This window comes from Mycetocola lacteus (genome assembly GCF_003667575.1).
GTDB lineage: Bacteria > Actinomycetota > Actinomycetes > Actinomycetales > Microbacteriaceae > Mycetocola > Mycetocola lacteus.
The window spans coordinates 632917-718336 of sequence record NZ_RCUY01000002.1; the positions used below are offsets into that span (position 1 = coordinate 632917).

The following is an 85420-nucleotide window of genomic DNA, read 5'->3' on the forward strand; positions in this document are numbered from 1 at the left end:
CACCACGTCTCTCGGCCGGTAGCCCCGCGCCCACCGGTGCTCTCGAACCTACCGTAGTCGGCGGCGAACGCCGCCGGGTCGGCGTGGGAATGATTGCGTGGATCGCGGATCACACGGATCGATCGGGTGAATTCTCGAGCACCCGTGCGAGCGCGGTCTCTGGACAGGTCAGGAAACTTCGTTCTTCCGGGTGAGCCCAAAAGAAACGTGCTATCGCGGCGACGACTCGGGGGTCGGATCCAATCAGCGACGCGGCGAACGAGATAGGGGATCCCGGCTCCGCCTCGATTCTGAGTTGGATGGTGCCGCCGGCCCCGCGTACGTCGACGGAGCTGAAGTGTTCCCACCTCATCGTCTGTTCGCTCAGGCCGCGCCACCAGTGAATACCGGTCGGGGAGACGATCAGTCCCTGAGGCACGCGCAGCCGCATCACCGAATAGATCAGGAAAAACGCTCCCGCGCACAACAGCACCGCGCCAGAAAGCAGTCCACCGGCACGCCCCGGCGGGCCCGTGAGCGGATTTAGCCCCGGAACCACCCAGGTGAGCAACATCGAAAGGCCCGCGAGGATCAGGGTCGAGCTCGCAACCAGAGAAAACACGAGGAGCCGTCGTGCTGGGACAAAGCGAAGGGGTGAGTGAGGCGAAATTCTGAGCGTATTGGAGAACCGTGCGTTGACAAGCGTCGCCAGCCAGCAAAACGCGCTCACCGAGCTCACCACCAGAACGGCTACGACAAACCGAAGGTACCCATCGTCACTCGTGTACAAAACCAGCATCCCCACACCAACAAACAGGCAGAGGAAGAGAATCAGCACCAGCATCCGCCCCCGGCTACGACCAGGGGACGATTCAACCCGGGACTGCGAACGCTCAAAATCAAGATGGATCTTTTGCCGAGCGAAATTAGCGATCTTATTGTCCCCACCCATCCCAAAAACTCCCCCGAATCAATGCCGTGCCACGACCCAGATAATGCGGTCGCCCCCTACTACATCACACCCTCAACACGCATCGGGGATTTAGACGGGCACCCCACACAAACGTCCCGCCCGCGATCCGAGGATCACGGGCGGGACGTTTGTGGGAACGCTGCTTACTGGTTCGAGAAGGCGTCGTCGAAGGAGCCTCCTCCCCGGTATCGCTGCTTACTGGTTGGAGAAAGCGTCGTCGAAGGAACCTTCCGGCAGCTTCCAGAGCAGGGAGCGCACGAAGTTCACCGCGTCGGCGGCACCAACGAGGCGGTCCATGCCGGCGTCTTCCCACTCGACCGAGATCGGGCCGTTGTAGCCGATCGAGCTCAGGGCGCGGAAGGAGTCCTCCCAGGGCACGTCGCCGTGTCCGGTGGAGACGAAGTCCCAGCCGCGGCGCGGGTCGCCCCAGGGCAGGTGCGAGCCCACAACGCCGGCGCGGCCGTTGTGCGGGCGCAGGCGGGTGTCCTTGCAGTCCACGTGGTAGATGCGGTCGGCGAAGTCGACGATGAAGCCGACCGGGTCGATGTTCTGCCACATCATGTGCGACGGGTCCCAGTTGAAGCCGAACGCCTCGCGACGGTTCAGTACCTCGAGGGTGCGCACGCTGGTCCAGTAGTCATACGCGATCTCGCCCGGGTGCACCTCGTGGGCGAAGCGCACACCTTCGGCGTCAAAGACGTCGAGGATCGGGTTCCAGCGGTTTGCGAAGTCCTCATAGCCGGCGTCGATGACCGAGGCGGGTACCGGCGGGAACATCGCCGAGTACTGCCAGATCTTCGATCCGGTGAAGCCCACCACGGTGTCCACGCCGAGCTTGCGCGCGACGCGGGCCGAGCGCTTCATGTCCTCGGCGGCGCGCTGGCGCACACCTTCGCCATCGCCGTCGCCCCAGGTGTAGGGGCGGACGATGGACTGGTGACGGAAGTCGATCGGGTCATCACACACGGCCTGGCCGGTGAGGTGGTTCGAGATCGCAAACACCTGCAGGTTGTAGCGCTTGAGGATCTCCAGGCGCGAGGCCAGGTACGAGTCGTCCTCGTCGGCGAGCTTGAGGTCGAGGTGGTCGCCGGAGGCGGCGATCTCGAGGCCGTCATAGCCCCACTCGGAGGCCAGACGTGCAACCTCTTCGAAGGGAAGGTCAGCCCACTGTCCGGTGAACAGGGTGACGGGAAGTCGTGCTTCGGTCATTTCAATCTCCTCTAGTCCAGAACCACGGTCTGCCCGGACGCTGCCGAGTCGAGCACCGCCTGGGTGATGATGCCCGCGCGCAGGCCGTCGGCGAAGGTCGGCAGGCCCACGGGGGTCTCGCCGGCGATGGCCGCGTAGGTGTCGGCCACAAAGCCATTGAATGCGTCCTGATACCCCTGGGCGTGACCCGAGGGCACCACGCAGAGGCGCGCGGCATCGGCGTCGAGACGCTCGGCCTCACGCGGCAGCACGCGGTTCTCGGCGAGCTTGCCGAGCCACAGCGAGTCCGGCTGTTCCTGCTCGAACACGATGCTCGAGTCGGTCGCCGAAATCTTCAGCACCAGGCCGTTTTTGAAGCCCGGGGCGACCTGCGAGACCAGGAGTGTGCCGATGGCACCGCCCACGGTTTCAAAGCTCACCGACACCGCGTCCTCGGTGGTCACGGTTCCGGTGCCCGAGCGCTCGGCCAGGAAGGTGCGGGTGCGCGCAAACAGCGAGTGGATGCGGTCGCCACCGATGAACTCGATCAGGTCAACCAGGTGCGATCCGATGTCCGCAAACGCGCGGGAGTTCCCGCCCTGGGCGGAGTCCACACGCCAGTTGTCCGAGTCGGCGGCGGCGAGCCAGTCCTGCAGGTACTCGCCCCCGATGGTCAGAACCTTGCCACCGGCGGCGATCTGCGCACGCGCCTCGCGGGCCATCGGATGGAAGCGGTAGACGAAGGGCACGGTGGCGATGATACCGGCAGCTTCGGCGGCCTCGGTGATGCTGCGCGCCTCGGCAGGAGTCGTGGCGAGCGGCTTCTCGCACACCACGTGCTTGCCGGCGGCGATCACCGCGGCGGCCTGCTCGGCGTGCAGCGCGTTCGGGGTGCACACGTGCACCACGGTGATGCGCTCATCGGCGAGCAGGGCCTCGAGCGAGTCAAACGCCTGCAGCGCACCCAGCTCCTCGGCCACCTGGGCCGAGCGGGCGGGGGTCGAGGCCACCACTCCCACGAGGGTGGCCCCGGCGGTGCGGGCCGCGCGGGCGTGAACGGTGGCCATGAAGCCACCGCCCACGATGCCCACGCCGACGCCCGCACCGATGCGGTTGGGGTTTACACTCATGCGATCACCCGGGCCGCGGGATCCCAGTCCTCGGCCAGCGGAGCGGACAGCACAACGGTGCTCTCCACGGTGACCGGCTCGCCCGAGGCGGCCGACTCGGCGGTGGAGACCATGACGTCGAGCACGTGGAATGCGAGCTCCCCAGAGGCACGCTCGGGCACACCGGCGCGGATCGCCCGGGCCAGCTCAACCACGCCGATGCCGCGGCCGGCGCTGGTGCCCTGGGCCTCGATGGTCTCGGGCTCGACACCGTAGCCGTGCACGATCAGCTCGCCCTCAAAGCGGTTGGGGTCGGGGATGGTCAGCGCACCGGTCTCGCCGGTGACCTCAAACTGGATGCGCGCGAGTGGCGAATCGAAGCTCAGGATCGACTGGGCACTCTGACCGCCCTCGAACTCGATGTTGACGCTCACGTGGGTGGGCACGGTGACGTCGAAGGACTCGCCCTCTCGCGGTCCCGAGCCGATGACGCGGGTGTCGCGCGACTTCGAGGACAGCGCCGAGACGCGCTTAACCGGACCGAACAGCTGCACCAGGGCGGTGAAGTAGTAGGGGCCCATGTCGAACAGCGGGCCCGCGCCCTCCTGGAACAGGAAGTCGGGGTTGGGGTGCCAGCTCTCGGGGCCGGGCACCTGGAACAGGGTCAGCGCGGTCAGCGGGGCGCCGATCCGGCCGGATTCCACCAGGCGGCGGGCGTGCTGGATACCGGCACCGAGGAAGGTATCGGGGGCGGTGGCCACACGCAGGTTCTTGGCATTGGCGACGGCCAGCAGCTCACGGCCGCTCTCGCGGTCCAGTGCGAAGGGCTTCTCGCTCCACACGTGCTTGCCGGCGTTCAGGATCTGCAGGGCGATCTCAACGTGCACCTTGGGGATGGTGAGGTTGATGACGATCTCGATCGAGTCATCAGCCAGCAGCTCGGCCACGGTTCCAAAGCCGGCAACGCCGTACTTCTCGGCCTGGGTGCGGGCACGCTCGACGTCGAGGTCGGCGATGAAGCGCACCTCAACGTCGGGGAAGGTGGTCAGGTTTGCCAGGTACTGGTCGCTGATGACACCGGCACCGATCAGGCCGATTCCGACGACGCCGCTCATGCCTGGACACCGTTCTTGGTGAGGAAGGTGAAGGCGGTCTGCAGGCCCTCGAAGATGTCGCCGGCGTAGTCGTCGAACTCGACCACCGGGGTCGCGTGCGGGGCGGCGGCGATGATGCCGAGGACGTCCAGGACACCGGAACCGGCGGGCAGCTGGTTCTTGACGTCGCGGCTGGCGTCGCCATCCTTGATGTGCAGCAGGGAGACGCGCTCACCCAGTCGACCGAGCAGGTCGATCGGGTTCTGGCCGCCCACCTGGGCCCAGTAGGTGTCGATCTCGAGGGTCACACGCGGGTCGAGCAGGCTCGCCAGGTATTCGATCGGGGAAACACCCTCGACCAGGCCCTCGGCCTCCCAGGCGTGGTTGTGGTAACCGGTGACGACACCGTGCTGGTCGGCGAGGTCGGCGGCGGCGTTGAGCTGGTCGGCAACCTTCTTGATCGCGTCGGCGTCACCGAAGTGCTCGGCGGGCAGGAAGGGCTCGATCACGGTGCCCACGCCGGCCTCGGCGGCGGCGGCGAAGGTGGCGGAGACATCGAGGCCCTTGCCCAGGAAGTTGGAGTGCGCACTCGGCACGGCGAGGCCGTACTCGGCAAACTCACGGATGTCGGCGACGCTGTCGGCGTTGAAGCCGAAGGTTTCGATCTGGGTGAAGCCGATCTCGGCAAGGCGGGTCAGGGTGGCGGCGCGGTCTTCGGCGAGCGCGTGACGCACCGAGTACAGCTGGGCGGTGAGGTGGTTAGAAGTCATGATGATCCTTTTGCGGGGTGGATGGATGGGTCCGTGAAAACGAGCGTACCGGACTTTTGCCCACAAACAAACAAAAGTCCGAAAAGTCTCGGAATTGGATTTCAGCGGCCCCTAGGACTCCGCCTCGCCGACCCGATAACCCGGACAAAACGGATAGACTCACGGCATGACCGCTGCCCCCTCTCCCGCGCCCACTCCCCCGGGTGCTCGGGAGAATGCGGGTTCAAGCGCGGCTCCACTCACCCCCTATATCCCCGGATATCCGGGCCCGCAGGCACTCCAGGTGAGCGGTGGCGTGGGTCAGGTTCTGCAGATTTTCAGGGACGGTAGCGCCCGCACCAAGGCGGAGATCGGCACCCTGACCGGGCTGGCCCGCTCGACCGTCTCGGCACGGGTGGACACCCTGATCGCCGCGGGCCTGCTGATCGACGCGGGCGAGGCCGAATCCTCCGGCGGACGTCCGCCCGCCCGCCTGCGCCTCAACGAGCGCGCCAGAATCGTGATCGCGGTTGAGCTCGGCGTCACCCACGGGCAGGTCGCCGTGGCCGACCTGTTTGGCACCATCCTCGGCGAGGAGCGCAGCGACCTGGTGATCGCCGACGGACCGGTCCCAGTCCTCGACTGGGTCATCGCCGCCGCGCACCGCCAGCTGGCCGCCGCGGGACACGAGGTCGCGGACATCCTGGGCATCGGGATCGGCGTACCGGGACCGGTCGAGCATGCCGCCGGTCTTCCGGTGGCCCCGCCGATTATGCCCGGGTGGGACCGTTTCGACATCACGGGTTACGTCGGGGCACGCCTGGCCGGGCCCGTATATGTGGACAATGACGTGAACCTGCTGGCCCTCGGCGAGCGCGCTCAGGAGTGGCCCGAGGTGCAGGATCTGGTCTATGTGAAGGTGTCCACCGGCGTGGGCGCGGGCATCATCAGCGGCGGCGCGCTGCGACGCGGGTCGCAGGGGGCCGCCGGGGATCTGGGCCATGTGCGCATCCCGTTTGATCCCGAATCCGGCCGTGCGCCCGAGGATGAGCGTGATCTGGAGGCGCTCGTGGGTGCGGCGGCGCTGGCCGAACTGCTGACCCCGGAACCAACGGCTCCGCGTACCCGCTCGGCCGTGCTGGAGCTGATCCAGGCGGGGGCCGATCCGGTTCCCGCGGTGCTGCATCAGGCCGGACGCGACGTGGGTGCGGCGCTGGCCACGGTGATCAGCCTGCTCAACCCCTCGCACGTGGTGGTCGGGGGCAGCGTGGGCGCGGCCTCCCCCGATCTGCTGGCGGGAGTTCGGGAGATCGTCGAGTCGCGCAGCATCGCGCTCTCCAGCCAGGACCTGCACATCATCCCCTCGCGTTCGGGTGATCGCGGCGGCACGCTCGGGGCCGCCCAGATGGTGCTGGGATATGTCCTGGCCCCGGCCAGCATCGACGCCCTGACTGCATGAGCACCCTCGATCACGCGCAGTACGCGCACTGGGATGCGGTGGCCTGCGCCCTCCCCGGTGCCGATGCGACCTATCCGTTTGGGCCGGACGCCCGGGTGTTCCGAGTGCTCGGCAAAATGTTCGGGATGATCTCCGAGGCGCGCTCCCCGCTCTGGCTCACCCTCAAGGTGGATCCGGTCCGCGGCGACCTGCTGTGCCGCGACTTCCCGGCAATCACGCCCGGTTATCACATGAATAAGCGGCACTGGATCACCGTGGTGTTGGATGAGAGCGTCCCGCCCGACCTGATCGAGGACCTGATCGTGGAGGCGCATGAGCGCGCGGCCGCGGGCCTCACCCGGGCCGACAGGATTCGGTTAGCCGCGCTGGCCGGCGAAGATTAGCCTGCCGACCTCTTAGCCCGCCACACTCACCGAGACAAAGCTGAGGTTTTCGTCACGATTCGCAGACGCCCACAAGGATCTGATGCGGCAATGCTATCCACCAATCAGCCTCCCTCGCTGTCATCGGGTGCCGCTACGATCGCTTTAACGAAGTATTTCCTCCATCTGACACAGATTGTAGGTTAAGCGATGGATAGCCCAATACAGGTACCCGAGACTTTTGGTTCAGCGAATGACCTTCCGACTGTACGTGAACTCCGCGATGACTTACAGGGCCTTCAATCAGTCAGATTACTGTTGAACCGAAAACAGAAAGCGGAGATCAAGGACCTCGAATCTCGAGTTGAAGAGATTGTTGAAATTGTAGATGGTTTCTACCAACTTCTCGGATCGCGTAACTGGGTCTACCACGAAGACCTAAATCTACCGTCCATGCACGTAGTTGTATCCGCCGAAACCCCAGCGGCCGCAGAGCAGGAGCTGATCCGCTATTACAAAGACCGTGACGCGATGAAGTATCCTCTGCTTCGGCTCAACCGTCTGGAAGCCATCCGCCCTCGCCTCTCTCTCGTTGAAAAAGCGTATGAAGATTACCAAGCAGGTCGATATTACGCCACCGTCCTCCTCCTAATCGCGGTTATGGACGGCACCGTGAATGACGTCGACCAGGCTCAACGCCGGGGCCTCCACGCGCGAGAAGAGGAAGAGATGGTCGCCTGGGACAGTGTCACTTCCCACCATCACGGCCTCAAACACGCCCATTCTTCATTTACTAAATCGTTCCGCAAGACAACCACTGATGAAGTCACTGAGCTGTACCGCAATGGGATTGTGCATGGAACGATAGTTAACTTCGATAACGTCATCGTCGCCACTAAGGCGCTAAACCGACTATTCGCCGTGACAGATTGGGCAATTAGCCTCGTTGAACATGCTGAGCCCAAACCTCAGGATCCTACGCTACGGGAGATCCTTCAAAAAATGGCCCAGACACAACGCGATCTGAAGGCTATCGAGGCGTTTTCACCAACCGAACAAGTGGTTCACGATTCTCTAAGCGATGAAGATGAAGTCATCACAGTTGCTCGAGATTTCCTCGTTTCGTGGCAGAAGAAGAATTATGGGGCTTTAGGCCAGGCCTTTATGAAATTCGGGCCAGTGTCAAGCTCCGTCGGCCAGGCAGCTGGAGAAGCAAAAAATCTCTATCGAGAATTCAATCTCACAGATTTCACTATCAATCAGATCAACCACACCGCCGCATGCGTTGCGCTCGTAATAACTGACCTAAGAGTCAATGGAGATCTAAAAAGTGTCGAGTTGCGATGGGTTCACTCAAATGATCAAGGAGAAACGACTCTACCTGGGCAAGGCGGGTCTTGGCATTTGGCCCCTTACGGGCCAACGATGTTTATTGATCAAGGTGACGTCGACAACAGCGGCGACTAGCGCTAGGAATCCAGCCGCTGCTGGGATATCTCCGTATCATGCTAGCTAGTCATACACATCGAATATTCGCAAAGCACTAGTTTGTTGATGCAGACCGGAAAAGTACCGGGACATAGTCACTTCTGCATCGCCCACGGTGTAATTGCACTCCAGTCAGCCTCACTCTGACCATAGGTTTTGGCGTTATTTTCTCGGCAAGCCGCTAGCCAATCAGCTTTGTGATCCGACTTGCCTATCGGCATCAACATTCCGGCTGCATCCCCGAGGACGCTATTCCACCGCCCCCACCGACACGAACCCGAAGCCCTCGTCGACGATCGTTGCGGCCCCGGCCGTATGCGCGGCGATTCGTTCGGCGGCGACCTCGCGGTCCTCGGGCGGGATGCCCAGGCGCAGGGTCACCGCGGCCCCGTATTCGACCTCGCCGATGCTCCATCCGCGGCGCAGCGCCTCGGCCTCGACGACGGCCGCGGTGGAGTAGTCGAGCGTCACGGCAATGCGTTCGCGCGGCTCGAAGCGCAGGATCTTGGCGTGCGTAACCGCCTCGGCCACCGCCGCCCGGTACGCGCGGGTGAGCCCGCCGGCCCCGAGCAGGATGCCGCCGAAGTAGCGCACCACGATGGCCACCACAAAGGTCAGCTCGGACCCGTCGATCGCGTCCAGCATCGGCGCCCCGGCGGTTCCCGAGGGCTCCCCATCATCGTTGCTGCGCTTGAGCTGGCCGCGCTCGCCGAGCACAAACGCGGTGCAGTGGTGCCGGGCTTTGGGATGCAGGGCGCGGACCCGGGCGATTTCGGCGCGGGCCTCCTCCTCATCGGCCACCGGCGTCAAGAAGCAGATAAACCGGGAACGCTTGATCTCCTGTTCGGTCTCCACCGGCGCGGCAATTGTCCGATATCCGGGAGGCACAAACGTGGTCATGATTCCAGGCTAGTACGTGGACCCGAACCGCCAAGCCCGTTAGGCTGACCGCATGATCGCAGACGAGCTGCTGGACCTGATCGACCGCCTCGCCCCGGCGGATGCGCGGCGAGAAATCGCGCGCCTGGCACGCGAGCTGGATGCGGAGGCGCTCGGTACGCTGTGCGCCAAGCTGTTCGAGCGGGAGCTGTGGGGTGGCGAGGTCGCGGTGGATCTGGCCCGCGAGGCCCGCCTGATCCCCGCGCTGGCGACGGCACTCACGCACCCGGATGCGCGGGTACGCATCCGGGCAATCACCGCACTGCCACGTTGCGCCGACGCGACCGCCGAGACTGTCCTCGACGCCTACGCACGGGCCAGTGCACGAGAGCGCCGCGCCCTCCTGCGTGCGGTCCGCGCCCTCCACCGCACCGACCTCGCCGACGCCCTGCTGCAGGCGGCCCTGGACTCCGAGCGGATCGAGGATGCCCGCACGGTGCTTCCGGCGGCCTCCCCCACCCGTGCCGAGCAGCACCTGGGCACACTGCTGCCGGGCAGCGCGCGGCCCGAGCGGATCGCCCGAGCACATCCGAAAGCTTCGGTGCAGATCCTGCTGGAGAGCCTGGACTGGACGCCCCACGAAGCCCGAGATGCCACCTGGGATCGGCTCACCCCGGCGCTGGTGGCCGCGCTGGCCGAGATCGCTCGCCGAGTGGACGCCCGCGCGACGACGCCGGGCCTGCTACCCGCGATCTTGGCGGCGGTATCGAGCCATGCACCCCGAGAGGGCTGGACCGATACCCACGCACCGCTCTGGAACGCGCTGCTGCGTGCCGATCCCGACCAAACGCTACCCCTGCTTGCCCGGGCCCGCCTCCACCCGTACCGTCCGGCGCTTCCCGCGCGGGACATCGCACGGGAGCTGATCGCGCGAGCCTCGGACCCCCTGCACGATCTCCTTGCCGCCCAGCTGGGTGAGCCTCGGCCCACCGCGCTGGCCACTCGGCTGCTCACCTCGGCCGCCCCCGAGGACGCGCGCGCGATCCTGCGCACGCTGATCGAACGCGGGGTGGCGCTCCCTGCGCGCGGCTGGACGGGTGAGCACCTCCTGCCCGCGGCCGCACGGATGAGCGCGGCCCAGGCAGGCAACCCCGAGTCGGATATCGCCTGGCTGCCGCTTGCAGCGGCCGAGGAACGTCTCGATGCGCGGCTCCGTAGCTCCATCGCCGAGGTCCGAGCCCAGGCCTATCGGGAGCTCCTCGGGGCGGCCGTTCTGGACCCCGGGGCCGACCTCTCTGCGCTGCTGCACAGACTCGACAGGCTCGGCAGCGAGCGCGGCACCGTCCGGCTGGCCGCACTCGATGCACTCTGCTCGGCCCCCGCATCACGGCTTGCCCGTGTCACCGAAGAGTCCCTGTATCCGCTGGTTCACGCGGCCCTGATCGCTCCCGACCGTGACCCGGGCACCCTCTCGGTCCTGGCCAGGCTCTCAATCAGGATTCTGACCGGCACCGACAACACATCCTCGCTCGGGTGGCGAATGGTGGATGCAATCGCCAAGGTGAACCCCCTGGCATTCCCCCTGGACCGGATCGCCAATCCCCTGCGCGATCTCCTCGTGGATCGGATTCTCCCCCGGGTGTCCTCCACCGAAACGCTCGTTCAACTCGCGTGGGAGACCCCCGCGCATCCGGGCCTCGATACGGCTCTGCTGGCCGCCATCCGGGCCACGGATCCCGACGACATCTTCGAGTTTTCCCCGCTGATCGGGGCCTGGTTGCGGGATCGGAGGACGCGAGTGGTACGGGTGCGGGCGCTGCTGGATGATCCACGCCTTGACCGGGACTCGCTCCTCGGCCAAGCCGGCGTGCAGGCGGTACTCACCCACGCCGGAAGCGACCTGCTGGCCCAAGTCGCCGGTGCCGCGGCCAGCGAACCCGACACCGGGCGTTCGGGCCGCTGGGGATCCTCCGCCCGCACGCTGGTGGCCTCGGCCTATGATGCGACCCTGCGCGAAGCCGCGGATAACGAATTTGTGCGCCTGGCAGCCCTGGGCTCACTGTCCCGTATTCCGGGGCACGGACTGGCAACCCTGCGCCAGGCCGCGCTGGCCCCCGAAACACTCATCGAATCAGACGAGGACGATTCGGTGATTGCCGCCGAGCGCCTCCGCGGCCGAGCGCTCGCGCTGCTGGGTGCACGCACCGAGGATGTCGGTGCCGACGACGTGCTGTGCGCGATCCTCTCGGGCGATGCCGTTGAGGCCGCCGACCCCGAGGCCGCCGATCCCGGCGCGAACGGGGCCAGCGCGAACGGGGCCGGCGCAAACGAGTCCGGCGCAAGCGGGGCCGAGGCAAACCGGACCAGCGCAAATGGGGCCGATGCAAACGGGGCCGGCATGCCCGCGCCCGTATCCGCGTCCGGCGCCCTCCGTCGTGTGGCCGGTTCCGCGCTCATTCGCCGCACCGGGACGCTGACCGCCGCCCACACCGCCGAACTCCTCACCCGCATCGACGCGGCCGCCACCGGCGTCTCCACCCGACGCTTCGCCCTGGCGGCGCTTGACCGTGCCGGCACTGCCGATCACGCGGCCCGCCGTCTGAGCATCCTGGGGCCACAGCCGCACCCGGATCTACGCTGGCGAGCCATCGACCTGGCTCTGGCCCACCCCGAGGCACGTACCGAGCGCGCGTTCGTTCGTGCCGAGCTAGCGCGGCCGCACTCCCCCGAGGATTCCGAACATGCAGGCGCTCGTCTCGCCGCCATCTCCTCCGCCACCCTCTCGCCCGCTGCCCGCGCAGAGGCGCTGCGTGCGGCTATCGACGTGGTGAAAACCACGGGCGTCTGGGCACCCTCCTCCCTCACGCTGATCCGGATCTGGGCACCGCACCAGCGGGACCTAGCCGATACCTTCTGGCACGCGGTTGCCCGCGCCCCCGAGGACGTCCCCGCCGGGGCCGCGGCGGTCACGGCCACACTCCTGGCCGCCGGGCACACCGAGGGTGCGGCCGACGCGCTGCTGACGCTCGCCCGAAACCGTGGATCACGCCTTGCGCTCCTGCAGATCCTGGATCCCGACGCCCTGGTGGCAAGCGCGCCGCTCCCCGATTCGGCCGTCACCACGCTTCTGAGCATCGCCCGGTCCCTCTCGGCCACGGGCGAACATGCGCGGATCGCCTCCCGGACGGTGTGGGCGCTGACGGCCGCGGGCACGCTGGAACCCGATCGGGTCGCCGCGGCCCTGGCCGAAACCCTGGCCGGACGCGCATCGATCGCCGCCGAGCTGGTCGACTCCGCCGCGAGTCGCGCCCTCCTCGACCATCCCGACCGAGCCCTGGCCCTCGCGGACCTGCTGAGCGCGGGTGATTCCGCCGCCCAGATCGTCGCCGTGGACCTGCTCGCCGCGTGCATCGCAGGCACCCGCAAGTCCGATGTAACCATTGTCCTGTTGCGCGATGTGCTCCCCCGGCTGGCCCCGGAACCGCGCGAGCGCGCCCTCGACGCGCTCGCTCGGGCCACCCAGCCGGGCGTTTTTGCCGGATCGAATCCACACCTGCCGATGCGGATCAGTCCCGGATTCTAAGGGTGTACGCGGGTCGCACGAATATCCATTAGGCTACTTAGGTAACCCTTACTCTTTCGGAGGATCCGCCATGAGCGCCTTTGTTTTTGCCCCGGAGATCGTCGCGGGTGTCCTGCACCACATGAACGACGACCACAACGACGATAACCTCCTGATCGCGCGCGCCTTCGGCGACCGCGGCGCTACCGGTTCGATTATGACCGCGCTGGATGGCGACGGCGGCACCTGGAGCATCACCGTGGATGGCGCACCCCGCGACCTCACCGTGAAGTGGAGCACCTCGATCACCGAGCGTCCGGAGATCCGCCGCGAGATCGTGGTGCTCTACGATCTGGCCTGCGCCGAGCTGGGCCTGGAACCGCGCGCCCACGCCTAGTCCGAATCCCGGCCGAAAAACGGCCGAGAAATCACCCAGGACATCTTGCCGACACAGTGCCGGTATGGGTAACCTAAGTAAATGAGCCGCCTTCGGCTCCCCTTCCCCACTCTTCATGTAAATCCGGAGCGTCTCATGACCGATGTCACCCCCTTCTCTACCCAGGTTCGCGAGCGCACCCGCCAGGATCACTCCTCGAGCGAGGGGGCCGATTTCATGGCCGACCTGATGCGTGGACGCGGCACCCGCGAGGACTACGCGGCCCTCACCGCCCAGCACTTCTTCATCTACGAGGCGCTTGAGGCCGCGGCCGACGCCCAGGCCGACGACGAGGTTGCCGGCAAGTTTGTGTTCGAGTCGCTGCGCCGCCTGCCCGCGCTTGAGCGCGACCTGGCCTTCCTGCTTGGTGACAACTGGCGCGAGCAGATTGCCCCGCTGCCCACCACCGTCAACTATGTGGCCCGGATCAACGAGATCGGCTCGACCTGGGCCGGCGGCCTGATCGCGCACCACTACACCCGCTACCTCGGCGACCTCTCCGGCGGCCAGTACATCGCCCGCCTGATGAAGCGTCAGTTTGAGCTGGAGGAGGCCGGCGTAGAGTTCTACGCGTTCCCCGAGATCGAGGACCCGGCCGTCTTCAAGGACGCCTACCGCGAGCTGCTGGACGCCCTGGACTGGGACGAGGCCGAGCGGGAGCGTGTGATCGAGGAGATCGTGCGCGCCTACGCCTACAACACCAACCTGTTTGTGGACCTCGGCGCCGCCAAGGCCACCGCTGCCGCGTAACCACGGCTTTCTCGAACGCGGGTTCCTCCTCGGAGGGGCCCGCGTTTGTGCGTGGGGACGTCGGCCGTTCCGGGCGCTAGTCTGCGGCAGGCTCGGCGTCGGGCCCGACGGATTCGCGGCCGCTCATGAAGCGCACCACATCGGGGTCCACGATCACGTCACTCGGACGCAGCGGACGCGCCAGGTAGAGCCCGTCCAGGCTGGTTAATCGACTGAGCGCCACATAGGTCTGTCCGGGACTGAACGCGCGCGGCCCAAGGTCCACGATCGCGCGGTCGTAGGTCTGGCCCTGCGACTTGTGGATCGTCACGGCCCAGGCCAGCCGCAGCGGGAACTGGGTAAACTCGGCCACGATATCGCGCTTGAGCTGCTTGGTCAGGGCCGAGTAGGAGTACTTGTACTTCTCCCAGATCGCCGGCTCCACCTCGTGGATCTCGCCGTCCACCTCAACAAACACGTTGGTGTCGATCCGGGTGACCGTGCCGATTGTGCCGTTGACCCAGCGCTGCCCGTCGGGTCCGGCCGCGTCGTTGCGCAGGAACATGACCTGCGCCCCGACCTTGAGCTCCAGTTTGTCGTCGGCGGGGAATGCGGACTTGCCAAACTCCCCGGTAACCTCCGCCCGCGCGGTGAGCAGGCGTCCGGGCAGCTTCTTGAGCGCGGCCGCGTTGATCCGGGTCACCGCATCGTTGCGGGCGGCCAGGGTGATGATCGTGTCGCCATCCTCGGGTAGCGGACGCTCCCCCGCGGCGTTCAGACGACCACCAATTTCGGCGTCCACGGTGCCGTGGCGCACGGCTGTGAGCATCCGGCGGAAATCATTGTCGGCCTGGCGGTGGATCTGCACGAGCTCGATCACCCGCAGCGGGGCCTCCTGCCACACCTTGGCATCGAAGAACCAGAACGACCGGTAGGTATCAGCGATGTAGTCGCGCTCCTCGCCGTGGCCGGGCACCGGGGCGAGCTGATACGGGTCACCAAACAGCACTACCTGGACACCGCCGAAGGGTTCGTGGCGGCGTTGGCGGGCCTGGCGCAGGCTGCGATCCATCGCGTCCATGAGGTCCGCATTGACCATCGAAATCTCGTCGATGACCAGGGTATCGATGGTGTTGAGCAGCTTTTTGGTCTGATCGTTCTGCTCGATTTCCTGATCGGCGATCAGCCCGATCGGCAGCCGGAAGAGCGAGTGGATGGTCTGCCCACCCACGTTGAGCGCGGCAACACCCGTGGGCGCGCAGATGACGATGGTTTTAGAGGTGTTCCACGAGAGGTGGTTGAGCAGCGTGGACTTTCCGGTGCCCGCCCGACCGGTCACAAACAGGTGCTCGCGGGTGCCCTCGATGAGGTCAAACACCGCCTGCTGTTCGCTACTGAGCGCGGGTGAGGATGATGACACGCGGGAGCCTCGATTCCAGTTCGGCAGATCCCAGGATACCTCGCCGATCACGACATTTTGGACACGATGGTTTGACTATTATGCATTCCGTAGTAGTGTGCAGTGTGTTGATAGGAGGTTGTGTGGATACAACGCAGCTACTCAAGGGTGTATTGGATATCGCCGTACTCGCGGTCATCCGCGACGAGGATGGATACGGATACGACATCGTGCGCCGTCTGCGCGCCGCCGGGCTCGAAGACGTGGGGGATGCCTCGGTCTATGGAACCCTGCGCCGCCTGTACGCCGCCGGGCTGGTCTCCACCTACGTGGTGCCCTCCGAGGGGGGACCGCACCGCAAGTACTACGGCATCAACGATCAGGGCCGCGCGACGCTCGACGCCGACCGCCAAACGTGGAACCACTTCGCCCAGCGCCTCGGTGCGCTGATCAATCCCGAGTCGCCCGCCGACTCCGCACCCACTTCAGGGGGAATCAAATGACCAGTATCTCGATTGACCCGCGGGTTGATGCCTTCGCCGCCGAGGTCCGCGCCCGTCTGGGCGACCTGGGCCCCGAGGAGGTCACCGAGCTGACCGAGGGCCTGGAGGCGGACCTCGCCGAGCGCCTGGCCGACACCGGGGACCTCGGCGACGCCACCGCCTACGCCCGCGAGCTCCGCGAGTCCGCCGGGCTCCCGGCTCAGGGCCCGCATGTCCCGCCCATACAAACCTCCCGCGAGTGGTGGGCCGAGCGCCGGGCGCAGGCACTCGCGTTCTCCCGGCGCCGCGGAGTCGCCCCGATCACGCGCTTTCTGGTGGCGCTGCGGCCGGTGTGGTGGTTCGCTCGCGGATTCGCGCTGTTCCTCTGCATCGGAACCCTCGGGGCACGCCTCAACTGGCTCCTCCCCGCCGACCCGCTGGGGTGGATTGTGCTGGCCGCCCTCGTGGTGCTCAGCGTGCAGTGGGGACGCGGGATCTGGCTGGGCTCGCGTTTCCTGCGCATCCTCAAGGCCGCGGCGAGCGTCGTGGCGGTCCTGGTGCTCATGATCGCGATCCCCTCCGCAATCAACCAGCTTTCCTATGCTCCGTATTCGTCCGGGTCCGCATCCAGCGACAGCTTCGAGGCCCCGATCCCCGAGGGTCTGCGGATGAATGGTGAGCCGGTGGATAACATCTTCGCCTTTGACTGCGCGGGCGAGCCCATCAACCGGGTGCAACTCTTCGATGCCGGTGGAAAACCGCTGGTTCTCGAGGAGACCGATGAGAACGGACTCCTCCAGCGTCAAACCGAACGGGGCGAACTGACCTATTTGAAGGCGCGCACCGAGACCGCGCAGGGTTCGATTTATAACGCGTACCCGCTGCCGTTGATCCCCACAACAACCGACCCGAATACCGGTGCAATCGCGACGCCGACCCCCAGCGCGGCCGCGCCCGGGGAGGCCGCGCCCGGGGAGGCCGACGCGGGCACCGCCGTACGCCCGTTTGAACGTGCCCGTCCCCTGCCGGGCTGCCCGAGCGCCCCCACGGCCCCCGCCGCCCCCACCGAGGAGGCACCCGCCGGCGGGGCCCCCGCCGAGCCCGCACCCTAACCACCCGCACGCATCACATCGGAGGCATCATGAACGAACGTCTGACCCGCCCCGTGGCCGGCCCGGACTCGCAGACCCGCCTGGATCCGCGTCCCGCGCTGTACTCGATCCCGGTGGACATCGCCCCCTGGCTCGAGCGAGCGGCCGAGGCTCACCACCCGGACGCGCCCCACACCGCCTAGAAACGGAATGCCCGGCTCCCTTCGGAGCCGGGCATTCTGCACTCGGGGCTATTTCCCGGCGTCCTCGCGTTCGGCCATCTTGGCTAGGCGCGCGTTGTAGGCCTTGAGCTCGGCGTCCCCGGAGCGGTCGGCCCGGCGGTCCGAGCGGCGCTGCTCCTTCACGTCATTGCGGCTCCACTGGATGGCCACCGCGATCGCCAGGGCCACGGTCGGAATCTCGCCGATGCTCCAGGTGATACCGCCGCCGACTCGCTGATCATCCATCGGCGGGTCCCCCCAGGTGCGCCCGGTCGCGCCGAACCAGTCGGCCACAAACAGGCCGGTATTGGACATGATCGCGAGCCCGAAGAACGCGTGGAACGCCATGGTGGCGATCAGCAGAATCAGGCGCATCGGGTAGGCCAGGCGGTGCGGAACCGGGTCGATTCCGATCAGCGACTGCACAAACAGGTACCCGGTGATGACAAAGTGGATAATCATCCACTCGTGGCCGATGTGGTCCACCATCGACCAGCGGAAGATCTCGGTGTAGTAGAACACCCACAGCGATCCAGCAAAGAGGACGGCGGTCACTACCGGGTTGGTGATGATCGTCGCAAAGCGCGAGTGTACGGCGGTGAGGATCCATTCGCGGGCACCGCGGGAGCCGTCCTGCCGCTTGCGAATCGCGCGCATCGCCAGGGTCACCGGTGCCCCGGGCACCAGGAGGACCGGGACGGCCATGGTGAGCGCCATATGGCCCATCATGTGGGTCGAGAACAGGAAGCGCTGGTAGACGTTGATGCCACCGCTGGTGATCCACATCAGCAGCAGCAACCCGGCAATCCAGGACACCGCACGCAGCCACGGCCACTTATCCCCGCGCTTGTAGAGACGGTACATCCCGGCAAGGTAGAAGAAGATTCCGAATGCGCCCACCAGCAGCCAGATCAGGTCGACCTCCCACAGCGTGAACAGACGCCAGGGGGTCAGCTCGGGCGGCAGCTTATCGCCGGTGAGCAGTTCGGCCGGGGTACGGGTGGGGGAGGTGTCTTCCAGGACCGGTGTGGCCGTGCGGCCAAGGGCAGCGGCGACGCCCGAGGCGATCCCCATAAACGCCAGCTCCGCCACCACGATCCACCAGAACGTGGAGTTCTTGCCGCGCTTTTCCAGACGGTCGATCATCCGCAGCCGATAGGTTGCCCCAAACAGGCCCAGGACCACCAGCGAGAGTCCCTTGAGGACCACCAGGAAGCCGTAGGGCGTGAGGAGCTGCTCGAGGGATCCCACCCGCAGCGCGGCGCTGGCATAGCCGGAAATCGCGACCACCACGAAGCACACGAGCGCCAGGGTGGAGTACCGGGCGAGGACCACGGGAAGCCGCCCGCGTTCCAGATGCGACCGAATGAACACCAGGGTGAGCAGTCCGCCCAACCAGATGCCGGCAAACAGCAGGTGCAGGCCGAGGGCGGTGACCGCCTGCCCGTGGCCGGAGGTTCCGGCGGCGTGGCCCTGCTGCGCCATCGGGAGCAGGGAGAAGGCCGCAAGGACCCCCACGAAGAAGACGAGGGTTTGCCCGCGCACCGAGAAGCACAGCACGGTCACGGCGGCGGCGATCAGCGTGGTGATCAGCCAGGCTCGACCGGCCTCCACGTCGGTGAAGAAGACCCCGATCTTGGATCCGAATTCCTGGGTGAGTTCAAACTTGGTGCCGGTGACGTTGAGGAAGGTGAGTACGCCGGTGGCCCCCGAGGCTACCGTGAACAGAGCCGCGCTGGCCGAGGCCACGTCGAGCGCCGCACCGTACTCGCGACGCTGCGGGGTCAGGGCAAAGAGCACGAGGGTGAGCGCACCGATCATGCCGGCGGCGGTGATGTTCACGATCATCTTGGCGATCGGCAGGCCGTAGCGCACGGCGGCACCGGGGTCGCTGAGCTGCTGAGCCTGGGCACCCCCACCGATCGCGAGCGCGCCAAACAGGGCGATCAGGGCGATCAGCAAAAGAACTGCGGGGGCGACGATTCGGGTTACGCGTGACACCGTCCCAGCCTACGCGAGTGCACGCCCCCTTAAAACTCGCGGTGCCGGTGGCTAGCCCACCAACACCGCCTTCGAACCAGCCGAACCCGAGCAACGCAAAAGGGACAGGCCCTTGCGGGTCTGTCCCTTTTGAAGCCGTTGTAGCTGACACTACTTGGCAGCTAGCCCACCACACTGCCTTCGAACCAGCCGAACCCGAGCAACGCAAAAGGGACGGTTCCGAAGAACCGTCCCTTTTGAAGCCGTGTTGGCGAAGACTACTTGGCGGCAGCCTTCAGCTTCGAACCAGCCGAAACCTTGACCGAGTGACCGGCCGGAATCTGGATCTCGGCACCGGTCTGCGGGTTGCGGCCGGTGCGAGCTGCACGTGCGGTGCGCTCTACAGCGAGCCAACCCGGGATGGTGACCTTAACGTCGTTTGCAACCGACTCGGCCAGAACGTTGAACAGGGCATCGAGCACGCCGCCGACAGCAGCCTGGCTCTGGCCGGACTCGGAAGCGATCTTCGCAACGAGCTCGGTCTTGTTAAGAGTCTTATCAGCCATGAGTGTCCTCCTCGGACTTTCTTGCAGTCTGTAACTGGTACGTTCCACGAGCTCGCCTGAGTTCGTAGTTGGTCCACGAGGACCGCCTTGAATGTACCAGAAATCCGCATGTTTTCGCGGATATTCCGGCGGTTCCGGCCGAAATTGTCCGCGTGTCGCCGGATTCTTTGATTTTGTTCACAGTCTGCGGCCGATTTTGGGGGGTTAAACGCCTCAGGGCGCCCGCCGAAGCGGACGCCCTGAGAGCAAGTGTTTCACCGTGTGGTGAGTGGGAGGAAGACCTACCAGCTCGACTTGGTGATACCCGGCAGCTCACCGCGGTGAGCCATGTCGCGGAAGCGCACACGGGAGACACCGAACTTGGTGAGGATACCCCGGGGGCGTCCGTCAACGGCGTCGCGGTTGCGCACGCGCACCGGCGAAGCGTTGCGGGGCAGCTTCTGCAGGCCCAGACGAGCGGCTTCGCGCTCGGCGGGGGTCGACTCGGGGTTAACCAGAGCCTTCTTCAGCTCGAGACGCTTTTCTGCGTAGCGCTCGACGATGACCTTGCGCTGTTCGTTCTTGGCGATCATGCTCTTCTTAGCCATGTTTAGCGCTCCTCTCGGAATTCAACGTGCTTGCGCACTACGGGGTCGTACTTCTTCAGCACGATACGGTCGGGGTTGTTCCGGCGGTTCTTGCGGGTTACGTAGGTGTAACCGGTGCCCGCGGTGGAACGGAGCTTGATGATGGGACGTACGTCCTGGTGCTTAGCCATGATTAAATCTTGCCTCCACGAGCCAGGATGTCCTTGACGACGGACTCGATGCCACGAGCGTCGATAACCTTGATGCCCTTGGCGCTCAGGGTCAGGGTAACGTTACGGCGAAGCGAGGGTACGTAGTACGTCTTCTTCTGAACGTTGGGGTCAAACCGACGCTTGGTGCGACGGTGCGAGTGTGAAATGTTGTGTCCGAAGCCGGGAACGGCGCCGGTCACCTGGCACACTGATGCCATTGTGATTCTCCTTGAATACCGCGAAACCGATGGTTTCGCCCAAGATCTCTTGTCGGCACGAAGTGACTCGCACCCGAGAGAGCGAGGTTTTCGTACGATCCAGACGGGGGAGTCCGTCCGGCCAAGGGTCAAGCTTATCTCATAACGACACTCCCGGCAAACCATTTCGGGCCGCGGGGACGCGGTGCGTCCTCACGGCCCGAAGTGCACCCCTCAAAGCGTGCGCCTATATAAGAGGGGTGTCCCTAGCGCGCGATTGCCGGTTCGGGGTGGGTCACAAGTTCCGTGAACCGGCGGAACGCGGTTTCCACCAGGGTGATTGGTACCGCATCGGCCCCATAGAGGTGGAGTCGATAGCGCAGCCCGGAGAGCACCGCGACCAGCAACTCGGCCTCGGACTCGGCATCTTCCTCGCTGGCACCGTGTGCGAGTGCCCACTCATACAGGGCGCGCACCCAGTCGCTGTGGGCGGCGGCAAGGATGCCGTCACCCGCCGGATAGCGCAGGCGTTCGGTCACACCGGCCTCGAATGAGAGCCGTCCGGCAAGGAGGCCGCGACGCGACAGGGATTCCTCCCAGGCGCGCACTCCGGCTTCGACGAGTTCCTCGCTATTGATCGCACCGGGTTTGATGCCCCCCAGCATCAACACCTGCCGATCGCGCACCACGCCCAGGATCTCCTGGTCGAGCTGCTCGCGATTTCCGAAGTGGTACACCAGCGCAAAGGTACTGACGCCGAGCGCATCCGCAAGCGCGCGGAACGAGGCCTGCGCAAGCGGCACGTCCACGAGGAACTCGAGGATCTGATCCAATAATTCTGTTTTTCTTTCCGGATTTCCGGTCCTAGCCATGTTTTCCCCCAAACAACATTCCAAGTCCGCATCGGTGCGTTCTCGGTCGCGGCGGTTTCCGCGGCGCCTCATTGTAAGAACACTTGTTCTGAAAACCGGCTGTGAGTTCAGGAGAACGGACGCCGTGGTGTCGCACACTAGGTGTTATTCTTCCGATTGTTATCTAGGAAGGGGACCGCGTGGGCCGTCCAGCAAATCCCAATCGTCGCCCAGAACTGCTCAGTCAGATTCTGGAGCATGTTGCGACGTCGTCGCTGTCCCGTGTCACCTTTCGGAGCCTCGCTGGCGCACTGGGAGTAAGCACGTATGTCCTGGTGTATCACTTCGGTTCACGCCGGGATCTGATCGACGCCATCCTCGATGAGAGCGTGCGCATGCGCCGCGAAGCGCTCGAGGGCGTGGATGTGGAATCCCTGAGCCGCGAGGAGATGCTGGCCTGGATGCGAGAGGCGTTTATCACCTCCCTCGAGCCGCGCCACCTGCCCGGGATCCGCCTGCAGTTCGAGGCCGGATCGCTCGAGAGCATCGATCCGGACATCGGCACCCGCATCACCGATTCCTATGCGGTGTGGAATGAGCTCTTCGCCGGCTGGCTGCGTCGCCAGGACGTGCCCGAGACCGAGGTCGCCCGCCTCGCCCTGCACATCACCAACTGCCTCTTTGGCACGCAGTTTGGCTACCTGATTAGCGGCGACCGGGCGGCAACCATCGACGTCTTCGACATCGCCCTGGCCACCACCGTCGGACAGATCGACGCCGCCCGCGCGGGCATCCCGGCCGTCACCAAGTAGCCTCGGCGGGCCGAAAAACGGCCCGCCACACCCGGGAAAACGCCGTGAGTTTGTCCCTCATCCGGGGGGCGAATTCGGGATGCTAACCCGATTTTGCGGATGTCGATGCGACACCCCGCTCCGGAGCGTGTTTCCTCTGAGACAACTCCGACTCGATCCCCACCCAACAGCAGAGGGGCACCCGGCCATGTGGCCGGGTGCCCCTCTGCTGTTGTGCGACTAGGCGCGGGCGGCCGCCGCGGTGCAGTCGGCGCACAGCCCGAAGATGTCGACCACGTGGCGGGCCTCGGTAAAGCCGTGCTCGGCGGCAACCCGGGAGGCCCAGGCCTCGACCTCGGTCGCCTCGATCTCGGCGGTGGTGCCGCACTGGCGGCAGATCAGGTGGTGGTGGTGATCCATCGTCGCACAGGAGCGGTAGATGGCCTCGCCCTCGGGGGACTGCAGCGAGTCGGCCTCACCCTCGGTGGAGAGATCGGCCAGGGCACGGTAGACGGTGGCCAGGCCGATGGGGGAGCCGGTGCGGTGCAGCTCGGTGTGCAGCGCCTGCGCGCTGATGAAGCCCTCGGAGCGCTCGAGCGCCTCACGAACGGCCTCACGCTGCCAGGTATTACGCCGAACGGCCATGCTGCACCCCTCCTCTTTCCGCCCGAATGGGCGCTCTCTGGGCGACCGTGTTAGGCCGCCACGGCGACGGTCTCGCCGGATGAGCGAAACGACCGCGTCTTGGTGCGGCGCGCCTCGATCAGACGGCACACCAGGTAGATCGCAAACGAGATCGTGGTGATGTACGGGCTGATGGGAAGCGAACCACCCAGTGCCAGCAGGATACCCCCTACAGCCGAGACAAAGCCAAACAGCATGCTCAAAATGGGTACCAGGATGGGTGATGCGGACACCCGCATGGCCGCCGCGGCCGGGGTTACCAGCAGCGCCAGCACCAGCAGCGCGCCGATAATCTGCACCGAGACCGCGACCATCAGGCCCAGCAGCAGCATGAAGGTCAGCGAGACGGCCCGGGTGGGGACGCCGCGGGCCGAGGCCACGTCGGCATCCAGCGAGTCAAAGCTCAGCGGACGCCACATGATGCCCAGGCCCAGCAGGACCACAATGCTGATCACGATCAGCCAGATCAGCTGCGGATCATCTACCGAGACGATCTGCCCGGTCAGCAGGCCAAACTTATTCGCTGTGCGCCCCTGGTAGAGGGCGAGGAAGAGGATCCCGAGGCCCAGACCAAACGGCATCAGCACGCCGATAATCGAGTTGCGATCCCGAGCCTTGGATCCCAGCACGCCGATGATCACGGCTGCAATCAGCGAACCCACCAGCGATCCGGCGACCACGTTTACGCCGAGCAGTAGCGCGGCGGCGGCCCCGGCAAAGGAGAGCTCACTGATGCCGTGCACGGCAAAGGCCATATCACGCTGCATCACAAAGACACCGATCAGACCGCCGACGATGCCGAGCACCGCACCGGCGATCACCGAGTTCTGCACCAGCTGGAGGAGTTCGCCGTAGTTGGCAAAGCTGAACATCCGCGACCAGAGGTCATCCCCGCCGCCGGCAGCGGCGGTCAGGATCAGGGGAGCGAGCGCGGTGGTCATCAGGATGCCTCGGGAGTTTCGTTGTGGGGGTGGTGATCGTGGGTGTCCGGTAGGCCCATCACCACGATGCGGCCGTGCGAGCGGAACACCTCCACCGGGGTCTGGTACAGGTCGCTCAGCACGTCGCTGCGCAGAACCTCGTCCGGGGTGCCCTCGCGGAAGCGTCCCCCGGCGAGGTAAAGAATGCGGTCCACCATACCCAGGACCGGGTTCACGTCGTGGGTCACAAACACGACCGGCGTGCCGTGGCTGCGCCGGCGGCGGTCGATCAGCTCGGACACCTCACGCTGATGGTTGAGGTCAAGGCTCAGCAGCGGCTCATCACACAGCAGCAGGTCGGGATCGCCGGCCAGGGCCTGGCCGACCCGCAGTCGCTGCTGCTCACCACCGGACAGGGTGCCCACCGGGGCGTTCGCGAAGTGGGTCGCACCCACGGATTCCAGCAGCTCATCCACGCGCTCACGCTCACCGCGGCGGGGGAGGGGCAGTCCAAAACGGTGCCCGTTCACGCCCAGGGCCACCAGGTCGCGCGCCCGCATTGGGGTCCCGGCGGGAATCATCTTCTGCTGCGGGATGTAGCCGATGCGACGATCGCCGCGGCGCACGGGCTCACCGCCGAAGTTGATCTCGCCTGCGGTCAGCTCCTGCTGACCGAGGATCGTGCGCAGCAGGCTGGACTTACCGGATCCGTTGGGACCCAGAACCGCAAGAAACTCCCCCCGGCACACGTCCAGGGAGAGGTCGTCCCACAGGGTGCGCCCGCCGAAGCCGAGGCGCGCACCCCGCAGACTGAGCACCGGGGCACCCGGGTGGCCGTGTTCATGCTCCGCCGCGAGTGCGCCCGGTGCGGCCGTCACTTACCGACGACCTTTGCGAGGTTGTTGATGTTGTCCTGCATCCAGCTCACGTAATCCTTCTTGTCCGGCAGGGTCTCGGTGAAGTCGACGACCTTGACGCCCGCTGCCTCGGCGGCCTTACGGACCTGCTCGGTCTCGGGGCCACTGGTCTGATCATTGTAGGCGAGGAGGAGGACATCGCCCGCACCGACGGCCTTGAGGGTGGCCTGCATGACCGCAGGGGAGACGTCGGTCCCCTCCTCGACGGCCTCGCTGTACTCGGACGGGGTCACGTTGTTCAGGCCCACGGAATCCAGCAGGTACATCGGTACCGGCTCGGTGATCGCCGCGTTCTTGCCCTCGAGCTCGGGCTTCAGGGCCTCGGCGCTCTTGGTCAGCTCATCGAGCTGGCCCACGAACTTCTCGTAGTTCTTGTGGAAGGCTTCGGCCTCGGCCGGACGGGCGTCACCCAGCACGTGGGCGAGGTCGTGCGCGACGTTCTTCACACCCTCGAAGCTGTACCAGACGTGCTCGTTGAAGCCCTCGACGTGGTTGTGTACGTCGTGATCCTTGCCGGCTTCCTTGGAGGAGTCGTCCACCTTGGCGGTATCCGCATCGTGGTCGTGGTTGTGTGCCTCGTGGCCGGGCAGCAGACCCGAGGCCTCTGCGGCGTCGACCACCTTGGGGGCGGTGCCCTTATTGGCGTCGAGGATGGTGTTCATGAAGTCGTCGTATCCGCCACCGTTTTTGATGACCACGTCGGCCTTGGAGACCGCCAGGGTGTCCTGTGCGGTGGCCTCGTAGCTGTGCGGATCCTGCGCGACCGAGCTGATCAGGCTGGTAACGGTGCCGTGGTCACCGACAATCTCCGAGGCGATCGAACCGTAGACACTCGTGCTGGCCACGATCGAGAGCGGGGCGGTGGAATCACTGCTGGAGTCTGCGCTTCCCGGGGAGGTGGAGCAGCCGCTCAACACCAGGGCGAGGGCGGGCAGCGCGATCAGGGGCGCGAGGAGTCGTTTCTTCATATGAGAAACATTATCAGTAATGATAACCATTCTCAACACGGGCGAATTCGGTCAGGCCCCTCTCGGTTAACGCGTGCGCCCGCCCCCGGAATTCCGGAGGCGGGCGCACGCGTGAGGAAACTAGGACTTCAGCGAGTCCACGTACTCCTTGTTGTCGGCCATCCACTTGCGGACCAGATCCTGCGGCTTGCCGTCGCCGCTGTTAAACAGCGCGTTCTCCAGCGAGGCCAGGGTCTCATCGTCCATGGTGAAGTTCTTGATCCGCTTGGCAACCTCCGGGAACTTCTTCTCGAAGCTCGTGCTGCCCACCGAGTGCACACTCTCGGCGGTGCCGAGGGAGTTCTTCGGGTCCTCCAGGTCGCGGATCGGGAAGGCGTCGTAGGCCCAGTGCGGCTGCCACAGGGTCACCGCAATGTCCTCACCCTTGGCGGTGGCGGCCTTGAGCTCACCCAGCATCGCCGGGGTCGAGGAGGTCACCAGCTTGAGCTTGTCGCCGATCTTATAGTCGGGGAACACGTTGTTCTGCACCTGCTTGGTCAGACCGGCACCGGCCTCGATTCCGACGATCCGGTTACCAAACTTATCGGCGTTCTCGACCAGCTCATCGATGGTCTTGATCGGGGCATCCTCGTTCACCGCGATGGTGAGCTTGGCGTTGTCGTACCAGGAACCGAGGTCCACCAGCTTGTCGCCGAAGCGCTCAAACTGGTCCTTGTGGGTGGTCGGCAGCCAGCTGTCCAGCAGCAGGTCGTAGTCACCCTCGGAGATTCCGGTGTACACCGGGACCACGTCGGCATAGGTCAGCTTGACGTCGTAGCCCTCATCATCCAGCACGGCCTTCCACAGCTCGCTCGCGGCGATGCCCTCATCCCAGCCGTTGAAGACCGCGATGTTCAGCGCCTTCTCGTCGCCGTTTTTCAGGGTTTCGCCGGCACCGGCGGCGGAGCAACCGGTCAGGGCCAGGGCGCCGGCGGCGATGATGCCTCCGACGGTGAGCAGGCGGCGGGTCTTGGTGTTTCGAATCTTGGTCATAATAAATTCCCTTCGGTGGCGACAACGCGGTCACCACTGATCAATCGAAAATGTGTGTATTGCCTGGTTATGCGGCGACGGGTGCCGGTGTTTCCTGAGCGGCGGCGGCACGCTTGCGCGGGAAGCGGCGCTGACGGGGCTTGGCCAGGGCGGCGGTCATCCGGTCGAGGTAGACGGCGAGGATGACCACACCGATACCCGCCTCGACGCCCAGTCCGGTGTTGAGCTGGGTCAGACCCGCAACCACGTCGGTCCCCAGGCCCTCGGCGCCCACCATGCCGGCGATGACGACCATCGAGAGCGAGAGCATGATGACCTGGTTCACACCGGCCATGATCGTGGGCATCGCCAGCGGCAGCTGAATCTGACGCAGGATGCGGCCGGGGGAGGCACCGAAGGCCTGTCCGGCCTCGACCACCTCGCGGTCCACGCCGCGGATACCCAGCTCGGTGAAGCGCACGCCGGGGGCCAGCGCAAAGATGATCGTGGCGACGATACCCGGCACCACACCCACCCGGAACAGCACCAGCGCGGGGATCAGGTAGACAAACGCGGGCATGGTCTGCAGGAAGTCCAGGATTGGCCGCACGATGGCCGAGGCGGTATCCGATCGCGCGGTCAGAATACCCAGCGGCACCGCGATAATCAGTGCGATCACACTGGCCACGATGACCAGCGCGAGCGTGTGCATCGCGTTCTCCCACTGCGAGACACCCACCACGAGCAGTAGTCCGGCGAGCATGCCCAGCGCAAACTTCCAGCCACGTACCCAGAGTCCCGCGAGAACCAGCACCAGGATGATGATCCAGAACGGAGGCCCGGCGAACACGGTGTCCACCGCGTCGTACATGCCCTTAAAAATGGCGCGGATAACGTCGAAGAAGCCCGAGAGGTTTGTGGTCACAAACTTCTCAATCGCCTCGACCCACTCGCCCAGCGGCACCCGGCCGGTCTCGAGGAAGCGGTCCCAGCCGCCTGCCATCGGCGCGATCATGCGTGACCTCCCGTGCTCGTGGTTGCCGATTCGGGCGCGTCACCGGCCGCACGCAGCGTGGCGGTGATCACGTCCACCGGCACGGTGGCCGGGGCGATGATGGCGTTTTCGGCGGTGATGACGGGCTGCACGTTGGCCAGCGCCGCCAGCAGGGTCACCCGCGGAACGGTGCCCACCAGGCGGTTCTGATCATCGACAACGGCGACCGGCAGCGGGCTCTCGGCGGCGGGCTCAAACAGGTCCACCAGCAGGGATTCGCGGGTCACGGTGGCCGCGGCCTCGCGGAGCGCGGGGGAGAGGTCTCGTGCACCGGAGCGCACAAGATCAAGCACCTCACGGTCGCGCACCACCCCGAGCAGGGTCCGGCCGGGGCCGAGCACAAACACGGTGGAGGTCTGGCGATCCCGCATCACCCGGAGGGCGGCGCGGGGACCGGCGGAGAGCTGGACCACCGCATGCGGGGCCTCCATCACGCCCTCGGCGGTCAGCACCCGGGCGCGGTCCACGTCGTGCACAAACTGCGCGACGTAGTCGTTGGCGGGATCGGTGAGGATCTCATCCGGGGTGCCCACCTGAACGATGCGGCCATCGCGCATCACGGCGATCCGGTCGCCGAGGAACATGGCCTCGTTGAGGTCGTGGGTGATGAAGATGATGGTTTTGCCGAGGTCGCGCTGGAGGTCGACCAGCTGCTCCTGCATCTCGCGGCGGATCAGCGGATCCAGGGCCGAGAAGGCCTCATCCATCAGCAGCACGTCGGTGTCCGAGGCCAGCGCGCGGGCCAGGCCCACCCGCTGCTGCATACCGCCGGAAAGCTGGCCGGGCATCTTCTGCTCCCAGCCCTCCAGGCCCACCCGGGCCAGGATATCCATGGCACGGGCCCGACGCTCGGCGGCGGGTACCCCCTGGATTTCCAGCGCGTAGGCGGCGTTATCCAGCACCGTGCGGTGCGGCAGCAGCGCGAAGTGCTGGAACACCATCGAAATGGATTCGCGGCGAATCTCGCGCAGCTTGCTCGCCGGGATTCCAGCGATTTCCTTGCCCATGACCCGTACGGAACCCGCGGTGGGCTCCCACAGACCGTTCAGCATGCGGATCAGGGTCGATTTTCCCGAACCACTCAGGCCCATGACCACAAAGATCTCGCCGGGCTTCACATCGAAGGACGCGTCGATGACCGCCGCGGTACCGAGTCCCGCGATCTCCTCGCGGGATGCGCCGGCACGCAGTTTATTCAGGGCTTCTCGCGGCTTTTTTCCGAAAATTTTGTAGAGGCCCGAAGCCTCTACCGCAAAGTTATGTGACACAGATTTTTTCCGGTCATCCGGGCGACGTTTCCGCCAGCGGCCGGGTGACACTCGCTCTTACGTCCGGGTCTTCCGCGCCCGGCATACCCCCGTACTCAAGCCTTCCCGAACATCGGTGGTAATCGGGTGGCGAAGGGTGGCATGCCCGGGGCGATCATGGGATCGCCGCCGGCGTGACTGACCATACGCCCGGGTGTCATTTCCACTGAAAATGACGTCCGGCCGCGGGCTCGTTGCGGACCTTTGTCCATCAACCACGCTAACAAGGTTCGGGGGCGAGTTGCCAATCGAGAACCTTGAGACCGCACCCAGAGCGCAAAAATACCGCGACTCAAGTCGCGGTAAAAGGCTGGTCAAGCTCTAATTATCGAGGCGTTACCGGAACGTTACATCACGTACATGCAAACCCGGACAAACGCACTCACCCCCGGGCATGTTGTCTCTGAGACAACCCGGGGGTGAGCGGGGCAAAAAACGCTAGTCGAGCAGCAGTGCGGGCTCCTCGATAATGGAGGCCACATCGGCGATGAAGCGGGAGACCACATCGCCGTCCACGACGCGGTGATCGAAGGATCCACCGATCGTCGTGACGAAGCGCGGACGCACCTCACCATCCACGACCCAGGGCTTCTGCTTGATCGTGCCGAGCGCCACGATTCCGACCTCGCCGGGGTTCAGAATCGGGGTGCCGGTGTCCATCCCAAACACACCGATGTTGGTGATCGTGATCGTGCCATCCTGCATGTCCGCCGGGGTGGTCTTGCCGTCCCGGGCGGTCAGGGTGAGCTGCTCAAGCGACTTGGCCAGCTCGAGCAGTGACATGCCCTGAGCCTCCTTGACGTTGGGGACGATCAGGCCGCGCGGGGTGGCCGCGGCGATGCCGAGGTTCACGTAGTGACGCACGATGATCTCGTTCTCGGTCCAGGTCGCGTTGACCGTGGGGTTACGACGCACGGCCCAGATGATCGCGCGGGCCATGATCAGCAGCGGGGACACCTTGACGCCGGCGAAGTCGGGGGAGGCCTTGAGGCGCTTCACAAACTCCATCGTGCGGGTCGCATCCACGTCCACAAACACGCTCACGTGCGGCGCGGTGAACGCACTCTGCACCATCGCCTGCGCGATGGCCTTCCGCATGCCCTTGACCGGAATCCGCTCCTCGCGCTCGGGTGCCCAGGCGGGGGTCTCGATGTTGCGGAACACGCTGGCCTGACCGGCCGAACGCACCACGTCATCGCGGGTGATCTCGCCCACCAGGCCGGTGCCCTGGACCGCGGACAGGTCCACGCCCAGGTCCTTGGCCAGCTTACGGATCGGCGGCTTGGCGATGATCGGGCTGGCCGAGGCCGCGGGCACGCTCGGCGGCGGTACCGGGGCGGCGGCGGGGGTCGGGCGGCCGCGGCGACGCGAGGTCACCAATCCGGCCGATCCGTACCCCACCAGCACCGACCCCGAGCCCTCGGGCTCGGCGGCAATCGTGGACTGGGTGTCGGCGGCGGCCTCGGCCACGGCGGCATCCGGAGCCGGGGTGGCTACCGGTGCGGCGGCGGAACCGTCGTTCACGGTGACGATCGGGGTGCCCACATCCACCGTGGTGCCCTCGGCCACCAGGATCTCGCTGACGGTGCCCGCAAACGGGGACGGCAGCTCAACCAGGGACTTGGCCGTCTCGATCTCCACCAGGGTGTCGTTGATCTCAACCCGGTCGCCCGGGGCCACCTTCCAGGAGACGATCTCGGCCTCGGTGAGGCCCTCGCCTACGTCCGGCAGGGGAAAACTCTGCTCGCTCATCTCGTCTCCTTCTAGTACGCCAGGGCCCGGTCCACCGCGTCGAGTACGCGGTCGGCATCGGGCAGGTACAGTCCTTCAAGTTTCGCAGCCGGGAACGGGGTGTCAAACCCCGACACCCGCAGCACGGGTGCTTCCAGCGAGTAGAACGCCTTCTCGGCCAGGGTCGCGGCGATCTCCGAACCCACCGAGGCGTTCTCCGGGGCCTCCTGAGCCACGATCACGCGACCGGTCTTACGGGCGCTGTCCAGCAGCGGGCCGTAGTCGATCGGGGAGATTGAACGCAGATCGACCACCTCGGCGCTGATGCCCTCACCCGCGGCCACCTCGGCGGCCTGCAGCAGCGTGGACACCATGGCGCCGTGGCCGATCAGGGTCACGTCGGTGCCCTCGCGGGCCACACGGCTCTGGTGCAGGCCCAGCTGCGACTCGGAGAGGTTGACCTCACCCTTGGGCCAGTACCGGCTCTTGGGCTCAAAGAACAGCACCGGGTCATTGCTCTGGATCGCTTCCTGGATCATCCAGTAGGCATCGTTCGGGGTCGAGGGGCTCACCACGCGCAGACCCGCGGTGTGCGCGAAGTAGGCCTCGGGGCTCTCCTGGTGGTGCTCGACGGCACCGATGTGCCCGCCGTAGGGCACCCGAATCACCACGGGCATCGACACGGTGCCACCGTGACGGTTGGTCTGCTTGGCCAGCTGCGACACGATCTGGTCGAAGGCCGGGTAGATGAACCCGTCAAACTGGATCTCGCACACCGGACGGTACCCGCGCATGGCCAGGCCGATCGCGGTGCCCACGATGCCGGACTCGGCCAGCGGGGTGTCCTGCACCCGGCGCGGTCCAAACTCGGCCTGCAGACCCTCGGTGATCCGGAAGACACCACCCAGCGGGCCAATGTCCTCACCCATCAGCAGGACCTTCTCATCCGCGGCGAGTGCTGCACGCAGCCCGGCGTTGAGCGCCTTGGCCATCGGCATGTTCACGATTTCGCTCATCGGTTCTCCTCCGTCATCGATGCCTCATACCGGGTCAGCCAGTCCGACTGCTCCCGCATGCGGGGGTGCTCCTCGGAGTACACGTGTTCAAACATGGTGGGGAAGTCGGGGGCTTCCAGGGCCAGGGTGCGGGCACGCACGTCGGCGCACAGGTCCTTGGCGTCCTCGGCGGCGCTGGTGAACAGCGACTCGGCGGCCCCACGCGACCGCAGGTACGCCTCGAAGCGGACGATGGGGTCACGCTGACCCCACTCGGCGCGCTCCTCATTGGTGCGGTACTTGGTGGGATCATCGCTCGTGGTGTGCGCACCCATCCGGTAGGTCATCGCCTCGATGAAGCGCGGGCCCTGGCCCACGCGAGCCTCATCCAGGAACTGCGAGGTGACCGCGTAACTGGCCAGCACGTCGTTGCCATCGATCTGCACGCTGGGCAGACCGAAGCCCGCGCCGCGCAGGTACAGCGGGGTGCGCGACTGCACCGACACCGGAACCGAGATGGCCCACTGGTTGTTCTGCAGGAAGAAGACCTGCGGGGTCTGGTGGCTCGCGGCGAAGACCAGGGCCTCGCTCACGTCGCCCTCGGAGGTCGAGCCGTCGCCGAAGTAGACCATCGTGGCCTCGTCGGTCTCGACGTTGCCGGTGCCGCTGGCACCGTCGAAGAGCTGCCCCATCGCATAGCCGGTGGCGTGCAGGGTCTGCGAGCCGAGGACCAGGGTGTAGAGGTGGAAGTTACCGTTCTTGGGATCGGTAGGGTCCCATCCGCCCAGCGTGACGCCACGCATCAGGCTGAGGATGCCCACCGGGTCAACCCCGCGGATCATGCCCACCACGTGCTCGCGGTAGGAGGGGAAGATGTGGTCCTGCGGACGGGCGGCATGGGCCGAACCCACCTGCGCACCCTCCTGGCCCTCACTCGGCGGGAACAGGGCCATCTCACCCTGACGCTGCAGGTTGGTAGCCTCGCGGTCAAAGGCACGCACCGAGACCATGTCGCGGTAGAAGCGCTCGTGGTGGGCGTCGGTCAGGCTGTCCAGGCGCGCCAGGAAGGGTTCGGCGGCCGGGGTCGGCGCGAAGGTGCCGTCGGCACTCAGGAACCGTACCGGCTCCGGGGCTTGTTCGGTGTGAAGAGTCATGATGTTCTCCGGTTAGGCTGCTCGGGCCGGGTGGCCGGCGGGCAGCTCGGATAGGATCTCCGCCGCCGTGGCGAGGAGGGGGGCGAGGGATTCTTCCTCGCCGATGCTCAGGCGGATGCCGTCTCCGGCAAACGGTCGGGTGACCAGGCCCGCATCGAGCAGGCGCTCGGCACCGGCCAGCGTGTGCTCACCCAGCGCGAGCCAGATGAAGTTGGATTCGCTGTGGGGGATGTTCCATCCCTGAGCGCGCAGCGCATCAACCAGGCGGGTGCGTCGCTCGGTGATGGTCGAAACGCGCTCGAGCAGCTCGGCCTCGGCTTCGAGCGACGCGAGTGCTGCCGCCTCAGCCACGCCGGTGACCGACAGCAGCACCTCGGTCAAGCGGGCTGCCTGCAGGATCTCGGCGGGGCCGGTCGCCCAGCCCACGCGCAGGGCGGCCAGGCCGTAGGCCTTGGAGAAGGTGCGCAGGATCACCAGGTTCGGGTAACGGCCGATCAGGGTGCGCCCGTCCACGGTGTCGGGGTCGGTGACAAACTCCGCGTAGGCCTCATCCAGCAGGACAAGCAGGTCGCTGGGGACCTTCTCCATAAACGCGGCAAAATCTTCGGCGGTCACGATCACGCCGGTGGGGTTGTTCGGGGTGCACACCACCACAACCCGGGTTGCCGGGGTGATCGCCTGGGCCATTGCGTCCAGGTCGTGTCCGCCGTCGGCGCGGTTGGGGACCATGACGGCGGTCGCGCCGGTCACCGTGGTCATCGTCACATACGCCTCAAACGAGCGCCAGGAAAACAGGATTTCGTCGCCGGGACCTGCGGCCGCCAGGAAGAGCTGCTGGAGCAGGGCGATCGCCCCGGTGCCGATCAGGACCTCGTCGGCGGTGGTACCCAGTCGCTCCGCCAGGGCCGAACGCAGCGCCGGAGCACTCGCGTTGGGATAGCGGTTGAGCGTCAGCGCAGACGTCGCCGCCGCCAGTACCGAGGGCAGCGGCGGGAACGGGTTCTCGTTGCTCGAGAGCTTGAAGGCATCAGCGGCCGCGGGGCGGCCCTGCTGATATCCCGGTGAGGCCAGGATCTCGGGCCTCAGCTTCACAGATGTTCGTTGTACGTTATCCACCACCAAAGTCTATTCATCCGCCGATACCGGCGCTGGAATGTAGTGCGACTCGCCGCAAGAACTGCGATAGTGGAGCATATGGGAAATTTTCTCCTGCGATTAATCACCAACGCGATTGCGATTTGGCTCACCACCCTGCTGCTGAGCGGCGTCACCGTGCGCCCGTTTTCGGATGACCAGTGGTGGCAGATTGGGCTCAGCTACCTCATCGTCGCCTTCATCTTTGCGGTGGTCAACGGCATCCTGGGCACCATCGTGAAGATCGTGGCGATTCCGCTCTACGTGATTACCCTGGGCCTGATCTCCTTCGTGATCAACGGGGTGCTGCTGCTGATCGTCGCATCCGTCACCGAATGGTTCGGATTCGGCCTGCGGGTCGAGAATCTGGGCTGGGCCATCCTCGGTGCCATCGTGATCTCGATCATCAACGCGATCATCGGTGCCATCCTGCGCCCCCAGCAAAGACGACGCTAGGCCGTGCCCGTGCCCGCGCAGCCCTTTGCGATTAACTTCGTCTGCTCCGGCAATATCTGCCGGTCCCCGATGGCCGAGGTGATCCTGCGTGGACTTGCAGAAGAGGCGGGACTCGCGTCCTCGCTGCGGATCATCTCTACCGGCACCGGCGACTGGCACGTGGGGGAGCAGGCCGACCATCGCACGATCGCCTCCCTCGCCCGGCACGGTTACGACGGCAGCGCCCACCGTGCCCAGAAGTTTCAGCCCGAACACTACGACGAGTTCGACCTCCTGGTGGCTTTGGATCGCAGCCACGAACGCGTGTTGCGCGCCGGTGCCCCTACCCCCGAGGACGCCGATAAGGTGGCGCTCCTGCTGAGTTTTGACCCCGCGCAGGCCCATCTGCGCGATGTTCCCGACCCCTATTATGCGGACGATGCGGTGTTTGACGCGGTTTTTGTCATGATTAGGAAGGCGTGCGAACAACTTTTTCGCCAAATACAACCCGCGATCCGAGCAGGAGCCTCTCGATGACCTCACTTCCCATCCAGCCCCTCAGCCCCCTCGATGGCCGCTATCAGGCCGCCGTCAGCGGCCTGGGCGAGTACCTCAGCGAGGCCGGCCTGAACCGCGCCCGCGTTCAGGTTGAGGTGGAATGGCTGATCGCGCTGACCGGTCGCGGTGCCTTCGGGACCTCGCCGCTGAGCGATGAGCAGATCGATGCGCTGCGCGCCCTGTACACCGAATTCTCGCAGGCCGACATCGAGTGGCTGGCCGAGAAGGAGGCCGTGACCCGGCACGATGTGAAGGCCGTGGAGTACCTGGTGCGTCACCGCCTGAGCGAGCTGGGCCTCGACAGCATTGCCGAGCTGACGCACTTCGCCTGCACCAGCGAGGACATCAACAACCTCTCCTACGCGCTGACCGTCTCCGCCGCCGTGCAGGAGGTCTGGCTGCCCGGCCTGCGTCGCGTGATCGACATCCTGCGTGAGCTGGCCCACGAACACCGCGATGCGGCGATGCTCTCGCACACCCACGGCCAGCCGGCAACCCCGAGCACCATGGGCCGCGAGCTCGCGGTGACCGCCTGGCGTCTGGAGCGGATCGTCACCCAGATCCAGCAGACCGAGTACCTGGGCAAGTTCTCCGGCGCCACCGGCACCTTCTCCGCCCACGTGGTGGCCGAGCCCGAGGCCAACTGGCCCGCGCTGTCGAAGGAGTTCGTTGAGGGTCTGGGGCTCACCTGGAACCCGCTGACCACCCAGATCGAGTCCCACGACTGGCAGGCCGAGCTGTACGGCAAGGTATCCCACGCCAACCGCGTGCTGCACAACCTGGCAACCGACATCTGGACCTACATCTCGATGGGTTACTTCACCCAGATCCCGCAGGCGGGTGCCACCGGCTCCTCGACCATGCCGCATAAGATCAACCCGATCCGCTTCGAGAACGCCGAGGCCAACCTCGAGCTCTCCAGCGCGATCCTCGACTCGCTCGCCGCGACCCTGGTGACCTCGCGCATGCAGCGCGACCTGACCGACTCGAGCGCCCAGCGCAACATCGGCGTGGGCTTCGGCCACTCGCTGCTGGCCCTGGACAACCTGGCCCGCGGCCTGCGCGAGATCTCGCTGAACCGTGCGGCCCTGCTGGCCGACCTCGACGCCAACTGGGAGATCCTGGGCGAGGCCATCCAGACCGTGATCCGCGCCGAGGTGGCCGCCGGACGCTCCTCGATCGAGGACCCGTACGCGCTGCTCAAGGAGCTCACCCGCGGCAAGCGCATCGGTCAGGCCGACCTGATCGCGTTTGTGGAGAAGCTGGAAATCGGCGACGAAGCCAAGGCCCGCCTGCTCGCGCTGACCCCCGCGACCTACGTGGGACTGTCGGCCGAGCTGGTGGACTTCCTGCCGTAATCGATTAGACAGAGATACGGACTCGTAAAGCGGCGAGTCCCATTGGTCGTTGCAACGCCCCACCCTCTGGGATGTTGCAACGACCATTTCTCGTTCAGCCAATGCGCCTTGGAAAGTGGGTGAAAACCCGTCACCGTGTTCAACAAGCTAAGTCCCGTTACCGTTTTCATAAACGATATGTGCCGGACCAAACATACGTCGCCGATGGGCACACAAATCAAGCGCCTACGGCAAATCTCTCGACCTAACCGCAACGATTTGCGCCAGAGTTACGAGATCGTGGAACAACGACCCGTCCACAATTATCAAAGAGGAGCTAGGTTCTGAGGTTCTTGCTGGCCGGAAATAAGTGGGTCGACTTGTTTCACTACGGTTAATAAAAGTCATGTCCCGCTTGGACACTATCGTAAGAATTTACTATCTTCTCGTGCCTGAGCAGATCACTGTGCTAACGCCGCCTCTTTCGCGCACTTTAACAAGGACAGCGGCAACCCACCCACTATTTTGCTCACCTAGCCCCTGGGAAGAGCCCTCTTCAACATCTGTTTGTCAATTGTCGCAGCTCTCAATTAGAACTCAAATCCAAACTGAGTCAAGCGCGTGGCATCCAGAAAGTCGCCGCATACAAATGAAAGACCGACTGCCCCAACAAAAGGACTTGATAGGCAGTCAAGCCGACCGAAACCGCTTGAACGATAATTCCTGCGAGGCTGGGCTCCATGATGTTCTCATTGTTGGCGATAAGAGGCAGAGCGAGCTGAACAACAGCCAAGCCGGTAGATGCGATGCCAACCAGTACAGTCCAAAAAAGCTGGGTTGTTAGTCGATAAACCTGCCACCGCTCATCTTTGGCGTTGAACTCTGCGTCGTTTTTCAAGTTGATTGCCCACGGCCAGAAGAACATCACCAAAGTGACGCTCAGCGCGGTAAACACCGCGTTAGCCGCCAGAACCGATGCGCCAGTGTCTGTAGAGGTGCCCCAAAAACCGTGAGCGACACCTACGAGAATACCGATGGCTAGCCAAGCGAACTGAACACGAGCCAACCCGGGGCGCGCAATAGTAGCGGGTGCTTTCGAATAGAACTGTTCCCGAACTATTTGGAAAATAGAAACACCGTTCAATGATCATCTCCGTTCTAAGCTAAAGAACTCTCGTAAGAATATCTGCAGCCACTGTCTGTCCAATAGGGAGGCTGGTTTGGACATCGATTAAGAACTCACTACATGTCTTAGCAAACTCTTTATCTTCGGGCCGGTATGCGCGCGTTTGTCCGGCGCTCGTGCTTCCGACGTCGTAGACGAGAGTGGGACCCTTGTCCTCCGTGGCGAGGCCAAAGGAGCGCTGACGCCCGGCAGGATTGATGAACGCAACTTGGGCCTTCCATCCATCACCGATGGCGGACTGCGGCGTGACTCCGGAGCCGCTGATTAGAGGGGAGGCAGAGAGAAATCCATAAACTGTATCTCTATCTGGTCCGGACGAAGTGACGATTCTGTTAAGCACGAGCCCACGTGGCTTGACCGTGACCCGGACGTCCGCATGATATCCGTTTACATCCATCGCTTGTGTCGATCCACCCGCGCGCGGCGCGTCAAAACGAAGCTCCTGAACCTGCACCATGTTTGCCCATGCCTTAACAGCTTCCCAGTCAGCAACCGGTTCAATCTTGGTTGTCAGGTCAGGAAGCTTGTCCCGCAGGACTTTCAAGAAGATTGATTCCATTTGAGAATAGCCGGTGCTCATTCCGGCGCGCTCACTGAGCCAGTAGGCTTCATGGGCCCCGCTAGGATATACGAAAATGCCGCGAATGAGCGATTCGTTGTGTTCATCAGCAGCATAGCTAACGCGCGTGCCTTTACGCTGATGAAGCGTGCCGACTAGTCCCGCTCTTCCTACTCCAAATTCGACAAAGGTGAACTCGTCATGCTCAGCCATACGAATAACTCGAATTGATTTCGAGTCATCCTCTGAATCGAGTATCAATTCTGCCTGCTTCATTGAAGCTAGCTGCGCATCGATAATGGAACGGAGTGAGAGTCCTTTCCCATCTAGATCGCTGATGAGTTTCCGCTCGCCACCGCGCGCGTTCCGAGGATTCAATGCAAATGAATACGGAGTCATGGAATACTTCGCCAAAGTTAGTAGCCCTTCAAAGTAGGTTTCGCTGTTTTCAGATTCTAATAACGAGAAAAACCCATACACGCTAAAAGAAGTCGTCGGTGCCACCGCTAAATGAAATGGTCTGGGTGTTCCGATTGGTAACGGGTGCGGGAGGTTTCAGACACAGCTAGGAGCGTATCGGTGTGGCATTGTCTGCCGATCCTTGTTCTGCAGCATTCAGTGTGGCATAGCGTACGCCTTGTGCCATCAAAGCCAACACAGCGAGTCATTGGAAGACCCCGATCCCGACTGGCTCAAGCTTTCAGGTCCACTCCGGCTTTATGTGCAATTCAGTGAAGACATCAGGCTGTGCGCGGTCTGGCGAAATCTGCGTGAAGCAATCTGAGTCCATGACCTCATAGTGACCACAGTTCACGCTAGATCTAGCTCCAACCACGAAATCCATAGGGATCCGTTCACCGGGTCGAGCCCGGTAGAGTCAAGTAATGAGTAACTTGTTCGGGTCAGAAGGTTGGGAAGAAGCAAGAGCAACAGTCACTTCTCTCGGAGGACTAATCGCACTCGTTTTCGCAGCAAGAACTTACGTGCTCAATAGTCGAAGTAAGCGCGAAGAACATCCACGACTCGTGTATTCTCGATGTTCTTCCATCTCAACGCTCGCGCCAGGAGAGCAATACAGATTTCCGGATGTTGACCCCTTCTATGCTGTGGTCTCAGCGAACTTCCGGCTTGCAAATGCCTGCGTGAATGAGCCCGCAGTAAACGTTGTCGTTGAAGTCTTCAATCGAAGCGACCAAGTTATTGGGCCAGCGTGGGTGCGTCTCTGTTACTCCGAAACGGACTGGCCGGCTTCACCAGGTATGACAATCCCTGTGTTGGCACCGGGTTCATCTGTTATCGTCCACCTACTCGGCCAAAACGAGGCTCCAATCGGGAATTATGTGCTGGTACCAGGGGTGACTTTTCGTGACTCAGCTGGACATTGGTGGGAGAGAAAGGGAACAAATCCAATCCGATTGTTGCGTGTTGCGCCTCGGCTCGCTGCCATACACGAGAATCAGTTTTCGTCACCAGGGTTCCGCAGCATCGAGCTCGGCAACGGTCTCGCAGAGGACTTCCTTCCGGCCTGGAAACGGTGGCTATTTGACGCATGTCTTTCAAAAGTGCCGGGAATAGGCCCGCAACTTTGCAATGGCAAGTGGCGAAACCACGCAGAAAAACAAGCCCGAGCACGTCTGGAGCGCAAGTATCGCTAAGAAACAATAAGCTGCGTGAACCAATGTAACGTCTAGCTCGGGCTTGAAGTAATTCCAGATTATCTCGGCACTAATCACACAAGCACTCGTCAGGTGGAGTGCGAGCACAGAGGACGATAAGAAGCCTAAACATCAGGCATGTCCTATCATCTGGCATATTCAACGTATGTAATGTTTATCGTATGCAGTGGCGCTCCAGAAGATTCGACAAGACTGAGCTCGATGCTCTACACCCAGGCGTACCAACGTGGATGCGCCGACCTCTGATCCGGTGGGCTACCGCCGTTATGGAATTGCGGAGGACGAAGAACGGTTCGATCAGTCGCGGAGAATTTGCGGATCCAGAGTTGGTCCAGAAGTTTGAGACCCTGACAAGACGATCAATCTCCCTACTGTCAGCCTTCAGAAGTTCAGGCGTACACGGTCTCTACGAGGAGATGGGTGATGAAGAGTTCCTTGACTTCATCGATTTTCTCTTATTCCACATGGCACAGTTTGGCCGACAAGGCACCGGCGTGATTAAAAGACTAGAAGACTTACTCCATGACGCAGGTTCAGAGTGGACAGTCGGGCACCGCAATAATCACATTTCTCTGGAAAAGCGTGTTGCCGAGGGCGTATCGATAGGAATTAGTGAGGTAATCGCCCATTCTGGCAATGCCGGTGAGCTGTTGGCCGAAGCCTGGAACGCAGCGTTCGGCCGTTCACCTGATGCCGAAGAAGCATACGAGAAAGCGATCAAAGCCGTGGAGGCGGCAGGCGCGAGTATCGTAACCCCAAACAATAAGAGGGCTACGCTCGGAACGATGGTTCGAGACATGAAAGCGCAGAAAGATTGGGGTCTTGATCTCAGTGCTCCGCACGCGGATGTGCCAGTAAAGATGGCGGAGGCCCTATGGATCGGCCAGGAAAGCCGTCACGGAGGTAACGGTTACAGGAAACCGACGCAAGCAGAAGCGGAAGCCGCCGTAATGCTCGCCATACCCCTCGTACAATGGTTCTCTTCGAGCGCAATTTCCCGTCGAGCTTAAGTACCTCGACTGCAATTGTGGGCAGGCTCGTGGCATTGGATGCTCCGCCAACTCCATTCTGAGAATACGCACTTCGTAACTGGTATACCGAAAACGTAGATGCAAAGTTTCAGGTGGAATTTAACGGACTAATGGATTTTCGGGGCGCGATTGTGTTGTGAGTCGATTGTTCGGGGCGTGAGGGGCTCCACCCGGGGCCGGAGCACGTTTTACTCCACCGCCCTGACATGCTATACATCGGCTACGCGGGCAGCGGGTCCCGATCAGGCTCGGCGGCGGGCACAACCTCCGCCGGGCGGCGCAGCAGCTCCAGCAGGATGATCACCACCAGGCCACCCACGAGGGTCCAGATCACCAGGCCCACGGTAAGCGGACGCCCCCAGATCAGGATCGCCGCGGCCCCCAGGGCCAACACGATTCGAATTTTCGGCGCGAGCAGGCTCAGGCGACGGCCAAACCGGCCGGTGCCGATGCCGTGCTGATCCCCGAATGATCGGGCCCGGGCAAACAGCGCGGTGCTGGCACCGCGCAGGGTCCGGGGCGTGCGCCAGGGACCGGTCCACCAGGCGATGACCCCCACCAGCAGGGCGATGATCGCGACGGTGATCGACAGATCCCGGGTAAAACCGGTCCCGGTTTCCAGGATCAGCTGAGCCACCGGCACCGACCCCATGCTGGCACCGAGGCTCGGAGCCAGCACGCTCACGCCGATGTTCAGGGCCAGCACCACCAGCAGCAGCACCCCGGCCAGGAGTCCCGCACCCCACAGCACCGCGGTACGGCGTCTGGGTGCCAGCAGGACGCCCCCGAGAAGCGCGAGCAGCCCCAGGGGAGCCAGCCACGCGCCCGCGGCCTGGAGGAGGGCGTAGCCGGGACGCAGGCGGGCCAGCTCGTCGGCCTGCACCAGAACCAGCGTGCGATCCACCGTGGGGATCACCGCGGCAATGCCCACCCCCTCGGCCAGCAGCCGTGATTTGACGGCGTCGACAATCGGTCCGAGTTGCACACCGAGGCTCCCATCGCGGCTCAGGGCAAGGAGGGAGTTTTGTGTGCCCGAGAGCGCCGCCACCACCTCGCGATGGGTGTGGGTGAGCAGGCCCGTGGTGAGCTGGGTGAAGGCGGGGGAGGCGATCACCTCGTCCACCGTGCGTTCGATCAGGCCGTTCATCCCGGCCACCGCGACACCCTGCAGCGCGTTCAGCGCGGTGCGGGCGCGCTCGGGAACGCCCAGTTCGTCGAGCCCGTCAAAGGCGCTGGCCGTGAGCGCGGGCAGATTCACGGCGGCGATGATCGCCTGACTGACCTCGCTCGCGATCAGTGATCGCACCTCGGGTTCGGCCAGCAGCGGCTCGAAGGTGTCCACAAACACCTCGGTCCGGGCCGTCTGGGTGGCCGCCCAGTTTGCCACAATCGCGACCGGGGCAAGCAGCGCCCCGAGCGCCAGCAGCACACCGGCCCCGATCCAGCGCAGGCGTTGCCCGGCGGATCGAGATCCCCGCAGGCGCGCGTTTTCGGCCTCCAGCCCGGCCAGGCGGGCGTGCAGGGTCGCGTTCTCCGCGGATTCTGGTGTTGCGTTCTCGCTCATCGGTGCAAGCGTAGCGCGGGCAGAGCGCCGCACCTATGCCCACGTTCACGCGCCACAGACCCAAACCCCACAAAGCCCGTGATGACGTGGTTCCCGCCCGAAACCACAACGCCCGCGATCCGAATCGGCGTTCGGGTCGCGGGCGAGGGCGGATGCGTGGTTGATGCCTAGTGGGCGCGGGGGCGCTGGTCGCCCTCGGTGTCCTGCGCGTGGATGTCGCGCGCCTCAAAGTCGTCGGGCTTGATCGCCAGCGAGAACATCGCGATACCGATCAGACCCACGATGAAGGCGACGCCGCCGAGGATCAGGCCGAGCATCGGCTCCCGCGAGGCGTAGGCGGCGATGATCCCGGTGAATCCACCAAAGATCAGGGCGATGACCAGCAGCTCTACCGGACGCAGGATCTCGCGACGGGTGGGCTTACGCGGCGGAATCGGAGCGACCTGGGCGGCCGCATCAAACGCGTTGGCGGTCTCATCGGCCGGAGCATCGGCGTCGGGCTGGGTGCCCGAATCGGCAGCGGCATCCGTCGCGGGGTGAGACGCGGAATCCGGGCGCACGTCGGCGGCCGGCTGAGCGGCGGCATCGGGTGCCGATTCCGGGGTGGTTTCGGGCTCCTGGCCGGCTGCGGGGGAGGTCATGTACTAGTCGCCTTTCGAGACGGAAACTGCGGGGACCACCTTGGCGGCCGGGGCCCATTTCAGGGAGAGTGCGGCGATCGCCTGGTAGGCAGCGACGATGGCCGCATACGCTCCAAACAGGCCGACGGTCATGATCGAGGCGTTCAGCACTCCCGGAGGGGTCTTGCCGTCGCCACCGAAGTTGTGAACGTAGTCCGGACGCACCAGCAGCACGGCGATCGCCAGCAGCAGGGTGAACGCACCCACGGCGATCCAGTCGCGGGCGATGCCCAGGCGTCCGCGGGCACGCAGACCGCCGACCAGCTCCAGAACACCGCTGATCAGCGCCCATCCGGCGATCAGACCGAGCAGTCCGATCAGGTGCGCGGCGGGGGCCGTCAGCAGGATGACCAGGGCGGCGACGCCGGCAACCACGCCGATCGCCCCCTGTGCGCGGGTCGCACCGCGGCCGAAACGAACGGGCACGTTGCGGGCACCCCAGATCAGCTGGATGAGCCCCTCGATCAGCGCGTACGCGGCAAAAGCCGTGAGACCCAGCTGCGGGGAGTGATCGCTGGAGAAGGTGATAACCAGCGCCACCACGGCCGCAATCACCGCACGCGAGAGCGGCAGCAGCCAGCTCCCGGAGGGCAGCGCGGGCGGGGTATCGCCGGTGTGAACGGCTTCGGACGTGGCCACGACTTATCCTCTTTCCCAGGATTTATACGATCCCACCCAGTCTACGCCAGCCAGCGCGCAACGCCGCCCGCGAGCACGTACACTTCCGCCCCTCGTCCCGGAACGCACTGCCGCCTCGGAACCGGGAGCGAGGTCGGCGAACCCCAGGAACAGAGCATGCCCGGGAACGACGCCCGTGGTTAGGAACCGGGAGCGAGGTCGGCGAAGCGGGAGAAGTGCCCATGGAATGCCACGGTCACATCTCGGGTGGGGCCGTTACGGTGCTTGGCGACGATGAGGTCGGCCTCGCCCGCGCGCGGGTTGTCGCGGTCATAGGCGCTTTCGCGGTGCAGCAGAATGACCATATCGGCGTCCTGCTCCAGCGAACCGGACTCACGCAGGTCCGAGATTGCGGGCTTCTTGTCCGCGCGCTGCTCGGGTCCACGGTTCAGCTGCGACAGCGCGATCACCGGCACCTGAAGCTCCTTGGCCATCAGCTTGAGCGATCGCGAGAACTCCGACACCTCCTGCTGACGGCTTTCCACACGCTTACCCGAGGTCATCAGCTGCAGGTAGTCGATCACAACGAGCTTGAGGCCCACCTTCTGCTTGAGCCGGCGGCACTTGGCGCGGATCTCGACCAGGGTCATGTTGGGGCTGTCGTCGATGTAGAGCGGGGCGTCGTTGATCTTGCCACGGGTCGCGGCGATCTTGGTCCAGTCGCGCTGGTCCACGGTTCCCTTACGCATGTTCTGCAGCGGAACCGAGGCTTCGGCGGCCATCAGACGCATCGCGATCTCGGCGCGACCCATTTCCAGGGAGAAGAAGATCGAGGGCATGTTGTTGCCGATCGAGGCGGCGCGGGCGAAGTCGAGTGCCAGCGTGGACTTACCCAGGGCCGGACGTGCGGCCACCAGGATCAGCTGGCCGGGGTGGAACCCGTTGGTGAGCTCGTCCATCTCGACAAAGCCGGTGGGCACACCGGTCATCTGGCCGTCCTTACCGGCGGCGGCCTCGATCTCATCGATCGCGGCACCGAGGGCGTCGGTCAGCGGCACGTAGTCTTCGGTGTCGACATTGCCGTTGACCGCGTAGATTTCGGCCTGGGCGTTGTTGACCAGATCAAGGGCCTCGCCCTCACCCTGATACCCCATCTGGACGATTCGGGTCCCGGCTTCCACCAGGCGGCGCAGCAGCGCACGCTCGGCAACGATGCTCGCGTAGTATCCGGCGTTTGCGGCGGTGGGCACGAGGCTGGTGAGCGAGTGCAGGTAGTCGGCACCGCCGGCGCGAGAGAGCTCACCCTGCTTGATCAGCTCGTCGGTCACGGCGATCACATCGGTGGGCTCTCCGTGCGAGTAGAGCGAGAGGATCGCGTCGTAGATGATCTCGTGCTTGGGCACGTAGAAATCGGTTCCGCGGACGGTTTCGACCACGTCGGCAACGGCGTCCTTGGACAGCAGCATGCCGCCCAGGGCTGACTGCTCGGCAAGCAGATCGTGGGGCGGGGTACGCTCGGCTCGCGAGCCTTCTCCGAGGCTCGGGTCCGATAGGCCCAGATCCGCAATAGACACCGATTTACTCCTTCACGCCAGGCGCGATAACCGCCGTGTCGACCATCGTCGCGTGCTCTCAGCACACCACAGACCACCGACACCGAAGCCCTGCACCGGCCGGAGAATTCGGGCCGCGAGAGGGATCCTCGACCACGCTACGGGAGCACCCCACAGAATCACAAATGCACTTGTGGATAACTCTGTGGAGAATCTGCGGGAAACTCCGTCCACAATGTGCACAACCTGTGGGGGATCCTGTGGATAAGAAAAAACTTTCGCTCTATATATGGCGATAACCAGGGCTTTTATCTCTCCACATGGGTGTGCGAAAAAGTCTCTCCACCGGTGGGTGAATGTTGTCGTCATACACACCCTCCGTGTGTACAACTACTTGACCGCGGCCGCAATACCGCTGTAGATTGTGCGACCTGTTCCCGAGCTTACGCGCGTTGATGCCCCGTTTGCCGGACATTCGTTTTCTTCACACGCGGATCTGTTTTACTCCTCCCACATCACACCCAACCCTCGGAGGATCGATGAAGATCACCGTTTCACCCACAACCCTCTCTGCCGGTTCACTCGCACTGCTGGTGACGGGCGCACTCCTTGTGCCCGCCGGCACCGCGCAGGCGGCTATCCCGCCCGCAATCCGTACCGAAACGCCAGTGCCAGCGCCAACGCCCGCGCCCGCGTCAACCGCCGTGCCCGTGTCAGGCGACACCGACCCTGCCGCACAGCTTCCGCCGCTCAGCGCGCAGACGCTCGCGGGGGGAGTTGATAGCTCCTTCTACGACCTGCCCGTCCCCATTCCGGCCACGCCCGGCCAGCTCGTGCGCCATCGCCCAGTCGACGCCAAGCTCATCACCAAGTACATTCCGGTGCCCGCCCAGGCCGAGCTGGTCATGTATTCCAGCACCGCGAGCGACGGCACACCCAACGTGGTTACCGGGACCGTGTTCACCCCCTGGGAGGCATATTCGGGCACCGGAGAACGCCCCCTGGTCTCCCTCGCGCCCGGCACCCAGGGCCTCGGTCAAGACTGCACACCCTCGCGTCAGTTTGTTGCGGGCACGGAGTATGAGGCCTTCCCCGTCACCGCGCTCCTCATTGCCGGCTACTCGGTTGTGGTCACGGACTACCAGGGTGCCGGCACCACCCTCAACAACTCCTACCTCGCCCGGGTGACGCAGGGTAACGCGGTGCTGGATGCCGCCCGAGCGGCACCGAAAACCGGACTGCCCTCGATCACCCCCACCGCCCCGGTACTGCTCTACGGGTATTCGCAGGGGGGTGGCGCAGTGGCCTCGGCCGCCGAACTCGCCGCAAGCTATGCGCCCGAGCTGCCCATCATCGGCGGTTTTGCCGGAGGGGTTCCGGCGGATCTCAACGCCGTTGCCAGCTCCATTCAGGACACCCCATCGAGCACCCTGCTGCTGTTTGCGCTCACCTCGCTCGGCAACCTTGCCGGGATTAATGCCGACGACTATCTCAACGAGTCGGGCCAAGCGGCTCGCGCCTGGGCCGCCGAAAACTGCGTGATCCCCACCACCGAGCGCTATGCAAGTACGCCCATGCGCTCGCTGACCACTACCGGGGAGTCGATCACCGCCCTGATTGATCGGGTACCCGAGTTCAAGAAGACGGTGGCCGAACAGACCATCGGTCTCGGCACACCAAACTTCCCCATCCTGGTGGGGCAGAGCCCGGCCGATGAGATCATCCAGCCCGCACAGTCGGCAAAAATGGTGGAACAGTGGTGTTCACGGGGAGCACAGGTGCAAACGATCGAGGCACCACCGGTGAACCATGTGATGGGTGCCATCACCCTCGTGCCGGCGGCACTGAACTTCCTCTACCAGCGGGTAAACAAGATCCCGGCTGCCGGGTTCTGTGGTAATTAGGCACAAAAAACGGCCCCGGATCAGTGATCCGGGGCCGTTTTGGCGATGCACCCCGAGGGGTGAATCAACTACTTAGCGGCTACCACCTGAAGGGTGATGGTCGCGCTAACCTCGTCGTGCAGACGAACCAGGACCTTGTGGTCACCGGTTGCCTTGATCGCGTTGGGGATCTCGACCTTACGCTTGTCGATCTCGCCAGCGCCCGCAGCCGAAACGGCGGCGGCGATGTCAGCGGTCTTCACCGAACCGAACAGGCGGCCTTCGCGACCGGCCTTGACGGTCAGCTTGACCTTGCCCTGCTCCAGGTTTGCCTTGAGCGCCTGAGCGTCCTCGAGGTTGTGCAGTGCACGAGCGGCGCGAGCCGCCTTGATCTGCTCAACCTGCTTCTCGCCACCGCGAGTCCAGACAACAGCAAAGCCCTTGGGCACGAGGTAGTTACGGGCAAAGCCGTTCTTCACCTCGATAACGTCCCCGGGGGCACCGAGACCGGTGACCTCGTGGGTCAGAATTACCTTCGACATTTGCTTACTCCTTAGCGGCCGGAGCCGGCGTAGGGGAGAAGAGCCATCTCACGTGCGTTCTTGACGGCACGTGCGATGAGGCGCTGCTCCTGGACGGAAACACCGGTGATGCGACGGGCGCGGATCTTTCCACGCTCGGAGATGAACTTGCGCAGGGTTGCGACATCCTTGTAATCGATGACGCCGACGCGGATAGCCTTCGCGGGAGCGACGACCTTTGCGCCCTTACCGCGGGCAGGCTTGCGGCCAGGGCCGCCAGACTTTCCAGCCATAATGATTTCCTTAGTGTGCTACCTCGAGCCGAAGGCTCGAAGAAAATTTCTTAGAAGGGAGTGTCGTCCCCGAAGGTGCCGGGAGTGTTCCAGGCATCTGCTCCAGAGGACGCGTTGTTCGACGGCGCGTTGTTGTACGACGGCGCGGCACTGGCCCAGGGCTCATCCGATACGGCACCCTGCTGCGGGGAGCGAGCTCCACCGCCGGAGGACTGTGCACGGCTGACCTGAGCGGTTGCGTACCGCAGCGACGGACCGATCTCGTCAACTTCAAGCTCGATCGCGGTGCGCTTTTCGCCTTCCTTCGTCTCATAGGAACGCTGCTTCAGGCGACCGGTCGCGATGACACGGCTTCCCTTGCTCAGCGATCCGGCGACGTGCTCGGCAAATTCGCGCCAGACCGAAGCGCGGAGGAACAGCGCTTCGCCGTCCTTCCACTCGTTCGACTGACGATCGAAGTTACGCGGGGTCGATGCGATCGTAAAGTTGGCGACCGCCAGCCCGGACTGCGTGTAGCGCAGCTCCGGGTCCGAGGTGAGGTTTCCCACCACGGTAATGATCGTTTCGCCGGCCATCGAAACTACTCGGCCTTCGCCTCGGCCGACTGGGCCTTAGCGGCAGCACGGGCGGCCTTGGCGCTTGCGCGCTCGGCTTCCACGGCAACCTGAGCGATTGCTTCCTCGGCACGCAGCACCTTGGTGCGCATGACGGCCTCGGACAGCTTGAGCTGACGGTCCAGCTCAGTGGTCGCGGCAGCGGTAGCGGTGAAGTCGACGACAGCGTAGATGCCTTCGGCCTTCTTGTTGATCTCGTACGCCAGACGACGACGGCCCCAGATGTCAACCTTTTCGATGGTTCCACCATCGTTGCGGATGACGTTCAGGAACTTGTCGAGGCTCGGTGCAACCGTGCGCTCGTCAATCTCCGGGTCGAGAATAACCATGAGTTCATACTGATGCGTCACTAACCCACCTCCTTCGGACTCGAACGGCCACAGGATTTCTGTGACAGGAGGGTTCTGCATCGTTGCCGATCCTCGCCCCAGAAGGGGGCTTAAATGGACAACTTGCTCAGTCTACTTGATTTTGACCGCGCGTGTCGCCCCTGTGGACAACTGCACCGCTTTATATGGGCTGTGGAAAGCACGACACCCCGCCTCCCAAACGGGAACGGGGTGTCGTGAATGCGGATGAACTAGCCGTTGACGGCCACGTTTCCGGCGTCCTGAGCCTTCTTCAGGCCCTCCTTGACGTCGAGCTTTCCCTCGAAAATCTCATTGAAGAGCGGCGTGTAGGCCTCCTGCCCCGCCACAAACTTTCCCCCGTGGAAGGGCGGAATGGTCTTGCCGTCCTTGACCACGTCAAAGAACGGGGCCACGTTGGTGTCCTTGCCCTTCCAGTAGTCGAAGAACTTTGCCTGCGCGTCCACGACCGCGGGCACATGGGTGCCTTCGCTGCCGATGAACGCGGCACCCTGGGTGGATCCCAGCCAGGTCAGCAGCTTCTTGATCGCCGGCTGCTTGCTCTTATCGGCGTTGGCATTGCCGGCCACGGCGATGCCGTTGGTCACCGAGACGCGACCGTCGGGGCCGGCCGGCATCATCGCGACACCCCACTTGAACCCGGCCTGCTCGGACACGGTCTTGAGGTTGTAGATTCCGGACTGGAAGGTGGCCAGCTTGCCCGCGAGGAACTGATCACGCACCACATCGGTGTTGGCGCTGGTCTCGGCGGCGGGCGGGGCCACCTTCGAGGTGTTGATGGCGTCAACCACATACTTGATCGCCTCGGCCGAGGCCGGGTTGGCGAAGGTGAACGCGTCGCCGTCCTGGAACTCGCCCCCGTTGGAACCGATGAACGGAAGGATGATGGCCTGGCCGTCATTGTTGAGGCTCGTACCGTAGGTCACCGCGGTACCGTCATAGCCCTCGGCCCCGGCGGCCACCCCCGCGGCGTCCCGGGTGAGTGCCTGGGCGGTCTTCAGATAGGTGTCCTTCTCCGGGTTGGGGTCCCAGGTGAGGTCGTTCAGGGTCTTGGGCTCCACCCCGGCCGCGCTCAGCAGATCCCCGTTGTAATACACGGCGATGCCGGCATCGTAGAGCTGGGGGACACCCCACAGCTTGCCCGAGCGGGTGTACTGGTCCACCACGCTGGGCTCCCAGTCACCCTTGGCCCCGTCGCCCAGGGTGGCACCGATGTCCAGCAGGTTGCCGCTGTCCACATAGGCCGGGTAGCTCGAGGCGTTGATCCAGAACAGATCGTCGGCGCTCTTGGCGGCCACGTCCTTGCGCAGGGTGGTCCAGTAGTCGCTCCAGGCAACCGTCTTCACGTTGACCTTGATGTCCGAGTTTTCCTTCTCGAAGGCGTCAAACGACTGGCGGTAGGACTTGGCCACGGCCTCGTCCCAAACGCGCACGGTCAGCTCGGTACCCTCGCCGCTCCCGCTGGCGGAGTCGGAGGTGCCGTTCGTCCCCGAGCAGGCGGAGAGGAGCAGCGCGGCGGCACCGATGATGGCGGCCGCGGAGAGCTTTTTTCGGATCATGGAGGTTTACGTCCTTCGTTCGTTCCAGGTGAACGTGGGCTCGGCATTGGCCGGGATGGTCCCACCGTCGAGGGGGATAAAAAACAGTGGTGACGAACACCTGGATTCGTCACCACGATCACGAAAAACGTGACACTTTCGTTAACTATTTCATCGTTGCCGCTGAATTCACAAGGCAGCATCGACGCTACCGGCAAGCAATCCTTACCCCGGATACCCCGAAAAAACCCGCCATTCCGGGGGACAGCGCCGCCCCAGCGGGATCAAAAATCAATTTCGAAAAGGCACGATCTTCGACCCCGGATGAGCCCCTACTCCGCGGAACCGCGTGCGGCCCACCAGGCGTGCAGGCGTTCGGCGGCGACCTCGGGCCCGAGCGGACCCTCATCCAGGCGAAGCTCCAGCAACCAGCGGTATGCTTCGCCCACCTCGCGTCCCGGGGCGATGCCCAGGATCTGCTGGATCTGGTTACCGTCGAGGTCCGGACGCACGGCGTCCAGCTCCTCCTGCTCGGCCAGCTCGGCGATGCGCGCCTCGAGGTCGTCATAGGCGAAGGCCAACCGGTCGGCCTTGCGGCGGTTGCGGGTGGTCACATCGGCGCGGGTCAGCATGTGCAGGCGCTCCAGTAGGTCGCCGGCGTCGCGCACGTAGCGGCGCACGGCCGAGTCCGCCCAGGCGGCCTCGGTGTACCCGAAGAAGCGCATGTGCAGCTCAACCAGGCGACCCACGGCCTTGATCGTCGCGGTGTCATAGCGCAGCGCCCCCAGCCGCTTCTTGGCCAGCTTGGATCCCACCAGGTCGTGGTGGTAGAAGCTCACGGTACCGCCGGGGCCCAGCTTGCGGGTGGCCGGCTTGCCAATATCGTGCAGCAGCGCCGCCCAGCGCAGCACCAGGTCGGGCTCGGCCCCCGGGTGGCGCTCATGCTCGTAGCTGATGGCCTGTTCCAGCACCGTCAGCGAGTGCTGGTAAACGTCCTTATGGTGGTGGTGCTCATCGGCTTCCAGGCGCAGCGCGGGCAGCTCGGGCAGCACGATGTCCGCCAGGCCGGTGTCCACCAGCAGCTCGATTCCCGGACGCGGATTATCGGTCAGCAGCAGCTTACTCAGCTCGGCCTGGACCCGCTCGGCGGAGATGTTCTCGATCGAGGCGGTCATCTCGGTGATCGCGGCGCGGGCGTCCTCGTCCACGGTGAAGTCCAGCTGGGAGGAGAATCGGGCGGCCCGCATCATCCGCAGCGGGTCATCACCAAAGCTCACCGCGGGCTCGATCGGGGTACGCAGGGTGTGATCTGCCAGGTCCTGGAACCCACCGGTGGGGTCCTCCAGCGCGTTCTGCGGCAGGCGCAGCGCCATCGCGTTGACGGTGAAGTCGCGGCGGCTGAGGTCGCCGGTCAGGGTATCCCCGAAGGCCACCACGGGCTTGCGGGTCACGCCATCGTAGGTGTCGGCGCGGTAGGTGGTGATCTCGATCGTTTCGCCGTGGATACGGGCACCGATGGTCCCGAACTCGCGGCCGATGTCCCACTGGGCGTCGGAGATCGGGGTCACGATGCGCAGGATGTCATCCGGACGCGCGTTGGTGGTGAAATCGAAGTCATTGACCGTGCGCCCAAGGATCGCATCGCGGACCGGACCACCCACGAGTGCCAGCTCGTACTCCGCCTCGGCAAACGCGCGCGACAGGGTCGACACGATCGGGGAAGCGGCGAGTTTTTCCAGCCGCTCGAGGGCTTCAGCCATTCTCACCATGCGGGCAATTCTACTAGGCACCCCGACACCACGCGGCACCGGGGGCCGCGGGATCTAGCGGCGACCGCGCTTCTTGCTTGCGGGTTTGCGCGGCTGACGCGGGCGGAACGGCGCGGGCTTTTTGCTCTGCTGCTGCGCCGGCTTCTTCTTGGCGGGCTTTTCGGGTTCGGGTTCGGCCCGGCCCCGCGAGCTGTTGGCGGTGCGTCCACGGACGATGCCCACAAAGTCCTCAACGCGTTCGGCGCGCACCGCGTCGTCCTCGTCGATGCGCCAGGCGATCCCGATCTCGGTGGGGGCAACCCCGCTCACGCGGCGGTGCTTGACGTCCTTACGGTCGTGCAGGCGGGCGAGGGACTGCGGCAGGATCACGAAGCCGATGCCCGCGGCAACCAGCTCGATCGCATCCGCCACCCGCTCGGGGGCGGGCAGGTCCGGGCGGGTGCCCTCGATCATCTCGGTGCCAACCTCGGCCCAGCCGGGCACCTCGCTCGGATCCTGGATCAGGTGCAGGTCGGCCAGCTCGGCCAGGCCCACATCGGCGCGCTCAAGCAGCTCGTGCCCCTTGGGCAGCACGACCATCGGGGTTTCCTCATACAGCTTGATCAGGTGCAGATCGTCTCCGCGATCAAAGGGGAGGCGGACAAAGCTCACGTCGGCCAGGTTTTCGGTGAGCACCCGGCGCTGATCCTCGCGCTCACCCATGGTGAAGGAGGTGCGGACGCGCGCGTTGCGCTCGGTCCAGGCCGTGCCCCACTTGCCCAGCGAGACGCCCGATACATAGGCGATACGGAAGTCGGCGGGCGGCGCATCCACCGGGGTGGGTTCACCGGATGCGGCGGAGGCGTCGGGGAGTGATTCGGCTGCCTGATCGACACCGGCCACGGGCGCGGAAATCGCGGACGTAGACTCGGCTGGTTCGGTGGATTCCGAAATCGATTCCGGGTTCTGGTGCTCGCTCACGGGGCCTCCCTGGGTCTGCGTGCCCCCACAAAGACGGGGACACCACCTCCAGAGTACGGCAGGGATCGCCCGGAAAATTTCTGCAACCCCGCAATCACGGTTACCCTAAGAGCATGAGCGAGCAGAACATGAAACCCGCGACCGCGGCAAAGAAGCTCGGAATCTACCTCCAGGCCACGCCTGAGGCATTCCAAGCCGAGCCGATCACCCGCGAGGCCTTCCTCGCGCTTCAGCAGACCCCGCCGGAGTGGCTGACCGAACTGCGCCTGAACGGTCCGCACCCGCGGACCGAGGTGGCACGCAAGCTCGGCGTTTCGGCATCGGGTCTGGCCCGGGCCGGGATGGCCGACGCCGCCCTGACCACCGCCGAGATCAAGGAGCTGCTGACCAACCCGCCGGCATGGCTGGTCACCGAGCGTGCCACCCAGGCCGAGGTGCGCGCCGTCAACCAGCGCACCAACGAGCGCAACGAGGGTCGCAAGATCCTCGCCGCCGAGCGGGCAGCCGAAGAGCAGAAGTAGTCGCCCACAACGCACAAAGCGGCGCCCGGATCCAATTGGATCCGGGCGCCGCTTCGTGTGTTCCGAGTAGAAAGCGGGCTAGGCGGCGGGCTCCATCGTCAGGACGTTGGATTCGGCGGGGATGAGGTCCGGGACGGCCTCCATGATGCGTTCTGCCCGGCGACCGGGGCGCACCATCGAGGTATGGGTCGGCTCCACAAACCCGAACTTGCTGTAGAGACCGTGAGCGCTGGAGGTAAACAGGGTCCAGCGGAAATCTTTCCCGGGACCGTTTTCGATCATTTCCTCCACGAGCAATCGGCCCAGATTATGGCCGCGATGTTCGGGGAGAACGTAGACATCGGCAAGGTAGGCATCGTTGATGCCATCGGAGACGGCACGGGCAAAACCAATCTGGTTGCCGTGCTCGGTATACACACCCACCACGCGCCATGCGCCGCGAATCTGCGCCTCGACGTCCTCGCGGGTACGCCACCGGTGCCAGGGTGCCTGGGTAGACAAAAACTCCCAAATCGCGCCGAGGTCCAGGCGCGACGGATCGGAATCAAACTCGTAGTTCACGATTTATTTTCACACCCCGACGGTGACACTCCGGTGAATGTGAAATGAACACTCAATCGCTCGTGTGCCGCACCCGAATCGGGCATCCCGGAACACCCCCGAAATCCGCGGCGTGGCGGGGATCCGAGGGCTTTCCGGGGACCTCAAAAAATACGATTTGTGAGTTTTTACATCACGGCGTGCCGTGGACCGCGAGTAGTCTGAGATTCCCTGCTGAATCGCTCCCAAAGGACGGCTGATGTTCACTTCCGCAAAACCCTCCTCCCACCGGTATGGATGGGTGGGTGCGGCGGCTCTGGGTGCCGCGATCCTGACGCTCACCGCGGGCTGTTCGCTGCTGCCCCAGATTCCTCAGCCGGCGATCGAATCCGCCTCGGAATCGGTGGCACCCGAGCAGAAGGCCCCGGAAGCGACGCTGAATGATCCCCGACTCAAGGACATCGCGATGCAGCTGGTCTCCAGCGCCGAGAACTCCACGCTGGATTGGAAGGATCAGTACGGCTACATCGAGGACATCGAGGATGGTCGTGGATTTACCGCCGGGATCATCGGCTTCACCACCGGCACCGGCGACCTGCTGGAGGTTGTGCGCGCCTATACCCAGGCGGTCCCCGGCAATCCGCTGGCACCGTTCATCCCCGCCCTGGAGAAGGTCAACGGCACCGATTCTCACGACGGGCTCGGACCCGATTTTGAGCAGGCCTGGACCGATGCTGCCGACGATCCGAAGTTCCGCGCCGCCCAGGATGCCGAGCGGGACCGGGAGTACTTCGATCCGGCGGTGTCCCTCGCGGTGGCCGACGGCCTGCGCCCGCTGGGCCAGTTTGCCTACTACGACGCGGCCGTGGTGCACGGCACCGAGGGCGGAGATGTGAGCCTGGAGGGCATCCGCAAAACCGCAATGAAAAAAGCCAAGACGCCCGCCCAGGGTGGCGATGAGAAGGCGTACCTCAATGCGTTCCTCGACGCCCGGGTCGCGGCGATGAAAACCGAGGAGGCTCACGATGACACCTCGCGCATCGACACCGCGCAGCGGGTGTTCCTCAAGGCCGGCAACTACGACCTGACCACGCCGCTGGAGTGGCGCACCTACGGGGATCGCTACCGGATCGACTAGGGAGCGGGCGCCGTTGTCGAGGCGGGTTTTCTCGTCCGATAGAGCGCGATGACACACAGCACGGCCCCGAGGGCGGCAGTGGTCGCGCCCGTCGCGCCGGCCACCACGTAGGCCAGGAATCCCGACTCAGACAGGCTCAGCGTGTTGGGTACGGGAGTAGGGAACACGATTGTTGCGAGCAGGACGATAGCCAGCAGGGTCGCCCCGGCCAAAAACAGTGGCCATCCTGGGGCGATAGCAGTGGACCGGGCGGACACCCACAACAGCACCCAGGCGAAGAGGGCGCTAAGCAGAATCATGCCCAGGACCGGCAGCAGGGTTCGTTGTGGCTCGGCGGTGGTGATGTCAGCCAGATCCCAGCTGAATACCAATCCCTCCTGCCGGGCCCGCTCGTGGAAACTCAGGAAACCCAGCAGGGGCAGATAGATCAGGGCCGCGAGCACACCGACCAGCACTCCTAATATTCTCTGCTTGACCATGGATTTTGCTCCCTCGCTCGCGTGCTGGCGACGCTACCAGCGAGGCTTAGCGGTGTCGAGGGTGCGCGATCCCGACAAGTGAATCTTCAGCGGATTGACACCCTCTGCCACACAGACCGAAGGCCCGCCCCGGATCGGGACGGGCCTTCGGTCTGTGTGATTAGGCGCCGGCGAAGAAGGCGCCGATGGCGCCGGAGAGCGCGATCGGGTCGTTCACGTGGCACAGCTCGCGGGCCGAGTGCATCGAGAGCAGCGGCACCCCGACGTCCACTGTGCGGATGCCCAGGCGGGTTGCGGTGAGCGGGCCGATGGTCGAACCACAGGGGACGGTGTTGTTGGAGACAAACTCCTGGTAGTTCACCCCGGCGGCCTCGCAGGCCCGGGCGAACAGCGCGGCACCGTGCGCGTCGGTGGCGTAGCGCTGGTTGGCGTTGATCTTCAGCAACGGTCCGGATCCGGCCAGCGGACGCACCGCGGGATCATGCATCTCGCCGTAGTTCGGGTGCACCGAGTGACCGGCATCCGCCGAGAGGCACCAGGATGCGGCGTAGGCGCGGGCCAGGTCGGTTCCGGTGGCCCCAAGGCCCAGCGAAATGCGCTCGGTGATCTCGGCGAGCAGCGGTCCGCTGGCACCCGAGCGGGTCTCCGAACCGAGCTCCTCGTGGTCAAAGGCGGCGAGCATCACGATGTGTGCGGGGTCGGCGGCCAGGGTTTCCAGGGCGTGCAGACCGGCCCACACCGAGGAGAGGTTGTCCATCCGGCCGGCGGCAAACAGCTCACCGTTCTGGCCAAAGCGGGCGGGCGCCTGGGTGTCGGCGGTCAGGATGTCATAGCCGGCCACCTCGGCGGCTTCGACGCCGGCGAGCGCTGCCAGGTGGGCCACCAGGTCGGCGGTGGAGCGATCACCCACGCCGTAGACGGGCTGGGTGTGACGCTGACGGTTGAGGGTCAGGCCGTTATTGGCCTCGCGATCCAGGTGGATCGCCAGCTGAGGGATGCGCAGATACGGTCCGGTGCGCACCAGGTGCTCGCTGCCGTCGCGCAGAACCAGGCGTCCGGCGAGCTCCAGCTCGCGGTCGAGCCAGGAGTTCAGCAGCGGGCCGCCGTAGACCTCAACCCCGGCCTGCAGCCAGCCGTCGGATCCGGTGCTCGGCTTGGGCTTGAGCTTGAAGCCGGGGGAGTCGGTGTGGGCACCCAGGATGCGGAAGCCGGTGGTCGCGGTCGCGCCCTCGGGCTGGATCCAGGCCACCAGCGCGCCATCCCGGATCACCAGGTAGCGGCCGGCCTCGGTGGGCCAGGCGTCGGCCTCGTCCAGCCGGGTGAATCCGGCACCCTCGAGCCGGGCGGCACCCGCCGCGGCCGCGTGATAGGAGGAGGGGGAGGCCTGAATGAAGGCACCAAAGTCCGCGATGAGCTCGTCAGTGTTGTGCATGCCCTCCATCCAATCACTGTTCGGGGCGGCGCGGGGAATCCGTGCCGAACGTGCGTTTTCCCAGCCGGGGCACGCTAGCCTGAACCCTCACGAGAGGAACCCCGTGCACACTTCCGATTCACGTCCCCTGCCAGGCCGCCGCCGCACGCTGCTGATCGCGCTGGCGACCTGTGTGGCGCTGGGTCTCGCGGTGACCAAGCTCGGCAGCGGCGAGGTGGCCGGGTTTGCCGGGGATGCGCTGTATGCGGTGGCCGCGTATCTGGCGATCGGGATGCTCTGGGTGCGACTGCGTCCGATTCCGCTGGGTTTTCTGACCGTGGCAATCTGCTGGGCGATCGAGTTCTTTCAGGCGACCGGGATTCCGCTGCGGCTGGCCGAACAGTGGATCGGCTGGCGCTACCTGCTCGGCACCACCTTCAACTGGGTGGATCTGATCGCCTACCTGCTGGGCGGCGTCCTCGTTGCCGTGCTGGATGCACGGTGGCGATCGCGAGCCATGGTACTCGGATCAAACCGGCCCTAGCCGCGGGGTGCCCAACGCAGGGTCGCCGGCAGATCCACCGTGTTATCGAAGCCCGAACCCGGGTGATTCCGCGGTGAGAACCTAACTTTTCGCCAGCCGGCCCGACTCCTCATCGCCGCGCACCAGCGCCAGCACCAGGGACTCCTGGATGTAGCCGAGCCAGTCATACAGGCCGGTCAGCGGTTCTTCGGGATCGGCCTCGGGGGTCTGCGTGGTGATGCTCAGGCGTTCGGCGAGGACCTGACGCAGATCGCCCAGCGCGCGCATCACTGTCTCGGCATCCGCGCGGGAGAGTGCGGGTGCCGGATCGGCGGGGATCGTGTCCGCGAGCAGCCGGGCACCGTGAATACGGGCGTCATCGAGGTCGCCGCGGGTCAGCCGGCGAAACTCGGCCGAGGCCTCGGCATCCTCGGGGTAGGCGTCGGGATAGAGGCGCTCGGACACCGGATCGGTGGGGTCCTCAAGCACCTCGATCAGCTGGACCGCCAGATCGCTGAGGATCGCCCGCTCGTGTTCCTCCAGCAGCAGCGTGAAGCCGTTCTGATCCAGGTGCACGGCACCGATGCTCACACTCATGCCCCGGCCCCCGCATCGCCGGCCCGCACGGTGGCCCACAGCCCGAAGCCGTGCATCGCCTGCACGTGCATCTCGGCGGCCTCGCGTCCGGTTCGGGCCACGACCGCGCTGCCCTCGTTGTGTACGGCGAGCATGCGCTCCTCGGCCTGCTCGGTGCTCATCCCGAAGTGGCTGCGGAACACAAAGGAGACGTAGCTCATCAGGTTCACCGGATCGTCCCAGACCACCACCTCCCAGGGCGTCTCGGCGAGCGCCGCCGGGGCACGGTCTAGGAGTTGCTGGGTGTCGGTCATCACCCCTTAAGAATAGGCGCGGGTGCGACCTAGAGGAATCGGATACCCGCCTGGAGCACGCTGCGCAGCTCGAATACGTCGCTCAGGCTGCCGTGCGCCATGCCGGGGATGCCGGTGCGCAGCACGTGGCCGAGCAGCGAGCGCTGCACCACCAGGGTGCTCGCGTGCCGTCCACGGCCGACCGCCACGATGCCGTCCTCCATCGAGTTATCCGGGACCACGATTAGCACCCCGGTGAACTTGACCCGGAGGTCCTTGGCAAACGCCCGTGCGGTGCGGGTGGTGCGCCGAACCGGCAGCTCCAGTGGGCCGATGTTTTCGCCCTGGAGCTCGCCGCGCTTAAGCACAATCTGACCGCCCCAGTCCTCCGACGCGATGGCAAACAGCCCGGCGGGGCCGAGGACCACGTGATCCAGCGCTCCCTCGTTACCGGCGGCCACATCGCTCCACATCGTGAACCCCATACCCAGGTCGGTGATCTGCCGGGCGGTGGCCTCCTCGGCGAGCGCCTTGGCCAGCTCGCGGCGGATCTCCGGGGGAGCGGTACGCACCAGGCGTGCCTCATACGGATCCGGGATGTCGACACCACGCCCCACCCACTCGCGCAGCATCGCCAGGTAACGCTCGCGCGCCCGGCCTCCGGGATGTCCGTAGGTGCGCGCCTTGGGGCGGGAGTCCTGCCGCGGCGGACGCGGGGCCGCCGACCAGGTGGCACCGGGCTCGGCGGGGGAGGAGGTCGAGGAGGATCCGCGATCATAGGACGCACGCGCCTCGATCGTGCCCACCTGTTCCCAGGCGCGCTGCACCTCGTCAAACGCGGCGGCGCTGCCCCCGGTGTCCGGGTGGGTCTCGCGGGCGCGACGACGGTAGGCCCGGCGCAGGTCGTCCTCGCTCGCCGATCCGGCCACTCCGAGGACCTCATACGGGGTCCGTTCGGCGGGGCTTGTACTCATGGTGCTCCTTGAAACAGACGGCCGGGGATCGATCCAGGCTACCGGGCGCGGCGGCAGAAAACGTAGCGGGAGGCGCGGATGAAACGTCTCACCCCTCCATTCTGTGGTCATCTCCGGGGTGTACGGGCACCATTCCGCCCTCGGCGTAAGGCCGCGGGCGTTATAGTTAGCGGGCATGCTTTGGGAGGAAAAATGACCGATGTTCCCTGGCTCAGTCCCGCGGAAATGCAGGCGTGGCTGCGCTTTATCGCGGTGGTGCAGCTGCTCCCCGGAGCGCTCGAGTCCGAGCTCCAGGCCGACGCCGGGTTGACCCACTACGAGTACTTCACCCTGGCAAAGCTCTCCGAAGCCCCCGAACGGACCCTGCGGATGACCGCGCTGTCCGACGCGACCAACGCCACACTGCCCCGGCTGTCCCACGTGGTGCGCCGCCTCGAGGAGCGCGGATTGGTGGAGCGTTTCCCCTGTGCGGATGATCGCCGGGCGACCAATGCGCGGCTGACCGACGCCGGGTGGGAGATCGTGGTGGCCGCGGCCCCCGGTCACGTGGAGACCGTGCGCAAACACGTCTTTGATGCGTTGGGAGAGGACCTGGTGGGCGCGCTGGATGAGGTCAGCACCCGAATCCTGCGCACCCTGGATCCCAGCGATCGACTCCACGCGCTGACCACGCCCGGCACCGATTCCCCGACTCGATGAGTGCGGAGAACATCGACGTCTTGATCATTGGAGCCGGCCAGGCGGGGCTCGCCACCGCCCAGGAGCTTCAGCGCCGCGGCGTCACCAGCATGCGGATCATCGACCGCGGCCCCGGGTCGGGTGGTGCCTGGCAGCACCGCTGGGCCTCGCTGCGGCTGGACGATGCGCACCAGGTTGAGGACCTCCCCGGGCTCGACACCCTGGGGCTCAGCTTCCGTACGGCCCCCGGGGATGAGCCCGCCCGCGACATCGTCGCCGACTATTACTCCCGCTACGAGCGCGCCTACGGCCTGCCGATCCGGCGACCGATCGAGGCGGTCGCGGTCACCGCGGACGGCCCCGACCACACGCTTCGGGTCACCACCCGGAACGCGGTCACCCGGGCCTCCGATACCGAAATCCTGGCCCGGATCGTGATCAACGCCTCGGGTACCTGGACCCGCCCGATCCAGCCCGAGATTCCCGGCCGGGAGCGCTTCACCGGGCGTCAACTGCGCACCCCCGAGTTCGTGGCCGCCGAAGAGTTTGCCGGGCAGCACGTGATCGTGGTCGGCGGCGGGACCAGCGCGATCGGGTTTGTGCTGGAACTCTCCCCGGTGGCGGCCCGCGTGCAGTGGGCAACCCGGCACCCGGTGGACTTTAGCGAGACCGTGGGCCTTGCCCGCGATCATGCCCGGGCCGCGGTCGCCGCCCAGGACGAGGCAGCCCGAGCGGGGGAGATCCTGCCCAGTATCGTCTCGGGCACCGGCGTCCCACTGACGCGGCGGATGCGCCAGGCGCGTGAGGCGGGGATCCTGGTCGAGCGCCCGCTGTTCACCGCGATGACCGACACCGGCGTGATCTGGCCCGACGGGACCACCGAAAACGTGGACGCGATCATCTGGGCCGCCGGCTTCCGCGCCGAGGTAGACCACCTGGAACCGCTCGGCCTGGCCGACCCCGGACACACAATCCGCGTCGAGCGCGGCCGGGCGATCGATGAACCGCGCCTCTTCCTGGCTGGCTACGGTCCACAGGCCAGCACGATCGGGGCCGCCCGTTCGGCCCGGGCCACCGCGGCGCAGGTGGTGCAGGCGCTCAGCGAATAGGGGTGCGGAAGCCGCGTCGATAGGTGCCCGGCGTGGTGCCCAGGTGGCGATGGAAGGCGCGAATCAGGGTATCCACCGATCCCAGCCCCGTGGACGCGGCCACCGCGTCCAGCGAATCATCGGTGGATTCGAGTATCCGCCGCGCGGCCTCGACCCGCAGCGACTCCACATACTGTCCCGGGGTCTGCCCAAACTCCTGCCGAAACACCCGCGCGAAGTGGCGGTCGCTCAGGTTTGCCTGCCGCGCCAGGCGCTCGACCCCCAGGTCGAATTCGAGGTTGTTGGAGATAAACAGGCGGAGCTCGTCCATGTCTCGTGACACGGGCGCATCCCGCAGCGGCACGCTGAATTGACTCTGGCCGCCGGGCCGCTTGAGATAGACGACGAGCTGCCGGGCCACGGCGATTGCCATCGGGTTACCCAGGTCTTCGGCCACCAGGGCCAGGGAGAGATCCAGGCAGGAGCTGATCCCGGCGGCGGTCCAGATCCGCCCCTCGTGGATAAAAATCGGATCGGCGTCCACCTCGATCCCCGGGTGTTCGGTGGCGAGTTGGGCCGCCGTGGACCAGTGCGTGGTGACCCGCCTGCCCTCGAGGACGCCCGCCCGCGCCAGGATATGCGCGCCCACGCACACCGAGGCGATGCGAGCAACCCGCGGTTCCAGCACACGCACCCAGTTCACGATGTCCGGATCGCACACCGCCACGATGCGGCCGTGCTCATCGGCCTCCGCCGCCCCGGGCACGATCAGGGTGTCGATGTGTCGAGACGCCAGCTCCGCGAGGGTGCAGTCGGGCAGCAGCCGAACGCCCGCCGCAGTGCGAATCGGACTCGAATTGGGAGCGGCGATCAGCACCTCATAGTGCGGGGATGCCCCGCCCTCCCGGTTGGCCAGCCCGAATACCTCGGCCGGCCCGGTGACATCGAGCAGGTCGACCCCGTCAAATGCAAGGACCGCTATCGTGCGCACCGAATTCACCATGTCCTCATCCTCGGTGACGCGGATGCACTGGCGCTAGTCCGCGAGCGCCGCAATCGTGGGAACTACAACCGCGTAGAGGTCGGCGATGGTGGCCAGGGCCGAGGCGTGCAGCCGGGGCGCGCTGACGTCGGTGTCGAGCACTCGCAGCGGGCGGGTGGCGCAGGCATCAGCGATCACGGTGGCCGAATTGCCGCGGAGGAAGGCACCCTCGGCGGTGAAGGTCACACACATGTGGGTCATGAATCCGGCGATGATCAGCGCGTAGTTGCCGGCGGCATCAACCAGCTCACCCAGGGTGGTGTCCACAAACGAGTTGGGGGCGGTCTTCACCACCACGGCCTCCCCGTCCCGCGGGGCGACGCGGGGGTGAATCTGACCGATCTCGGCCCGAATGTCATAGGGCGTTCCGGGGCCGCCATCGTTGATCACGTGGATCACCGGGGTCCCGGCGGCGCGAGCCCGTGCGAGCAGATCAGCGGCGGCATCGAGCGCGGGTGCCCAGCCCTCGAGCTCCATCACGCCGGTGGTGTAGGTGTTTTGATAGTCGATCAGCACGAGGGTGGATGCGGTCAGGGACGCGGGTTCGGCGGAGAATCCGTTGAGTTCGCGCAGGGTGGTGGACATGAGGGCTCCCTTGGGGTTGGGCCGGTTCGGTCGCCGCGGTGTGCGGTAGTACCAGCCTCGCCGCCCGAGATCATGGCCGCAATGGCGAATGATTCGCAGTTTCTGCCACGACGTAGTCACCGGGCCCGAAACCACCCCGTGTTACGGGCAGGTAACCACCCGCTGTATCCGTGCCGGGGATGTCGCGCGCGCGGTGGGCGCGGGCCCCAAAACCGTGTAGATTGATGCCGAACACCCACAATCACATACGCCACTAAACCACCGCGGGAGAGTCCCGATGTTTGGGCGCCGTAGGAGCAAACCCTCCCCGGGAATCTCTCAGGCCCATGGACCGCAGTGGTGCGGCAACTCTGGAAAGTGATCCCCCATCCGGGCGGATCCACCGACGGTGCAGGTGCGGAATCCCGCGCGAAATCTCTCAGGTACAGCTACAGAGCGGGGAGGAACCCATCGTCGTTTCCGGCGCGCCCGCGCCGGTACCCATATTGGAGTTCCCGTGACCCTGGTCGACCCGTCCGTATCCGTTTCCGCCGCCGAACACACGCAGCCCGCGCCCGAGATCGGCTTTGCCGAGCGTCATATCGGCGTGCATCGGGATGCCGAGGTGGCTCACATGCTCGGCGTCATCGGGCAGCCGAGCCTCACCGCGCTGGTTGACACCGCGGTTCCCACCTCGATTCGCCAGTCGGCACCGCTGAACCTGGCCCAGCCGCTCTCCGAGGCCGACGTTCTCACCGCGCTGCGCGCGCTGGCCACGCAAAACACCACCGCCGTGCAGCTGATCGGTCAGGGCTACTCCGACACCATCACCCCCGCGGTCATCCGCCGCAACGTGCTGGAAAGCCCCGCCTGGTACACCGCCTACACCCCGTATCAGCCCGAGATTTCGCAGGGACGCCTGGAGGCGCTGCTGAACTTCCAGACCATGGTCCAGGACCTCACCGGGCTCGATGTCGCCGGTGCCTCGCTGCTGGATGAGGGCACCGCAGTGGTTGAGGCCGCGCTGCTCATGCGCCGCGCGACCCGCGGCCTGCCGGATGATGCGCCCACGGTAATCGATGCCGATGCCTTCCCGCAGACCATCGCCCTGCTGCGCGGCCGTGCCGAGGCGCTCGGGTTCGAGATCATCGTCGCCGACCTCTCCCGGGGCCTGCCCACCGACCTGCCCGAGGGTCCGCTGGGCGGCGTGATTGTGCAGCAGCCCGGCGTTTCCGGTGCGATCGTGGATCACTCGGCGGTCATCGCCGCGGCCCACGAGCGGGGTGCCCTGGTGACCGTCGCGACCGACCTGCTGGCCCTGACCCTGCTGACCTCCCCGGGGGAGCAGGGCGCCGATATCGCCGTGGGTTCGGCCCAGCGGATGGGTGTTCCGCTCTTCTTCGGTGGCCCGCACGCCGCGTTCATCTCGGTGAAGAAGGGTCTTGAGCGTCAGCTGCCCGGACGTCTGGTCGGCGTCTCGGTGGACGATGCCGGACGCCCCGCCTACCGCCTGGCCCTGCAGACTCGCGAGCAGCACATCCGCCGCGAGAAGGCCACCTCCAACATCTGTACCGCGCAGGCTCTGCTGGCCGTGGTCGCCTCGTTCTATGCGGTGTATCACGGTCCCGAGGGGCTGACGGACATCGCCCGTCGTATCCACCGCCTGGCCACCGGGCTGCGGGATGCACTGGAATCCGCGGGTATCACCGTGGTCAACGCAACCGCGTTTGACACCCTGACCGTGGCCGTACCCGGCCGCGCGGCCGAGGTTCTGGCCGCCGCCGAGGGTCGCGGAATCAACCTGCGCCGGATCGATGTCGACCACGTGGGAGTGGCGGTCAACGAGGTCACCACCGCGCGCATCCTCGACCACGTACTGGCCGCGATCACCGGCACCGAGGGCGCACCGGTTGCTCCGGCCGACGCCGACCGGATCCCCACCGAAATTGTGCGCACCAGCGCCTTCCTCACCCACCCGGTGTTCCACCAGCACCGCTCGGAAACCCAGCTGCTGCGCTACATTCGCCGCCTCTCGGACCGCGACCTGGCCCTGGACCGGACCATGATTCCGCTGGGATCCTGCACCATGAAGCTCAACGCGGCGGTCGAGATGGAGGCCATCTCCTGGCCCGAGTTCGCCTCGATTCACCCCTTCGCCCCCGATCACCAGACCGTGGGCTGGCGCACCCTGATCACCGAGCTCGAGGAGGATCTGGCCGAAATCACCGGCTATGACCGGGTCTCGGTGCAGCCCAACGCCGGTTCCCAGGGCGAGCTGGCGGGCCTGCTGGCGATCCGCGGCTACCACCGCTCGCGCGGGGATGAGGCGCGCACCATCTGCCTGATTCCGGCGAGCGCGCACGGCACCAACGCGGCCTCGGCCGTGCTCGCCGGGATGCGGGTTGTGGTCGTGGCCACGGCCGCCGACGGCACGATCGATCACGCCGATCTGAACGCCAAGATCGCCGAGCACCGCGACGTGCTGGCCGCGATCATGATCACCTACCCCTCGACCCACGGGGTCTTCGACGCCGATGTGCGCGAGGTGTGTGATGCGGTGCACGCCGCCGGGGGCCAGGTCTACATCGACGGTGCCAACCTCAACGCGCTGGTCGGCCTTGCCAAGCCCGGGGAGTTCGGCGGCGATGTCTCGCACCTGAACCTGCACAAGACCTTCTGCATCCCGCACGGTGGCGGCGGACCCGGCGTCGGACCGGTCGCCGTGCGCGCCCACCTGGCACCTTTCCTGCCCGGGGACGCGACGGACCCGAACTCCACGACCCCGATCTCCTCGGCCCGCTTCGGCTCGGCCGGGGTCCTGCCAATCAGCTGGGCGTACGTGCGCCTGATGGGTGGCGAGGGTCTGACCCGCGCAACCCGCACCGCACTGCTCTCCGCCAACTACCTGGCCGCCCGCCTGGATGAGTACTTCCCGGTGCTCTATCGCGGAAACGACGGCCTGGTTGCGCACGAGTGCATCCTGGATCTGCGCCCCATCACCGCGGCCACCGGCGTCACCGCCGAGGACGTGGCCAAGCGCCTGATGGACTTCGGCTTCCACGCCCCGACGCTGTCCTTCCCGGTGCCCGGCACCCTGATGGTTGAGCCCACCGAGTCCGAGGACACCACCGAGCTCGAGCGCTTCGTGACCGCGATGCGGGTGATCCGCGCCGAGATTGCCGCGGTTGAGGCGGGGGAGTACCCGGTCGCCGAATCGCCGCTGCGCCGCGCCCCGCACACCGCGGCCGCGCTGCTCTCGGACAGCTGGGATCGCCCCTACGGTCGCGAGCAGGCGGCCTTCCCGGTCCCCGGACTGCGTCAGGACAAGTACTTCCCGCCGGTGGGCCGGATCAACCAGGCCGCCGGAGACCGCAACCTGATCTGCTCCTGCCCGCCCCTGTCGGCGTTTGAGGAAAATGTCTCCGCAGAAAACGCCACCGAGGAAGCCGAGGCCACCCGATGACCGAGCGCACCACCGCCCTGTACGACGCCCACGCCGCCCTCGGCGCGCACTTCACCGATTTTGGTGGCTGGCAGATGCCGCTACGCTACGGGTCCGAACTCGCCGAGCACACCGCGGTGCGCACCGCCGCGGGCCTGTTTGACCTGTCCCACATGGGTGAGGTCTGGGTGCAGGGACCGGATGCGGCCGCCGCGCTGAGCTTCGCGCTGGTCGGGGCCTTCGACACCCTGGCCGTGGGCCGCGCCAAGTACTCGCTGATCGTGGCGGAGGACGGCGGGATCCTCGACGACCTGATCGTCTACCGCCTCACCCCCGAACGCTTCCTCGTGGTCCCGAACGCGGGTAACGCCGAGCTGGTGGCCGGAGAGCTGACCACCCGCGCGGCCGGATTCACCGCTACCGTCACCGATGCCAGCGCGCACACCGCGCTGATCGCCCTGCAGGGTCCGCGCGCGGTCGAGATCCTGGCCACCCTGGTGCCCGAGGCCGACCACGGAGACCTTTCCGCGCTGCGCTACTACGCGGCCATCGAGCTGAGCGTAGACGGCGAACCGGCGCTCGTTGCCCGCACCGGCTACACCGGAGAGGACGGCTTCGAGCTGTTCATCCCCAACTCTCGCGCCGCGGAACTCTGGGACACCCTTCTGGCCGCCGGGCTCACCCGCGGCCTGATTCCCTGCGGTCTGGCCGCCCGAGACTCGCTGCGCCTCGAGGCGGGCATGCCGCTCTACGGCAACGAGCTGACCCGCGAACTGACCCCGTTTGATGCGGGATTCGACCGCGTGGTGAACCTCACCGAGGGCCACAACTTCGTGGGCCGCGCGGCACTGGAAGCCGCCCGGGATGACCGCACGGGCCGCCGGGTCCTGGTGGGTCTGCGCGGCGAGGGCCGCCGAGCAGCCCGGGCCGGCTACCCGATCCTCAGCGAGGGCACGGTGATCGGCGCGGTGACCTCGGGCCAGCCGAGCCCGACCCTCGGGTATCCGATCGGATTTGCCTACGTCGACCCCGAATTCGCGACCCCCGGCACCCCGGTCCAGGCAGACCTGCGCGGCAAGCCCGAGGCGTTCACCGTGGTTGAGACCCCGTTTTATCGCCGTACCCGCTAATCCACAGCACCATCACCCACAGCACCACCACACACCCCATCACCATCGAAAGGCACCCATGAGCACCGTTGCCCCCAACCTGAAATACTCCGCCGAGCACGAGTGGCTGGCCGCCGGCGATCCCGCAACCGTGGGCATCACCGCGGTCGCCGCCGAGGCCCTCGGTGACATCGTCTACGTGAGCCTGCCCGAGGTGGGTGACACCGTGACCGCGGGCGCCACCTGCGGCGAGGTCGAGTCCACCAAGTCCGTGTCCGACCTGTACGCGCCGGTCACCGGTGAGGTCATCGCCATCAACCAGGCGGTGCTGGATGATCCCGCCCTGGTCAACGGCGACCCGTACGGTGCCGGCTGGCTCTTCACCGTCGCCGTGACCGCCGAGGGCCCGCTGCTGAGCCCCGAGGAGTACGCGGCAGCAAACGGCGTCACCGCGCCGTAACCCGGTGCCGTGGCCGCCGGTGACATCGCGCGGCCACGGATCACGGATCACCGGGCATCGACGTCCGGCGCATCCACATCAAAGGAGTTCCCATGAGTGTTGGCGTTTTTGATCTGTTTTCGATCGGAATCGGACCCTCGAGTTCACACACCGTCGGCCCGATGCGGGCCGCAAATATTTTTGCCACCGAACTGCGTGATCACAATCTGCTGGGCAGCGTCGCCGAGCTAAACGTTCACCTGTACGGCTCGCTCGCGGCCACCGGACGCGGACACGGCACCCAGGGCGCGATCCTGTTGGGCCTCTCGGGGTTTGATCCGGAAACCATCGGACCCGACACCGTCACCGAGACCCTGGCCGGCATCGCCGCCGGGGCACCGCTGCTCCTGGGCGGCGAGCGCGCGATCACCCTGGGGGAGGACGATATGATCCTCCACCCGCTCACCGTGCTGCCCCGGCACACCAACGCGATGCGGCTGAGTGCCCTGGATGCGGCCGGGGTCGAACTCGCCACCGAAACCTTCTATTCGATCGGCGGCGGCTTCATCACCCGCGACGGCGCCCTCCCCGAGGCTGTCCTCGATGTCCAGCCGATCCCGCTGCCCTTCAGCAGCGCCGCGCGCCTTCTCGAACACTGCGCCGAACGGGGCATCAGCATCTCCGAGGTCATGCGCCACAACGAGCTCGCCACAACCGATGCCGCGGGCCTGCGCTCGGGCCTGCTCCACATCCGTGACGTGATGAACCAGTGCGCCGACTCGGCCATCGCCCGCACCGGCGTGCTCCCCGGCGGGCTCGACGTGAAGCGCCGCGCGCCCGCCTGGCATGAGCGTTTACGCGCGTTGGATCCGCACCGCGATCCGCTGTACTGGCAGGAGTGGGTCAATCTGGTGGCCCTCGCGGTCAATGAGGAAAACGCCTCCGGGGGACGGGTGGTCACGGCCCCGACCAACGGTGCCGCGGGCATCATCCCGGCGGTCCTGTTTTATGCGGTCCACTACGCCCCGAGCGTTCGGGCGCTGATGAACCCCGACGGCGGCACCGAGGCGAGCCCCGAGCTGGTGGCCCTGCGTGATGACATCACCGAACGGTTCCTGCTCACCGCCGCGGCAATCGGGGTGCTCTATAAGGAGATGGCGGCGATCTCCGGCGCCGAGCTGGGCTGCCAGGGGGAGGTGGGCTCGGCCTCCTCGATGGCCGCGGCCGCCCTCGCCGAAATTCTCGGTGGAACCCCCGCCCAGGTCGCCAACGCGGCGGAGATCGCGATGGAGCACAACCTCGGACTCACCTGCGACCCGGTGGGCGGGCTGGTGCAGATCCCGTGTATCGAACGCAATGCGATCGGCGCCGCCAAGGCGGTCAACGCGGCCAAGATGGCACTGTGGGGTGACGGCACCCATCGGGTATCCCTCGATCAGGTGATCCTCACCATGCGTGACACCGGAAATGACATGAGCAGCAAGTACAAGGAGACCTCGCTGGGCGGCCTGGCCGTGAACGTGGTGGAGTGTTAATACAGCACAGGAGGGTGTTGTTCACGGTGTTTCCCCTGGTAATACCCGTAGAGTTTTGAGACCTATGTTGTCTTGCGAAGGGGTCTCATGACGACCGTCGAACAATCCGCCCCGGCGACGCCGGCATCCCGGTGGCACCCGCGCCGCTGGTTTGAGACCGTTCGCCGGCTGCCCTTCAGCTTCGGTCTGATCGCCGTCGTGCTGTTCCTGGGGGCCACCACCGGTGCCCTCTGGGATCCCTTGCGTCACCGCCACTGGTTCCACCTGGTGGCCTACGGTGTGCCCGCATTCGATGCCGGACACTGGTGGACCCTGATCACCGGAATGTTCTGGGCGGCCCACCCGGCAATGTACGTGTGGTTCCTGATTCTGGTGCCGTTCTCGCTGATCCGCCTGGAGCTGCGTCGCGGCTCCGGTGTGGCCGCCGGGTACTTCATTTTCGGCCAGCTGGCGGCGGTGCTCACCAGCGCACTCTTCCTCTCAATCTTCTCCGATCTGGGCTGGGAGTGGGCCGATAATCTGGCCACCACGGTGACCGTGGGCATGATGCCCGGACTCTTTGCCGCGCTGACCGCGACCATCAACAGCCTGCCCGATCCCTGGCGCAGCCGGGGCCGGATGATCCTCATCTATGTGGCCGCGATCGGCGTCCTGTTCCTGGGCATTCTGCCCGCGCTACTCAACGCCGCGGCAATCATCATCGTGCTGGCGATGGGCACCCGCCGCCGCAAGCGCGCCCCCAGTATTCATGAGCGTCGCTTCACCACGTTTGTCACCATCCTGGGCCTCGGCGCGATCCAGCTGATCCTCACCGTGGTGCGCACCCACGGGCCCTTCGGCGACACCTCGCTGCTTGAGGGTTCCTGGGGCCACGCGGTCGTGAACGCGCTGATCATCCTGGTGCTGGCCAACGGGCTTCGCACCGGCCGCCGCCTGGCATGGGTGCTGGCCCTCGGCCTCTCGCTGATCAACATCCTGGCCGGCCTGTCCTTCTTCCTGATCGTGCAGACCAGCATTCCCGAGCTCGAAGACATTCGCGCCTACGCCAGTAGCACCAACGTGACGATCGCCGACGGCGTGCTGTGGCTGATCTTCTTCATCTACCTTCTGGTGGCCCACGGCGCCTTCACCGTGCCGTTCCGTCGCCGCCTGCCCGGTGGTGGCGGCGGCAATGAGCGCAGCGTCCGCGAGGTTCTGCGCGAGAGCGGCGGCGGGACCCTGTCCTGGATGACTACCTGGCCCGGAAACCGACACTACTTCAGCCCGACCGGCCGCGGCTTTGTCACCTATCAGGTGCATGCCAAGACCGCGATCGCGCTGTCCGACCCGATCGGACCGGTCGCCGAACGCACCGAGACCGCCCGTCAGTTCATCGCCTCGGCCGAGAAGGCCGGGTTTGTGCCCTGCTTCTTTGTCGCCAGTGAGGCCCTGCGCACCGAATCGCTGCCCACCTGGCGTTCCCTTCAGGTCGCCGAGGACACGATCATCGATCTGCCCGGCCTGGCCTTTACCGGCAAGCGCTGGAACTCGGTGCGGACCTCACTCAACAAGGCCGACCGCGAGGGCGTGACCTTCCGCCTGACGCACCTGTCCGAGGAGCCGCGCAAGGTTCAGCAGCAGGTGCGTCAGATCTCCGAAGCCTGGCTCGGGGATAAGGGCCTGCCCGAGATGGGCTTCACCCTGGGTGGTGTCGATGAGGCGCTGGATCCCTCGGTCCGCCTGGCCCTGGCCTATAACGCCGAGGGGGAGATTGATGGGTTCCTGAGCTGGCTTCCGGTGTACGGCGAAAACGGCACTATTCACGGCTGGACCCTCGACCTGATGCGGCGCCGCGAGGGTGGGTTTGGTCCGGTGATGGAGTATCTGATCGGTCGTTCGGCCCAGGAATTCTCCGCCGAGGGTGCGATGATCGCGTCCCTTTCCGGTGCGCCGCTGGCCCACCTGGGTCAGCGTGGCGGCAACATCATCGACAACCTCCTGAGTGGGCTGGGAGAAGCCATCGAGCCGCTCTATGGATTCCGCTCGCTGCACGCGTTCAAGCGCAAGTTCAACCCGCGCTACGAGCCGGTCTACCTGCTCTACCGCGACGAGGGAGACCTCGCACGGATCGGACTGGGCCTGGGTCGCGCGTTCCTCCCGGATGCCACAGTGCCGTCGCTGGTGCGCAGTCTGCGCGCCCCGAAATAACCCGCAGTCCCCAACGCAGAAACCGCGCCGTGGCCCCGTGCCCCGGCGCGGTTTCTGCGTTGGGGACGGGGGTTGCTGCAAGACTGGGGGCATGTCCACGAGCCCGATCGAAGCCGAAGCCCGCGCCATCCTCGCCGATTTGACCGGCGTTCCGGATGCCCACTTTCACGAGGGCCAGTTTGAGGCCATCAGCACCCTGGTCGATGCGCGGCGCCGCGCGTTGGTGGTGCAGCGTACCGGTTGGGGCAAGTCTGCCGTCTACTTCATCGCGACCCTGCTGCTGCGTCGCCGCGGCGCCGGACCCACGCTGCTGGTTTCGCCGCTGCTCTCGCTGATGCGCGATCAGGTGGCGGCGGCCGCCCGGGCCGGGGTGCGCGCGGTCGCGATCAACTCGGCCAATGCGCACGAGTGGGACGATGCCCGCCAGGCCCTGGCAAATGACGAGGTCGACGTCCTGCTGGTCTCGCCCGAGCGACTGAACAACCCGCGCTTCCGCGACGAACAGCTGCCCGCCCTGATGGGGCGGATCGGCCTGCTGGTGATCGATGAGGCCCACTGTATCTCCGACTGGGGTCACGACTTCCGTCCCGACTATCGCCGGATCGCCGAGCTGATTCGTGCCCTGCCGGCCAACCTGCCCGTTTTGGCCACCACGGCCACGGCCAACGCCCGCGTGGTCACCGACATCGAGGAGCAGCTGGCCGTGGATGCGGGTGGCGTGGTCACGATCCGCGGGTCGCTGGCGCGTGCCTCGCTGCGCCTCGGCGTCCTGGAGCTGCCGGACTCACGTGCCCGCTTGGGCTGGCTGCTCAGTCATCTGGGGGATCTCCAGGGCAGTGGCATCATCTACGCGCTGACCGTCTCGGCGGCCGAGGATACCGCCCGGCTGCTGCGCGATGCCGGGCACAATGTGCGCGCCTACACCGGCCGGACCGACACCGATGAGCGTGCCGAGTCCGAGCTGATGCTCAAGAACAACGAGCTCAAGGCCCTGGTGGCCACCAGCGCGCTGGGGATGGGCTTCGACAAGCCCGACCTGGGATTTGTGGTGCACCTCGGCGCCCCGTCCTCCCCGGTGGCCTACTACCAGCAGGTGGGTCGTGCCGGTCGCGGAACGGACCGCGCCGATGTACTGTTGCTGCCCGGAAGCGAGGACCGCGAGATCTGGCGCTACTTCGCGACCGCCTCGATGCCGGATGAGGAGCGGGCCCGCGCGGTCCTGGAAGCGCTCGGCTCCGATCCGATTTCCACCCCCGCGCTGGAGGCTCGGGTGAATATCCGACGCACCCCGCTGGAGCTGCTGCTCAAGGTCCTGGACGTGGACGGCGCCGTGCACCGGGTGACCGGCGGCTGGGTCGGGACCGGCCAGCCCTGGACCTACGATGCCGACCGCTACGCCCGGATCGCGCGGGCCCGCCTGGACGAGGAGGCGTCGATGATCGAGTATCAGCGCACTACCGAGTGCCGGATGGCGACCCTGCAACGCGACCTGGACGACGATACCGCGGCGCCCTGCGGTCGCTGTGACCGGTGCACCACCGCCTGGTATCCCTCCTCGATCAGCGAGCAGGCGGCCACCGAAGCCGCCGGTTCTCTGGATCGGGTGTCGGTCGAGATCGAGCCGCGCCGTCAGTGGCCCACCGGCGCCGACCGCCTGGGCATCACCCTGGACGGCGCCGCCGTGCGTGGCAAGATTCCCGAGGCCCTGCGCGCCGAACCCGGGCGCGCGATCGCCCGACTCACCGACCTCGGCTGGGGCGGGACCCTCCGCGAGATTTTCGCCCCGGGCACCCCGGATGCGTCGGCCAGCCCGGCACTGCTCGGCGCCGCGATTCGTGTGCTGGCCACCTGGGGGTGGAGCGCGCGACCGGTCGCCGTGGTGTCGGTCCCCTCGCGCTCGCATCCGCAGCTAGTGGACTCTGTGGCGCGCGGCCTCGCGGGTGCCGGCAAGCTACCGTATCTGGGTTCGCTTGAGCTCGTGAACGGTGGCCCGCGCGGCAGCGCCGGCGGCAACAGCGGCTATCGCCTGGCCGGGGTCTGGGACGGTTTCACCGTGGGACCCGACCTCATGGCACACCTCGCGCAGGTTGGGCCCGGCCCGATCCTACTGGTGGATGATCGGGTCGACAGTCGGTGGACCCTCACGGTCAGCGCCCTCGCGCTGCGTCGGGCCGGTGCCACCGCGGTGCTGCCCTTCGCGCTGGCCATCGTCGCCTAGCATCAACACAACGGGCCCGTAACCCCACTCAGAGGTTACGGGTCCGTTACTGTTTTCTAGGCCGAGGCTGGGGCCGCGAATTCCTCCGGGACCAGGAATCCCTCATCCAGCAGTTCGCGCAGACGGGGGAGCAGCTCGGCCCCGAGGGCCGCCTCATCCACCTCCAGGAGCTGAGCGATCGCCGCCACGAGCACACCCACCTCCAGGGTTCCATCGCTCGCCCCCACGATCGCCGCAAGTCCGGTGTCCAGGTCCACGGTGCGACCAAATCCGGCACCCTGATGCAGGGTCATGACGGAGGGATCCTCATTACCCGGCCAGTAGTGTCGCTCCTCGGTCACGTCCCCGCTCACCCGGAGAGCCTCGGCGCCCAGTGCCGCGTCGTCGCGGGCAGCCTGCCAGTCACGAGCCGCAAGCACCTGACCGACGTGTGCTCCCAGGGCACCGGATACCCGGCTGGCCACACGCTCGAAGCGTCGCCAGGGTGCCAGTCCCTGGTCGCCGCGGCGAAGCAGTACATAGCCGAAGCCAATGCCGGTGGTGGCTCGGCGATCGAAGTCATCCAGCCAGGCCCCGCACAGGCGCTCAAACTCGGGATCACCGGGGCGGGTGCCTCCGTCGCGAATCCAGGTTTCCGCGTAGCGCACCGGATCCTGGCGCTCACGCTCAAGCACCCAGGCATCCACGTCGGCATCTAACCAGCCGCGAATCCGATCAAATGCATCCTCGTCGGCGCGATACTCCCAGTTCCCCAGCATCTGCACAATCCCGCCGGGGACAAGAAAGCGCGGCGCCGTCTCGATCATCTCGCGCACGATATCGTCTCCCTCGCGTCCCCCGTCACGGTACTCATACTCGGGAGCACCGGCGTCGCGCGGAGTAATCACAAACGGCGGGTTCGACACAATCCGGTCAAAGCGTTCTTCGGCTACCGGTTCAAACATATTCCCCAGGCGGAATTCGATGCCCTGCGCCTGATTGAGGTCGGCATTGAATTGAGCGATATCGAGCGCACGCTGGGAAATGTCCGTCGCGATCACGCGTTCGGCGTGACGGGCCAGGTGGAGCGCCTGAATGCCGCATCCGGTTCCGAGATCCAGAGCCAGCGAGATCGGCTCGGGGATGATCAACCCGGCCAGGGTGCGGCTCGCACCGCCGACGCCCACCACATGGTCCGCGCGCAGCGCACCACCCACGATGAGTTCACCCAGGTCGGCGGCGAGCCACCAGTCAACCGACTCGGCGCCGTCGGTAAAGGCATAGGGCCGCAGCTCAAGCTGGGCACGCACCACCCCGACCTCAACCCGCACCAGCGCGAGCGCCTCGAGACCGGCCACGCCGGTTTCGGGGAACGCGCTCTCGACCTCCGCGGCGGTGCAGGACTGACCCAGCACAAACAGTCGCGCGCAAATCACACGGGCAAACGTCGGGTCGCTGGGGTCGTCGTCGCGGGCGATCAGCAGCCGCTGGATCGGCAGGGTGTTACCGCGAACGAGGGCGGCATCGGCATCCTCACCCCAGAGCGCGAGCAGGCTCGCGGTGCGGTAGTCGGCGCGGAGAAGGTCGGCGCGCAGGGCGTCGATGAGTGCTGGATTTTGCTGGAGAGTCACCCACCCATTCAACGCCATTTCCGGCGGCGAACGAAACCACCGGGGCGCTAACCTGCTTGACCGGTGTCGCTACAAGAGTTGTGGTAACCGTACTGAGAAGTTAGCGCTTGACGAGGACTGCAGTGGCGTTATCGGGTGCAAAATCAAAGTCCACGGCCACCGACTCACCCGCCAAAACACCGGGCAGCCAGTATCGTGCGTCGTCCCACATGAGGTCGAAGGGAACCTCTTCAACCGGGACCCATCGGGCGTCCAGCTCGGCCGTGGCGATCGGCTCACCCCGGTGATCGCGCGCGCTAAACACCCAGGAACGCTGACTCCACTCGGTTCGGGACGGGAAGCGATAGTCGATGTAGCCATGAGCACGGAGGTCTTCCGGCGCCACAACCAGGCCCACCTCCTCGAGCACCTCGCGCACAATCGCCCGGGTCGGGGTTTCGCCCGGCTCGAGTTTTCCACCGGGTGCAACCACCCGCCCCTGGCCGAGTCCGCGGCGCTTTTCCCCCAGCAGAACCTCATCCCCGCGTGGCGTGGAACGGATCAAATAACACACACAAACTTCTGGGAGTTCCATCTAATCAGGCTATCGTGCCGCACGCGGCCCGATCATTGCGTACCCTTGTTCGGGGACATCCGCTAAAGGAGCACTCATGCGAACCACCGCCAACGACCTGATCAGGCTACGCCGCGACGCCACTCTCGAGCGCGCGGTGCTGATCGAGGCGCACGCACGCGCCGGCGAGGACCCGCACGACTTTATCCCCACCCTTCCCACCATTGACGAGCTGGTGGTCACCGAGCTGCGCAATTCCGAGATCGACGACCGTGGGCTCACCGCCCAGTACATCCTTGCGCGCATGGCGGGGGCGAGTTCCCGCCCCGAGGCCGCACTGCACGCCGCCGATGCCGACCGAGTGGAGCGCGAAATTCTGCGTGAAATCGGCCTGATTCACCCCGAACTGGCCCGTACCGTGTGGAGCATGCTCGGCCGCCTCGACGCCGCATGAGCATTTTGTCCCCGGGTCACGGTGTATCGGCACCCCGCTATGCCCCGGCGAGGCCCGGGTTCCCGGCGGTGCGGCGCACCGCCGATGCTCAGCCTCAGCCCGTAGAATCAATTGTTATGTCGTGCGCCCTGTGGCACGCCTGAGACTGCCTATGACACGATTTCGCCCCCTGAAGCGCACGCGCACCGCACTCATCGCCGCACTGACGGCCATGGGTGTGCTGAGTGCGCCGCTGGCCGCGCAGGCCGTGACGATCCCGGCCGCGCCCCCCACAAGCATTACCGTGAAACAGGAACCCGCCGCGGCTCCCACCGAGGGCGCCGCGGTTTCGCTTACCCAGTCCTCTCCGACGATCGCGCCGGATGGAACGATCACCTTCACCACCACGATCACCAATTCCACCGATTCTGCCCTGGCGGCGGGCAAGGCGACGCTCAGCTCCGGGCCACTCCCGCTGTCCACGCTGGAACAGTTCACCGGCTGGTTTGACCGCTCGATTGATGTGCGTTTACCCTACGCGCTGGCCTCGGTTTCGGTGCCTGCGTTGGCACCGGGGGAGAGCTTCACCACCGACCCCGTCACACTGACGGCGGAGCAGTTGGAACTACATTCCGTTTATGGAAATTACGCCGTTCGCGCCTACTACGTGACCGGCCCGGAGATTTCCGAGGCTCGCACCAGCGTCCTGTTTGATCCCGGCACCGGAGCCACCACAGGCGGCTTGGCCATTGCCGTGCCGATCACCGCGCCGCCCAGTAGCGCGGGCCTGATTCCGGTGGAATCACTGACCGAGTGGACGGCGCCGGGAGGCATCCTGAGTCGTGAATTGGACGCCGCGCTGGATCGTCCGGTGACCCTGGCTATTGACCCGATGATTCTGGCCTCGATTCGCAGCCTGGGCACCACGGCCCCGGAATCTGCCACTAACTGGCTTAATCGGTTACAGAACGCCTCGAACCCCAGTTTTGTCCTGCAATACGCCGATGCAGACGCCGCCCTGCAGGCCCAGGCCGGAGCCGAGGCCCTGCTCGCACCGACCTCTCTGTCTTACGGATTGCTCCCGGCAAATTTCCCACCCCCACACGATTCCACGCAGGGTTCGAGTTCGACGCCCGAGACGTCCGACCTCCCCACCCTTGACCAGCTCACCGCATGGCCCGCCTCCGAACAGGGGATCGTATGGCCCGGATCCGACTCGGTCAAAGCCGCCGATCTGAAGGTCATCACCGCCTCCGGTGGGCACACCACGCTGCTCGATGGCTCGGCGCTCGAACCGGAAAAGGCCTCGACCCCCGGCGCGCATCGCACGGTGGACGGCAACGACGTACTCGCGGCCGAGCCGACGCTTACCAAGCTGATTCAGGATCTGGTTCACCCGGGATTGGACGGTCAGCCCGGCGCCGATCTCACGCACATTCGCGCGGCCTTTGCCGCGTTGGCCACCGAGCGCGGGGCCGATCAGCGTTCATACCTGGTGACGCTTCCGCGCGGATGGGCGGATACCGCCGTCAATCTCGACGCGGCAATCGCCCAGCTTTCGACCATTCCCGAAACCCACATCGTCTCGCTGGACACCCTCCGCGCCCAGCCCGCGGTCGAGGGAACCCTCGCGGAACACTCGGTCCCGGGCGAGCGGGTAAAGGCCGCAAAACTCCTTCTGCAGCGCGAACAGGACCTCAACCGGTTTGCCGGTGCCCTCGAGGATCCGGCCCTGCTTACCGGACGCGAGCGGGCGCAGCTACTCTCGCTCTTTGCCGTGGCCTGGCGCGACCAGGGATCCGCCTGGAATGGCGCGGTGACCGAACACGATGAGCAAACCACCGCGACCCTGGGCGGCATCACGCTGGCCCCCACCACTCAGTTCAACATGGTGAGTTGGCAGTCAAACCTAGGATTCTCGGTGCGCAATGATCTGCCCTATACGGTCAAGGTCACCCTGGACGTGGAATCCGACAACCTGCGTCTGGCTATCGACTCCTCGGTGACCCGCGAAATCAAGCCGTTTGCCACCGAAAAGTTCACGGTGCCGGTGCGCGCGCGCATCGGTAACGGGCAGAGCACCCTCTCACTGAGTCTGCACGCGCCCGACGGAACACAACTGGGGGCGGCCAGCTCGGTGCGCGTCAACGTGCGGGCCGACTGGGAGATCATTGGCTCGGTTGCGCTGGGGAGCCTGGTGTTCCTGCTGCTGGCCGGTGGGCTGTTCCGCACCATTCGCAAGCGGCGCCGCGGTGCGGTAGACCCCGCACCCACAATCGAAACCAGCGATTCGGCCCAGGATGCGCAGTCAGATCCTGATGCGCAGGCTGCCGCGGATGCTGAGCCTGCCTCGAATGTGGGCGCCGACCCAGACGCTGCGACACGCTCAGACACTCAGGCCGACCCGGATGCCGGCCCCGATTCACTCCCCGAAAAGGCCCCCACACATGGCTAAACCCGCTTCCATCGCGGGGATCGGTCGCGCAAGCGCCTTCCTCGCTTCCGGCACCATGGTGTCCCGTGTGCTGGGATTCATCAAGGCGATTCTGATCGCCCGCACCATCGGCCAGGTGGGTGTCAGCGGTGACGCCTTCGCAACCGCGAACATCCTGCCCAACACAATCTTCACAATCATCGCCGGCGGTGTGCTTTCGGCCATCCTGGTCCCGCAGATCGTGAAGGCCACGGTGCACGCCGACCGTGGCGCCGCCTATATCAACAAGCTGCTCACGATCACGCTCAGCGTGCTCGCCGCAACCACCCTGGTCGCGATGGCCGCAGCGCCGCTGCTCATTAAGCTCTGGGCCTCGAGCTACGGTCCCGAACAGGCAGCCCTGGCCACCGTGTTTGCCCTGTGGTGTCTGCCACAGCTGTTCTTCTACGGTCTGTACTCGATGCTTGGGGAGATCCTCAACGCCCACAAGATTTTTGGGCCGTTCACCTGGTCGCCGGCGCTGAACAACGTGGTCGCGATCGCCGGACTCTTTGTGTTCATCGGCATGTTTGGTGCCGACTCACAGGGGCTGCGCACGGCCTCCGAATGGTCCCCGATGATGGTTGCGGTCCTCGCCGGCAGCGCAACCCTCGGAGTTGCCGCCCAGGCCCTGATCCTGTTCCGCTACTGGAAGGTGCTCGGCCTGCGCTTCCGCCCCGACTTCGCCTGGCGCGGGGTGGGACTGGCCGAGACCGGCAAGCTCGCCGGGTGGTCGTTTGCGATGATCATGGTGACCACCGCGGCGGGCATCGTCCAGTCCCGCGTGGTCTCGGCGGCTTCGGGTCCGGATAACCCCTCGATCTTTGCGCTGCAGAACGCCTGGCTGATCTTTATGCTGCCGCACTCGGTGCTGGCCGTCTCGCTGACCACCGCGTACTTCACCCGGATGGCCGAGCATGCTCGCGCCCTGGACTACGACAAGCTCAAACTCGATGTGTCGGCGGCGCTGCGCAACGTGAGCCTCATGATCGTCGCGTCGGCCGCCATCTTATTCACCGTCGCCTTCCCGTTCGGATTCCTGTTCACCGGTTCCCCGAGCCAGGCCATCGGCATCGGTTTTGTGATCATCGCGTTTGTGGTTGGTCTCGTGCCGTTCTGCTTCCTGTTTGTGCTGCAGCGCACGTTCTACGCGCTGGGGGACACCCGAACCCCGTTCTTCTTTACCGTGTTCCAGGCCGTCCTCTTCAGCGTTTTGGCGGCCGGATGTCTGCTGCTGGATAAGTCGGTGATCGGCTTTGGTGTTGCCCTGGCCACCAGCATTGCCGGGACCGCTCAGGCATTCGTGGCGTTCTTCCTGCTGCGCCGCCGCCTGCGAGGTCTGGACGTCCAGCAGATCGTCAACAGCATGGCAATCTTCACGTTCTCGGCGATCCCGGCGACCATCGTCGGCGTGGTGAGCATGCTTCTGATGGGGGGCATGAACACCGGCGGCTGGGCCTTTAGCAGCCCGATCACCGCGATCATTTCGATGATCATCGCCAGCGGCGTCACCGGCGGTGTTTATCTGCTGTTCCTCTGGATACTGCGCGCCCGCGAACTGGCCACGATCACGGCACCGTTTGCCAAGATTGTTCGCCGTCTGCGCCGGGCCTAGCCGGTTCTCACGCTGTTTTTTGGGCGTCCATCTCCCTCGGGAATGCATGCCACGTACAATGTGTTCTACCCTCCAACAGGACATTCTCAAGGGAGTCTAATTGCGTAACGTCATCATTATCGGATCCGGCCCGGCCGGCTACACCGCCGCCATCTACGCGGCGCGTGCGAACCTCAATCCGCTCCTGATCGCCTCGAGCGTTCAGGCCGGTGGCGAGCTCATGAACACAACCGAGGTCGAGAACTTCCCCGGTTTCCCGGAGGGTATCCAGGGCCCCGAGCTCATGGCCAAGATGCAGGAGCAGGCCGAGAAGTTCGGCACCGAGGTCCTGCTGGACGATGTCACCGAGCTGGATCTGTCCGGCGACATCAAGCGCGTGGTCACCGGCTACTCGGGTGAGTTTGAGGCCGAGTCGGTGATCTTCGCCACCGGTAGCGCCTACCGCAAGATCGGTCTGGCCGATGAGGAGCGTCTGTCCGGCCGCGGCATCTCCTGGTGCGCAACCTGCGACGGTTTCTTCTTCAAGGAAAAGACCATCGCCGTCGTGGGTGGTGGAGACTCCGCCATGGAGGAGGCCACCTTCCTGACCAAGTTCGCCAGCAAGGTCTACGTGATCCACCGCCGTGACACCCTGCGTGCCTCGAAGATCATGCAGGAGCGCGCCCACGCGAACGAGAAGATCGAGTTCATCTGGAACGCCGAGGTCACCGGCATCAGCGGCGAAAACGCCCTGAGCGGCGTCACCCTGACCGACACCGTCACGGGGGAGGAGCGCGAGCTCGCCCTGGACGGTCTGTTTGTCGCGATCGGTAACGACCCGCGCACCCACCTGGTGCACGGCAAGCTGGATCTGACCGAGGAGGGCACCATCGCCGTCTCGGGTCGCTCGTCCAAGACCAACGTCGCCGGCGTCTTCGCCGCGGGTGATGTGATTGACCCCACCTACCGTCAGGCGGCCACTGCGGCTGCTTCCGGTGTCGTGGCAGCCCTGGATGCCGAACACTATCTCGCAGCGCGGGAGAGCGGCGTACAGGACCCCGCAGGCATCGATCTCGCACCCGCTAACTAAGAACATAAGGAGTACATCATGAGTGCACGTGCAGTATCCGAAGCAACGTTCCAGGCCGAGGTTCTCGACTCCGAGAAGCCGGTTCTGGTTGATTTCTGGGCCGAGTGGTGTGGCCCGTGCCGCATGGTCTCGCCGATCCTCGACCAGATCGCCGCCGAGAACACCGACAAGCTCGACATCGTCAAGGTCAACGTGGACGAGAACCCGCAGCTGGCTGCGCAGTTCCAGATCACCTCGATCCCCGCGATGAAGGTCTTCAAGGCCGGTGAGGTTGCAAAGACCATCATCGGAGCCAAGCCCAAGGCAGCCCTCGAGGCAGACCTGGCCGCTTTCCTCTAAGCCAAGCACAAACACAAAAACCCCGGATTATCCGGGGTTTTTGTGTTTAACTCGGTACGTGGTGTGCGGACCTAAGCGGGGTCGATGCTCTGACCGAGCTCTCGGAGGATCCGGTTTAGGTCACCCACGGTGGCGAAGTCGATGGTGACCGAGCCCTTACGAGCACCCAGGGTGACCTTCACGCGGGTGTTGAGGCGGTCTGCAAGGGTTTCGGCTACCTCGTCCAGGTATCCACGCTTATTGCCCGCTACGGGCTTGCTGGAGCGCGGGGGAGCGGACTTGGTAGCGGCGGACTCTGCCGCGCGCACGGACAGGTCCTCGTTGATGATCTTGTCCGCCAGGTGATGCATTTTCTCCAGGTCGTTGACCGAGAGAATCGCACGTGCGTGTCCTGCACTCAGCACACCGGCAGCAACCTTCTTCTGCACCGAAGCAGGGAGCTTCAGGAGGCGCAGGGTGTTACTGATCTGCGGGCGTGAGCGTCCGATTCGTTCGGCCAGCTGCTCCTGGGTGATGCCGAAGTCGCTGAGGAGCTGCTGGTAGGCGGAAGCCTCTTCCAACGGGTTCAGCTGCGAGCGGTGCAGGTTTTCCAGCAGAGCGTCGCGCAGCATGTCCTCATCGGCGGTCTCCTTGACCACCGCGGGGATCCGCTCAAGGCCCACCTCGCGGCTTGCCCGCAGCCGCCGCTCACCCATAATCAGCTCGTACTTGCCAGCCTGGGTGGGATGCGTGCGTACCACGATGGGCTGAAGCACTCCCACCTCGCGGATACTGACGACCAGTTCGGCCAGGGCCTCCGGCTCGAAGTAGGTGCGCGGCTGGACCGCGTTGGGGATGACATCGGCGGGATTAATGTCGATAAGACGCGCCCCCGGTACCGAAACCAGCTGCGGTTCGGCATCGGTGGCGGCTTTTGCGCCCGAGTTTTTCCCCGCCGGCTGTTCGGTGGCGGGGAAGAAGACGTCGACCGGTCGGGAAGCCGTGGGGTTATCACTGGTCGGAATCAGCGCGCCGATTCCGCGGCCAAGCCCCGTGCGTTTTGTTGCCATTATTAGGCGTCCTTTCGGATGGTCGACTGACGCTGTTCAAACTTACGACCCCACACGGCGATCTCCGCGGCTGCTTCGAGGTAGGAAACCGCGCCGAGGGAGCTCGGGTCATAGCTGATGACCGTCTGCCCGAAGCTCGGTGCCTCTGAAATACGCACCGTACGTGGGATGACCGTGTGCAGCACCTGGTCGGGGAAGTGGGTGCGAACGTCCTCGGCGACCTGATTCGACAGGTTGGTTCGCCCATCAAACATTGTCAACAGAATGGTCGAGAGCCGAAGGCCCGGGTTGAGGTGCTCACCGATGAGCTGGATGCTGCTCAGGAGCTGGCTCAGGCCCTCGAGCGCGTAGTACTCGCACTGAATCGGGATGAGGACCTCGCGAGCGGCCACAAACGCGTTAATGGTCAGGAGGCCGAGGGAGGGCGGGCAGTCAATGAAGACATAGTGGTACTGCCCCGCGGCCTCCTCCAGGAGTGAGTCCACGGCTGTGCGCAGCAGGTGCTCGCGACGATCCTGGGTGACTAGTTCGATTTCCGCGCCGGCCAGGTGGATCGTTGAGGGTGCACAGAAGAGGTTGTTGGGAAACTCCGGGCTCGGCATCACAACATCGCTCAGGGCGAACCCGTCGATCAGAACGTCGTAGATACTGGGGGTTTCGGCCGTGTGCTCGACTCCGAGCGCGGTGGACGCATTGCCCTGCGGGTCCAGATCGATAACCAGCACTCGCGCCCCGGCCTTAGCGAGTGCCGCGGCAAGGTTGACGGTGGTGGTGGTCTTTCCCACCCCACCCTTCTGGTTGGATACCGCAAGCACTCGGGTCTCGCGGGGGAGCGGCACGGGGAACTGGCCGATTACACGGCGACGCTTACTCAGATCCGCAATCTCGCGCGCGAGAGGCGTTCCTGCGTCTGGGGTGGCGGTTTCGCCGGTGACCTCGCGGTCAGGCTGTGACTGTTTCACGTGAAACGGGCTCCGATCTGTGTCCTCTTAACCGTATCGCGCCCAGCCGACATTTGGGGTGTCGATTTCCGCGTGCCGACGCACATTGACTCATAGGATCGCGCACGCCAACCGGGCATCTTCGGGCAGACTTCCGTACCCACGTGCCGCCGAGCCACACTCGTCACAAAAAAGTTTCACGTGAAACATCTGCCCCGTGCTGACGCGTGCCGACACCTGGCACCCACTGCACCCGGCGTCGATTGATACGCGCGAGCGATCGTCGCGATCGCCCCACTATACGGCGATACAGCGATACGAGAGTAGGTTGCGGGCGCGTCCGGCGTTGATCTGTGGGCCGTGTGCTCCTGCCGAGCTCACTCCGAACCGAGACATGCTCACCCCCCCGACAGAATGCCCGTAATTTCGGCACAAAAATTTTGCCCGAGGTTTACCCTCACCCCCCAACAGGCGCCCTCTACGTGATTCCACTATGTTTCACGTGAAACATGATGTCCATCCGCAGCTAGCGGTACATCCAGGTGGGGGAGTGACCCTACCCGACGAACGCACGCTCCCGACGACAACAAATCGATCCGACAGGCCTGTGAGTGGCAACAACCACGTATCCCGAACCGACCGCGGCCAGGGCCCGGCATAACGACCCGTCGTCTCGCACCTGTTCGTGGACCCTACGCACTCGACGGCGTCGACGGAACATTGCCTACCTACATCACCCAGCTCCTACGCTGTGTCTGTAACGAGAAGCAGTGCACAGCCACGACTAGCCAAGCCCCGCCCTGCCACTTGGACCGTGTGATGCCAGGTCGGCCTGACCTCGGCCGGATCACGAGCATAGATGAGACTTGCTCACGAGGCGACACCGAGGATCGTGAGTGTCCCTCACACCCGAACTCTCGGTCTCGTATCTCCTCCACTCCGGCCGCTTGGCGCTGCTCCCAATCAAACGCAAACGCTGCGCGATTCGTCCAGGCACCATCGGCTGGCCTGTCAGAGACGCGGCACTCAAACTTTGCTCCTTTGCTCCTTTGCTTCCTTGCTCCTTTGCTTCCTTGCTCCTTTGCTTCCTTGCTCCTTTGCTTCCTTGCTCCTTTGCATCCTTGCCCCCTTGCCGCCTTGCCACCAAGCTCAGGTCCGATCGACCCCCCCCCCCCCCCCCCCCCCCCCCCCCCCCCCCCC

The 85420-nt window shown here is 65.4% G+C and carries 80 protein-coding genes and 2 riboswitches; of the genes, 31 read left to right on the top strand and 49 right to left on the bottom strand.

Annotation, left to right across the window (positions count from 1 at the left end; genetic code table 11):
* Positions 1-109 precede the first annotated feature (109 nt).
* From D9V34_RS04950 to D9V34_RS04970, 5 genes are all read right to left on the bottom strand, one after another.
* Positions 110-823 carry a hypothetical protein gene (locus tag D9V34_RS04950; protein ID WP_121687751.1) on the bottom strand — a complete coding sequence of 238 codons (714 nt, stop codon included), beginning with the start codon at positions 821-823 and terminating at the stop codon, positions 110-112.
* Between the two features lie 324 nt (positions 824-1147).
* A complete protein-coding gene (locus tag D9V34_RS04955; RefSeq protein ID WP_030147655.1) occupies positions 1148-2161 on the bottom strand; it encodes a sugar phosphate isomerase/epimerase family protein in 1014 nt (337 codons plus the stop codon).
* Positions 2162-2172: 11 nt separating this feature from the next.
* Entirely contained in the window at positions 2173-3270 is a 1098-nt protein-coding gene (locus D9V34_RS04960; RefSeq protein ID WP_121687752.1) for a Gfo/Idh/MocA family protein, read from the bottom strand.
* Positions 3267-4364: a Gfo/Idh/MocA family protein gene (locus D9V34_RS04965; protein WP_121687753.1), complete on the bottom strand. Its 1098-nt coding sequence runs from the start codon at positions 4362-4364 to the stop codon at positions 3267-3269. The genes D9V34_RS04960 and D9V34_RS04965 overlap by 4 nt, the downstream gene beginning before the upstream one ends.
* A complete protein-coding gene (locus D9V34_RS04970; RefSeq protein WP_121687754.1) occupies positions 4361-5113 on the bottom strand; it encodes a sugar phosphate isomerase/epimerase family protein in 753 nt (250 codons plus the stop codon). Before D9V34_RS04970 ends, D9V34_RS04965 begins: the two co-directional genes overlap by 4 nt.
* A 166-nt stretch (positions 5114-5279) precedes the next feature.
* Between D9V34_RS04970 and D9V34_RS04975 the strand changes: the two genes are divergently transcribed.
* The 3 genes from D9V34_RS04975 to D9V34_RS17460 all read left to right on the top strand — a co-directional run bounded on the left by D9V34_RS04975 (position 5280) and on the right by D9V34_RS17460 (position 8380).
* Positions 5280-6551: an ROK family transcriptional regulator gene (locus D9V34_RS04975; protein WP_121687755.1), complete on the top strand. Its 1272-nt coding sequence runs from the start codon at positions 5280-5282 to the stop codon at positions 6549-6551.
* Positions 6548-6934, top strand: coding sequence for an MmcQ/YjbR family DNA-binding protein (locus tag D9V34_RS04980; RefSeq protein WP_121687756.1), 387 nt, complete (start codon positions 6548-6550; stop codon positions 6932-6934). Before D9V34_RS04975 ends, D9V34_RS04980 begins: the two co-directional genes overlap by 4 nt.
* A gap of 189 nt (positions 6935-7123) precedes the next feature.
* On the top strand, positions 7124-8380 hold the full coding sequence (locus tag D9V34_RS17460) for a hypothetical protein (RefSeq protein ID WP_147441619.1): 1257 nt from the start codon (positions 7124-7126) through the stop codon (positions 8378-8380).
* 270 nt (positions 8381-8650) lie between these two features.
* Here the strand turns inward: D9V34_RS17460 and D9V34_RS04985 are convergent, their stop codons facing one another.
* Positions 8651-9301: a YigZ family protein gene (locus D9V34_RS04985; protein ID WP_121687757.1), complete on the bottom strand. Its 651-nt coding sequence runs from the start codon at positions 9299-9301 to the stop codon at positions 8651-8653.
* A 52-nt stretch (positions 9302-9353) separates the two neighbouring features.
* Here D9V34_RS04985 and D9V34_RS04990 point away from each other — a divergent pair, with 52 nt between their 5' ends.
* The 3 genes from D9V34_RS04990 (at position 9354) to D9V34_RS05000 (ending at position 14028) form a co-directional block, all read left to right on the top strand.
* Positions 9354-12863, top strand: a complete 3510-nt coding sequence (locus tag D9V34_RS04990) for a hypothetical protein (RefSeq protein ID WP_121687758.1) — start codon at positions 9354-9356, stop codon at positions 12861-12863.
* A 70-nt stretch (positions 12864-12933) separates the two neighbouring features.
* Positions 12934-13239: a DUF2470 domain-containing protein gene (locus D9V34_RS04995; RefSeq protein ID WP_121687759.1), complete on the top strand. Its 306-nt coding sequence runs from the start codon at positions 12934-12936 to the stop codon at positions 13237-13239.
* 135 nt (positions 13240-13374) lie between these two features.
* Positions 13375-14028, top strand: coding sequence for a biliverdin-producing heme oxygenase (locus tag D9V34_RS05000; RefSeq protein WP_121687760.1), 654 nt, complete (start codon positions 13375-13377; stop codon positions 14026-14028).
* Between the two features lie 76 nt (positions 14029-14104).
* On the opposite strand, the gene D9V34_RS05005 is transcribed toward D9V34_RS05000, so the two are convergent.
* On the bottom strand, positions 14105-15427 hold the full coding sequence (locus D9V34_RS05005; RefSeq protein ID WP_121687855.1) for an ATP-dependent DNA helicase: 1323 nt from the start codon (positions 15425-15427) through the stop codon (positions 14105-14107).
* Positions 15428-15549: 122 nt separating this feature from the next.
* Between D9V34_RS05005 and D9V34_RS05010 the strand changes: the two genes are divergently transcribed.
* The 3 genes from D9V34_RS05010 to D9V34_RS17735 are packed head-to-tail and all read left to right on the top strand — an operon-like array spanning position 15550 to position 17182.
* A complete protein-coding gene (locus D9V34_RS05010) occupies positions 15550-15909 on the top strand; it encodes a PadR family transcriptional regulator (protein WP_121687761.1) in 360 nt (119 codons plus the stop codon).
* Positions 15906-17000, top strand: a complete 1095-nt coding sequence (locus tag D9V34_RS05015; protein ID WP_121687762.1) for a hypothetical protein — start codon at positions 15906-15908, stop codon at positions 16998-17000. Before D9V34_RS05010 ends, D9V34_RS05015 begins: the two co-directional genes overlap by 4 nt.
* A 29-nt stretch (positions 17001-17029) precedes the next feature.
* On the top strand, positions 17030-17182 hold the full coding sequence (locus tag D9V34_RS17735) for a hypothetical protein (protein WP_183091849.1): 153 nt from the start codon (positions 17030-17032) through the stop codon (positions 17180-17182).
* A 48-nt stretch (positions 17183-17230) separates the two neighbouring features.
* Here D9V34_RS17735 and D9V34_RS05020 read toward each other — a convergent pair whose 3' ends face one another.
* The 6 genes from D9V34_RS05020 to D9V34_RS05045 form a co-directional block, all read right to left on the bottom strand.
* Entirely contained in the window at positions 17231-19201 is a 1971-nt protein-coding gene (locus D9V34_RS05020; RefSeq protein WP_220700535.1) for a bifunctional copper resistance protein CopD/cytochrome c oxidase assembly protein, read from the bottom strand.
* A 257-nt stretch (positions 19202-19458) separates the two neighbouring features.
* The gene (locus D9V34_RS05025; protein WP_030147642.1) at positions 19459-19746 is read right to left on the bottom strand and encodes an HU family DNA-binding protein; all 288 of its coding nucleotides are present in this window, start codon (positions 19744-19746) and stop codon (positions 19459-19461) included.
* A gap of 281 nt (positions 19747-20027) precedes the next feature.
* A complete protein-coding gene (gene rpsN, locus D9V34_RS05030; protein ID WP_030147641.1) occupies positions 20028-20333 on the bottom strand; it encodes a 30S ribosomal protein S14 in 306 nt (101 codons plus the stop codon).
* Between the two features lie 2 nt (positions 20334-20335).
* The gene (gene rpmG, locus D9V34_RS05035) at positions 20336-20503 is read right to left on the bottom strand and encodes a 50S ribosomal protein L33 (RefSeq protein ID WP_030147640.1); all 168 of its coding nucleotides are present in this window, start codon (positions 20501-20503) and stop codon (positions 20336-20338) included.
* A 2-nt stretch (positions 20504-20505) separates the two neighbouring features.
* A complete protein-coding gene (gene rpmB / locus D9V34_RS05040; protein ID WP_030147639.1) occupies positions 20506-20742 on the bottom strand; it encodes a 50S ribosomal protein L28 in 237 nt (78 codons plus the stop codon).
* Between the two features lie 245 nt (positions 20743-20987).
* The gene (locus D9V34_RS05045; RefSeq protein WP_183091850.1) at positions 20988-21554 is read right to left on the bottom strand and encodes a TetR family transcriptional regulator; all 567 of its coding nucleotides are present in this window, start codon (positions 21552-21554) and stop codon (positions 20988-20990) included.
* 218 nt (positions 21555-21772) lie between these two features.
* On the opposite strand from D9V34_RS05045, the gene D9V34_RS05050 reads away from it, so the two are divergent.
* On the top strand, positions 21773-22384 hold the full coding sequence (locus D9V34_RS05050) for a TetR/AcrR family transcriptional regulator (protein ID WP_121687764.1): 612 nt from the start codon (positions 21773-21775) through the stop codon (positions 22382-22384).
* Between the two features lie 219 nt (positions 22385-22603).
* On the opposite strand, the gene D9V34_RS05055 is transcribed toward D9V34_RS05050, so the two are convergent.
* From D9V34_RS05055 to D9V34_RS05105, 11 genes are all read right to left on the bottom strand, one after another.
* Positions 22604-23008, bottom strand: coding sequence for a Fur family transcriptional regulator (locus tag D9V34_RS05055; RefSeq protein WP_030147636.1), 405 nt, complete (start codon positions 23006-23008; stop codon positions 22604-22606).
* A 50-nt stretch (positions 23009-23058) separates the two neighbouring features.
* Positions 23059-23988 carry a metal ABC transporter permease gene (locus D9V34_RS05060; protein WP_121687765.1) on the bottom strand — a complete coding sequence of 310 codons (930 nt, stop codon included), beginning with the start codon at positions 23986-23988 and terminating at the stop codon, positions 23059-23061.
* A complete protein-coding gene (locus tag D9V34_RS05065; RefSeq protein ID WP_183091851.1) occupies positions 23988-24845 on the bottom strand; it encodes a metal ABC transporter ATP-binding protein in 858 nt (285 codons plus the stop codon). The genes D9V34_RS05060 and D9V34_RS05065 overlap by 1 nt, the downstream gene beginning before the upstream one ends.
* A complete protein-coding gene (locus tag D9V34_RS05070) occupies positions 24842-25852 on the bottom strand; it encodes a metal ABC transporter solute-binding protein, Zn/Mn family (RefSeq protein WP_121687766.1) in 1011 nt (336 codons plus the stop codon). Before D9V34_RS05070 ends, D9V34_RS05065 begins: the two co-directional genes overlap by 4 nt.
* A 120-nt stretch (positions 25853-25972) precedes the next feature.
* Positions 25973-26884 (bottom strand): glycine betaine ABC transporter substrate-binding protein, encoded by a 912-nt coding sequence (locus tag D9V34_RS05075; RefSeq protein WP_121687767.1) that lies wholly within the window; start codon positions 26882-26884, stop codon positions 25973-25975.
* 67 nt (positions 26885-26951) lie between these two features.
* Complete coding sequence (locus D9V34_RS05080; RefSeq protein WP_245991915.1) at positions 26952-27878, bottom strand: ABC transporter permease; 927 nt, start codon at positions 27876-27878, stop codon at positions 26952-26954.
* Positions 27875-29185: a quaternary amine ABC transporter ATP-binding protein gene (locus D9V34_RS05085; protein WP_121687768.1), complete on the bottom strand. Its 1311-nt coding sequence runs from the start codon at positions 29183-29185 to the stop codon at positions 27875-27877. Before D9V34_RS05085 ends, D9V34_RS05080 begins: the two co-directional genes overlap by 4 nt.
* A 477-nt stretch (positions 29186-29662) precedes the next feature.
* Entirely contained in the window at positions 29663-30976 is a 1314-nt protein-coding gene (locus tag D9V34_RS05090) for a dihydrolipoamide acetyltransferase family protein (RefSeq protein ID WP_121687769.1), read from the bottom strand.
* Between the two features lie 11 nt (positions 30977-30987).
* Positions 30988-31971: an alpha-ketoacid dehydrogenase subunit beta gene (locus tag D9V34_RS05095; RefSeq protein ID WP_121687770.1), complete on the bottom strand. Its 984-nt coding sequence runs from the start codon at positions 31969-31971 to the stop codon at positions 30988-30990.
* Positions 31968-33104: a thiamine pyrophosphate-dependent dehydrogenase E1 component subunit alpha gene (locus D9V34_RS05100; RefSeq protein WP_121687771.1), complete on the bottom strand. Its 1137-nt coding sequence runs from the start codon at positions 33102-33104 to the stop codon at positions 31968-31970. Before D9V34_RS05100 ends, D9V34_RS05095 begins: the two co-directional genes overlap by 4 nt.
* A 12-nt stretch (positions 33105-33116) precedes the next feature.
* Positions 33117-34196: a histidinol-phosphate transaminase gene (locus D9V34_RS05105; protein WP_121687772.1), complete on the bottom strand. Its 1080-nt coding sequence runs from the start codon at positions 34194-34196 to the stop codon at positions 33117-33119.
* Between the two features lie 102 nt (positions 34197-34298).
* Here D9V34_RS05105 and D9V34_RS05110 point away from each other — a divergent pair, with 102 nt between their 5' ends.
* The 3 genes from D9V34_RS05110 to purB are packed head-to-tail and all read left to right on the top strand — an operon-like array spanning position 34299 to position 36589.
* Positions 34299-34694 (top strand): phage holin family protein, encoded by a 396-nt coding sequence (locus D9V34_RS05110; RefSeq protein WP_030147625.1) that lies wholly within the window; start codon positions 34299-34301, stop codon positions 34692-34694.
* A 9-nt stretch (positions 34695-34703) separates the two neighbouring features.
* On the top strand, positions 34704-35210 hold the full coding sequence (locus tag D9V34_RS05115; RefSeq protein ID WP_281272269.1) for a low molecular weight protein-tyrosine-phosphatase: 507 nt from the start codon (positions 34704-34706) through the stop codon (positions 35208-35210).
* Entirely contained in the window at positions 35207-36589 is a 1383-nt protein-coding gene (gene purB / locus D9V34_RS05120) for an adenylosuccinate lyase (RefSeq protein ID WP_030147623.1), read from the top strand. Before D9V34_RS05115 ends, purB begins: the two co-directional genes overlap by 4 nt.
* A 592-nt stretch (positions 36590-37181) precedes the next feature.
* Here purB and D9V34_RS05125 read toward each other — a convergent pair.
* Entirely contained in the window at positions 37182-37712 is a 531-nt protein-coding gene (locus tag D9V34_RS05125; protein ID WP_121687773.1) for a hypothetical protein, read from the bottom strand.
* A gap of 19 nt (positions 37713-37731) precedes the next feature.
* Complete coding sequence (locus tag D9V34_RS17465) at positions 37732-38817, bottom strand: hypothetical protein (protein WP_147441621.1); 1086 nt, start codon at positions 38815-38817, stop codon at positions 37732-37734.
* 1588 nt (positions 38818-40405) lie between these two features.
* Between D9V34_RS17465 and D9V34_RS05130 the strand changes: the two genes are divergently transcribed.
* The gene (locus D9V34_RS05130) at positions 40406-40999 is read left to right on the top strand and encodes a hypothetical protein (RefSeq protein ID WP_147441622.1); all 594 of its coding nucleotides are present in this window, start codon (positions 40406-40408) and stop codon (positions 40997-40999) included.
* A gap of 241 nt (positions 41000-41240) precedes the next feature.
* Here D9V34_RS05130 and D9V34_RS05135 read toward each other — a convergent pair whose 3' ends face one another.
* From D9V34_RS05135 to dnaB, 4 genes are all read right to left on the bottom strand, one after another.
* On the bottom strand, positions 41241-42584 hold the full coding sequence (locus D9V34_RS05135; RefSeq protein ID WP_121687775.1) for a hypothetical protein: 1344 nt from the start codon (positions 42582-42584) through the stop codon (positions 41241-41243).
* A 167-nt stretch (positions 42585-42751) separates the two neighbouring features.
* The gene (locus D9V34_RS05140) at positions 42752-43225 is read right to left on the bottom strand and encodes a hypothetical protein (protein ID WP_121687776.1); all 474 of its coding nucleotides are present in this window, start codon (positions 43223-43225) and stop codon (positions 42752-42754) included.
* Positions 43226-43228: 3 nt separating this feature from the next.
* Positions 43229-43903, bottom strand: a complete 675-nt coding sequence (locus tag D9V34_RS05145) for a DUF308 domain-containing protein (RefSeq protein ID WP_121687777.1) — start codon at positions 43901-43903, stop codon at positions 43229-43231.
* A gap of 179 nt (positions 43904-44082) precedes the next feature.
* Positions 44083-45456, bottom strand: a complete 1374-nt coding sequence (dnaB, locus tag D9V34_RS05150; protein WP_121687778.1) for a replicative DNA helicase — start codon at positions 45454-45456, stop codon at positions 44083-44085.
* Positions 45457-45974: 518 nt separating this feature from the next.
* Between dnaB and D9V34_RS05155 the strand changes: the two genes are divergently transcribed.
* A complete protein-coding gene (locus D9V34_RS05155) occupies positions 45975-47339 on the top strand; it encodes a lipase family protein (RefSeq protein WP_183091852.1) in 1365 nt (454 codons plus the stop codon).
* A gap of 68 nt (positions 47340-47407) precedes the next feature.
* On the opposite strand, the gene rplI is transcribed toward D9V34_RS05155, so the two are convergent.
* The 7 genes from rplI to D9V34_RS05190 form a co-directional block, all read right to left on the bottom strand.
* The gene (gene rplI / locus D9V34_RS05160) at positions 47408-47860 is read right to left on the bottom strand and encodes a 50S ribosomal protein L9 (protein ID WP_030147617.1); all 453 of its coding nucleotides are present in this window, start codon (positions 47858-47860) and stop codon (positions 47408-47410) included.
* An 11-nt stretch (positions 47861-47871) separates the two neighbouring features.
* Entirely contained in the window at positions 47872-48132 is a 261-nt protein-coding gene (rpsR, locus tag D9V34_RS05165; RefSeq protein WP_030147616.1) for a 30S ribosomal protein S18, read from the bottom strand.
* Positions 48133-48182: 50 nt separating this feature from the next.
* Entirely contained in the window at positions 48183-48707 is a 525-nt protein-coding gene (locus D9V34_RS05170) for a single-stranded DNA-binding protein (RefSeq protein ID WP_121687780.1), read from the bottom strand.
* Between the two features lie 5 nt (positions 48708-48712).
* The gene (gene rpsF / locus D9V34_RS05175; RefSeq protein ID WP_030147614.1) at positions 48713-49096 is read right to left on the bottom strand and encodes a 30S ribosomal protein S6; all 384 of its coding nucleotides are present in this window, start codon (positions 49094-49096) and stop codon (positions 48713-48715) included.
* A 230-nt stretch (positions 49097-49326) separates the two neighbouring features.
* Positions 49327-50673 (bottom strand): ABC transporter substrate-binding protein, encoded by a 1347-nt coding sequence (locus tag D9V34_RS05180; protein WP_121687781.1) that lies wholly within the window; start codon positions 50671-50673, stop codon positions 49327-49329.
* A gap of 311 nt (positions 50674-50984) precedes the next feature.
* Positions 50985-52421 carry a CCA tRNA nucleotidyltransferase gene (locus tag D9V34_RS05185; RefSeq protein WP_121687782.1) on the bottom strand — a complete coding sequence of 479 codons (1437 nt, stop codon included), beginning with the start codon at positions 52419-52421 and terminating at the stop codon, positions 50985-50987.
* Between the two features lie 54 nt (positions 52422-52475).
* Positions 52476-53381 (bottom strand): LysR substrate-binding domain-containing protein, encoded by a 906-nt coding sequence (locus D9V34_RS05190; protein WP_183091853.1) that lies wholly within the window; start codon positions 53379-53381, stop codon positions 52476-52478.
* 113 nt (positions 53382-53494) lie between these two features.
* Here D9V34_RS05190 and D9V34_RS05195 point away from each other — a divergent pair, with 113 nt between their 5' ends.
* Positions 53495-53902 carry a DUF5997 family protein gene (locus D9V34_RS05195; RefSeq protein ID WP_121687784.1) on the top strand — a complete coding sequence of 136 codons (408 nt, stop codon included), beginning with the start codon at positions 53495-53497 and terminating at the stop codon, positions 53900-53902.
* 78 nt (positions 53903-53980) lie between these two features.
* On the opposite strand, the gene D9V34_RS05200 is transcribed toward D9V34_RS05195, so the two are convergent.
* Complete coding sequence (locus D9V34_RS05200; RefSeq protein ID WP_121687785.1) at positions 53981-54463, bottom strand: GNAT family N-acetyltransferase; 483 nt, start codon at positions 54461-54463, stop codon at positions 53981-53983.
* A gap of 238 nt (positions 54464-54701) precedes the next feature.
* Between D9V34_RS05200 and D9V34_RS05205 the strand changes: the two genes are divergently transcribed.
* Positions 54702-55580, top strand: a complete 879-nt coding sequence (locus D9V34_RS05205; RefSeq protein WP_121687786.1) for a chitosanase — start codon at positions 54702-54704, stop codon at positions 55578-55580.
* Here the strand turns inward: D9V34_RS05205 and D9V34_RS05210 are convergent.
* Positions 55577-56059, bottom strand: coding sequence for a hypothetical protein (locus D9V34_RS05210; RefSeq protein ID WP_121687787.1), 483 nt, complete (start codon positions 56057-56059; stop codon positions 55577-55579). The two genes, D9V34_RS05205 and D9V34_RS05210, sit on opposite strands and share 4 nt — an antisense overlap.
* 160 nt (positions 56060-56219) lie before the next feature.
* On the bottom strand, positions 56220-57491 hold the full coding sequence (locus D9V34_RS05215; protein ID WP_121687788.1) for a M18 family aminopeptidase: 1272 nt from the start codon (positions 57489-57491) through the stop codon (positions 56220-56222).
* Positions 57492-57594: 103 nt separating this feature from the next.
* Between D9V34_RS05215 and D9V34_RS05220 the strand changes: the two genes are divergently transcribed.
* Positions 57595-58014 carry a ribosomal maturation YjgA family protein gene (locus D9V34_RS05220; protein WP_183091854.1) on the top strand — a complete coding sequence of 140 codons (420 nt, stop codon included), beginning with the start codon at positions 57595-57597 and terminating at the stop codon, positions 58012-58014.
* Between the two features lie 81 nt (positions 58015-58095).
* Here the strand turns inward: D9V34_RS05220 and D9V34_RS05225 are convergent, their stop codons facing one another.
* Genes D9V34_RS05225 through D9V34_RS05235 form a run of 3 tightly spaced genes read right to left on the bottom strand, consistent with a single transcriptional unit; the run spans position 58096 to position 59836 of the window.
* A complete protein-coding gene (locus tag D9V34_RS05225; RefSeq protein WP_121687789.1) occupies positions 58096-58590 on the bottom strand; it encodes a DUF2017 family protein in 495 nt (164 codons plus the stop codon).
* Positions 58587-58883 (bottom strand): ATP-dependent Clp protease adapter ClpS, encoded by a 297-nt coding sequence (gene clpS / locus D9V34_RS05230; protein WP_121687790.1) that lies wholly within the window; start codon positions 58881-58883, stop codon positions 58587-58589. The genes D9V34_RS05225 and clpS overlap by 4 nt, the downstream gene beginning before the upstream one ends.
* Positions 58884-58912: 29 nt before the next feature.
* Positions 58913-59836, bottom strand: a complete 924-nt coding sequence (locus D9V34_RS05235) for a J domain-containing protein (protein WP_121687791.1) — start codon at positions 59834-59836, stop codon at positions 58913-58915.
* Between the two features lie 192 nt (positions 59837-60028).
* Here D9V34_RS05235 and D9V34_RS05240 point away from each other — a divergent pair, with 192 nt between their 5' ends.
* Complete coding sequence (locus D9V34_RS05240; RefSeq protein WP_121687792.1) at positions 60029-60535, top strand: MarR family winged helix-turn-helix transcriptional regulator; 507 nt, start codon at positions 60029-60031, stop codon at positions 60533-60535.
* The gene (locus D9V34_RS05245; RefSeq protein ID WP_121687793.1) at positions 60532-61623 is read left to right on the top strand and encodes an NAD(P)-binding domain-containing protein; all 1092 of its coding nucleotides are present in this window, start codon (positions 60532-60534) and stop codon (positions 61621-61623) included. The genes D9V34_RS05240 and D9V34_RS05245 overlap by 4 nt, the downstream gene beginning before the upstream one ends.
* On the opposite strand, the gene D9V34_RS05250 is transcribed toward D9V34_RS05245, so the two are convergent.
* Both D9V34_RS05250 and D9V34_RS05255 read right to left on the bottom strand, forming a co-directional pair.
* Positions 61613-62605 carry a GlxA family transcriptional regulator gene (locus D9V34_RS05250; protein ID WP_121687794.1) on the bottom strand — a complete coding sequence of 331 codons (993 nt, stop codon included), beginning with the start codon at positions 62603-62605 and terminating at the stop codon, positions 61613-61615. The genes D9V34_RS05245 and D9V34_RS05250 overlap by 11 nt on opposite strands.
* A gap of 33 nt (positions 62606-62638) precedes the next feature.
* Complete coding sequence (locus tag D9V34_RS05255; RefSeq protein WP_121687795.1) at positions 62639-63229, bottom strand: isochorismatase family protein; 591 nt, start codon at positions 63227-63229, stop codon at positions 62639-62641.
* 254 nt (positions 63230-63483) lie between these two features.
* Positions 63484-63573: riboswitch (glycine riboswitch) on the top strand.
* Positions 63574-63673: riboswitch (glycine riboswitch) on the top strand.
* Between the two features lie 52 nt (positions 63674-63725).
* On the opposite strand from D9V34_RS05255, the gene gcvP reads away from it, so the two are divergent.
* The 6 genes from gcvP to D9V34_RS05285 all read left to right on the top strand — a co-directional run bounded on the left by gcvP (position 63726) and on the right by D9V34_RS05285 (position 74138).
* Positions 63726-66671: an aminomethyl-transferring glycine dehydrogenase gene (gcvP, locus tag D9V34_RS05260; RefSeq protein WP_425454444.1), complete on the top strand. Its 2946-nt coding sequence runs from the start codon at positions 63726-63728 to the stop codon at positions 66669-66671.
* Positions 66668-67780: a glycine cleavage system aminomethyltransferase GcvT gene (gene gcvT / locus D9V34_RS05265; RefSeq protein WP_121687796.1), complete on the top strand. Its 1113-nt coding sequence runs from the start codon at positions 66668-66670 to the stop codon at positions 67778-67780. The genes gcvP and gcvT overlap by 4 nt, the downstream gene beginning before the upstream one ends.
* 58 nt (positions 67781-67838) lie before the next feature.
* Positions 67839-68219 carry a glycine cleavage system protein GcvH gene (gcvH, locus tag D9V34_RS05270; RefSeq protein WP_121687797.1) on the top strand — a complete coding sequence of 127 codons (381 nt, stop codon included), beginning with the start codon at positions 67839-67841 and terminating at the stop codon, positions 68217-68219.
* A 92-nt stretch (positions 68220-68311) separates the two neighbouring features.
* Positions 68312-69733, top strand: coding sequence for an L-serine ammonia-lyase (locus D9V34_RS05275; RefSeq protein ID WP_121687798.1), 1422 nt, complete (start codon positions 68312-68314; stop codon positions 69731-69733).
* Positions 69734-69820: 87 nt separating this feature from the next.
* A complete protein-coding gene (locus D9V34_RS05280) occupies positions 69821-71920 on the top strand; it encodes a bifunctional lysylphosphatidylglycerol flippase/synthetase MprF (RefSeq protein WP_121687799.1) in 2100 nt (699 codons plus the stop codon).
* A gap of 91 nt (positions 71921-72011) precedes the next feature.
* A complete protein-coding gene (locus D9V34_RS05285; RefSeq protein WP_121687800.1) occupies positions 72012-74138 on the top strand; it encodes a RecQ family ATP-dependent DNA helicase in 2127 nt (708 codons plus the stop codon).
* A 56-nt stretch (positions 74139-74194) separates the two neighbouring features.
* Here D9V34_RS05285 and D9V34_RS05290 read toward each other — a convergent pair whose 3' ends face one another.
* Positions 74195-75748 carry a DUF7059 domain-containing protein gene (locus D9V34_RS05290; protein ID WP_245991916.1) on the bottom strand — a complete coding sequence of 518 codons (1554 nt, stop codon included), beginning with the start codon at positions 75746-75748 and terminating at the stop codon, positions 74195-74197.
* Positions 75749-75848: 100 nt separating this feature from the next.
* The gene (locus tag D9V34_RS05295) at positions 75849-76322 is read right to left on the bottom strand and encodes an 8-oxo-dGTP diphosphatase (protein ID WP_121687802.1); all 474 of its coding nucleotides are present in this window, start codon (positions 76320-76322) and stop codon (positions 75849-75851) included.
* Between the two features lie 76 nt (positions 76323-76398).
* Between D9V34_RS05295 and D9V34_RS05300 the strand changes: the two genes are divergently transcribed.
* From D9V34_RS05300 to trxA, 5 genes are all read left to right on the top strand, one after another.
* The gene (locus tag D9V34_RS05300) at positions 76399-76755 is read left to right on the top strand and encodes a hypothetical protein (protein ID WP_121687803.1); all 357 of its coding nucleotides are present in this window, start codon (positions 76399-76401) and stop codon (positions 76753-76755) included.
* Between the two features lie 151 nt (positions 76756-76906).
* Positions 76907-79189, top strand: coding sequence for a DUF6049 family protein (locus D9V34_RS05310; RefSeq protein WP_183091855.1), 2283 nt, complete (start codon positions 76907-76909; stop codon positions 79187-79189).
* Positions 79182-80822, top strand: coding sequence for a murein biosynthesis integral membrane protein MurJ (gene murJ / locus D9V34_RS05315; RefSeq protein WP_183091856.1), 1641 nt, complete (start codon positions 79182-79184; stop codon positions 80820-80822). Before D9V34_RS05310 ends, murJ begins: the two co-directional genes overlap by 8 nt.
* Positions 80823-80922: 100 nt before the next feature.
* A complete protein-coding gene (gene trxB, locus D9V34_RS05320) occupies positions 80923-81891 on the top strand; it encodes a thioredoxin-disulfide reductase (RefSeq protein ID WP_030147586.1) in 969 nt (322 codons plus the stop codon).
* Positions 81892-81909: 18 nt separating this feature from the next.
* Positions 81910-82230: a thioredoxin gene (trxA, locus tag D9V34_RS05325; protein WP_030147585.1), complete on the top strand. Its 321-nt coding sequence runs from the start codon at positions 81910-81912 to the stop codon at positions 82228-82230.
* 71 nt (positions 82231-82301) lie between these two features.
* Here the strand turns inward: trxA and D9V34_RS05330 are convergent, their stop codons facing one another.
* A complete protein-coding gene (locus D9V34_RS05330; protein WP_121687806.1) occupies positions 82302-83279 on the bottom strand; it encodes a ParB/RepB/Spo0J family partition protein in 978 nt (325 codons plus the stop codon).
* A 2-nt stretch (positions 83280-83281) separates the two neighbouring features.
* A complete protein-coding gene (locus tag D9V34_RS05335; protein ID WP_121687807.1) occupies positions 83282-84241 on the bottom strand; it encodes a ParA family protein in 960 nt (319 codons plus the stop codon).
* Between the last annotated feature and the right edge of the window lie 1179 nt (positions 84242-85420).

What these genes read in the sequence shown, in the direction of transcription:
- D9V34_RS04950 (WP_121687751.1), bottom strand. Translation starts at nt 823, where the DNA reads ATGCTGGTGCTGATTCTCTTCCTCTGCCTGTTTGTTGGTGTGGGGATG.
- D9V34_RS04955 (WP_030147655.1), bottom strand. Translation starts at nt 2,161, where the DNA reads ATGACCGAAGCACGACTTCCCGTCACCCTGTTCACCGGACAGTGGGCT.
- D9V34_RS04960 (WP_121687752.1), bottom strand. Translation starts at nt 3,270, where the DNA reads ATGAGTGTAAACCCCAACCGCATCGGTGCGGGCGTCGGCGTGGGCATC.
- D9V34_RS04965 (WP_121687753.1), bottom strand. Translation starts at nt 4,364, where the DNA reads ATGAGCGGCGTCGTCGGAATCGGCCTGATCGGTGCCGGTGTCATCAGC.
- D9V34_RS04970 (WP_121687754.1), bottom strand. Translation starts at nt 5,113, where the DNA reads ATGACTTCTAACCACCTCACCGCCCAGCTGTACTCGGTGCGTCACGCG.
- D9V34_RS04975 (WP_121687755.1), top strand. Translation starts at nt 5,280, where the DNA reads ATGACCGCTGCCCCCTCTCCCGCGCCCACTCCCCCGGGTGCTCGGGAG.
- D9V34_RS04980 (WP_121687756.1), top strand. Translation starts at nt 6,548, where the DNA reads ATGAGCACCCTCGATCACGCGCAGTACGCGCACTGGGATGCGGTGGCC.
- D9V34_RS17460 (WP_147441619.1), top strand. Translation starts at nt 7,124, where the DNA reads ATGGATAGCCCAATACAGGTACCCGAGACTTTTGGTTCAGCGAATGAC.
- D9V34_RS04985 (WP_121687757.1), bottom strand. Translation starts at nt 9,301, where the DNA reads ATGACCACGTTTGTGCCTCCCGGATATCGGACAATTGCCGCGCCGGTG.
- D9V34_RS04990 (WP_121687758.1), top strand. Translation starts at nt 9,354, where the DNA reads ATGATCGCAGACGAGCTGCTGGACCTGATCGACCGCCTCGCCCCGGCG.
- D9V34_RS04995 (WP_121687759.1), top strand. Translation starts at nt 12,934, where the DNA reads ATGAGCGCCTTTGTTTTTGCCCCGGAGATCGTCGCGGGTGTCCTGCAC.
- D9V34_RS05000 (WP_121687760.1), top strand. Translation starts at nt 13,375, where the DNA reads ATGACCGATGTCACCCCCTTCTCTACCCAGGTTCGCGAGCGCACCCGC.
- D9V34_RS05015 (WP_121687762.1), top strand. Translation starts at nt 15,906, where the DNA reads ATGACCAGTATCTCGATTGACCCGCGGGTTGATGCCTTCGCCGCCGAG.
- D9V34_RS17735 (WP_183091849.1), top strand. Translation starts at nt 17,030, where the DNA reads ATGAACGAACGTCTGACCCGCCCCGTGGCCGGCCCGGACTCGCAGACC.
- D9V34_RS05025 (WP_030147642.1), bottom strand. Translation starts at nt 19,746, where the DNA reads ATGGCTGATAAGACTCTTAACAAGACCGAGCTCGTTGCGAAGATCGCT.
- rpsN (WP_030147641.1), bottom strand. Translation starts at nt 20,333, where the DNA reads ATGGCTAAGAAGAGCATGATCGCCAAGAACGAACAGCGCAAGGTCATC.
- rpmG (WP_030147640.1), bottom strand. Translation starts at nt 20,503, where the DNA reads ATGGCTAAGCACCAGGACGTACGTCCCATCATCAAGCTCCGTTCCACC.
- rpmB (WP_030147639.1), bottom strand. Translation starts at nt 20,742, where the DNA reads ATGGCATCAGTGTGCCAGGTGACCGGCGCCGTTCCCGGCTTCGGACAC.
- D9V34_RS05055 (WP_030147636.1), bottom strand. Translation starts at nt 23,008, where the DNA reads ATGGCCGTTCGGCGTAATACCTGGCAGCGTGAGGCCGTTCGTGAGGCG.
- D9V34_RS05060 (WP_121687765.1), bottom strand. Translation starts at nt 23,988, where the DNA reads ATGACCACCGCGCTCGCTCCCCTGATCCTGACCGCCGCTGCCGGCGGC.
- D9V34_RS05070 (WP_121687766.1), bottom strand. Translation starts at nt 25,852, where the DNA reads ATGAAGAAACGACTCCTCGCGCCCCTGATCGCGCTGCCCGCCCTCGCC.
- D9V34_RS05075 (WP_121687767.1), bottom strand. Translation starts at nt 26,884, where the DNA reads ATGACCAAGATTCGAAACACCAAGACCCGCCGCCTGCTCACCGTCGGA.
- D9V34_RS05080 (WP_245991915.1), bottom strand. Translation starts at nt 27,878, where the DNA reads ATGATCGCGCCGATGGCAGGCGGCTGGGACCGCTTCCTCGAGACCGGC.
- D9V34_RS05090 (WP_121687769.1), bottom strand. Translation starts at nt 30,976, where the DNA reads ATGAGCGAGCAGAGTTTTCCCCTGCCGGACGTAGGCGAGGGCCTCACC.
- D9V34_RS05095 (WP_121687770.1), bottom strand. Translation starts at nt 31,971, where the DNA reads ATGAGCGAAATCGTGAACATGCCGATGGCCAAGGCGCTCAACGCCGGG.
- D9V34_RS05100 (WP_121687771.1), bottom strand. Translation starts at nt 33,104, where the DNA reads ATGACTCTTCACACCGAACAAGCCCCGGAGCCGGTACGGTTCCTGAGT.
- D9V34_RS05110 (WP_030147625.1), top strand. Translation starts at nt 34,299, where the DNA reads ATGGGAAATTTTCTCCTGCGATTAATCACCAACGCGATTGCGATTTGG.
- purB (WP_030147623.1), top strand. Translation starts at nt 35,207, where the DNA reads ATGACCTCACTTCCCATCCAGCCCCTCAGCCCCCTCGATGGCCGCTAT.
- D9V34_RS05130 (WP_147441622.1), top strand. Translation starts at nt 40,406, where the DNA reads ATGGGTGATGAAGAGTTCCTTGACTTCATCGATTTTCTCTTATTCCAC.
- D9V34_RS05135 (WP_121687775.1), bottom strand. Translation starts at nt 42,584, where the DNA reads ATGAGCGAGAACGCAACACCAGAATCCGCGGAGAACGCGACCCTGCAC.
- D9V34_RS05140 (WP_121687776.1), bottom strand. Translation starts at nt 43,225, where the DNA reads ATGACCTCCCCCGCAGCCGGCCAGGAGCCCGAAACCACCCCGGAATCG.
- D9V34_RS05155 (WP_183091852.1), top strand. Translation starts at nt 45,975, where the DNA reads ATGAAGATCACCGTTTCACCCACAACCCTCTCTGCCGGTTCACTCGCA.
- rplI (WP_030147617.1), bottom strand. Translation starts at nt 47,860, where the DNA reads ATGTCGAAGGTAATTCTGACCCACGAGGTCACCGGTCTCGGTGCCCCC.
- rpsR (WP_030147616.1), bottom strand. Translation starts at nt 48,132, where the DNA reads ATGGCTGGAAAGTCTGGCGGCCCTGGCCGCAAGCCTGCCCGCGGTAAG.
- D9V34_RS05170 (WP_121687780.1), bottom strand. Translation starts at nt 48,707, where the DNA reads ATGGCCGGCGAAACGATCATTACCGTGGTGGGAAACCTCACCTCGGAC.
- D9V34_RS05180 (WP_121687781.1), bottom strand. Translation starts at nt 50,673, where the DNA reads ATGATCCGAAAAAAGCTCTCCGCGGCCGCCATCATCGGTGCCGCCGCG.
- D9V34_RS05185 (WP_121687782.1), bottom strand. Translation starts at nt 52,421, where the DNA reads ATGGTGAGAATGGCTGAAGCCCTCGAGCGGCTGGAAAAACTCGCCGCT.
- D9V34_RS05195 (WP_121687784.1), top strand. Translation starts at nt 53,495, where the DNA reads ATGAGCGAGCAGAACATGAAACCCGCGACCGCGGCAAAGAAGCTCGGA.
- D9V34_RS05205 (WP_121687786.1), top strand. Translation starts at nt 54,702, where the DNA reads ATGTTCACTTCCGCAAAACCCTCCTCCCACCGGTATGGATGGGTGGGT.
- D9V34_RS05210 (WP_121687787.1), bottom strand. Translation starts at nt 56,059, where the DNA reads ATGGTCAAGCAGAGAATATTAGGAGTGCTGGTCGGTGTGCTCGCGGCC.
- D9V34_RS05215 (WP_121687788.1), bottom strand. Translation starts at nt 57,491, where the DNA reads ATGCACAACACTGACGAGCTCATCGCGGACTTTGGTGCCTTCATTCAG.
- D9V34_RS05225 (WP_121687789.1), bottom strand. Translation starts at nt 58,590, where the DNA reads ATGAGTGTGAGCATCGGTGCCGTGCACCTGGATCAGAACGGCTTCACG.
- clpS (WP_121687790.1), bottom strand. Translation starts at nt 58,883, where the DNA reads ATGACCGACACCCAGCAACTCCTAGACCGTGCCCCGGCGGCGCTCGCC.
- D9V34_RS05235 (WP_121687791.1), bottom strand. Translation starts at nt 59,836, where the DNA reads ATGAGTACAAGCCCCGCCGAACGGACCCCGTATGAGGTCCTCGGAGTG.
- D9V34_RS05240 (WP_121687792.1), top strand. Translation starts at nt 60,029, where the DNA reads ATGACCGATGTTCCCTGGCTCAGTCCCGCGGAAATGCAGGCGTGGCTG.
- D9V34_RS05245 (WP_121687793.1), top strand. Translation starts at nt 60,532, where the DNA reads ATGAGTGCGGAGAACATCGACGTCTTGATCATTGGAGCCGGCCAGGCG.
- D9V34_RS05250 (WP_121687794.1), bottom strand. Translation starts at nt 62,605, where the DNA reads ATGGTGAATTCGGTGCGCACGATAGCGGTCCTTGCATTTGACGGGGTC.
- D9V34_RS05255 (WP_121687795.1), bottom strand. Translation starts at nt 63,229, where the DNA reads ATGTCCACCACCCTGCGCGAACTCAACGGATTCTCCGCCGAACCCGCG.
- gcvT (WP_121687796.1), top strand. Translation starts at nt 66,668, where the DNA reads ATGACCGAGCGCACCACCGCCCTGTACGACGCCCACGCCGCCCTCGGC.
- gcvH (WP_121687797.1), top strand. Translation starts at nt 67,839, where the DNA reads ATGAGCACCGTTGCCCCCAACCTGAAATACTCCGCCGAGCACGAGTGG.
- D9V34_RS05275 (WP_121687798.1), top strand. Translation starts at nt 68,312, where the DNA reads ATGAGTGTTGGCGTTTTTGATCTGTTTTCGATCGGAATCGGACCCTCG.
- D9V34_RS05280 (WP_121687799.1), top strand. Translation starts at nt 69,821, where the DNA reads ATGACGACCGTCGAACAATCCGCCCCGGCGACGCCGGCATCCCGGTGG.
- D9V34_RS05285 (WP_121687800.1), top strand. Translation starts at nt 72,012, where the DNA reads ATGTCCACGAGCCCGATCGAAGCCGAAGCCCGCGCCATCCTCGCCGAT.
- D9V34_RS05295 (WP_121687802.1), bottom strand. Translation starts at nt 76,322, where the DNA reads ATGGAACTCCCAGAAGTTTGTGTGTGTTATTTGATCCGTTCCACGCCA.
- D9V34_RS05300 (WP_121687803.1), top strand. Translation starts at nt 76,399, where the DNA reads ATGCGAACCACCGCCAACGACCTGATCAGGCTACGCCGCGACGCCACT.
- D9V34_RS05310 (WP_183091855.1), top strand. Translation starts at nt 76,907, where the DNA reads ATGACACGATTTCGCCCCCTGAAGCGCACGCGCACCGCACTCATCGCC.
- murJ (WP_183091856.1), top strand. Translation starts at nt 79,182, where the DNA reads ATGGCTAAACCCGCTTCCATCGCGGGGATCGGTCGCGCAAGCGCCTTC.
- trxA (WP_030147585.1), top strand. Translation starts at nt 81,910, where the DNA reads ATGAGTGCACGTGCAGTATCCGAAGCAACGTTCCAGGCCGAGGTTCTC.
- D9V34_RS05330 (WP_121687806.1), bottom strand. Translation starts at nt 83,279, where the DNA reads ATGGCAACAAAACGCACGGGGCTTGGCCGCGGAATCGGCGCGCTGATT.